The sequence below is a fragment of the Idiomarina sp. 017G genome (genome assembly GCF_004362265.1).
GTDB classification, from domain to species: domain Bacteria; phylum Pseudomonadota; class Gammaproteobacteria; order Enterobacterales; family Alteromonadaceae; genus Idiomarina; species Idiomarina loihiensis.
Window position 1 is genome coordinate 1 of the sequence record NZ_SNWT01000011.1, and the last position, 81228, is coordinate 81228.

Sequence of the window (81228 nt, forward strand, 5' to 3'; positions counted from 1 at the left end):
GAACTCAACTACGGAGTCGATCTATCAACCATCTGAGGGTGGTATCAGATTGATGGGGTGAAGGTGCCCCATCAACCATTAAATCCGTATACCCATAAATTCGTGCTTCTGATCAGAGATGAAAAGCTATACTTGTTGCTTTGGTTAAAGTGAATTAGCTATTTATCAACATTTTTCCATGGGCCGAACGCTATAAAGTAAAGAAGAATGATATTTGCGATAGGGATAACAATCAGAAGACCCAATGGACCAGGGTAGCCAACTCGTTGGCAGATACGCCATGCGGGAACAATAAAAATAGCTCCCACAATCAGCATCCATAGAAAGCCCATACCTGCGAACATTTCGTGATTCATCATTATCTGCTCCTTATTTGACATGCGTTAAAATGACGGTAGACTGTAGTTTATTAAATTGCAAAAAGCAGGGTGCTCGTGCTAATTCGAATTCTGTTATTAATGACAGTGCTATTGGTGTCGATGTCGTTTTCGCAAACGGCAGAAGCTCACGCATGTCATGATAACAGCCAAATGCAGCACAGCATGATGTACGAAGCCGACACAAACGATTGCGAGCATGAGACGCAAAAGCACAACTCGTGCTGTGCTGACATGCCCATTCGGCATTGCTCCGGCGGCTCGGTTTTATTTGTCGGACAGTCTTCTTCGGTTAATGCCGCTGCAGTTAACCTCTCTGCCAAAGTCGATGCGCCCGTTGACACCTCCATTCGTGCTAAACACGCGTCTAATTTATTCCGTCCTCCAATAATTACCGCTTAATAAGTTACTAGAAATTTAACACACGCTCGGCGTGTTTCCTTAAAACTTATTAATCGGTGAATAATTATGTCTATCAAACGCAATATCGCTGTTTTGGCGATGCTATTTTCCGTGTCTGTATCTGCAACCGATGTAGAAGAGCAGCAACTAACCGTTCTAAAAGATCCCAACTGCGGTTGCTGTGAAAAGTGGTTACAAGCTTTACCGGATAGCTTTAGTGTGTCCGTACAACATCCGAACAACTTGACCCAACGAAAACGTGATGCCGGTATTAGTGCCGAGGTCCAATCCTGTCATACCGCTATTTCTAGTAATGGCTATGTCTTTGAGGGGCACGTTCCTCCTACATTGGTTTCTCATTATTTAGCTGGGAAAAAGTCAGCCAATGGCATTGGATTAACTGTTCCTGGCATGCCGGTAGGGTCTGTTGGTATGGAAATGGGTACTCGGTTTCAACCGTATACGGTCTATGAAATCAAAGAGGACGGTTCAATTACACCTTATAAGCAGATAGCAAGTTTAGAGCAGCAGCAAGCACTCTCAAATGGAGGGCTTTAGATATGGGTTTTGGCGGCTTGAGTATGGTTCAGCTAGGAATTTTACTAGTTATTGTCATTCTTCTTTTTGGTAGCAAAAAGCTACGAACCCTGGGCTCCGATCTTGGTAGTGCGATTAAAGGGTTTAAATCATCGGTTTCTGATGAGCCGTCTGGTAAGGAACAGAACGTTCAACGTTATCAAAATTTAACCTCAAAAGAGGAGCGTCATAATGAGCAATGAGTTTAACAAAGGGCGTCGAAAGTTTATTAAATCTGCATTCACTGTGGCGTCTGCTTTAGCAATCGCCAAAGTAGCCCCAACTTGGGCTGCTCCTCAGGGACGCAGTTTTAAAGATCAGATCCTGACAAACGATGAGATTGATCTGACCATTGCAAAGTCCCCACTGCTCGTGGGAAATAAAGTAGGAGCACCAATAACCATCAATGGCCAAATGCCGGGCCCTTTGATTCGTTTAAAAGAAGGGCAGCGAGCAAAGCTAAATGTGACTAACCGGTTGTCGGAAGACACGTCAATTCACTGGCACGGAATTATATTGCCGGAGAATATGGATGGCGTGCCTGGCGTATCTTTCGAAGGGATAAAGCCAGGACGAACGTTCAAATACCGCTACGATGTCGAGCAAAACGGAACTTATTGGTATCACAGCCATTCCGGTTTGCAGGAGCAATTGGGACACCTGGGGCCGTTAGTGATTGAACCGAAAGACGGAGACATTGGTGCTGATCGAGAACATACCATTATTCTCAGCGACTGGACATTCGAAGATCCGGATACCGTGTTTCGTAACTTGAAAGTTGCGGAGGGGTACTATAACTATCAAAAACGTACGATATTTGAGACCTTCGAGGACGTGCGACAGCAAGGGTTAGAGAAAACCTGGAAGCAACGAGAAATGTGGGGGCAAATGCGAATGAGCCCCCGTGATATTGCGGATGTGACGGGCAGTACTTATACCTACCTGATGAATGGCCGCGATTCACAGATGAACTGGTCAGCATTGTTTAAGCCTGGTGAAAAAGTACGCCTGCGTATCATTAATGGTTCGGCAATGAGTTACTTCGACGTAAGAATCCCTGGATTGGAGATGACGGTAGTGGCCGCTGACGGGCAGCCTGTGAAGCCAGTGCCAGTTGACGAGTTCCGCATTGGTGTGGCGGAAACCTACGATGTAATTGTCCAGCCTAAGCAAAACAAGCCTTACACTATTTATGCTGAGAGCTTTGATCGAAGTGGTTATGTCAGAGGTACATTAACGCCGGAACTTGGTCTTGAGGCTGAAGTGCCTGAACTACGGCAAGTTCCTGAGCGAGGCATGGCCGCTATGGGCATGGGAGCGATGGCGATGTCCGGTGATATGAAAGGCAATAGCATGAATATGAAGCATATGGGCGGCAATAACAGCCATATGACGCATAAAATGACACACAAAAAAGAGCTCCCGGTCGAAAACATTAAAATCAAACACCGTGAGTCCGGACATGGCGCCGGGGCGGCTATGATTGCTACAAACCCGGTAAGCCGTTTGCATGAACCCGGGATTGGATTGGAAGACGTTGATCATAAAGTCTTAGTGTATACCGACTTGGTCGGCGCGAATGAATGGCCGGATACGCGGGAGCCCGAACGACAGATAGAGCTGCACTTAACGGGTAATATGGAGCGTTACATGTGGTCTTTTGATGGTCAGAAGTTTACCGAAGTGGATGGCCCGGTTCAGTTTCATCATGGAGAACGACTGAGGTTGGTGATGGTAAACGATACGATGATGGACCACCCCATACACCTACACGGTATGTGGATGGAACTTGAAAACGGACAGTATCCACGCCCACGCAAACATACGATTAGCCTGAAGCCGAGCGAAAAAGTGTCGTTATTGATAACGGCAGACGCGCCGGGTAGTTGGGCGTTCCACTGTCACCTGTTGTATCACATGAAAGCGGGTATGTTCCGTGTGGTCAATGTCGCATAAGGAGGACAATTATGTACGATAAATCATTATTAGTGGGTGCGGCGTTGTTGCCAGGTTTAGCAGTCGCCGGACATGCGAAAGAGGACTGGCCTGAACCCGTCAAAGAATATTACACCGGGCAAGTACTGTTCGATCGGTTGGAGTTAACGCGAACCAACGAGGAAGAGAACCTAGCCGTCTGGGACATGATTGCTTGGTACGGTGGTGATTATCATCGGTTTGTCTTCAAAAGTGAGGGGGAAAATATTCAAGATGACGGAGAGCCCACTGACTTGGAACGTGCTGAGTTGTTATACGGCTACCTGATGTCTCCGTTTTGGTCGTTTCAGGCCGGTGTTGGTACGCGAGGCTCCTTATCGTCCAATGCCTCTATGGAAAATTATGCCGTTGTTAGCTTCATGGGGCTGGCTCCGTATTGGTTTGAAATGGAGAACTCGTTGATGGTGAATGAAGAAGGCGACGTCCAATTTGTTAGCGAAACTGAGTACGAGTGGCAGCTCACACAAACATCGTACTTACAGCCTCGCATTGAGTTTACAGCCAACCTGACAGATTCAGACAAATATGAACGGCAAAGTGGCTTGAGCAACTTGCGTGTGGGGTTGCGTTATCGTCACGAAATCAGTCGTGAGTTTGCACCCTACATTGGTGTTTATTGGAACGGCGCGTTAGGCAACACGGCAGATGAAATGAAACGAATGGGTGAGGACACCACAGAAACAGGCGTGGTCCTTGGGGCCAGAGTTTGGTTTTAATTGATAATAAACAAAGAGGAAACAACATGAAAAACATACTTAAGTTAGCCTTCGGTACCACGTTATTTTTTAGTGCATGGGCCAGCGCTCACGTCGGCCTAACATCCAGTAGCCCGGAGGACGGTGCGACTTTGTCCGAGTCACCAACGGAAATTACGATGAATTTTTCCGGTGATGTTCGTCTGGCTAAAATTATGCTGCACTCAGATGACGGTAAAATGCATCCGCTGGACTTTTCGATGAGCATGACTCCCAAAGCAGCGTACGAAATTGCTGTTAAAAACAATTTGGCGTCAGGTGGTTATACGGTTTATTGGACGGCAATGGGTGGGGACAGTCATAAAATATCGGGTGATTTTAGCTTTGAGGTGAAATGATGACCCTTTGGAGTGTGGCCAGCGTTTTAACGTTGGCCTTTATATTCTGGCTTAACGCGGTGATGACCGCCTCGCCTTATATCGTTTATTTGTCCGGTTTAAAAAAGCAGTCTGAACGAAAGAATAGCCTTGTTGCGTTGCTTCTATTACTGGCAAGCCTTCTGTATTTTTTTCTGAAAGTCGGTAGTTTTGCTGCTGAAGGCTTTGCCGGCATGATTGACACGACCTACATGCAGTTTATATGGACCGGCCCTGTTGGGTTGTTCATCCAACTTCAGATAGCGGTTGCTATTGCTTGGATTGTTTACTCCGTTGTTAAGCTAAAACGTATAAAGTGGGTGCTATATGTTGTCGCCATTGGACTCATGGGATGGAGCTTTTTAAGTATTGGTCACGGCAGTGACGCCGTCTGGTGGGGAAAGCTAGCGCTTTTAACACACTTGTTAGTCGCTTGGGTTTGGTTCGGCAGTCTTAACTCATTGCGAAAGCTGGCAACGTCGGTACCGCTTGCTAAAGCGAAAGCCATTATGGAGCGTTTTGGTGTGCATATGTCTGCAGCGGTTCCAATACTCCTTATTGCGGGCTTGGTTATGTATCGTAGTGCAACAGGGCGATGGATGCCAGAGCTGCCGCTTACGTCGTATGACACGGTACTACTAGCGAAACTTGTGTTTGTGGCGCTGATTCTCCTTGTTGCCGCATTGCATAAATTAAAGTTCGTACCGCAATTAAATGATAACGCGGCCGCCAAGCGACTCAAAAACTCCATAACGGCGGAAATGGTATTGGCTGTCACTATTTTTACCCTGGCCTCTGCGCTAAGCAGCGCGTTTTCCCCTAGTTAATGTAAGGAATAATAAGAATGAAATTATTCATGAGTGTTTTTATGGTTTCGGTGCTGTTTATTTCAGCGCCTAGTAGTGCCGAGGAAGTATCTGAACCGACAGTTGTGCTTGATAGGTTTCGAACGGCTTTGACTGAAGGTGACACGGAAGTCGTTAAAGACGTGCTTTCCGATGATGTGCTTATCTTTGAAGGTGGTGGTGTTGAACGATCCTTGGCCGAGTACAGTGCTCATCACCTTAAGTCAGATATTAAGTTTAGCCAGGCGGTTCCTTCACAGTTGCTTGAAAGGACAGTACAAGAAGCCGATGGCCTTGCTGTGATCACTTCTCGATATAGTATTTCCGGGGCGTACAACGGGCGTGAGATTGATTTAACGATGAATGAAACTGTAACCGTTTCACATACCCCGGAGTCTGGCTGGAAAATTATCCGGATTCACTGGTCCAACTAACGTCAACCACAGGAGCTGATTATGGCAGAACACGATCATGAACACGGACATCAGGATTATCAGAAAGGAAGCCTTAGTCTTTGGGGGGCGGTGTCGCTGGGGACTGGTGTGATGATTGGCGCTGGTATTTTTGCACTGACCGGACAAGTTGCTCAGCTGGCAAGAGAGTGGTTTGTCCTGGCGTTTGTGTGCGGCGGTATCATTGCCGGCTTTAGCGCTTACTCTTACGTTAAGTTGGCGAAAGCCTATCCGTCAGCGGGCGGTATTGCGATGTTCCTCAGTAAAGCTTATGGAAAAGGAAGTGTGACGGCGATATTCGCACTCTTGATGTACTTTTCTATGGTGATTAATGAAAGTTTAGTCGCTCGGACATTTGCGTCTTATACCAGCCAGTTAATTTCTTTTGAAGCGCAGTGGCTTATCCCTTTGTTGGCGGTGGGTTTGCTGGTCTTTGCGTTTTTTATCAATATTTTGAGTAATCAGTTTATTCAAACGTTCTCGTTTTTTATGGCCTTTGTTAAGACTTTAGGGTTGGTCATTTTAGCGGCTGGTGGTTTGTGGGCCTCAGGCATTCAGTTTGAATCGATATCGGCTATTCCAGAAGAAGCTACGGGTGGCGGTATTTTAGCGGGGATTGCTTTAAGCATACTTGCGTACAAAGGGTTTACAACAATAACCAATAGTGGCGGTGAAATTGTTGAGCCTAAGAGAAATGTCGGGCGTGCCATTATTATTTCGCTGGTTATCTGCGCGCTAATATATGTGCTAGTCACCCTGGCCGTTGGTTCGAGCTTGTCGATTGATGAGATTGTGACAGCGAAAGACTATGCGCTTGCTGAAGCAGCCAGACCCGTCTACGGTGAAACTGGACTCTGGGTGACGGTTGCGTTTGCAATTGTAGCAACGGTATCAGGAGTGATTGCCAGCGCGTTTGCCGTTTCAAGAATGTTAGCCATGTTGACCAATATGAAGCTTGTTCCACACAGTCATTTTGGCATGCCAGGTTCCATTCAGAAGCATACGCTGGTTTACACCATTGTTATGGCTATGATCTTAGCGGCATTCTTCGATTTGAGTCGAATTGCGTCACTGGGCGCTATTTTTTATATCGTGACGGACATTGCGATCCACTGGGGCGTATTACGGCATCTAAGGCAAAAGGTGAATGCCAATATTTACATACTTGTCAGCGCAATCACGCTAGACGTCATCGTTTTAGTCGCTTTTATATGGGTGAAATGGACGAGCGATCCGCTGGTGATTTGGGCGTCTCTTATCGGTATGGCATTGATTGCCGCTGGTGAGATTTTGTTTTTACGTAAAAAGCGTTAAGAAAAAGAGCGCATAGCGCTCTTTTTCTAGTTCATTGTAAAAAACATCCAGACAGCCATAGCGACCATCATGAGGTTTTCAGTGAGCGAAATGAAGCCTAACGGCACATTACTGGAGCCACCGACACAGGCACATTTTAGCTCGCGTTTGTCGACATAAACGGCTTTAAACACCGAGACAGAGCCCACCATGCCGATAAATAACGCGATAGGGATGGAAATGACGTGAGCAAATTCCGCAGCCATTAACAGACCCGCCAAGCCTTCGGCGTAGGGGTAAATACGGCCATAAGGCACCCATTTTTTGGCGAGAAGATCGTAATTGAGAAACATGGTAGAGAATTTCTCTACGTCCTGGAGTTTGAGCAAGGCCAGAACCACCATAGAGAAACTGATGAACCACTCGATGGTTTGTACGGTAAATACGCGACCAAAAGACAACCACGACGTGGCTACAGAGAGGAGTGCCGTCATAATAAATAATGCAATAACGGGCCGGTAACTGGTTGCGTCAGGGTCAGGAAGAGGCTTTCCAAGAAAGGCTCGAACCTCCTCGTACCCACCGATACGTTTATCACCAATAAACACTTGTGGAGTGGTATCGACGTCGTGCTTTTTCTTGAATTTGTCGGTTTCTTCTCGGCTTTCCAACAGGTTGTCGTCCACATCGTAACCGTTGGCTTTAAGTAAGTGCCTGGTTTTTAAACCAAAAGGGCATTGGTGGTCAGGTGTCGACATTCTGTAAAGCGTGGCTTTTTGAGTTGATTGACTCATAGTGACGTCTCCTTACTTAAAAATGGTACATCTATATACGCATTATAGTCGGCAAAAGATTAAAAGCATCAATAATCAGAAGAGGGTAAAAATTCATTAAAAATGAAAAATTATTTTTATTTTGAAAAAAGTGGACAACTTTTTTTATTGCTTTTCTAGCTATCTTGAAGAGCTTATTTTAAAAGATTATTGATACATGAGGATAACTTAAAGTTGAATATACAACCTCTATAAGCTTTGCTATTAAAGGGTTTTTATACAACTTTAATCGTTTTTAGCTTGACTAAAATCCTAAGGTTTCTATTCTGAAGGTTGTATAAACAACTTAGATGGCAGTACGAAGTCTAATCGGAAAGTAAAATAATTATAATTTAATCGAGGTGACAAAATGCAAAAGTTACTTAAGTCTGCTGTCGCTATAGGCGTATCTGCGGCACTCTTTAATACAACAACCGTTTGGGCTCAGTCAGGGCCTGGTGATACTGAAGCCGAAAACGTTGAGAAAATCACGGTGACCGGTTCGCGAATTCAGCGAATCGAAGCCGAAAGTGCTGCTCCTGTTCAGGTTTTTACGGCGGAAGATATTGAAGTATCGGGAATGACCTCGGTAGAAATGATTTTACAGAGAATGTCAGCCTCCGCTGGTTTTGCTGGCAGTCAGAGCAATGCTTATTGGACAGGTAATGGCTATGGTACCGCTCAAGTTAATTTGCGTGGACTGGGCATTAACCGAACACTTGTGCTTCTGAATGGCCGCCGTGTTGTAAATGGTGGGACCGGTGCTAATAGTTCAGTCGACTTAAATATGATACCTGTCGAAATGATCCAACGTATCGAAGTACTGAAAGACGGCGCTTCAGCGATATACGGTGCGGATGCTGTAGCAGGTGTGGTCAACATCATCACTCGTAAAAGTTATGACGGCTTTACTATAGAAGGGCGCTTGGGCTCGACAGATGACGGTGAGGGCCAAGATCGTAAAGTTAACATGATCTTTGGCGCCAGCAGCGACAAAGGTCGCATAATGGCGACTCTAGGCTACCGGTCTTCCGATGAGGTCAATATGGCTGATCAAGCCGGCTGTGCTTTGAGTGAAATAACACCCGGTCAATTAGATTGTATTGGAAGTTCAAGTACCATTGGAGGCCGTGCAACGATATTAACGGGACCAAATGCAGGTGATAGGATCAACTTCAGCCAAGACGCTGACGGCGATGGGGACTTTTACGAACCGTACAGCTCAGAGAAGCACAATTCTGCATCTTTTCCCTACTTGAACTCGGTCAACCCGATCACTAACTGGAATTTCTCTGTTTTCGGTGATTACCAACTTTCGTCAGATACGACGGCATTTACCGAAGTTTTATACAACAACCGCACGTCAGACCAATTGGCTACGCCCGGAACTATAAGAGGTATTGAGTTTGATGCCAGCCACCCAACAAACCCAACGGGTGAAGCAATTCGGCTTGAAGGTCGTCGTTTGTTAGAAGGTGGAACAAGAACGTTCTTTCAAGATGTTAATACGTTCAGAACGGTTGTCGGGTTGAGCGGTGTTGTGGGCGCTGGTTGGAATTGGGAAGTTGCTTATAACTATGGCCGTAATACCGCCATTGACGGTATGACCAATATCGTCAATATGCAGCGTCTATCTGCGGGCCTAGATCCGAATACTTGTGGCTCCAACGGTATTCCCTGTATTGACTTGTTGGGTTACGGAGACCTGTCTCAGGAAGCTTTGGACTACATTATGTTTCGGACGACGGACAACGGTGGTAACGAGCAGCGTTCATTGACAGCGAATATTTCCGGCGACCTATTCGAAATGCCGTCTGGATGGGTTCCTGTCGCTTTTGGTGTCGAACACCGAAAAGAGAAAGGTTGGCGAAACCCGGATTCATCAATTGTTGCTGGCATTATGAATACCAATCAGGCGGACCCGATAGAAGGGAGCTATACAGTTGATGAAGTTTACGCTGAGACTTCTTTACCGTTGCTGGCGGACTTACCACTGATTCAGTCGTTGAATTTAGATTTAGCGTATCGTTACAGTGATTATGACACCTTTGGTAGTGATGGAAATTATAAAGCGAGCGTTCACTGGCGTGTATCGGATGCTTTGAAAGTGCGGGCGACTCAGTCAACTGCTTTTCGTATTCCAAACATACCTGAACTCTTCGGTGGTGTTGCTGAAGGAAATCTGACAACAACAGACCCGTGTGACGGATGGGATCAAGCCGGCGCTAACCCAACTGTGGCGGCAAACTGTCAAGCAGACGGCGTTCCTGCAGGGTATGAACAATTTGGTGCAACAGTGCTTACCACTGTTGGTGGGAACCCAGATTTAAAACCGGAAGACGCAGATACTTTCACTGCTGGTTTCGTATGGGATATCGGCTCGGCGGACAATTTACAATTGACGGTTGATTACTACGATATTGATATTGAGAATGCTATCCAAAGAATTCCCGGTTCAACGAAGCTGTCTGTCTGCTATAACTCAGAAAATCTATCGCACCCATTTTGCAGTCCGGAGCATTTCACGAGAGATTCTTTAACTGGCGATATTAACTTTTTGTCTGCTCAACCCACCAATGCCGCAACTGAAAATGTGTCGGGTATTGATACGGCTTTGTTTTATAACACCGAGCTGCTGGGTTGGAAAAGTGACTTCAGTTGGAATGTCAGTTACCTAAATGAGTATACATTTGCGCCTTTCGTTGGTGCGGATGAAATTGAGTATGCCGGATATATTACTGGCGGTAGAGGGAGTTATACGCATTGGCGTTCAAACGCTTCGGGAACCTTTATGAAACAGGACTGGCGTGTACATTACTCCGTCCAGTACATTGGACCTGCCGATGACATTAATGCTGCTCCGGGAGATATTGGAGCCCGAGCACCCAGTGTTTTCTATCATAACGTGCAGGGAACTTATTTCGTAAATTCAAAACTGAGCGTGACTGGCGGTGTTAATAACCTTTTTGACAAAGAACCGCCTTATATTCAAAGTTGGACGGACGCCAATACTGACACTATGACATATGACTTGTTAGGCCGTCAGTTATATCTGAAGGTACGTTACAGCTTTTAAAGACTAGACTGGCTGTCGCTTTTCCCTGGGAGCGGCAGCTTTTTTTTATTAAATTTGAGGTAGGGTATGACTCAAAAGAAACGCTCCAGTAGCTGGCGAGTTTGGCATCGTTGGCTATCTTTGATTTTTGGCCTGCAAATGGTTATTTGGACAATCAGTGGCGCTTACATGGTGTTCTTCGATTTGGATTATATTCATGGTGATCACTTAGTTCAGGATATAAGCCAGCCAATACCGAAAGGTGTTGAAATATCAAGCTTAAATGACCTGTTGAGCCGCTATCCAGAAACACGAAAAACGTCGTTAAAAAGCGTATGGCTGAATCAGAAGTTACAGCCGGTGTATAAAATAGAGAGTAACGAGGGAGCGTTTTTAGTTAATGCGGAGTCGCTGCAGCGTATTGATATAACCGAACAACACATTAAAGAGTTAGCGAATCAATATTACACGAAGGATCCCGACGCTATTGAATCGGTCGTTTACATGACTGATAACCCACCAACAGAAGTGAGTGGTGCTTTGTTACCGATTTGGCAGGTAAATTATGACGATTTCGGTAATACCAGTCTGTATTTATCTGAAACGACCGGGGAGCTTTTGGTAAAGCGACATACGTTTTGGCGGGGGTTTGATATCGCCTGGATGTTACACATAATGGACTACGACGAGCGTGTGGATATCGAGACCTGGTGGTTAAAGGGCTTTATTATCGGTACGTTTATTTTAATGATAACGGGCACTGTCCTGCTTTTTTATACGATTACGTTTAAGAGAAAATCGACTGGGGGTGCTCAATGATAAGGTTTATGCAATGGCTTCATCGTTGGGTGAGTTTGGTTTTAGTGATTCAAGTCGCTTTGTGGCTAGTGAGTGGGTTATTTTTTAGCTTAACCGGACATCACGGAATGTCAGGCCACCAATATATGGTCTCAAAAAACTCTGAACCCCCACTTAAAAAAATAGCGCCTCAAATCGATGTTACTGAAATGCATCAACGATTCCCCTTAGCTCACTCCATTGAACTGGTCAGTGTTGCCGGGGTAGGTCAGTATCAGGTGTCTCTGCCAGATGGACGTTTGCTTTACTTCAACGCAGATACCGGTGAACGGTGGTCTACGGACCAAGCTTTGGCGACTCAGCTAGCGCTGAATAGCTACAATGGACCGGGCCAGGTTGAAAGGGTTGAAAGAGTCAAGGGAAGCGATGAAGTGAATGGCTGGAATGCCTCAGGATTCCGCATTGATATCGAGGATGATCTTAATACCCGAATATATATCGATGAAGCGTCATCCCGGGTTGTGGAACATCGTAATACGCCATGGACAATCGCTGACTGGGCGTTTCGTCTGCACTTTATGGATTACACGGGCGGTCGAAGTTTTAATCATCTATTGATATGGAGTGCTGGATTATTCGCTCTTTGGTTTTCATTATCCGGTTTAATTCTCTTAGGCCGAAATATTACTAACGGTGACTTTAATCCAAAACGTAAGAAAACGTGGCTAGAATATTTTCAGCAGAAAGGGCAACCAATTGCGAGTAATTGTGGCGGAGGCGGTACCTGTGGGTTATGTAAAGTGACACTGCAAGGCAGCAATATACCCAGCCCGAAAGCAGCTGATAAAGCGTTATTGAGCGCCAACGAATTAGAAGCAGGAACGCGCCTATCTTGTCAACACAGAACGTCATCCAATTATGACGTTAAGCTGCATAATGTCGGAGTCGATGATATTGCTTTAACACTTGATTCAAAGCGGCAACTCACTCCATCCATTATGGAGCTTACTTTTGTAAGTTCAGACCCCGTTAGTTATGAAGCCGGGCAATTTATGCAGTTCCGTATTCCACATATAAACGAAATATTGTCACGGCATTACTCGGTTGCTACGCGGCCTCACCCGACTCGGTTTGTATTTAACATAAGGCTGCTGCCATCGCCAAGCGAAGGGATTCCCCCAGGTATCGGTTCAAGCTACCTATGTAACCTGGAGGCTGGTGCGAGTGTCGATGCTGTAGGACCATTTGGTGACTTTCAGCTGACGAAACAAAATAATTACACGCAAGTCTTTATCGGAGGCGGCGCAGGTGTTGCACCGTTAAGAGCGTTAATACAAAGTGAATTAGCAGCAGATTCTCCTCGTCGTTGCATATTCTTTTACGGTGCTCGATATGAAAAGGAACTCTGTTATAGAAACGAGTTTGAAAGAGAAGAGCGGTTAACCTATATACCTGTTCTTTCTGAGAGCGCCAAGTCGGATGACTGGACTGGACCAACTGGTTTTGTGCACGAAACCGCAATGAAGTGGTTGGCCGGCAAAAACAAAGAAACATTAGATATTTACGTGTGTGGTCCTCCGCCGATGCTAGAAGCAACGTTAAAGTCTCTTGCTGACTTTGGTATTCCGCGAGAGCGCATAAAGTTCGATGACTTTGGTATTTAGACTTTAAAATCGCCTAAGTTAGTCGTAAATCTGGGTGGTGATATAGTAGTCGTATCGCCACCTGGATTGACTACCTCGCTATGAGTACCTCTTTTAATTGATTGATCCTTATCAGCAAAAAGATATATACTTCAAGCATGTTTTTACAGCAGAACTTCGCATGTATCGTTTAATCATTGCTCTATTGCTATTGGCAGTAACAACAATGTCATTTTCACAAACTATCAGTACGGAAGAGGCCTGTATGCACGATTCTACTGAGCAGGTTTGTGATCTTGCTGATTGCGAAGTGTCGCACTCTCTTACCGATAATTGTTGCTCTGATTCAATGATGCGACATTGTTACAGTCCGTCAATTACTGTCGTTTATTCTGAGCAATCGACGGTTCCGCCTGTTGATAAGCTGCTTTTTAACGCAACCTCATTCTTAGATACGAATATTAAAGAAAAACACTCACTCTCGCTTTTCCGCCCCCCAATCCACTCTTAAAAATACGGGATTTCTCGATCCTGGCGCGTCTATCGCTCAGGTAAAAGCACAGCTATAAGCTTTGGTTCGCTCATTGTTGTTACGACGCCGATCGTCGTCCTCGTTACGCTCTGATTCATAGCTTGGTCTGTGTTGAATCTAAAAATTCACAGTTTTTGAGAGTAACAATATGAAACTTTTAAGAAGAATGGCTTATTTAGGTGTTCTGACTGCAGTAGTGCCAAATGTTGTTAGTGCACAAGAGCCACTTTTGAATTTGCAAGAAGCAGTGAGTATCGCTGTACAAGAAGATCCTTGGTTAACGGCAAGTAAGCAAACCCAAGAGGCATTCGCGAGTGAAGCGATAGCCTCTTCCAGTTTGCCTGACCCTAAAATATCATTCACGGCTGCCAGTTTCCCTGTTGACAGTTTTAGTTCAAGACAGGAAGGGATGACCCAGTTAGTCGTCGGTGTTTCACAAGCATTTCCCAGAGGAGACACTTTATCGTTGTCTCGTAAGCAGAAAAACCAATTAGCTCAAAAACAACCGTTTTTGAGAGCGGATCGCATTGCTAAAGTCAAAACAACGGTCACTAAGTTGTGGTTAGATGTCTTTTTCTCTCAGCAAAGTATCCGCTTGATTGAATCGGATAGAGCGCTTTTTGAACAGTTAGTGTCAACCGCTAAGGCGAGTTATACCAGTACCGAGGGAAAAGCACGGCAGCAAGATGTTATTAGAGCCCAACTTGAACTTACACGCCTGGATGATCGGTTGACATTACTGCGACAAAAAGAGGAGCGACTTCAAAGCGAACTGTCGGAATGGATAGGTGTTATAGCGAAATCAAGGTTACCGGATGACCTTCCGAGTCTTACGCTGAAGAAGACATTGCTATCACCTTCGACAATACCGAAACAAGCCTTGTACGAATTGATAAAAGAACACCCGGTTTTGCAAGCGACCGATCAAGACATTTTGGCGTCGGATACGTCTGTCGAGCTCGCTCAGCAAGGTTATAAACCGCAATGGTCAGCCAATCTGAAATATGGCCATAGAAACGACGATCCAAGCGGCAATGACCGTGCCAACTTGCTGTCAGCCGGGGTTACGTTCGATGTCCCTTTATTTACTGATAACAAACAGGATAAGCAGGTACGCTCAGCAAAGTTTAGAACGGAAGCGAAAAAAACTGAGAAGTTATTGGTTGCCAGGCAGTTAATAGCCAATTTACGCAGTACGTTTTTACAACTGAACCGTTTGAATGAACGTGCTGCCCTATATCACGAAGAGCTACTTCCACAAATGTCCGCCCAGTCTGAAGCCGCATTGACTGCCTACAACAATGATGATGGCGACTTTGCCGAGGCGGTACGGTCACAGATTGCGGAAGTCAACGCAAAAATTGATGCATTAGCGATCGCCATCAACCGCCAAAAGCTGATTGCCGAAGCAAACTACTTATTATTTTCAGGAGTTTAAAATGAAAACAGTCACTAAATCTCTTATAAGTTTAGCTGTAGGATTTGCGGTTGGCGCTGGCGCTATTGGCTACTTAATGCAGTCAACTGCGGGCTCCGCTGGTTCATCGGATAATGCCAAAAAAGAGCCGTTATATTGGGTGGCTCCGATGGATCCAAATTATCGCAGAGACAAGCCTGGAAAGTCTCCAATGGGGATGGACCTTATTCCGTTCTATGGCGATGATGGGGGAGAGAGTTCACCAGGTACTGTGAGAATCGATCCCGATGTTATTAACAACCTTGGGGTTACAACTGCAACCGTCACGTCCTCGAGACTCAACCTGGATATCGAAACAGTTGGCTATGTTCAGTTTGATGAGAACCGAGTATTAACAGTAAGCCCTCGTGTTGAAGGCTGGATTGAAAACCTTTTTGTAAAAGCGGTCGGTAACTCGGTTAAAGCAGGCCAACCTTTATACAGTATTTACTCCCCGGAAATGGTTAATGCTCAAGAGGAGCTTGTACTGGCCTCGCAGCGAGGTAATCAGGTTCTAATAGACGCTGCTGAAGAACGCTTAAGAGCCCTGCAAGTCTCTGAATCTGAGATTAAGAAGTTAAAAGAGACTCATAAAATTCAGAAAACAATTACGGTAAAAGCAAAGCAGTCAGGGGTATTGGATAAACTGACTGTGCGTGAAGGTGCGTTTGTAAAGCCGAGTATGAATTTAATGACGATCGCCCAACTGGATAAAATATGGGTTATTGCAGAAGTCTTTGAGCGGCAACTGAACCAAGTTGAGGTAGGTAATAAAGTTCAAATGGATCTTGAGTATGCTCCGGGTAAAGACTGGGAAGGAAAGGTTGATTACGTCTATCCGTCGCTTAACCCTAAAACTCGGACGGGACAAGTTCGAATTCACTTCGACAACCCAGATGGTTTTTTAAAACCGGGCATGTTTGCGAATCTTAACATTAAGGCTGGTTTAGGCGACAAAAACTTAATCATCCCTAAAGAAGCGCTTATCCGAATGGGTGGTTCGAACCGAGTTGTACTGGCACTGGGTGATGGGAAATTTAAATCAGTTAATGTTGACGTTGGGCGGTTAGGGAGCTCGCGAGTTGAAATTTTATCGGGTCTTATGGCAGGTGATGACATCGTTACTTCAGCTCAGTTTTTGATTGATTCTGAGTCCAGTAAATCCTCTGACTTTAAGCGCATGCAACATGACACTCATGCCGATAACGAGAGCCATGGCAGCATGTCAAGTGACTCAGCAGCCCAAGCTGTCTGGGTTGAAGCAACCGTTAAAAGTGTTATGCCTCAGCACTCGATGGTTACGCTGGAGCACGGTGAGATTTCTGAGTGGGACTGGCCTGCAATGACGATGGACTTCGATGTTGCGTCTGATGTTGAACTTTCTAAGCTTAGCACGGGTTTATCCTTGCATGCGGAGATAACGCAAGTCGGCGAGCAACGGTACCAGCTCACATCTATTCATATTCCTGAGCAAGAACAAGTGACAGAGCAGGAGCATAGCCATGATTAAGTCAGTCATTCGATGGTCAGTGAGCAACCGTTTTTTCGTTCTTCTGGCGACATTAATCCTCGTGGGTGTTGGTGCTTTTGCGGTCAAGAATACGCCAGTAGATGCCCTGCCGGACTTGTCGGATGTCCAGGTGATTATTAAAACCAGCTATCCGGGTCAAGCGCCGCAAGTAGTAGAAGATCAAGTGACCTATCCATTAACGACAGCTATGTTGTCTGTGCCGGGAGCTAAAACCGTTCGTGGATATTCGTTTTTCGGCGACTCCTATGTGTATGTCATTTTTGACGAGGATACGGACGCTTACTGGGCACGTTCGCGAGTGCTTGAATATTTATCTCAGGTTGCTCCCACATTGCCTTCTAATGCAAGACCACAATTAGGCCCTGATGCAACAGGGGTTGGTTGGGTGTATTTGTATGCCTTGGTTGATCGTACGGGAAATCACAATTTGGGTGAGTTACGCAGTATGCAGGACTGGTTTTTAAAGTATGAACTGCAAACGGTCGAAGGAGTTTCGGAAGTTGCTGCCCTGGGCGGGATGGTAAAGCAGTACCAGGTGAAAGTTGATCCGGAGAAGCTGCGCGCATTCGATATTCCCCTTGCTCACATACAAAATGCTATCCAGCGAGGCAATCAGGAAGTGGGGGCTTCGGTGGTTGAGATGGCGGAAGCTGAGTATATGGTTCGGGCCTCAGGCTATATTGACGGTGTGTCAGACTTAGAGAGTATTCCGCTTGGCGTTGATGAAAATGGCACGCCATTATTGCTTAAAGATGTTGCTGATGTGGGCGTGGGCCCCCAAATGAGGCGTGGTATAGCCGAACTCAACGGTGAAGGAGAAGCAGTCGGTGGCATTGTTGTAATGCGCTTCGGAGAGAATGCCCAAAAAACGATTGATGGCGTTAAACAAAAGTTGGAGGAATTAAAATCTGGGCTACCAGAGGGTGTCGATATAGTCACTGTCTATGACCGTTCGGGGCTTATCTCGGATGCCGTGGAAAGTCTCTGGAAAAGTTTAATCGAAGAACTCGCGATTGTCGCGTTTATCTGTGTCATATTTCTTTTTCATGTGCGCTCCTCGCTGGTTGCTGTTATCAGCTTACCTTTGGGTATTTTAACCGCGTTTATTGTTATGTATTGGCAGGGAATTAACGCGAACATTATGTCGCTTGGGGGGATCGCAATTGCTATTGGGGCTATGCTCGATGGCGCCATAGTCATGATTGAAAATATGCATAAGCATATGGAAAAAACGCCACTGACACCAGAGAACCGCTGGCGGGTGGTTGCGGCCTCTGCTTCAGAGGTAGGCCCTGCACTTTTCTTTAGCTTGCTCATTATTACCGTCAGCTTCATGCCGGTGTTCACCTTAGAAGCACAGGAAGGACGGATGTTTTCTCCGCTTGCTTTCACGAAAACCTATGCAATGGCAGCCAGTGCAGCGTTAGCGGTTACCGTTATCCCTGTGTTGATGGGGTACTTTATCAGAGGAAAAGTAACACCTGAAGGAAAAAACCCGCTTAACCGGTTATTGATCGCCGGGTATAAACCGCTTTTAAAAGGCATTTTGAAATACCCAAAGACAACAGTTGTGGGAGCGCTTGTTATCCTGGCCGTCGGTATCTGGCCGATTGACAAAATTGGTAGTGAATTTATTCCAGATTTGGATGAGGGCGATTTGATGTATATGCCAACTACCTATCCGGGGTTATCAATTGGTAAAGCAAGAGAGCTCTTACAGCAAACCGACAAGCTAATAAAAACAGTACCGGAAGTGAAGACGGTTTTTGGCAAAATTGGCCGAGCAGATACCGCCACCGACCCGGCACCCTTAACGATGATTGAAACCTTTATTCAACTGAAACCGAAAGATCAGTGGCGAGACGGTATGACCACTGAGAAGTTGAAAAAAGAACTGGATGCGCTTGTAAAGTTTCCGGGGCTGACAAATGCGTGGGTTTACCCCATTAAAACTCGCATTGATATGCTATCGACAGGTATCAAAACGCCGGTAGGTATAAAAGTTGCCGGAGCTGATCTTAATGAAATTCAGAAGATCGGCCAGCAGCTTGAAACAATACTTGAAGATGTCGATGGTACGGCTTCTGTTTATTCAGAGCGAGTGGCAGGTGGACGCTATGTCAAAGTTGACATAAAAAGGGAGCAGGCTGCACGTTATGGCTTGAACATTGAGGATGTTCAGCAGGTTGTTGCCACGGCTATTGGTGGAATGAATGTTTCAGAGACCATTGAAGGGCTTGAACGATACCCAATAAACTTGCGCTACCCTCAAGATTACCGTGATTCGCCGGAAGAATTAAAAAAGCTACCTTTAGTTACGCCAAATGGACAGCGCATTAGTTTGGCGGATGTAGCTGATGTCTACGTCGAACTCGGACCGCCGGCAATTAAAAGCGAAAACGCAAGGCTCAATGGCTGGACTTTTGTCGACATTGAGGGTGTTGATGTCGGCACTTATGTTGAAAAAGCAATGAAGGTCGTAGATCAAAAAATTGAGTTGCCTGCAGGGTATTCAGTCACCTGGTCCGGGCAGTACGAATATATGGAAAGAGCCAAGGAAAAGTTAACTTACGTTATTCCGTTAACACTCGCGATTATTATCGTTCTTTTATATATGAACTTTCGAAATGCTACGGAAATCGCGATCATACTGGGGACCTTGCCTCTTGCGTTGGTCGGCTCAATTTGGCTGATGTATCTTTTAGATTATAACTTCTCAGTTGCGGTAGCGGTTGGCTTCATCGCGCTAGCGGGGGTTACTGTAGAAATAGGGATATTAATGCTGACTTACCTTAATCAGTCCTATAATGAATACGAACAAGGCCAGTTAGAGCAAGGTAAAGCTTTGACTAAAGACGGCATTTCTCGCGCTGTAATGGAAGGGGCTGGGCTTCGTGTTCGTCCCGTTATGATGACGGCGGTTTCTACCATCGCTGGTCTATTGCCTATCATGTTCAGTACAGGGACTGGCGCTGAGGTGGTTAGCAGAATAGCCGCCCCAATGGTTGGAGGAATGATAAGCGCTGTTATTCTGACCTTGCTAGTGTTACCCGCTGTTTACTACTTGTGGCGCGGGCAGAAGGTTAAGTGTGTATAAGACCGATTATTTTGGTTAAGAGCTGCACACCATTGATTAAGATCAATGGTGTGCGCTAATAAGTATGCTAGGTTAAAATTTGGGGTTGGGAGAACACATATGGTTCAAACAAAATTGTTAGTTGTGCTTATGCTGGGAATAGTGATTCAGCTATCCTTCCCAGCTGCTCCTGCCCATAATACTGCCTCCAGCGCAGAGCACGTAATCAACGTTAATCAGACGGATGTTGCAAACGAAAGAAAAAACAACATGCACTGTGATGGCGATGAACAATCTGCCAGTAAAACGTGCTGTTACTGTTTAACAGATTCTGCAGATACATGTTTAATGGATGCGGAGTGCAACTCTGCAAGCTCTCCTTTAGTGTTAATCCCATTCAATTTCCCCATAAAGTCAACTGGCTATTTGCAGTTCCCGCTGTCATATGAAGGGAACGTTAAGCAAATGTCTTTTGATATTTTTTATCCTCCGAAATAGCGCCTGCTAAATTTCAAGTAATACTTTTTTCGAAATTTAATCATGCCGTATGCGCCCCTAAGTTAAGGGACTTAAGGCGTGTAGGAGGATATATGAACCTATCTAAAATAACTGCTATTTTTGATCAATTGCGACAAGACGCAGTGGAAGAGGCTCTGGTCGGTTGTGGCGTTAGCGGCTTTACGTTGTTTCCCGTGCGAGGACGAGGTTACTACTTTGATAGTTATAACGATGATCACTTAGTTGATCACGTACAGCTCGAAGTTTATGTGAACAGTGATGACGCGCGCGACGTTGCGTTTTTGGTAGTTGAAGCGGCCCATACTGGGGTACCTAACGAGGGATTAGTCTCTATCTCGCCAATCGATGAATTGATTTGGGTTCACGACAAACGAGCAGCGACTGATAAAGAACTCTCGTTACAACGCTAATATCGCGCCAACATCGACCTGAAGTATATTAATAGTTTTAATAAATAGGACAGTACTGATGTCAACTAACGATCATAGAGCCGGAGTGCGTGAAATTAACTTAGTCAATCGCACGTTAAAGCTAAACACTGAGAGTGTGAAAGAAGTTCGCGAAGCGATTAACGAAATCGATCTCTTGGTTGGTCTTGATAGCGTTGCCTACGACTCTGAACATAACTTGTTATCGGTCGCTTATGATGCCTCTAAAGTCGATTTGAACGTGATAGAGGGAAAGCTCGGAAAGTTTGGTATTGAAATAAATAATGGCTGGTGGACTCATTTGAAAGAGGAATACTACAAATTTATTGATCAAAATATTAAGGATAATGCGGAGCATACACCGTGGAGTTGTCACAGAAGTCCGCCAGGTGCCAAGAACAAACGAAAGTAACGTTTAATTATAGGTAAGGAGTCAAAAATGCAAATAGAAACAATCAAAGATGTGTTGAGTTGGACCGTTGATTTCCACAAAAACCTAAAGGAGTGTGTCACTCACTGCTCTAAACAGAACCAAGATGAACGAGCTCGGATGATTCTAAACTACGTGTCGGGTCATGAAGCGAGCTTAGCGCGAATGGTCGACGGCTTCAGGAATACAGCAAACCGGAATGCATTAGACACTTGGTGTTATGACTATATTGGGAAACACCCCATCGTTGAGCATGGGCACTGCGATTCGCCTTTTAAAGAGTTAGATACCGATCACATTATGGAGAAGATTGTAAACCATCATGAGCAAGTCATAGAGCTTTATGAGCACTTATATTCCCGTGTTGATATTGACAGCGCAAAAGAGCTGTTAGAGACGGTAAAAAACGTTGAAGAAAATGAAATTAAACGAATGGTGCAAACTGCGAATCGATTTTCAGATATGTAGTGAGTGAAAATTTTATCGTTGGTACTTTGCGGGAAGTAGCCGTTGCTTGGCTGGTTTCCCGTAAATAAGGAGCACTGGTATGGGTGTAAAAACTGAAGACGTTCGTAGTAGTTCCATTGAGGAACTCATTATCGAGGGAGCCGGTTGCGCGAGTTGTGTTGGCAAAATCGAGAGTGCATTAAAGTCTGTATCCGGCGTGGAAAATGCAGAGATGAACTTTGCACAGCGAACGGTCAGTGTGACTGGAACAGCAAATCCGAGCGCTTTAGTGAAAGCGGTAGAGAAGGCGGGGTATAGCGCTAAAGTAGCCACTTCTGAAAGTGAAGATGATGCGTTGGCAGAAAAAGAACAAGCCGACTGGGCTTACTATAAGCGATTGATGCGTGAAATGACCGTTGCGTTGTCGTTAGGTGTGCCGTTGATGATTTACAGCCTTTTCGTTGGCGAAATGACGGTTACCACCACCACAGAACGTTTAGTATGGCTACTGGTGGGAATTTTGACCTTGGGCGTACTTTACTTTTCTGGTAAACACTTTTTCGTTGGTGCCTGGCAGTCCTTTAAAAACCATTCAGCGAATATGGACACGTTGATTGCACTTGGTACGGGAACCGCTTGGCTTTATTCCATGGTTGTTGTGTTAGTTCCGCATCTGGTTCCAGAGATGGCGCGTCATGTTTACTTCGAAGCATCCGCTATGATTATTGGATTGATCAATTTGGGGCTGGCACTTGAACTGAAGGCTCGGGGGCGTACGTCCGAAGCCATAAAGCGCCTTATTGGCTTACAAGCTAAAACAGCTCGTGTCGTCCGTGATGATAAACAGTTGGATATCCCTATTGAAGAGGTGCTCAAAGATGATGTGGTACGTGTTCGCCCCGGTGAAAAGATTCCTGTGGATGGTGAGGTAACTGAAGGACACACGGCCATTGATGAGTCCATGTTAACAGGGGAGCCAATGCCTGTGGAAAAGGCGGTCGGAGATACTGTTGCAGCAGGGACGATAAATAAGAGCGGCTCCATTTTGTTCAAAGCGAGACGTGTAGGAAAGGACACTGCTCTTGCTCAAATTATTAACATGGTGAAACGTGCTCAAAACTCCAAACCTCCGATAGGTCGTCTGGCTGACGTCATCTCCGCCTATTTTGTCCCCGTCGTTATGATTATTGCTGTTACTAGCGCATTGTTTTGGCTCAATTTTGGCCCAGATCCCGCGTTAGCTTTCGCAGTTGTATCGGCTACTACTGTGCTGATTATCGCCTGTCCCTGTGCATTAGGTCTTGCTACCCCTATGTCGGTGATGGTGGGTGTGGGGAAAGCTGCTGAAGCGGGTGTGCTTATTCGTAATGGTGAAGCGCTACAAACTGCGTCAAAGATATCGGCTATGATTCTGGATAAAACAGGCACGATTACTCTGGGCTCGCCTAAGGTCACTGATGTGTTAGTGGCGCGTGAGTATGACGAGCAGACGGTATTACGCCTTGCTGCGACGCTTGAATCAGGCTCTGAACATCCTTTGGCACAGGCGATAGTTGAGTCAGCTATGGAAAAAGGTATTGAAACAGGAAAAGTTTCTAATTTTAGCGCCATTGCGGGTCATGGCGTACAGGCAGAAGTAGAAGGTAAAACACTTCTTTTTGGTAATGAAAAATTGATGCGTGAGCGTAATATCGACTTGGGTAATTTTGTCGAAAAAGCTCAAGTTCTGGCTACCGAAGCTAAGACGCCTATGTACTTAACTGTCGATAACCAGCTGGCCGCAATCATCGCTGTAGCCGACCCTATAAAAGAAGACTCTATCGCTGCCATTAAACGTTTGAAGGACAATGGCATGCGGGTAGTGATGCTGACTGGCGATAATCGCGCAACTGCAAAAGCTGTTGCTAAAAAAGCCGGTATTGAAGAGTTTTTTGCTGAGGTTTTACCGGAAGAAAAGTCGGAAAAAGTTCAGGAACTTCAAATGGAAGGCGAAATCGTTGGCATGACAGGCGACGGTATCAACGACGCGCCAGCGTTGGCTATTGCCAATGTGGGGTTTGCTATTGGTACGGGCACGGACGTCGCTATTGAAAGTGCTGATATTACATTGATGCGTGGCTCGTTGCACGGGCTTGCCGATGCGGTCGCGGTAAGCAAGGCCACACTACGCAACATTAAGCAAAACTTATTTGGTGCTTTTATTTACAACGTGGCAGGTATTCCTTTTGCCGCAGGCGTTCTGTATCCATTTTTTGGAATGCTGTTGAGTCCGGTTATTGCAGGTGCAGCAATGGCTTTTTCTTCGCTTACGGTAGTGAGCAACGCTAACCGGTTACGCTTTTTTAAAGCCAAGAAACATTAATGCATCTTTTAACTGTGTCGTATTCAGGAGAATAAACATGTTATTTATTAATATTGCTGGTATCGCTTTGATAGCACTGATCGTCTGGTGGTTTTGGCTTTATAAACCTGCGGAGAGACAGGTGGAAGAAGGGGAGCTTGTCATTACCGTTGAAAACGGTACTTACTCGCCATCGCGAATAAAGATATCAAAAGGCAAGCCGACGGAGCTTAAGTTCCTGCGGAAAGATCAGTCCCCTTGCTCTGAAACTTTGCTTATTCCTGAAGTGGAAATCAGTGAAACGTTGCCTTCTAACAAATTAAAGCCAATTCAAATACCAGCACTGGAACCTGGAGAGTACGATTTTCATTGCCAGATGCAAATGTATCGGGGAAAGATAGTTGTCGGTTAAATGGCTTAAAACGTCCAGGTTACAATACGAACTTTAAAAGTTTTTCGTTAGCTTTGATGAAATTTAATTTCATCGAAGAAATTGAAGAATTCGGTGATGAATATCACCGTTATATGGAGTCTACGCCAGCGTGGGTTCCACGATTTAACTATAGTGAAATAACGTCAAATTAATGAGACCAATACAATTTGGTCGTAATCAAGAGGGGAATACAATGAAAAAAGTACTTTCAGCTTTAACGATCACAGCCTTAATGGCCTCACCTGTATTTGCTGACGCACAGCATAAACATGGTGATGATCAAAAAGGTTCAATGAGTGGAATGATGCACCATGAAAAAATGACATCAATGCATGAGCACATGCAGGAAATGCGCGACGCTATGAAAAAAATAAAAAGCGAATCTGACCCCAAGAAGCGTAAAGAACTCATGCAAAAACATATGGAGTCAATGCAGAAGGGAATGCAAATGATGAACCATGGGATGGATAAGGGCATGAATAAGGGAGAACATAAAAAGGGAGATCAAGCAGAGTCAACGGGCAAAGAGCATATGATGAAAAAAATGAAAATGATGGAGCATCGAATGGATATGATGCAAAAGATGATGGAGCAAATGATGGAACACCAAAGTGAGGAAAAGAAGCAGGGTAGTTAGGCGATATAAGGCATGTGCCTAAGCTTAAGTGCGGCTATTTATAGGAATAAATAGCCGCGTTTTTGATTTGCAATATTTTTAAGGAAAAAATGATGCAAATAAATTTGGCTCGGCCGCGGAGACTAGTTGGCTATTTAAGCGCTTTACGATTTCTGTTTAACGGTATTTTCAAGGCTTTCATTAAGGGAGGCCATTAAAGGACAATAAACAGCGCCCTGTTGGGCGCTGCATTGCTGAACCAGACCACTCAAAGCGCGTTCAATATGTTGTAAATGCGATAGTTTTTGCCTAACGCTAACGAGTTTTTGCTCTCCTAGCTCTCTAGCTTCATCACAATGAACGCCATCCTGCAGTTTTAATAGCTCTGCGATTTCATCCAGGCTAAAACCAAGCCATTGAGACGTGCGAATAAAGTGAAGTCGCTGTAACGCATGACTGTCGTAATGGCGAATCCCTCCGTACGGCTTTTCGGGCTCTGCCATTAACGCTCTTCGCTGATAATAACGAATTGTCTCGACATTTACGCCAGCGGCGGCGGCCAGCGTACCAATTGTCATCAGCTCTTTATTTTTTAACATAACGGTTGACTCCGTACCCAGATACGGCTTTAAGGTTAGCATAAATCAATACACTTATGCAGAGGATTATTGTTATGCCAAACTCCAAATCTGGACGAGGCTCTCTTATTGCGGGCGGCGCTGCAGCGTTATTGGCTTCAGCGTGTTGTTTGGGACCGCTGTTGTTACTCTCTCTCGGAGTGTCCGGTGCATGGATTGGAACCCTGACAGCACTTGAGCCATATCGTCCGGCATTCATTGCCATTGCACTGATTGCTTTGTTCTTCGCCTGGCGCCGGATATATCGTCCTGTTGGTAATTGCGGGCCAGACGATATTTGCGCAAGGCCAAAAGTGCGTGCGGGTTATAAAGTGACGTTCTGGCTGGTTGCAGTGCTTATATTAACCGCGATGTTATACCCCTATGTTGTACCTTTCTTTTATTAAGAGGCAATACACGATGAAAAAATTAATGACCACAACCTTATTGTTCTTATTGTTTAGCTTACCCACTTTAGCAGCTAAGCAAACCGTCACGTTATCGGTTCCCGGAATGACGTGTGTGACCTGTCCTATTACGGTGAAAGCGGCACTGAGACAGGTCGAAGGAGTTAACGCCGTCGACGTTCGTTATGAAGAGCGGGACGCAACGGTGACGTTCGACGATGCGAAAACCTCCGTTGAGGCGTTGACTCAAGCAACCACTGATGCGGGTTATCCATCCACATTGAAAAAAGCCTCGGTGACACAGGAGTAAGGTTTATGAGTGATAACAATCTGCATATTGCAGTGATTGGTAGCGGTGGCGCAGCCATGGCTGCCGCCTTGAAAGCGACTGAACACGGTGCCCGGGTGACACTAATTGAGCGTGGTACTATCGGCGGAACCTGTGTCAACATTGGCTGTGTTCCTTCTAAAATCATGATCCGGGCGGCTCACATTGCACACCTTCGCCGGGAAAGTCCGTTCGATGACGGCCTAAGCGCCCAGACACCGGAGGTGAACCGGCCGGCGCTATTGACTCAGCAGCAAGCACGGGTGGAGGAGCTGCGCGAGTCCAAGTACCAGAGTATTCTCAGCGACAATACCGCTATTACCGTTCTCAAAGGCGAGGCGCGGTTCGTTAGCGAGCGCACGCTGGCGGTTGCGCTCAGCGATGGTAACGAGCAAACCGTGACATTTGACCGGGCTTTCATCGGTACCGGCGCCCGACCGGCAATACCGGCTTTTCTCGGTTTGTCCGATACGCCTTACTTAACTTCAACAAGCGCGCTAGAGTTAACACATATCCCGGAGCGTTTTGCTGTTATCGGTGGTTCGGTGGTCGCACTCGAGCTTGCTCAGGCATTTAGTCGTCTTGGTAGTGACGTAACGGTTTTAGCACGCAGTCGGCTGTTATCGCAAAACGACGCGGATATCGGTGAAACCATCAATGCTGCTTTTCTCCGGGAAGGTATCAATGTGCTTGAAAATACTGAAGCGAGTCAGGTTGTGTATGATGGGCAAACATATACTCTGCAAACCAATCAAGGCGTACTACACGCTGATCAGCTTCTGGTGGCTACGGGGCGTACTCCGAATACTGAAATGTTGAATCTAGAGGCGCTTGGCGTTGACACTGAGCGCGGTGCGATAACGGTTGATAGCGGTATGCAAACCACTTGCTCAGACATATATGCGGCAGGCGACTGCACCAGTCAACCTCAGTTTGTTTACGTGGCTGCCGCGGGGGGCAATCGAGCGGCTATTAATATGACGGGCGGCGATGCCAGGCTTGATCTTAGTACCATGCCCGAGGTTATTTTTACCGACCCGCAAATTGCGACTGTTGGTCTTTCTGAGGCAGGCGCTGAAGCCCAGGGGTATGATGCCGATAGCCGCACACTGAATCTGGATAACGTGCCGCGAGCACTGGTCAATTTCGATACATTGGGGTTCATTAAAATCATCGCCGAGCGCAATAGCGGGCAACTGTTGGGTGTTCAGTGTGTGGCCGGAGAAGCGGGAGAACTGATTCAAACCGCAGCGATGGCACTTAGGGCTAAAATGACCGTTGATGAAGTTGCTGATGGGCTTTTCCCATACCTGACAATGGTGGAGGGTTTGAAACTCTGTGCCCAAACGTTCAGCAAAGATGTGGAACAACTGTCTTGTTGCGCGGGTTAAGTGTCATGGTCACTGCTCTGCATCTTGACCGCCGAGAATGCCCATTAGTTCTATTTTGCTATCATTAACCCGAAGGTAAATACTATCAACACCAAAAACACTTGCGGTAACCTCTACGAATATGATCGATGGTAGGATAGTTTGGTGGGTTGCTAGCTATTTTTTCGAATGGCTCAAATAAACGATAAAAATAGTTGCCGCCTGCCGTTCGCCAAACGTTAAGTAACCATAATTATAAATGCGGTTTGAATTCTTTCAGCATTTCTTCTGGAGATTGATCAGTAAATCCGTTTGCTTCCGCTGACTTGAGTTTTTCATTAATTGCTTTAGCACGGCGAATGAGATCGCTAACTAATTCGTTTTTGCTATTGTATTCACCGAACTCTTGCACGTGATGACAAAGCCAAAGACCACTTTGCTCGGTTAATGTAATACTTTGTCACGTGTTATATAGCGTGTTACTAAGGTTTTATCCGCAACACCCGGATATATCGGTTTTCTCGCCAGCTTTTACGGCTATAGCGTCTTTAATTATGCGAATAGCGGATCGCAAGACAATAATCGCTATAACGGTTGCAATGACTAAGTCAGGCCAAGCCATATTGAGTTGTGCCACTAACAAGGCCGAGACAATAACGCCGACGTTCATGATCATGTCATTGCGTGAACAGATCCAGCTGGCGCGGATGTTAATATCACCGTTTCGTGAGCTGTATAAAAGTGAAAAGCAAGCTACGTTTACAACGAGCGCCAGACCAGCAACCCATAACATCATATTGGCATTAGGGTCACTGCCAAATGCTAAGCGTTGAAACACATCGGCTAATACCAGTAACGCCAATAAGGTTTGCAGCGTGCCATTAAAAATGGCCGCATTGGATTTATATTTAATGGCTTTGCCAACGGCATGCAAACTGACGGCATAGACCAACGTATCGGCGAGCATATCTAGCGAATCGGCGATAAGCCCACTGGAATCGGCTAACCAACCGGCAATGAACTCAACGAAAAACATAACGCCATTAAGGACTAATACAGTCCACAACAACCGTCGCTGCGCTTTATCGGTGTGGGCTTGAACATTACTACTAGACGAACTGCCGCAGCAAGATGACATGTCACTTCCCTTAAGTTAATTAACCGTTGCCGTATTTCATCATACGTGGCGATGAGTTTCTTTACTGGTTTTCGCTGAAACTTGCGTAATAACAAGTAAAGAACGCGCAAATCGACGCAAAAATTTTAATTCGTAAATTCAGTGGGCTTATCACAGGTAATCCTATGTCGATTTTCGATGACCATATAATGCTGCTTCTTTATGTGCGAATTCGGGATGTTCAAACTCCAACGTCGAATGCATAATATTGAATCGCTCGTTGAGTACTGTTTTTATTTCTGCCTTTATGGACTCAATGCGATCCCAGCCTTTTTCGGTGAGTACGACGTGGGTGTCCAATGCTGCAATATTCTCTTGCATCTGCCAAAGGTGGATATGATGCACATCGTCTATTCCGTTGATATCGCGCAAGGCTTCGATGACCAACTCGCCATCTAATCCTGGCGGGCAACCCAGCATTAGCGTCCGGATTGGCTCGCCAATTTCAGTAAAAGAAAGGTAGAGAATATACACTGCGATACCGATTGTGATTGCCGCATCTACCCAATGGGCGTTGTAAAGAATGATAAGCGTACCGGAAATAACGACAGCGACCGAAGCTAACGCATCTGAGAGGTTGTGCAGGAATAAGGCTCGAATATTTACACTGCCTTTCTGTATCGAATAAGTGAGAAAGGCGGTTAAGGCATCTATTATCAGTGCTATCCCGGCGATAATAACTACAGTCCATCCAGCTACATCTGGTGGATCGATGAGTCTCATCCCACCTTCATAAATTAAGTAAAGTCCGATAATGATGAGCGTGGTGTAATTAATCAACGCAGCAACCACTTCTATTCTTTCATAGCCGAACGTCATGCGAGAGTCTGCGGGACGGCGTGCTATTTTACGCGCGGCGAATGCAATAATTAATGCCGCCATATCTGAGAAATTATGCAGTGCATCTGCAATGAGTGCTAAGCTACCAGAAAGAATGCCACCGATAATTTGCGCTATGGTTAAAAGGCCGTTAGCCCATATAGCGATGCCGACACGGCGGTCACCACTTTTAAAGTCTAAATGAGCATGACCGTCCTCTGATTTATGATTATGTGCCATGAAAAATCCTTATTTAAGTACGAGGGACAAACACAGTTGCCCCTCTTATTAATAACAAGTTAACTAACGACTTAAGTCCTTAATTTTTTGTTTTGAAAACCAGGGATAAAGCACCGGCAAAACTACCAACGTCAAAAAGGTTGCGGATACCAGGCCACCCACAATAACGGTAGCCAATGGCCGTTGAATTTCAGCACCCGCACCGGTTGCGAATAACATGGGTATAAGACCCAACGCTGAAGTAATAGCCGTCATTAGTACCGGGCGCAGTCGCGACCATGCGCCATCAAACACGGCATCGTTCAGTCGATGACCATCCGTTAGGCGCTGGTTTATGCTTTCAACTAACACCACACCGTTAAGTACGGCGACACCAAATAAGGTGATAAAGCCGACAGCACTTGGCACGGACAAATACTGGCCTGAGACAAATAGCGCGACAATTCCTCCAATAATGGCCAGTGGGACATTAACCAAAATCAACATCGCCTGACCCAGGGTTCCGAACGCAAAGTAAAGCAGTAACGCAATTAACGCCAAGGATATCGGCACCACAATGGATAGACGCTGTTGAGCTCGTTGCTGGCTCTCAAACTGACCACCAATATCAACGGAATAGCCGGTGGGTAACTCGACATTGTCATCAATTGTCTGACGAATATCGGCAACAACGCTGCCCATGTCACGACCTTGAACGTTGGATTGAATAACCACCCGGCGCTGTACGTCATCACGACGAATTTGTGGAGGGCCGGATTCAATCGAAACGTTAGCCACTTCACCCAGTGTTACCCAGGCACCCGATGGAGCTTGTAACCGAAGTGAACGTATTGACTCAGGGGTATCACGAAACGATTCAGCTAAACGAACGTAGATGTCGTAACGCTCATTTCCGCGAATGATTTGCCCGGCAATGGCCCCGCCAAGGCCATTATCGACCACGCTGAGCACATCCGTTACGTTCAGGCCATAGCGGGATAACTGACGTCGCTTAGGCGATACAACCAGCTGCGCCTCCCCTTTTATTTGCTCCATGGCAACAGCAACGGCACCATTCACCTGTTTTACTGCGTTCTCTATTTCCTGTCCTTTTGCGGCAAGCGTATCGAGTTCAGGACCAAATAATTTTATCGCAAGTTGCGATTTCACGCCGGACAAGAGTTCATCAACCCGTGTTGCGATAGGCTGTGAGAAGTTGAATAGCAACCCCGGATGATCATCCAGTTTCGCCTCCATTTTCTCCTGCAACGCATAGCGATCAGATGCAGTTGTCCATTCCGACTGCGGCTTAAGTCCTACGTAAATTTCAATGTTACTAATAGGCTCAGGGTCACCACCGATTTCGGCTCGACCAATGCGACTTAGCGCGTAGGTGGTTTCCGGAAACGACATTAAGATTTTTTCCAGTTTTGGGGCAACTTCTAACGCTGTTTCCAGGTTTGATGACGGAGCCAGAGTTACACGAATATTAATTGTGCCTTCCTCAAGCTCGGGAGCAAACTCGGTACCGAGTCGTGGTACCAGAAGTAACGCACCAATGAACAAAATAGCAGCGACGCTGACGATCAATTTTTTGCTGTGTAGTGCCCATGACAGCAGTCTTTTATAACCGGCATCCAGCGGTTTCAGTAGTTTATTCTCGCGGGGGCGAATGCCTTTACTGAAAAAGTAACTAGCAAGCGCTGGCACCACCATAAGGGCAACGAATACGGCTGAAACAATGGCCAACATAATGCTTATCGCCATAGGCTCAAACAGCTTAGCCTCAACGCCCTGAAAGCTAAATAGCGGCATAAAGACGACTAAAATGATCATGGCGGCGAAAAAGACGGGTCGTGCAACCTCATTTGCGGCTTCTTTTACGCGCAGTTTAACGCCATGACTGTCTAGCTTCGCAGCTTGCGGATCGGGGTCGTGATATTCGGTTCGCTGATTGGCCTCTTCATGGTGCTCGATATCCGGTCGGCTCAAGTGTTTAAAGATGTTTTCAACCATCACCACCGAGCCGTCGACCAGCATACCGATAGCGACAGCGATACCTCCTAACGACATGAGGTTTGCTGACATTCCCATTGCAGACATCACCATCAGTGCGATAGCAATGGAAACGGGGATGGATAACAGCACTAAGAAGGTGGCTCTCATATTGAGCAGAAATAATGCTAATACCGCAATAATGAAGACAAAGGCAATTAGCAGCGAATAGGCGACAGTCGACACGGCCTTCTGAATTAAGTCGGCTTGGTCGTAGTAAGGCTCAAAAGTCACCCCTTCAGGCAATGCCTGTTGAATAAGCGGAATGCGCTTTTTGATACCATCTATAGTTGCTTTGGTATTCGAGCCCATGCGTTTAAGTACAATGCCGGATACCACTTCGCCGAGCTGGTTGACTTCGCCATCCACTTTTCGTGACATGGATACTGCACCCTGACGGATTTCGCTGCCAATTTCCACAGCGGCCACCTGACCGAGCGTGACAGAGACACCATCAACCGTTTTTAACGGAATTTGGCGAAGCTGTTGCAGTCCCTCCTTACCACTGTCAATCCAGCCGGTGCCTCGAATCACTAACTGCTCCTGTCCACGCGGCATATACCAGCCACCGACGTTGCCATTATTTTTTTCTACGGCAGCCATCACGTCTTGTTGCGATAAGCCGTAGGAAAGCAATTTAGCGGGATTAATATTAACCTGATATTGCTTAACCTTACCGCCGAAAGAGAGTACCTCGGTAATACCCTCAACGGGCATAAGCAGCAGCTTAACCACGTAATCGTTTAAACTGCGCAATTCCATGCTACTAACGCCCGAGCCAGGCTCGGCCAGTAACCGGTATTGATAAACCTGCCCCAATCCCGAAGAATTAGGCCCCATTTCCGGGGTGCCGACACCGTCGGGTATCAGCTCTTTTGCGGCTTGTAATCGCTCAAAAACCAGTTGCCGGGCGAAGTAAATGTCGACACTTTCTTCGAATACGACGGTAATACCTGACAGACCGGTTTTTGATATCGACCGAACCTCTTTTACGTCGGGCAGTGCATACATGACCGACTCAATCGGATAGGTAATAAGCTGCTCGACTTCCGTTGCCGCCAACCCCGGTGCCTCGGTGTTAACGGTAACCTGCACGTTAGTGACATCCGGGAAGGCATCAAGATTGAGCTTCGGAATGACAAAAAACGACGCAATACTAATGCTGAATAATACCAATACCAATAACAGGCGATTGGCGACAGCAAACTGAATAATACGCTGAAACATACAACCTCCTGTTAATGGTTATGCGGGTCGAAACCGCCTTTGGCCAGCTGTGAACGAACGAAAAAAGCTCCACTTTCAACGTAGCGGGTACCTTCATCGACACCAGTAATAACTTTCCACGCTCCCTGTTCATCGACTAACTCAACTTCTTTGGGCTCGAACTTGCCGGGTTGGTGCTCAATAAAAATCTGCCAGTCTCCGTCGGGGGCTCGTAATAGTGCTGAATCTTTAACCGCAAGAACTGGCGTATCCGATGTCACTGAAAAATAGACGTCCGCAAATAAACCGGGATGCAGCTGGTCTTTTTCGTTGCTGACTGCAAGACGAACCGTGCGGGTACGGGTTTTATGGTCAATGGTATGCCCTTCTTGAATGACCTTTGCGCTAAAGCTCTTGCCATTAACACTCACCGTTACAGGGTCACCAAATTTAACATTGAGGTCAGCACTGCCTGGCAAGCGGGCATTGACCCACAGCGTTTCCTCTTGCAGGACTTCAACCAATTCATTACCGGCATTGACCTGTTGTCCTTGTTTAAAATCATCACTGACGACAATGCCGCTAATGTCGGCGGTTAGTTGATACTCGCCAATGGGGTAATCTGGCGCTTTTAATCGCTTGATATCATTATCGGACATACCAAAGGCTTGCAGTGTCGCTTTTGCTGATGAAAAATCGCTCCGCGCTTCGACATAACGTTTCTCGCCAACAGTCGTTTGTCCCAGGGACTGAACCCTTTTCCACTCATTTAAGGACACCAAATATAGGCTCTGTGCTTCGGCCATCCGGGCACTGAATAAGGTTGCTAGCGGCTGAGATTTTTCGACGTGATCACCAATACTGACGAAGCGTTTTAATACTGTTGAATCGATGCGGGGACTGACCACATAGCTATTAAAATCGTTGGCGACGATTTCTCCGGGCGCGTAGACCGGGTAGTCAACAATCTGCTTTTGCAGTGTTGCTGTCGTAATATTGGCCATCGCTTGTTGCTTCTGAGACAGCTCGACACCGGAGCCTTCTTCATGTTCTCCTTCTTGATGACCGTTTTCCTGCTGATGACTCGTTGAATCTTTGTTTTCTTCGTGGCCATGCTCATCCTGAGCTATCCCAGGCGAGCTCAGTGCCAACGCAATTGCCGCGTATAATGGTTTAACTGACATAATTTTCTCTCTAATCTGTTCGTGGTTTTATTGATTGCTCAACGGCTGTAACTCAAGGGTTTCACTGAGTTTTCCGGAGCGATAAAGCCATTCAATGGCGGCAAGCCGGTATTGAGTTTGTAATCCAATACCCGCAAACTGGCTATCGAGTCGCTGTTGCATAGCCGTTAGATAGTCCGAAGTGGATAAATCACCGGCCAGCCAGGATTGCTCAATCAGCTGCATTGATTCGGCCTGCCGAGCCTGGAAATTCTGCTGCCAGCTTTGCCATTGCTTTTTCACAAACCGATAGTTATTTAGCGATGATTTAAGCGATGCCTCCCACTGCCGTTTTAACGCAATAAGACGTTTTTCCTCGGCAAGCGCTTCACGACTGGCGGCCTGAACGGCGTTGCTGTAATTATTTCGCAGTTGCAGCGGAATACTGAATGTCAGGCCGATTACATTCTCGTTATCGCTTTCACCAGCTTCAACTCCCACTGTTGGATTAGCCGTGGTTAATGAGCGTTTCCAGTCGATATCCGCACGTTTTAACTGCCACTTCAGATAAGCCGCTTTAATGGCCGGATGTTGCTGCCATCGCGCTGTTAAGTCCGGCGGGAACTGGAACATATCCTCGCTTAGCGACAATTCGTTCGCCGCAGTCCCGGGGAGTAGAGCATTGAGTTTAGCCTGACTAGACTGTAACTGCTGATAAGCCGAAGCGGTTTGTTGTAACTGTTGGCTTAAGGCAAGTAAGGTCAATTGTTCGTCAATGGCGCTTAAATCACCCGCTTTACGCCTTTCACTGACGAGCTTTATGGCTTGTTGCACAAACTGCTCTTGCTGCTGAGCTAAGTCATAACGACGTTTCGCATCAAACCAATGGACATAGGCATCGAGCAACGTTTTCGCATGCTCACTCGCTGATTGGCGGTAAACACTCATTGCTAATGCCGTCATTGCATCGCTCTGACTGGCACGAGCCTCATTGCCCGTGCTCCAGTCAATGGTCTGACTGAGACCAACGGCGTAGTTGTTGAGATCGCCTTCGCGTTCTAGTCTTGAAGACAAGGTTGGGTTATACAAAGGCTGGTTTAGCTGCTGCCCTTGCTGTATGAGTGCTTCAGCTTGCTCTTGAGCCGCCTGCACACTAGGGTGCTGTTGTACGGTTTGTTGCCAGCGCTCGGGTAACTGTTGAGCGTTAACATAACTCGTGCTTAACACGAGACTGACAGCAATAAACACACGTTTGCTGCGTATCCATAACGGACGCATAGAGAGACTCCTCGGTCATTTTACTGCGTTAATAATTCGAATTGATCCGCTGCGTTGCAGCGTTTAAAGCAGTTATGAGGAGATTGGAGGCCGAAATAGCGGTAAAGATAAAGGGTTAGAATAAACTTCAATATAACCAGAGCGAGACGTTTTGAAACGCGGGAGCGCCATAGCTTTTTCTGATTTCATTGCATAAAGATGGAATGAACCGTGGCAGTGACAGCAATGATGACAATCAAAACTGATATCGCCATTAAGAGGAAGCTCTTCCTTATCAATATGAGATTCGTCGTGCTCAAAGCTGAGGTGCTGTTCGGAGGAAGACTGGTGAGACTGGTGCACGTCCGCGACTGCCTGACTAATTTGAGTCAGAACCGCAAACAAAATCACTATGATAAAACCCAATCTGAACATTACAGCCCTTGGTTTGTGAACCTTTTAAACAGTAACATAATTAATATGAGCCTACAAGAATCTACTTGAGTTCCCAATGTTGGAGGCTTAGCAAAGTTTGTAAAATCTTAGGTTGATTGGTAATATAGCCCCTCTTTGGGGAGTAGCCTGTTTCCTTCGTTGGAAGCGTTCGTGTCAACATAATTGGCCACATGCCATGGTGCGAACACCTCTCGGTTGGCGAGACCATCGATATATCCATGCTGAAGGTTGGGCGTGTGGGTGTATCGTGGACTCAGAATGCCCAGCCGGAGATAACTCAATGAACCTAATTGCTCTTCTTTTACTTGCTTTTTCGATGTCAACGGATGCTTTTGCTGCGGCCGTCGGTAAAGGGGCAAGTCTTAACCGTCCTCGTTTTTTCGAAGCACTAATAATGGGCGTGATTTTCGGGACGATTGAAGCAATAACCCCTGTTATTGGTTGGTCGGTAAATCAGCAGCCTCTTATGTTGAAGTCTGGGATCATTGGGTAGCCTTCTTTTTATTGCTGCCCCTTGGTTTGCATATGGTTTATGAAGGTTTTAGACCTGGCGGAGAAGAGGTAGACAAACCCTCCAGACAATCGTTTTTTAAAGTTTCTCTTACGGCGTTAGGTACCAGCATTGATGCCATGGCAGTTCCTGGCCTTTATTGATGTGAATATTTGGCTTGCCGCGGGGCTTATCGGTTTAGCTACAACCCTTATGGTTACTTTGGGAGTGATGTTAGGGCGCTTTGTTGGAGCGGTAATAGGTCATTGGGCAGAAATGTTCGGCGGGATTACTTTAATCGGAGTGGGTTTTTGGATCTTGTTAAGCCACATATAAGAGAAGAGTTTATTAGGATAACGCTATAATTTCACTGTCTAATCTGAATTTGGTAGCTCTATCTGCACTTCAAACCCAGATGGCTGGATATTGTTAAATGATAGCTTGCCATGGTGCAACTGTATTATTTTCGAGGTGATGGACAGTCCCAGACCTGAGCCGGCGATATTAGTGTGTTCGCGGAATCGATAAAAACGCTCTCCCATTTGTTCAATTATTTCGGCGGGCACACCGCTGCCTTGATCTCTTATCTTGATAATAATGCTTGCCGATGTATCAACAGCTTCTATTTGTATAGTGGAGTCTGCCGGTGAAAATTTCATGGCGTTGGATAAAAGGTTGGTCAATGCGCTTATTATTAAAGTTTCATTGCATGCTATCTTGGTCGTGGGAACGTCGACTTGCCATTGGTAATTCTCGACCCTGTTTGTGGGAAGACTGTTGATGGCTGCAGAAACAAGCGTTTTGAGTTCAATGTCGGAGAAGTCAGTAGACTTGTCCAAACTATCCAGTCGATTTAAACGCAAAAGTTGATTAACTAAATGCGACATGCGCTCTACGGCACTAAAAATGGCTTTTCCAGACTGTTTGGAATCCTCCAGAGATTCAGCGTGAATGATATTTTCCGCGTGTACTTGAATTGCACTTAACGGTGTCCGCAACTCATGTGACGCATCAGCAATAAAGCGCTTTTCCCGCTCTGAAAACATCTTAATTTGATGTAATAGTTTATTAATTGCCTGCTTTATCGGAATCAACTCTTTGGGCAGGTCTGACTCAATTGGCGACAGGTTATTTAACGCTCTGGCCCTCAAATGCGTGGCGAATCGGTTAACAGGTTTCAGTACGAGATAAACAATGAATAGTATGATTAGGCTGATCGGTACCCACATCAGTAGTAACGGGTACAGTTGTTCTGTAGCCAGATAACCACTGAGCTCACTGCGTACATCCTGCCGTTGAAAGGTACGCACCCAAATGCCTCTAGATTTCGAGAAATAACTAAAGATAAACCATGTTTGCGCGTCATTTTCTAACGTATGGTAGCCGGGCTTTAAATTCTTCAGCGGCAGTATCTGCAATTGATTAGTTAAGGCCAGCAATTTACCTTCAGAGTTGTATATGTGATAGCCGATTTTAGACTCGTACTTGTGGCCACTAGGGCCTCTTTCATTAGCGGACTCTTCTTCACCGGTGTCATAGTAGTTTGATATTGGGATTCTTTGGGGTGCTGGTTGAGTTTCCGGAGATGGTGTATAAAACGCAGCCAGCGACTTTGCGGTTTGTGCAAGTTGCGCATCAAAAACTTCATCTAACTCGTGCAGAATATCCCGATAGCTAGCCCAGGCTGTGATCGCTAATACCGCAATTACAGCTAAGTTAATGCCAATAACCAATGAGCGGCGAAGCGACCAGAGTTTCATGATGACTGATCTTTTAACAGATAGCCTAAACCCCTGATGGTGGTTATCAGGCCAGGGTTCAGTTTTTTGCGTAAATGGTGGATATGGACCTCTAGCGAATTGCTTTCGTTATCACCACCCCAACCATAACATGCGGTTTCTAATTGTTCTTTACTCACTATTTTTCCGGCATGCAACGCGAGTTGTTTTAGTAATACCCATTCTAGCCGGGTTAAATTAATGGTTTTGCTCCGGAAACGACATTGTTGTGATGCGATATCAACGCTCAGGTCACCGCAAGTTATAATATCATTGAGTTGGTGATTTGCTTTTCGCACCTGAACCCGAACACGGGCTTCTAACTCACGTAATTCAAACGGCTTTACCACGTAATCATTGGCACCTTCATTTAGTGCCAGCACCTTCGTATCAATGTCATCCCAGGCGGTGAGTACGACAATAGGGACTTGTTGGCCTGCCTTTCTCAGTTTTTTTATCAGGGATATGGCATTGCCATCAGGCAGGCCAAGATCAAAAATTGCCAGTTCGAATTGGTCAGTTTTAAGGGCACTTTCCGCTTGCGATAGATTCATAGCAAGTTCGACCATATAACCCATACGATTCAGGCCTTTAATGATACCTTCTGCCAAGGTTTTGTCATCTTCAAGGAGTAGTAGACGCATTCGCATATCTCTCGTTAATCTGCGTTAAATCAAGGTTTGCATTATAAAGTGACGTTTCTACATTAAAGTAACCCAATACAGTATGCGAGAAATTATCATGGCTAATATCGGCATCTGAATTATTTTTCGTCATTTCAAATGTCCCTGAAGGCCAAACTATCCAAGGAATATGTCGTTGTTCCTTGGGGGCTAACCAATTGGGTAAACCATGCAGGTAGATACCGTTATCCCCCAGGGACTCACCGTGGTCGGATACATACATCATACTGCTGTCCAGCTCTTTGTGGCTTCTCAATAACCTAACAGCCTGACTGACGAGCCGATCAGTTATCAATAAACTGTTGTCGTATGCATTAATAATTTCGCTTTTTGTGCAGTTTGTTAATTCCTCGCTTTTGCACTCCGGTAAAAAACGTTTGAGTTTTTCTGGGGAGCGTTTGTAATATGCTGGCCCATGGCTGCCCATTTGGTGGAGTACAATAATTGAATCCTGAGTTATGTTTTGTAACCAGGAGCTCAATTCATCAAGCATCTCAAAGTCGTAGCAGTCCGTTTCTCCACACCGATTTTCATTCATTACAGTGGTATTAATACGGTTACATACGTCTTTGCACCCGGAGTTGTTTTCAATCCAGGTCGCATTGATACCGGCATTTTCCAAAACATCTAATACATTACTCGAATTTCTGGCGGCGTTGGAATAAATATCAGCCGTTAAAAAACTGAACATACAGGGAACAGAGACAGCCGTAGCTGTTCCGCATGAGATGGCATCTTTGTAGCTCAAGAGTTGTTCTGAAGTTGCCAGTTGCGAAAGCATGGGTGTTGTCGGACGCTCATAACCATTCAGTGAAAAGTGATCGGCACGTGCCGTTTCTCCCAGTATGACAACCATGATCCTTGGCTTTGCCGACGTTTTAGTTTGCACCGCGTCCTGCCCCAAAGCGTTAAAATGAGCCGGTTTTTCTAATTTTTGTCTTATGACTGAAACACTAGCCGAGATGACGTTGAATGGGACGATCCGATATTTTACATCCCGATGGTTACGAAATAAGGAGGCAAAATCATCATAACTTGTATAAGCAATACCGACGGCTAGAAAGCAGAAGCAGGCTGCTGTAACAAGACTTTGCTTCATCTGTGTGAGTGTTCTTGCTTTGGGGATTTTTATGTACACCAGCAATAACGAAGGGATGATACCCAGTGCTATTAACGTGATAAAAAAACTGGTAGAAAGCTGATCTCCCGCCTCTGCTGGATCGGTTTCCATGGTGTTGATGAGCATGTCGGAGTCAATAACAATACCGTATTGCAGCATATAAAATGAGGCCGGCGCCGCCACAATAATTAGAATAATTGCCAGTGGCTTGAATGCATTAATGAACCGGCTTAAAGCCAGCACAAAGGCATAAAAACAGAGTGTGAATGCCATTAACTTAAACTGAGTGAATGGCTGGACACCATAAGTTTCCAAAGCGCCCAACAAGGCAGCTGAGTAGGCAAAGGTTAGCCAAGTTGCAACAACTATTAACAGTACTGAAAAATTAAGGGTTAGTCGTTTCATGCTGCTCACCTATATGAAAAATGAATAACGCGATGCTCCAGCAGATAAAGGCTGTGGTGATATCGTCGACGAAGAAATGGGCGCCTCGCAGTTGTTGTGCAAAGCCGAGGATGAAGCCAACAAGAGATGAGAAAACGGCAGATACCTTAGCGAGGCCTGGCCGGGTTTTACACCAAAAAAAATACAGCCCGATCCACGCAAAGCCGATACTCGAGTGCCCCGACGGAAAACATCGTCCAGAGCTAAAGGAGCTGTCATTTAACGACCATAAACTGAAGTAAGGTTTGGTCCCGCCGTATACACGCAGATCCCAGGGGCAGTCCATCCCCAGAGTGGCTTTAAGGTAATTAACCAAGCCAAAAGACAGTAAAATGGATAAGAGCAGTAGCACATAGCGGCGCCGCTGAGCGATATTTCTCCCTGAAACAAACTGAACCAGGGTTAAGGCTAATAGTGAAATGACAGCGATGAGATTGAGGTTGCGTACACCTTCATGAAGAATGGTTTCAGTAATGAAGTGGTGTTTAAGTGACCACTGCGCCCCTTCTAGCCGATAGAGCTCATTGGCAACTAAGAACTTGAGATCAAATAATTCTGCTGTTGTTAACACCGCAATAAAAATCACCAGAGTAAACAGCCAACGTTGGCTGATAGTTGTCACCTTCAAAGCCGGCATAAGAGTGCTGCCCAAACGATGATGAACTGAAGGATGGCAAGAAATACAGCGGCCGACGCGATATCTTTCGCTCGCGCGCTAAGCTCATGAAAGTCTGCGCCGATGCGGTCAACTACAGCTTCTACAGCGGAATTAAGCAACTCAGTAATGAGTAAGCCGGACAGAGACAAAAACATTAACAATCGCTCTGTTAACTCCAGCGGTGCCAGCACTAAAATAGGCGTTAATAAAATGACCAGTACCACTTCTTGCCGAAACGCGGCTTCAAAAAGCCATGCAGCCTTTAGCCCTTTTATGGAATACCGCGTTGCATGAAGTATTCGGATTATTCCGGTTTTACCTGGTTTCATGATGATTCCTGTCACGATAAAAACTGCATCCTAAGCAACCAATATTAAGTTCAGCTTAAGGTTCCCCGTTTACTATCCAAACCATCATCAAAACTGAGTTGGATTGTTAATGCATAATGTTTATTTGCTAAAGAGAGGGGGAAGGTCGTTAGCGCACTATCGCACGCTGATTACCGGGTTTGGGCTTGGGTTAATTATTTTGAGTGTCAGCCGTCTACTGCTCTTTATCTGGCAACATGAGCGCGTAACAGAGGCCGGAAATATTGGCTATCTGATGATGATGGGATTGAGGGCTGACGTTGTTCAGATGGGGTATCTGACACTGCCATTATTGTTATTGGCGCCGCTATTTCTAAACCGCTGGGGTGTCGGGCTTTGGCAGAAAATTCAGGGCATCTGGCTGATTGTTGCTATTACCTATATTGCGTTTATGGAGATATCAACGCCTGCCTTTATTATGCAGTACGATTTGCGGCCTAACCGTTTGTTTATTGAATATTTAGCATACCCCAAAGAAGTGTTTAGTACGCTCTGGGGCGGTTTTAAACCCTGGTTATTTTTAAGCGGTGTGGTTGTGATTGGCTGTTTATATGGGTTAACTAAATTAGCAAAGTGCTTGAATAGATCAACCGGCGTTGGGCACAAACACATTGTCAGTTCGCTGATTGTCTGGCCGGTATTGGTGATTCTTGTTTTTGCGGGGGTTCGTTCAACCCTGGCGCATCGGCCGGCTAACCCGGCCTTTTTCGCGGTGACCTCTGATGCATTGGTGAATAGTTTAATTATTAGTTCAGCTTATTCGGTGGAATACGCAATTTATAATATACGCCACGAGGCGAGTGCTGCCCGTGTTTATGGTAGTGTCCCAATCGATCAGATACTCAATACCGTGAAAAAACAACCTCACTTAGTCGCGAAGACCTTTCCGTCAGAGCAATACCCAACGGTGCATTTTAATACCGCTTCCCGTAACTACGATAAACCGAAGAATATTGTTGTTATTCTGGAAGAAAGTCTGGGAGCTACTTTTGTTAAAGATTTAGGTGGCATTGGTGTGACGCCAAACCTTGAACAGTTGCGGCAGGAAGGTTGGTGGTTTAAGCAACTATACGCGACGGGAACGCGTTCGGTTCGTGGCATTGAAGCGGTCATTTCAAGCTTTTTACCGACACCTGCACGCAGCACGGTAAAACTCTCCTTGTCGCAGCAAAACTTTTACACAGCGGCTGATTTGCTGTCGCGTAAAGGGTATTTCACGGAGTTTATTTACGGTGGTGAGACACACTTCGACAATATGGGGAACTTTTTTATCGGCAACGGGTTTCAGTCAATACTGGGGCAAAGCGACATCATTAACCCTCAATTCTTGGGCAGCTGGGGAGCCAGTGACGAGGATTTATTTAATACCGCGCATCAGCGCTTTGAGAAACACGAAAAAACCGGACAACCTTTCTTTAGTTTGGTTTTCACTTCTTCAAACCACGAGCCGTTTGAGTTTCCTGACAATGCAATTGAGCTTTATTCAAAGCCAAAAAATGCGGTTGAGAATGCCGTGAAATACGCTGATTTTGCGTTGGGTCAGTTCATTAAAAAGGCTAAAAATAGTGACTATTGGGAGGATACAATTTTTCTGATTGTTGCTGACCATGATACGCGTGTCTACGGCAACGAATTAGTGCCCATTAATAAATTCCGTATACCCGGACTTATTTTGGGTGGGTCGATTCAACCCAGGGAAATCGACTCAATAGCCAGTCAAATTGATTTATTACCGACCGTTATATCGCTTGCGGGTATTTCTGCCTGGACCCCGGCAATAGGGCAGGATCTATCAGCAAAAGATGTACCACCCGCTAATCGTGCGATGATGCAGTTTGGTAATAATTATGCGTGGATGACTAACGAGGGCGTGGCCATATTAACGCCGGGCGAGGATATGACGGGTCATTACGACGTTCAGAAAAACCGCTTTGTCGCAGATGATAAGACGAATAGCCAATTACACGAAGAGGCACTGGCACATGCGTTGTTGCCATCCTGGCTGTATCAAAATCGGGCTTACTTTGTGCCGGAAGGTCTCAACTAGAGTGCTTATTAGTCTGGTCGCTTAAGATTTTCTTAATAAAGGGTATTCATAATGATTCCTGACAATAAAAAGGGGGCTTTATGAATACCCACTACTCTGGCTTATCAAAGATTAATCACTGGTTCACGGTTATTCTTGTGACCGTTATGCTCACGCTCGGCTATATGATGCTTTTTGCTGCTGAAGAAAGTACCGAAGATTTTTTAAAAGCAGTCCATATTAGCATCGGTTTTTTTGCGTTCTGGTTTTTGTTGTGGCGAACAGCTTACCGCCTAAAACAGGGTTTTCCGAAAACACATTCGATGGATGTAAAAGGAATTATTGCGCGCGGTGTTCATTATCTTATTCTGTTGAGTTTGGTGGTATTAGTTATAATTGGTCCGCTTTATCTTTTTACTGAAAATGAAGCGGTAGTCGTGTTTAACTGGTTTAGCGTTCAGTTTGACTTAACGACACTAAAAGTTATTCATGAACCTGCGGAAGAAGTACACAAACTGTTTGGCTTGTATCTACTGCCTGTTTTACTGGCGATACACATCTTGGCAGCTACTTTTGAATATCTGGTAAATTCTGAGCAATAATAATTTAAAAAAGGAGCATGTCGTTAGGCATGCCCACAGTCATCGAGTTTGACTGGTCAATCAATTGGCTAACACTTCCGTACCATTGATGCAGAAGTTTTTGAAATTAATTGGTTTGTAGTGGCATAGTTAATTTCGGTAAGAGATTGGATCAATATCCTGGGCTAGCAGCTTTCTGTTGGCGTCACACTTTTCACTCGCTAATACTAAAGACAAATCAGGAAAGGTGCCAAGGGGTAAATTTCTACGGCGTTTGGTGAAAGGCTCTGAGTAATTAAAGATCCAGACTTTTTACCCGAAGGTTTAATTCTTAGGTGCAGTCCTTGTCCATCATAAAGATTGTATTCTTTGTCTTTAGGCTTAGCTTCTCTGACTTCACGAGCACTTAGCGGTTTAGTTATACGGGCCATTTTAGTAACACGCCTTTAGTGTATTTTGTTCTGTGTTACTAAACAGTGTACTAAAAAGTCTGGATACTACTGAACCCGAAAGGACTGCAAAAGACCAAAGTTACGATCAAGTCTTTGATTATTAAGGAGTTAAAGTACTAATAAGGACCACTAAGGAGGGGGAAGTGGTGCCCGGAGGCGGAATCGAACCACCGACACGAGGATTTTCAATCCTCTGCTCTACCGACTGAGCTATCCGGGCAACGGCGTGTATTAAACGTTTTTTTCGGTTTCGAGTCAACCGGTTTTCGTGGCTTTTTTACTGTTTGCTCAGTAATTGCGCACTACACGCCTGTTTTGATGAATTATTCAACACGCAGATAGGTGCTACCGGCTAAACAGTGCTCATAGAAGTTCGTCCAGCGGACACCTTCACGGGGAGCCAGTGAGCCTTTACGTACTTGACGGTCAATTTGTTTCTTCACAGTTTTGGCCATGTATTCCGTATTATACTGCATAGTTTGCAGTACTTTTTCGGCCGATGTGCCCGGTACCACTTCTTCAATATAAAAATCACCGGGCTCGTCATCGTGGCAGTACACGTGAACTTCCGTTAAACGACCAAACAGGTTGTGCATATCACCCATAACGTCCTGATAGGCGCCAGTCAGGAATAAGCCGACGTGGTAATCCTCGCCTTTGCGCAGGTTATGCATGGGAATATGATCGCCAATTTCGGTGCCTTCAATGTATTTACTGAGCTTACCGTCGCTATCACAGGTAATATCAACAATAGAGCAACGCACTTCGGGTTGCTCATTCAGGCGTGAAATCGGCACCACAGGTAATACTTGCCCTATGGCCCAGGTATCTGCGGCAGACTGGAACACCGAGAAGTTACACAGGTATTGGCTGGCGAGCATGTCTTCCAACTCTTCCAGCTCCTGCATCACATAACTGTCTTTATCCAGCGATTGATGAATGTCGGCCAGTATCTGCCAGTACATGGTATCCAGTTTGGCCATCTCGGTGAGCGACAAAATACCCAGCTTAAAGGCTTCATAGGCATTCTGTTTGTAACCCGCAGCGTCGTTGTAACGTTCCTGCGGGTGAAACTGGTCGCCAGAGCTGTGCAATTCGCGCATATTCTTGACCAGAATGTGCTCGTCTTCACTGGCGCTGATATTAAATTGTGTACCGGCTGGTTTCATTTCACCGACAATATTGGTGACGACGCAGCTGTGGTGTGCGGTCATTGCACGACCACTTTCGCTGACTAAGTTCGGGTGTGGCACTTCTTCTAAATCACAAATTTGTTTCACGCCCCAGACCACGTCGGCAACATACTCTTCGGTTGAATAGTTGCGCGAGGAGTCACTGGTAGTGCTGGTGCCGTCGTAATCAATACCTAGGCCGCCGCCGATATCCAGATACTCTAAAGGAACACCTTCTTGTACCAGTTTGGCGTATAAGCGCGCGCCTTCATTGACGGCTTCTTTAATTTTGCGAATGTCTGACAACTGACTACCAATGTGAAAATGCAGCAGCTTGGCACAGTGCAGCATGTCTTCTTCGCGCAGGCGCTCAATAACATTCAGAATTTCGGCAATGCTTAAGCCAAATTTAGCCCGGTCGCCGCTGGAGCCTGCCCATTTGCCTGAGCTTTTCACCATCATTTTTGAGCGCAGACCAATCATGGGTTCGACGCCCATTTCTTTCGCTAAAGGTATCAGCATTTCCAGTTCGCTGAATTTTTCAATCACGATGATCATTTTGCGTTTAAGCTGACGCCCCAACAGGGCCAGCTTGAGATAATCTTTGTCTTTGTAGCCATTAAGAATAGTCAGAGCATCGGGGTTGTCGTTGTACGCCATCACCGCCATCAGCTCTGGCTTAGAACCGGCTTCCAGACCGTAGTTGTAAGGTTCTCCCGCGTCCATGATCTCTTCAACCACTTCGCGCATCTGGTTAACTTTAATCGGGAACACACCGCAATACTGGCCCTGATAATTGGCGTCAGCTATCAGCTTACCGAAAGTCTCGTTAATAATTTCAACCTGCGAGCGCAAAATGTCATGGAAGCGAATAACGGCGGGAAACTGAATGCCCTCCGAAATAATTTCATCCACCACTTCTTTCATATCAATGGTTACGTCGGGTAACCGGTGATTTGGGCGGATTTGAATATTGCCGTTCTCGCCAATAGAAAAATATCCGGCTCCCCAACGATTAACGCCGTACAGCTCTTCTGCTTGATCAATATTCCAATCTGACATCTCAGGCTCCCGACTGTTGTAATACGAGTAATAATTCGCGCACAATTTTGGCGGCGAATACGTCGGAATTGCCGGTCGGGTCTATTTGCGGCGACAGTTCAACCACATCGGCACCGACCAGATTCTTTTGCCGCAGCAGTTTCATCAGGCTGACAAAGGAATGAAAATCCTCGCCGCCGGGTTCCGGAGTTCCTGTGCCAGGCAAGAAAGAAGGATCGAAATAATCGAGATCCAGTGTCAGGTAAACAGGGCGGTCTTTAGCAATGGCTTCAACACTGTCGAGAAAGTCTTTACGCGAGCTGCGAATAGTTTTGTGTTCTTTCATCCACTGGTACTCGTCACGGGTGCCTGAGCGGATGCCATACTGGATCAGCTCATGGTCGGGACCAAAATGATCGACAGAACGACGAATGATGGAAGCGTGCGAATAATGGTAACCGAGAAAACCATCACGCAGATCCGCATGTGCGTCCAAATGGAGCAGCACCAAATCCGGGTACTGCTTTAAATACTTAACGATAGGGGCATACGAAATCGAGTGTTCACCGCCTAACGTCAGTAACTTAATTTTTTCCTGCGCTAAATCAAGCGAATCAAAAATAGCGTTAAAGTCATGAACAGCGTGATGCCACTGTTTTTCTTCGTCGTCATCAAAGCCCAGCCGCAAGTTGCCTAAGTCATAGAAGGTTTGGTCTTCTAAATCGGCATCGAGGTACGGCGAGTACGACTCAATATCCTCCGAGACGGAACGCAAACCATCAGGGCCGTCTTTGGTGCCTTTACGAAAACAGGCTGTACCATCAAATCCAAAACCGAGAATGTGGGTGTGTCCCGGGTGTATTTCGGTACTGTGTTGCGAACCGAAAAAAGGGCGGCTCGGGTCGTTTAATGGTACAGGTAGTGGCACCGTTAGTGGCGTTAGGGGCATTATCGTTACAGACCTCTCTCACTGAGTCGATTTATTGCGATCTTTTTTGATCGGATTAAACAGACTTTGTTGAATATTAATGAGCTCTTCACTGAGCTTTTTACGTTTTGTCCAGGTGTCAATTAATGGTGTTTCGCTGAGCTCATTCGCTGTAACACCGGCCATAACCGCTGTTTTTCCCTGACGAACGAGTTCAACCGCATGCACACCTAGCCGCGTTCCTAAAATGCGATCCATTGCCGTAGGGCGTCCACCGCGCTGAACGTGCCCAAGTAAACAGGGACGACAAGGTAAGTTAAGACGATTTTCTAACTGTTCCGCAAGTCGAACCGCACCACCGGGCCATTGATTTTCGCATAACACCATCACGTAGCTCGAGTCACCGCGAACACGCTGTACCGATTCAATGTGCTTAACCAGCGCATCAACCGTTAATGGTTTGTCCTTTTGCAGCTCGGGCAGAATCATTCGCTCGGCACCACAGGCCATAGCGCTGCTAATACCGATATAACCGGCGTTGCGCCCCATAACTTCGACAATAAAGACACGATCCATAGCCTCGGCGGTATCGCGGATTTTATCCAACGCGTCCATGGCGGTTTCTACTGCCGTGTCATAGCCAATAGTGTTATCTGTGCCAAAGAGATCATTATCGATGGTACCCGGAATACCGACAATGGGACCTTTCCAGAAGTTAGCCAGGTGCTCAGCACCACGGAACGAACCGTCGCCGCCAATAACGATAAAGGCGTCAATTTGGTGTGCGTCTAAATTCGTTGCGGCTTCCCGTCCGCCTTCTTCACTTTTAAAGCGCTCGCTGCGGGCGCTTTTAATAATGGTGCCGGAATATTGCAAAATGTGTTCAACGTCTTCACGGCCAAGTTTTACAAAGTCGTTATTCAGCAGGCCTTCATAGCCATGGCGAAACCCCATGACTTCTATGCCATAGTTTTCAGCAGCGAGAACTACGGCACGGAGTGCGGCGTTCATACCGGGGGCATCACCACCACTGGTTATAATGGCAATGCGGTTTATTGTGTTAACAGATGACACAATCTCTACTCCTTGATAATGTCTTATGCGTAGCTTAAACGACCTGCATGCCGTGACCAAGAGGAAATTTCATGAGCACTGATGTTGTACGTTTTGATTATTCAGAATTATCGGACTGGGCGCGAACTTGTCTGACCGAGGCGGGGGCTTCGGGGGAGGTCGCGCGCAATGTAAGTTATTACCTGTTGGAAGGCGATTTACTGGGGTTTAGTACCCATGGTTTAATTCGGCTGTTGAACAACTGCCAGTGGCTGCGCGACGGCAAAAGCCTGGCAAAAGGCCAGCCGGTAGTACTTCGAGAGCGCGCTGCGGTTGCTAACTGGGACGCCCAGTTTTTGCCCGGACCTTACGTGGTGCCGCAGGCTATTGATGCAGCCTGCAAGATGGCGAAGCAAGCCGGTACCGGTACCGTGGTTGTACGCCGGAGCCAACACGTTGCAGCGCTCGCGGCCTATTTAAGCATTGCTACAGATCAGGGGCTGGTGGTGAGCTTAACGTGCTCGACTCCCGGACAACGCGCAGTAGCACCTTTTGGGGGCAAAGAAGCGGTGTTTTCACCTAACCCCTTTGCGGTTGGCGTTCCGAGTTCAAATGACCCTCTGTTGTTTGATATCAGTTTTTCCATGACTGCAGCGGGCAAGGTTCGTCAGGCTAAAGCGAACGGTACTCGGTTGCCTTATAAAGCATTGATAAAGCCTGATGGTGAATGGACGGATGATCCGCTAACTTTCTTTGAGTCACCGGGCAGTTCAATAGCCCCATTGGGCGGTGAGCAACTGGGTTATAAAGGCTATGGTCTCACTTTGTTTAGTGAAATTTGGTCGATGGCGTTAAGTCAGTACGGGCGCAGACAGGGCAGTGACGACGGCGATGCGAACTCAATATGGGTACAAGTGATTGACCCCGAAGCTTTTGGTGAAAAACAAAAGTTTTTACAGCAGGTGGATGACTTATTGGCAGACAGCCGTAAAAGTGCTCCTGCGGTTGCTGAGCAGCCGGTGCGTATTCCGGGGGAAGCGGCGCAGAAGCGCAAACGTGAGCAGCTGCAACAGGGAGTTTCCTACAGCAGCGCTACTTTAAAAGTTTTGCAACGCTGCGCCGAGTTCTGTGGTGTGGATTTACCTAAGGCTGTAAACGGGTAATACGCCAGTTTTCGCGGTCTTTGCTGTACTGGTAGCGGTCATGTAAACGGTGCTGGCCGCCTTGCCAGAATTCAAATTGTTGCGGATGAACGCTGTAGCCGCCCCAGCTTTGAGGGCGCGGAACTTCGGTGTTCTCATAGTCTTTCAGTAGTGACTGATAGTGGCTTTCCAGTATGTCGCGGCTTTCTACCGGGCGACTTTGTTGCGAAGCAAGCGCTGCAACCTGACTCTCTTTGGGGCGTGAGTGAAAGTAACGGTCGTTGTCTTCATCATCAAGGGGGATTGCACTACCAATAATACTAATTTGTCGTTCTAACGGCAGCCAGGCAAAGTGCAGAGCAACTTGAGGGTTCTCGCTTATGTCCTGGCCTTTGTGGCTGTTTTTGTTGGTATAGAAGCGAAAGCCAGTATGGTCGTAACCTTTAAGCAGCACGATACGCTGACTGGGCATATGTTGTGCATCCACTGTAGCCAGTGTCATGGCGGTAGGGTCACTTAATAAGTTGCTGTCTATGGCCTGCTGCATCCACTTTTCAAATTGCTTTACCGGGTCGGCTTCCAGTTGCTCACGGTGCAGGCTACCTAAGCCATATTCCCGACGCATTGCTTGTAAATCCATGACCTCTCCTTAATGGACTAATGGCGCGTATCCTGTTTTTTGTCCAGGAAGCGCTGACGTATTTTTTCCATCGCATCCAGATTATCCAGCATAAGTCCCACCAGCTCTGGATCAAAGAATTTACCACTGTGCTGTAACAGATAATCTGCGGCATCCTCAGATTCTTTTGCATCACGATAATTGCGCTGCGTTCGCAGGGCGTCAAAGTGACTGGTAATACTCAGAATTCGGGCGTTAAGGTCAATTGCCTTTGCCGATTTCTGACTGGGAAAGCCGGAACCATTCCAACGTTCATGAATATCCTGCGCAATAAGAGCCGCGACTTTAGCTACTGCTGAGTCCGTTTGGCGTAAATAGTCGTGGCCCTGAATGACTTTTTGCATAATTTCTTCATATTCGTGGATACTCAATACGTCGGCACGTTGAGCTAACTCCATTTGCACCGAGACTTTACCGATATCATAAACGGATGCAGCTTGTTTTAACGCTTCGGCCTGTTCTTGCGTTGCGCCTGAGAATATCGCCAGCTGGCCAGCCATTTCGGCAGAACGTTTAACATGGTGGCTAATTTCATCAATAGAATGTTTTTCAATGGCTTCGCCAACACTATAAAGCAGTTCCCGTTGTGCTTCCCGCTCGTTTTCTGTGGCTTGCAGGTTATCTATAGCAATGGAGCTATTATTCACAAAAAGCCCGAGCAGATTTTGATCCAGCTCAGATAAGTCCCTGACACCACGAATAAAAAGTAAGTACTGGCGCGAGCTGCTGGTTTTGTAAAGGCCGTAGTAATTACCGTCGACAATACGAAAATCAACATTTTGCGGGCTTTGCTGCATAGGGCGGACAATATCCCAGTCAATTTCGCCGTGTACGGGTTGCCCTACAGCCTCTTCATATTCGCCTGTGCCGCCAATAATTTCAAATGGGTCGTCAGTGTCCGAGCTGGCGGTCAGCGCATCAATGCGGCAATACATGGCGTCATCAGACAGAGTAATTAGCGCGACAAGTTGCTCCAGTATGCCCTGACATAAGGCTTGCATTGAGCGCGCAGAAAATACTTCAGCCGACGCGTTAATGACTTTTTCCAGACCACGTTTGTTGCGCTCAATAGCGTTTAAGTCACGATAAGCCCGTAAGCAGGAATACATCAGAGTAACCAGCTTGCGGTATGTGAGCTCAGTTTTTTCTTTATAGTCATCAATATCATAACGGGCAATGACATCTTCTTCGGGAGCCTGCCCCGGTTGTCCTGTTCGCAGAACAATGCGTATCAGCCGGTTTTTCCGGGTTTCGCGTACCCACTGGGCAACATCGAGTCCGGCGTGATCGGTTTCCATCACTACATCCAGCAGCATCATGGCGATATTGGTGTTGTCCTGTAAAAACGCAATAGCGTCTTTGCCGGAATAAACCGAATGAAATTTCAGCGGACGACCGTCGAGTTTAAATTCACCTAATGCCATTTTGGTAATGGTGTGTATCTCTTCGTCGTCATCGACAATGAGTATATTATACGGTTCCGATACTTCTTCTTCCGCTATATCAGGCTCGTCATCAGAAAATAGAAAGTCATCGTTCATACTTATGCGTCCCTGTTAATAAACTCGTTCGCCCGCAACGTAAGTTTGTTCAACCTGAGTTTGCCAGATATCACTGGAGTCGACGGCAAATGGGTCTTGATCTACGACAATAAAGTCAGCCCATTTACCGGGTTCCAGCGAGCCCAGAGATTTCTCCTGCCAGGCACTGTAAGCGGCATCGATGGTAAATGAGCGCAGCGCTTGCTGCAGGCTCATTTTCTCTTCAGCATACCAACCTCCGGCTGGCATATCATCACGATCTTGTCGGGTAACCGCTGCATGCAGTCCGTAAAATGGATTAGCGAGTTCTACCGGGAAGTCTGAGCCGGCAGCAATAACCGTGCCCTGATCCAGCAGTGTTTGCCAGGCATAAGCTCCTTCCATACGCGCCGCGCCAAGACGATCTTCTGCCATATTCTTGTCACTGGTGGCATGCGTAGGCTGCATGGAAGCAACTAAATTGAGCTGGTTAAAACGCTTTAAATCGTCCGGATGTACAATTTGCGCATGCTCTATGCGGTTACGTAAATTGCGACCACCAAGTTCATTATAAACTTCTGCCAGGTTATCCAGTACAACGCGGTTGGCCCGGTCACCAATAGCGTGAGTATTTATCTGGAAGCCATGAGGAATGATAAGCTCGTACAGATCACGAATTTTTTCTTCTGAAGTGACCATCAGGCCATGGTTACCATGGTCGTCACTGTAGTCTTCCAGCAAAGCCGCACCGCGGCTCCCTAAAGCACCGTCGGCGTATATTTTAACGCTACGAATGGTCAGTTTCTGGTCGTCACTTTCGTAAGGGCCTTCTGCCAAAAGTTGCGCCAGTTTAGGTTCGGTAGCGGCTATCATGCCATAGACCCTCAGAGGCATACGGCCCTGATTGTGCAACCCCTTGTAAACGGAGATCTCATCGGCATTAATACCGGCGTCATGGACACTGGTAATGCCCAGTTTAATCAAATGCTCAAAAGCGAGTTCATACGCGGCACGTTGTTGCTGAAGCGATGGTTCGGGAACAACATCCTCAACCAATTGCATTGCATTGTCGATCAGTACACCGGTTGGGTTGCCTTGTTCGTCACGGACAATTTCACCGCCTTCCGGGGCTACTGTATCCTTATCTATTCCTGCACGACGCAGGGCTTCGCTGTTGGCCCAGCCAGCGTGCGCATCGACGCGTATTAACCAAACCGGACGGTCAGTGACCACTTCGTCAAGATGTGCCGCGCTGGGAAAAGCTTTTTGTTGCCATTGCTCCTGATTCCAGCCTCGGCCTGTTATCCATTCCATTTCTGGCTGCTCGCCAGCATAGGTATGAACTTTTTTGACCGCTGCAGAAACCGAGTCGGTGTCGCGTAAATCCACCTGTAATAAACTGGTGCCCAGACTCTGGATATGTCCATGGGCATCAGTTAACCCCGGAAGAACAGTTTTCCCCTGCATATCAACGGTTTGTTCAGTGTCAGTAAAACGCTCAGCAAGTGCGTTACCACCAATAGCCTGAATTTTTCCATGTTCAACCAGCATGGTCGAAAACTGCTGCAACACCGCTTGTTCGCCGGCAGGGCTGGTAAGAGTGTAGCCTTTCATGTTGGTATACAAGGTGTCGGCAATGGCTGAAGCCGATAAGCTGAGGCCGATAAACAGGCAGGTAATACGTCGCATAACAATAAAACTCCGTAGAAAATAACTTAGGCAACACTATAGCGTTTTTACTGTACAAGCGACTAGGCGTTGGCTGAATTTTTGTTAACTAAGTTAACATTAGCTTTTTCAAAATCGGTATTGTCCGTAAAAAACTTGCTGTCTGTTATATTTTCGGTATGCTAAAAGTTAATTGAATAAGCGTTATTTTGGATCTCAAGATGAAAGTTCTAATTATTGACCCGCAGTTTTTTATGCGCGCTGGTCTTATACAAATTCTCACAAACTACGCGAATCAGCCTTCGATATATGAAGCTGAGTCGTTTGAAGTTGCTGAGAGTTATTTATCGGCCGATGATTATGATTTGATTTTTTTGGAAATGGATTTACCGGACGCCGAAATTCGACCTGCGTTGCAACGCCTGAAAAAAGTGGCTCCACGCACGCACATTGTTTTGTTTACGCGCCCGCGGTCGATTTCTGAAGTTCGTCAGGTACTGTCTGCGGGAGTTCGCAGCTACTTGCCAAAAGACAGTTCAGCTGAGCAGGCTAAACTGGCTATTCGGGCTTTACTTAATGGTGACCGTCACATTCCTGATGACCCTCATTTGAATGAACCAAGAGACAAGTCCAGTGGAGCAGAGAGCTTTTTGTCGCCGCGTCAGCTGGAAATAATGCAGTTGCTGGCTCAGGGGCTTTCAAATAAAGAGATTGCAAACATTCTGGGGATTACTGAAGGCACTATTCGTGTGCATTTGTCGGCAATATTCAAAGCCATTAAAGTATCGAATCGTACTGAAGCGACGCTTTGGTATCTACTGAGACAGAAAAAGCTGGTCGACTAAGTTTCGATTTATGTCACTTAACCGATTAATTGCTGAACTAGAAAAACACCAACATGCACCAACCGAGTTGTGGGATCCGCCGTATTGTGGTGAGATCCCTATTCATATTGCCTCAAATGGCGACTGGTTTTATCAGGGAAGCCAGATAAAGCGCTCTGCATTGGTAAAACTATTTGCGTCCGTTTTAGTGGTTGAAGGCGGTGAGTATTTTTTAATAACACCTGCCGAAAAAGTTAAGATTACGGTTGAAGATACGCCCTTTGTTGTTGTCGACTGGCGTCAATTAGAAGAAAATGGTCAGCAATTATTACTGCTAACAACCAATATCGGTGATACTCTGGTATTAAGTTCTGAACATCCGCTCACAATGAAAAAGGGTGTTCCTTATATTGTGATGCAACGAGGATTAACAGCGAGAGTACATCGCAATGTATTCTATCAGTGGGTTTCACACGCAGAGTCAAGGATTGCCGATGGACAAGAGCAGTGGTACCTGTCCAGTGCGGGTGAAACGTTTGTGTTAGGAAGTGTGGAATAGGACGTTGCGGTAAACTCGTCTATGACAAAAACAAGAACAGTCTACCTGGTTGAACAGCAACCAGAGCGTCGTCAGCATTTTGAAACGGTATTGACCTTTATTGGCGAAACCGTTGAAGTCATATCTCCTTCAGACACTCTAAAGCTTCGTGCTGCTGATGCTCTCTGTGTGATTGCTGGTAATGGCATTGAGAACTTGCATCAATTAGCCGGCGATGCGCCGCATCTACCTTTTATCTGTGCCACAGATGATCAGCACAATGCGTTACAGAAAGCGAATGTTATTGGCCCTCTGGAAAAGTCTTTTGATTACGCCAGCTTATCGAATATGTTGCATTACTGTCAGGCTTATCACCAGCAAATGCCTGCTAAAGCGGCAAGAAAGCGACACCCGGGCGGAGGTAAGCTGGAGCAAACCTTAGTTGGTAACGGGCGTACAATGAAACATGTACGTCAGTTGATTGAACAGGTAGCGGTAACAGAAGCGAATGTTCTGATTCTGGGAGAGTCAGGAACAGGTAAAGAAGTTGTGGCTCGCGGTGTTCATGATTTGTCCGGACGTAGTAACGGGCCTTTCGTGCCGGTGAATTGCGGTGCAATTCCGGGTGACTTATTAGAAAGTGAATTGTTCGGGCATGAAAAAGGGGCTTTTACCGGTGCCATAGGTGCGCGCAAAGGTCGTTTTGAACTGGCTCAGGGTGGCACCTTGTTTCTGGATGAAATTGGCGATATGCCATTGCCCATGCAGGTAAAGCTGCTACGAGTTTTGCAAGAGCGGACCTTCGAACGTGTGGGTGGCAGTAAAAGTATTATTGCCGATGTACGAGTGGTTGCGGCGACTCACCGCGAACTGGAACAAATGATTATTGACGGTAAATTCCGTGAAGATTTGTATTACCGCTTAAATGTTTTTCCTATTGAGGTTCCGGCTCTGCGCGAGCGTCAGGAAGACGTACCTTTACTGCTGCAAGAACTGACCCAGCGTTTTAAAAAGGAGCGGGGCGTAGGGGTGCGTTTTACTGAGCGTGCTCTGGAGTCGTTGTCCTATCACCGTTGGCCGGGTAACGTAAGGGAATTGACTAACCTGATAGAACGCCTGACTATAATGCACCCCGATAGTCTGGTTGACGTGCCTGATTTACCTCCAAAATATCAGCATATTGAACATGACGCACCAACTCCAGATTACCCCGAAGAAATGCTGGAGCGCGAAGCGCTGAGTGCCATTTTCAGTGAGTCAGATGAAGAACTTGATGACGACACACATAGTGCTGCTGATTCTGAGTTGCCCGATGACGGGGTCAATTTGAAAGATATGCTAACTGAAATTGAAACGGGAATGATAGCGCAGGCGTTGGATAAATCTGACTGGGTAGTTGCTAAAGCGGCCGATTTACTCAGTATGCGCCGTACAACCTTAGTTGAGAAAATGAAAAAGTACGGAATTCAGAAAGATTAAATTCAAAGCGTCAGTCTTTTGACAATCCAAAAGCTACGTAATTAACTGAAAATAAAGAGAATTATACTGGCATCTATTTTGCATTAGCTTCTCCATAGTTGTTAATTGGAGATGTCAGTATGGCCACCTACCATCAAATTATTGATGCCATGCCCAACGCTGTTATTTTACTGGACAGTCATGGGGTCGTGGATTATTGCAATGACAATGCCACGAGCCTTTTAGGACACCCTCTGAAAAAGTTTTTATGGCGTGAACTGGTGAGTGAACTTTTTGCTCCCAAAGCGGATGACTGGCACGAAGTGTCTTTGCGTAACGGCAGACGGGTTCGTTTAGACACCTCAGTTGTGAATGAAAAGCCAGGGCAGCTTATTGTGCTGACAGACCTGACCGAGACGCGGCGTCTGCAAAACCGCATCGGTCATTTGCAGCGTTTGTCTTCCATGGGAAAAATGGTGGCTTCGCTGGCACATCAGATAAGAACGCCTCTGTCTGCCGCAATTCTTTATGCGCAAAACCTAAAGCAGGGCAGTATTTCTGCGGTCAAACAACAGCGTTTTTCCGATAAGTTACTTTCCCGTTTGCATTCGCTGGAACAACAGGTCAACGACATGTTGTTGTTTGCCAAAAGCGGTGAGCAACCCATGCTAGAAGAGCTCAGTACCAATAGCCTGATCCAGCAAGTGCTGATGAACACAGAAAGTTACGCTGAGCAGCATCAGGTGAAAATCAATTGTATTGATCCTGACTTTGGTGTGGTGTTACGAGCTAATCAAACCGCTCTGATCGGGGCAATGCAGAATCTGGTTAACAACGCTGTTGATGCCAGCCGGCCCGGACAGGAAGTGCTATTAAAAACCGATGTTGATGATGGTAACTGGAAAGTTTCTGTTATTGACTCTGGTTGCGGCATTCCGGCTGAAAAACAAGACAGTGTATTCACTCCATTTTTCACTGAAAAATCGAACGGTACTGGTTTAGGTCTGGCGGTTGTCCAAACGGTGATAAAAGCACACAACGGTTTAATTGACTGGGAAAGCCAGCCAAATAAAGGCAGTCGTTTTACCTTAGTGCTGCCGGTATATGAGTGGTCAGAAAATATAATGAAAGAGGTACGTTATGGCTGAGCGACAAGTATTGGTTGTTGAAGATGACGTATCGCTGCGTGAAGCGATTATCGATACGCTGGAACTGGCTGATTGTCAGTGCCTGGAAGCCGCTAACGGCGAAGAAGCCTTACTTATTCTAAAAAAAGAGTCAGTGGCGCTGGTTATCAGCGATGTGCAAATGCCGGGAATTGATGGCTTACAGTTATTGCGTAGCATGAATAATCAGCAATACGACATTCCGGTTATTATGATGACGGCCTTTGCAAAGGTGGATGACGCAGTCGTTGCTATGCGTGAAGGCGCTGTCGATTATCTGACTAAGCCGTTTTCAATTGAAAAGCTACAAACACTGGTGCAGCGTTATTTGCCCGACGGTGCAATTAACGATATTGAGCCTGTCGCAGAAGAAGGCTCCAGCCAGGCAGTGCTGGCTATGGCACGAAAAGTTGCGGGTAGTGAAGCAAGCGTAATGGTCACTGGGCCTAGCGGTACCGGTAAAGAAGTGCTGGCGCGTTATATTCACCAGCATTCGGATCGCTCAGACGGGCCCTTTATTGCCATTAACTGCGCAGCGATACCTGAAAACATGCTGGAATCCATGTTATTTGGTTATGAGAAAGGTGCCTTTACGGGCGCTAATCAGTCTTCTCCCGGTAAATTTGAACTGGCTCAGGGCGGTACTCTGCTGCTGGACGAAGTGACTGAAATGGCTATGCACTTGCAGGCTAAATTATTACGGGTTATTCAGGAGCGGCAGGTGGAGCGTCTGGGCTCGCGTAAAACCATACAGTTGGATGTCCGGTTAATAGCTACCTCTAACCGAGACTTACAACAGGCGGTGCGCGAAGGGCTATTACGTGAAGACTTAATGTATCGACTAAACGTGTTTCCCCTGCATTGGAAGTCTCTACGAGAGCGACCCGCGGATATCGTTCCCCTGGCAGAAAATTTACTGCAGCGACATAAACAGCGCTCTGGTATTAAAACGCCTGTGAATTTTTCCGCTGCAGCAGTTCAACAGTTAATGCGCTATTCCTGGCCGGGCAACGTTCGGGAGCTGGAAAATGTAGTGCAAAGAGCTCTGGTATTACATCGCGATGGAGAAATTCAGCCACAGGATCTTATGTTGGAACTGAACGACGCGGTGGAAACCGCTAGCGTGTTTCCTGAACAAATAGAGACGCCTGAAGATAAGTCGGAAAACCTCGATGAGTCGCTTTTCCATCAGGAATACCAAATTATCAAAGATGCGTTGCAACGTCATCAGGGAAAACGCCAACCTGTCGCCGATGAGCTTGGTATTAGTCCACGGACTTTGCGCTACAAGCTGGCGAAAATACGAGAGCAGGGGCTGACTCTGACCGGCTCATAATACGGTCTTGAAATACCTCCTCCATTACCATTAGCCCTGTTTATCAGGGCTTTTCTTTGTATCTTACCGATGCGACCAAAAGTTGGCATTCTGTTTGCATGACTAACCTTAAATAAAGTCAGTGATGAATTTTTGACGGGGTTAATTATGAAAGTGGAAGCAAACGCACTTTATCAACAGTTACAATCGATGGCCACGCAGGCTTCCCAGCGTGATCAGCCTACGAATGTGAACGCCCTGCAAGGCAATACCGCTCAGGCTGATTTTTCCAATATGCTGAAAAGCGCAATGGATAACGTTAACGAACTGCAGCAAACCTCAGGTGATTTAAAAACTCGCATGGAACTCGGTGACCCGAATGTCACCCTTGAACAAACCATGATAGCCAGCCAGAAAGCGAGTATAGCGTTTGAGGCAACGGTTCAGGTGCGCAACAAAGTGGTTGATGCGTACAAAGAAATAATGTCAATGCCGGTATAACCGCTGCATCATTGGAGATATAAGTCGTGGCTGAATCAACAGATTTAATGGTACAAGATACTGACTTACCTGATAACAACAGTTCAGGTAATGAAGACGGCGGTGAGAAAACCGGCATTATGACGATGCTGGGTAACTTTGACATGCTGCGCCAGGTTATTGTCGTGCTGGCGCTGGCTATCTGTGTTGCTATTGCTGTTTTTATTATGTTGTGGGCTCAAGAGTCAACTTATCGTCCATTAGGTCAGTTAGAAACGCAGGAGTTGATCAGCACCCTCGACTACATGGATGCAAACGGCATTGAATACCAGGTGGAAGGCAACACGGTTTCAGTACCGGAAGAAAACTACGATGCTATTAAGTTGCAGCTGACTCGTGCTGGTGTTGATTACGGTAACTCGACCAATAACGGCTCCGAAATACTAATGAGCGAACCGGGCTTTGGTGTTAGTCAAAGACTGGAGCGTGAACGTCTTATTCATTCCCGTGAAGTTCAGTTAGCGCGTGCTATTGAGGAAATGAAAAAGGTTTCTGCTGCACGAGTCTTGCTTGCTGTACCTAAAGAAAATGTCTTTGCCCGTCGCGAAAAACAACCCAAAGCATCGGTTATGCTGAATGTGCGCGGTGGCACCTCGTTAAGCGAAGAAGAAGTGGCCTCTATTGTTGACATGGTTGCCTCTTCGGTGACCGGACTCAGTACTGAGCAAGTAACCGTTACTGACCAGGCCGGACGTCTGCTTAATTCTGGTTCGCAAAGTGCACTGGCGGCTAAAAGTTCGCGTGAGTATCAAATTGAACAAAAACGCGAAGAGGCCTACTTAGAAAAAATAGACAGTATTTTGATTCCCGTGCTGGGCTATGACAACTATACCGCACAGGTTGACGTGACTATGGACTTTACTCAGCGTGAAGAAACTCAGCGTCAATTTAACCCTGATATGCCGGCTATTCGCAGTGAAATGACGGTTGAAAACCGCTCTGTCGGTAGCGCCATTGGTGGTATTCCCGGAGCACTCACAAATCAACCTCCTTTAGAGTCTGACATTCCGGAAGAAGCCGGAGCAGGAACTGCAGGTGGCGGCACTAATGGCAGCAGCCACCGTGAAGCAACCCGTAATTATGAGCTTGATAATTCAGTCACTTATACCCGGAACCAAACCGGTACCATTAAGCGTTTGAGTGTTTCTGTTGCGGTTAACCATGAAGCAATAACTAATGAAGCGGGTGAAGGCGAAACACAAGCGCGTAGCGCTGAAGAAATCGCTAATATTCGCCGTTTGCTGCAAGGTGGTTTAGGCTTTGATATTAACCGTGGTGACAGCATCGAAGTCGTATCGGTACCGTTCGCGCAGTTGCCTGACTTAGGTGCCGGCGAGACGCCTGTGTGGGAAGAGCCATGGTTCTGGCGAGCTTTCCGTCTGGTGATGGGCGCACTGGTTATTATGGTATTGATTCTGGCGGTGGTTCGTCCAATGCTGAAGAAACTGATGAATCCGGAATCGGGTGTGGAAGATGATGCCGATGCATTTTCCGATGAGGAATCGATGGGCGACGAAACCATTGATCTGTTATCCTCACAGTTTGATGAGAGTGCAGTTGGGTTTGGGGCTGATGGTAGCCTGCAACTACCTGACTTGCACAAAGATGAAGACTTGTTAAAAGCGGTTCGCGCGTTGGTTGCCAACGAGCCTGAGCTGTCCTCACAAGTGGTTAAAGCGTGGTTGAACGAAGATGCCTGATCAAGATACTAGAACTAAGCGCGGTAAGGTTGAGTTTGATGTCGACACTTTAGAAGGTGTTGAGAAAGCGGCTATTTTACTGCTTAGCTTATCGGAAGAAGATGCGGCTCAGATTCTAAAACACCTGGAACCTAAACAGGTGCAGAAAGTGGGCATGGCCATGGCGAGCCTGGAAGACTTTAACCAGGACAAAGTGAACGCTGTACACCATTTGTTCCTGGAAGACATTCAGAAGTTCACCAATATTGGCTTCAAGAGTGAAGAGTTTGTGCGTAAGGCACTGACCTCCGCACTAGGTGAGGACAAAGCCGGTAACCTGATTGAACAGATTGTCATGGGCGGCGGCTCGAAAGGTCTTGATTCACTGAAGTGGATGGACTCTAAGCAGGTAGCCACTATTATCCGTAACGAGCATCCGCAAATTCAGACTATTGTCCTGTCTTACCTTGACCCTGAACAAAGTGCCGAAATTATGGCGCAGTTCCCGGACAAAGTACGTCTGGACTTAATGATGCGAATAGCCAACTTAGAAGAAGTTCAGCCTGCAGCCTTGCAGGAACTGAACGAAATTATGGAAAAACAATTTGCCGGTCAGGCTGGTGCTCAAGCGGCGAAGATGGGCGGCCTGAAAGCGGCAGCCAATATTATGAACTATCTGGATACCAACATCGAAGGCCAGTTGATGGACTCTATTCGCGAGCAGGACGAAGAGATGAGCCAGAGTATTCAGGACTTAATGTTTGTGTTCGAAAACCTGGTGGAAGTCGACGACCGTGGTATTCAGGCCTTGCTGCGTGAAGTTGAAGGCGAAACGTTGCAAAAAGCGATGAAAGGTGCGGACGACGCGGTTCAGGAGAAAATATTCAAGAACATGTCGAAACGTGCCGGCGATATGCTGCGTGATGACCTTGAAGCTATGGGGCCGATTCGTATTAGTGATGTAGAGGCCGCGCAGAAAGATATTCTGGCAGCGGCGCGCCGTTTAGCTGACGCAGGTGAAATTATGCTTGGCGGCGGTGGCGGTGACGAATTCCTATAAGGGTTTAACGCATAATGACGGATGATAAAGACGCAACCCAGCTTTGGGATTTACCTGACATGACCTCGGAAGAGCTTAAGCAGGGCTCTCAGGTAAATGCGTTAAACAAACCCCGGCGCTGGCAATATGAGCCGCCGGAAGCGGACAATGAACAGGAAGAAGAGCTTAAGCCTCTGACCGCAGAACAATTGGAAGAAATTCGCCAGGCCGCACGCGAAGAAGGCCATAAAGAAGGTTTTGACGAAGGCCGCAATGAAGGCCTTAAGAAAGGCTATGACGAAGGTTACGAAGCTGGTAAAAAAGACGGTTTTGAAGCCGGTGAACAGCAGGGTGTTGAAGCTGGTAAAGAGGCCATGCAGGAGCAACAGCAGCAGTTAAGAGTTTTGCTGCAGAGTTTGTCTCATCCGAATGAACGTATCACCGAAGCGGTGCAGGACGAGCTTATTGACATGGTCACTGAGCTGACTCGGGTCATCTGTCTGGATGTCGCTGTTAATTCAAAAGAGCTCATCGTCAAAGCCGTGCGTGAAGCTATTGCGGTCTTACCGGTTACTGATCAGCGAGTCATTATTCACCTGAATGAAGAAGACTTAGCTATTTTGCAAAGCACATTCAGCGAAGATGAACTGAAAGAGAAAGGCTGGCTGCTAAATAAAGACGATTTACTGGAACGCGGCGGTTGCCGGGTTACCACAGAAAGCTCCACCATAGATTACACCCTGACCAGCCGTATGGAAGATGTGTTCTCCAAATTAAAAGGTTAACCCATGAGCGCTTCTGAGCAGTTAGTGAAACAACTACGCAAAAAACGTGAGCGTATCCAAAAGCCATCAGTGGCTGTGTCGGGATATCTTACCCGCGTCGTCGGTTTAATGTTTGAGGCCGTTGGCTGTCGCGCTCCTGTGGGGTCAAGCGTAGCTGTGGAGGCTGACAGCGGAGATATTGAAGCCGAAGTGGTGGGTTTTGAAGGCAACATCAGTTACTTAATGCCTACCGAAGACGCCCATGGCGTTATTCCCGGAGCCAGAGTACGCCCACTAAACCGCAAGAATCAATTGCCGCTGGGTATGGAGCTGCTGGGTCGTGTTATTGATGCTCGTGGCGAGCCCCTTGATGATAAAGGCCCCATTTTTTCTGACGGAAAAACCTACCGAAGCAAACCCATGAACCCGCTGAACCGACGTCAGGTGAAGCAGCCGCTGGACGTTGGCGTAACGGCTATTAATGCCTGCTTAACCGTGGGGCAGGGGCAGCGAATGGGGCTGTTTGCTGGTAGTGGCGTGGGTAAAAGTGTGCTGTTGGGCATGATGACTCGCGGTACCACGGCGGATGTGATTGTAGTTGGCCTGATAGGCGAACGTGGCCGGGAAGTAAAAGAATTTATAGAAGAAATACTTGGTGAGGAAGGCCGTGAAAAAGCGGTTGTAATAGCAGCGCCTGCTGACCAGTCGCCGCTTATTCGTTTACGTGGTTGTGAAACAGCCTCTCAGGTTGCCGAATATTTTCGTGACCAGGGTCTGAATGTGTTGCTGTTAATGGATTCACTGACTCGTTACGCCATGGCGCAACGGGAAATTGCCCTTGCTGTGGGTGAACCACCGGCAACCAAAGGTTATCCGCCTTCTGTTTTCGCTAAGTTACCAGCATTGGTCGAGAGAGCAGGGAATGGCGGCGACGGACAAGGTTCTGTGACCGCGTTTTATACGGTTCTGACTGAAGGTGATGACTTACAGGACCCCATTGCGGACTCCGCGAGAGCAATACTGGACGGACATATTGTACTGAACCGGGAACTGGCCGACAGCGGTCATTATCCGGCAATAGATATTGAAGCTTCTATTAGCCGGGTTATGCCACAGGTTGTTTCGGAAGAGCATATGCAACAGGCGATTAAAGTTAGACAGTGGTACTCAAGTTACCGTCGCAATCGCGACTTGATTTCCATTGGCGCATACACCCGCGGAAGTGACCCGGCTATCGATCAGGCTATTGCAATGCAGCCGCGAGTAAGTATGTTTTTGCAACAGAAAATGCGGGAAGTTGTGAACTATGATGAAAGCTTGTTGCTCCTTAATCAGCTAGTCAATCCGAAGCAGAAACAGTCAGCGAGCATGTAATTTATGGCTGAGTTGGCACAATTGGAAATGTTGCTGGAGCTGGAACAGAGGCGCGAAGATAAAGCCGCTCAGGATTTCTCTCAGGTGCAGCAACAGGTTCAGGAGCAACAGATGCGCCTGGACGGTATGTCAAAATATCGACTCGACTACTTAAATCAGTTGCAGCATCGCGGGCAAAGCGGGATTGCCTCAATTCAGGTAGGGCAGTATCACGCATTTGTCGGTAAGTTAGATGAAGGTGTTGAACAGTTGCATCACGATATTATTAAGTTGCAGCAAGTGTTACAACAGCGCAAAGATCGTTGGCTGGCGCAGCGTCGCAAGCGCGAGTCGATAGATTTTTTAATAAAAGAAAAGCGCAAGCGTGAGCAAGTAGCCGAAGCCAGAAAAGAACAAAATAATCTGGACGATTTTAGCAGTCAGCGTTTTATTCGCGCCAGAAAATAGTTGGAACGAAATTTGCTTAGATACTTGCTAGATATTGTTTGCTCAGCTATTGAAAATAGCGCAAGCGCATTGCGGAGTATTATTAAGCAAGGCGTCAATAAGCACTTAATTCAGGACTAAAACTATGCAACAGCTGCTTAATCTAACCGAATCTGCCGACAACTTTGCACGTGTTGGTAAAGGTAACGACCTATCATTGAAGAGCGCCGATGGCGATAGCGGTGAGTTCTCGCGGCTGATGCTAAAGCAAAATAGTGGCGATAAAGAGCTGCAACAACTGGCCGCTAAAATTGAAGCCTACCAGAAAGCCGGTAACGACGGTGAAGGTGAGGTTGAAGGCAAAGACGTTGAGCGCAAAAATGCCGGTGAGCCGGTAACCCGAAATTTATGGGAACTGTTGCAGCAAATGAAGCAGGAAAGTGCTGAGGTTAGCTCTGAAGGCGAAACTGCGGTGAGTGACGAGATAGATCTTGCTGCGGGCGATGGCGAACTAAAAATGACAGATGAGCAACTGGCTGAAATGCTGGAAGCTTTAATGGCTAAGCTGGATTCTGCGGGTGAAGGAGAGGGTGACGCTGTTATGACGGATGCCGAGCGGCAGAAGTTTGCCGATGAGCTGCTGGCCGGCATGACCGATAGTGATAAACAGGCATTACAGGCAAAGCTTCAACAACTGATACAGGCGGCAGAACAGGGTGAAGGTGCTGAAAGTGCGGTTGAGGATGCCGGGAAATTCATTGTTAACTTGCTTGAACCCCTTTTACCCAAAGCCGATGCTGATAAGTTATTAGTAGGTAATGAAAAAGCGTTAACTCAGGCTTTGAATGAGGCTGCAGAGCGTGTGCTGGCTCAATTGTCTGCATCTCCGGACAAAAATTCAGGCAAGCCGCAAAGTGCTGAAGAATTAACAAATTTGCTTAAGCAACTGGAGCAGCAGGTTTCCGCACAACAAGCGAAAGGCGAAAGTAGTGAGTTGAGTTTAGCGGAGCAAAAGAAACTGCAGCAGTTTACTGCCGAGTTACGCAAAATTTTAGCCAGCCAAAATGGCGGCGCAGATAAACCTCAGGCTTTGACTCAGGAACAGTCGGCTAAAGCTGAGCAGTTATTGGCTGAAGTAAGGCAATTATTAAAAGGCCGTACAGGACTGAGTGAAAAGTCGGTAGAGGGTAAGGCGTCAGAGTCGGTTATTACAGCAACAGACGTTAAAGCCGGTAAAGAAAAAGCTGGTTCTGGCGATATTGGTGCTAAAAGCGATGACGGCAAGCAAACGACTAAAGCTGCTTCTGTGAATACAGCTGTTGAAGCAGAAACAAAGGTAGCCGATGCGGGTCAGCAGGGACAAGTCTTTCGGAATAACACCGACGCTTTAGTTGACGCCAGTGCGGCCCGGGCAATTCAGGGGCAAATGGTGTCAACCGCGCAGGGAACTGTAGCTGCGAATGAATCCAGTCAGGCTAATACTTTGCAGGCATTGCAACGTCCATTAGACTTGCAGCAAACGGAAGCGTCGCAAAAATTGCAGGAACGCATCAATATTATGATGAGCAGGAATATCCAGCGTGCGGATATTCGTCTGGATCCGCCGGAACTTGGTAGTGTTCACATTCGAGTTAACATGAGCGGTGAGCAGGCGTCAGTGCAGTTTCAGGCCCAGACACAACAGGCTCGAGATGCGTTAGAGACGACCATGCCGCGATTACGCGAAATGCTGGAACAGCAAGGCATCAATTTAGCTGATACCCAGGTTGGAGAGCAAAGCAAAGAAGGCGGGCGCACCGCTGGCGGGCAAGCCGGAGGATCTCATGATGCGGAAGACTGGGCTGTTGAGGGCGAAATAACTTTAGAAGAAGGCCGGGTGCTTGCTGACGGACAAGTCGATTTCTATGTCTGAAACGGTATATCTAAAGCGGCTATCAAGCTATAGTAACTGTCGGTGGGCGGTAATACAGGAAATTGAGCATGGCAGAAGATAAAGACAACAACGATACGGAACAAACTGAAGAGCAGACCGGTGGTAAGAAGAAAAAACTGATTATCTTCGGTGGTATCGGTATTGTTTTAATTATTACCGTAGTCCTGGTGTTGTGGCTATTCGGTGGCTCGTCTGAGGGTGAATCAGCTGCTGCCGAAAATGGTATGAGCAGCGCAGCGGCACCGTCATCATCGCCACGCCCGGAAATTGGCAATGCACTTTATGTTGGTATGCCCCGGCCTTTCGTTTTCATTGTCCCGGGTGACTCACGTGAGCGAACAGTACAAATTAAAGCGCAGTTAATGGTGCGCGGCGAAGAGAGTGAAGAACTGGCGAAAAAGCATATTCCGTTAATTGAAGGCACGCTGCATGAGGTGTTTTCCTCAACCACGGCTGACAGGTTAAAAACAGCCGAGGGTAAAGGTCAATTACGTGAACTGGCTTTGACTGAAGTTCGTTCTGCGCTTGAAGAAGTAACCGGGAAACCGGTTGTTGAACAGGTTTTATTTACCAGCTTGGTAATGCAATAAGTGAGCTATTATGGCTGTGAGTGACTTACTATCTCAAGACGAAATTGACGCGCTTTTACATGGTGTTGATGACGTTGAAGAAGAGGACACAGAGAAAGAATCCGCCTCTGCGGATGCGCTCGACTATGACTTTTCGTCGCAAGATAGAATTGTTCGTGGGCGTATGCCAACGCTGGAAATTGTTAATGAGCGTTTTGCCCGTCATATGCGGGTTAGCTTATTCAACATGATGCGCCGCACCGCAGAAGTGTCGATTAACGGTGTCCAGATGATTAAATTTGGTGAGTATGTACATACTTTGTTCGTACCGACCAGTTTAAACATGGTGCGTTTCCGCCCGCTTAAAGGAACGGCACTAATCACTATGGAGGCACGTTTAGTCTTTATTCTGGTCGATAACTTTTTCGGTGGCGATGGTCGCTATCATGCAAAAATTGAAGGCCGTGAATTTACGCCGACTGAGCGCCGCATCATTCAAATGTTGCTGAAGCTGGTATTTGAAGATTACAAAGAAGCCTGGGCTCCTGTCATGGACGTGGGCTTTGAGTATTTAGACTCGGAAGTTAACCCGGCCATGGCGAACATTGTTAGCCCAACCGAAGTTATCGTCATTAGTTCGTTTCATATTGAGTTAGACGGTGGTGGTGGAGACTTCCACATTGCTTTGCCTTACTCCATGCTGGAGCCCATTCGCGAGCTGTTGGATGCCGGTGTGCAGTCGGATAAAGAAGATACCGACATGCGCTGGAGTAAAGCGTTACGTGACGAGATTATGGATGTTCCGGTGGAAATGATTGCCAAACTGGCGCAAACCGAAATGTCGTTACGTGAGGTGATGGATTTGCGCGAAGGCGATGTTATTCCGCTTGAGTTGCCAGACGACTTAACCGTACTAATTGAAGATTTACCGACTTTCCATGCGAAAATGGGGCGTTCAAGAGACAATGTCGCTTTGAAAATTTCAGAGAAGATTAAACGCCCTGAAACCGTTAAGTCGGATATTCATATGTTGACTCGTGGAGGCCGCCGAATTGGTGGTGATGCCGAGTTACAACAGTTAGAAGAAGATATTGATTTATAATAATTGCTGCTTGAGAAAGTGAGGTTGCAACATGAGTAACGATGATAAAGATATGGATGACTGGGAAGCAGCAATGGCTGAACAGGAAGCTGCTGAAGATGAAGAAAGTGGCGAATCAGGAGCCGGTGAAGGCGCAGGAAAGTCGTCCAGTCATTCTGGTATGGATAACGTGCAGACCGCTGAACTCGAAGAACTGAGTGAAGATAAGCCGGTAACCGAGGAAGAAAAGCGCAAGCTCGACGCCATTCTCGATATTCCTGTTACCATTTCTATGGAAGTGGGTCGTAGCCAAATTAGCATTCGTAATTTGCTGCAATTGAACCAGGGCTCTGTGGTGGAACTGGAACGTGTTGCCGGTGAACCACTGGATGTACTGGTTAACGGCACCTTGATTGCGCATGGCGAGGTGGTTGTTGTTAATGATAAATTCGGGATACGCTTAACCGATGTTATTAGTCAGATTGAACGTATTCGTAAGCTTCGCTAGCTTGGTGCTGTTGCCCTCTGCTGCCAAGGCGGAAGAGAAAGCTGGCATTATTTCAGGCAATGACATAGGCGCCATGGTTTTGGCGCTTTTTGCCGTTTTAGCGGTGATTGTGGTTTTAGCCTCGCTGTTAAAACGCTTTAACCTCAAGTTTCAGGGCGCATCTGGTCTGAAAGTACTGAGTAGCGTGTCTTTAGGGCCCAAAGAACGGCTGGTCATTGTGGATGTTGGGGGGCAGAAATTGTTACTTGGTGTCACTCAGCAACGCATAGAATGCCTGAAAGAGTTGCCAGGCGATATCAACCTGGAAGGAAAACAAGAACAATGAACCGCTGGTTGCTGCTTTGTATTTTAGCCGTGTTGTGTTTGCTGCCTGAGCAGGCTTTCGCCTGGCAGGATCTTACTGCGGTTACGGTAAAAACAAACCCCGATGGTAGTGAAGAGTACTCTGTAACGCTGCAAATTTTGGCGATAATGACGGCGCTGACCTTCATTCCCGCTATGGTCATTATGATGACCTCATTTACCCGAATTATTATCGTTTTAGCTATTCTGCGTCAGGCCATCGGTCTGCAACAGTCGCCTTCTAATCAGGTGCTACTGGGTATTGCGCTGTTTTTAAGCTTTTTCATCATGACGCCGGTTTTAAACGAAATAAATGACAAAGCGTTACAACCCTACTTAAATGAAGAGATACAGTCGATGGAGGCGGTCGACAGAGCAAAAGCGCCGATAAAAGCCTTTATGCTGGCGCAAACACGCTTAACCGATTTAGAAACCTTTGTCGAAATATCAGGAACCGAGGGCGTGCAAGAGCCGGAGGACGTGCCTATGTCGGTGCTTATTCCGTCCTTTATAACTTCCGAGCTAAAAACCGCCTTTCAAATAGGCTTCATGCTGTTTATTCCGTTTTTGATTATTGATTTGGTGGTCGCCAGCGTTCTCATGGCCATGGGTATGATGATGCTGTCGCCCATGATCGTATCGCTGCCGTTTAAACTCATGTTGTTCGTGCTGGTTGATGGCTGGAGTTTAACCATGAGTACCCTGGCCGGAAGTTTCGGGGTTTAGGAGGCAATATGTCACCGGAAATGTTTCTCGACATTTTTCAGGAAGCTTTGAAAACCATAGTGATTATGGTGGCTTTTATAATTATTCCCGGACTTTTAGTGGGTCTGGTCGTTGCGGTTTTCCAGGCAGCTACCTCTATCAACGAGCAAACCTTAAGCTTTCTGCCCCGCCTACTTGTCACTCTTGCCGTTATTGGTCTTGGTGGACACTTCCTGACTGAAACCGTAATGGACTTCACTATCGAGATGTTTAACCGGATACCTGAAGTGGTCGGCTAATGGATCTGGTGACTTCTGTTCTGCTCGAGTGGTTGGAACAACACCTGTGGCCGCTAACACGGGTGTCATCAATGATCATGAGTATGGCACTGTTTTCCGGCACCATAGTGAACTCCCGCGTCAAAATCTTTTTATCTCTTGCCATTATTATGGCCGTTTCACCTGCTTTGCCGGAAATTAATGCGGGCGTTGAAATGATGTCGGTAGGCGGTTTCTTAGTTACAGCACAGCAAGTCGTTATTGGGGTTGCCTTAGGGTTGCTTTCCATTTTGTTCCTGCAAACATTTGTTCTGGGTGGCCAAATTATTGCCATGCAAATTGGTTTGGGTTTCGCCTCTATGGTTGACCCCACCAACGGCCAGCAAGTGCCGGTTATTGCACAGTTCTTTTTAATGTTAGCCAGTCTGGTTTTTCTCGCGTTCGACGGGCATTTATTAATGATTCATATGGTTGTTGCCAGTTTTGACGCAATACCTGTGGGTATGACCGGGTTGGATGCCGACGCTTTATTTGCGGTTGCGGAGTGGGGCGTTTACATGTTCTCGGCGGCCTTAACGGCGATGCTTTCGGGGGTCATTGCGTTGCTGCTAATTAACTTAAGCTTTGGGGTTATGACCCGGGCGGCTCCACAGCTGAACATTTTTGCTATTGGTTTTCCTATTACTATGGTCAGTGGATTAGTGGTTGTGTGGCTAACCATGGGCGGCTTTATTTTTCACTTCGAAAACCAATGGGCGCGGGTTGTACAAACCATGTGCGAGATATTGGGTAGTCAATGTGCTTAAATCGACTTTCTCTGACAAAGGGCAGTAAGCATGGCTGAGACTGATCAGGAACGTACAGAAGACCCCACGGAGCGACGAAAACAGCAGGCCCGCGACAAAGGCCAAATTGCTCGCTCCAAAGAAATGGGAACCGGCTTTGTATTGGTGAGTGCCGCAGTTTCGTTTTTCTGGTTCGGTGGTGCTTTGTACCAGGGCGTGCGTAACGTTTTTGAAATTATGTTTACGCTTGACCGACAGCACGCGTTTGACACCAGCAAAATGTATGAAGCCTTTGCCATTGCCTTTGGTGAAATTCTCTGGCCAATACTGACCATTTTTGCCTTTATTGTGGTGTTTACCTTTCTGGGGAACAGCTGGTTGGGTGGCATTAACTTTTCCGCTCAGGCAATGGCACCTAAATTTAACCGGATGAATCCGCTTAATGGATTTAAACGGATGTTTGGTGTTCAGGCATTGGTGGAGCTGATAAAAGCCATAGCTAAGTTTATGGTGGTAGCCGTTTCTGCATACTTTCTGCTTAAGTGGAAATTTGTCGACATTCTGCAAATGTCTATGGGGCAGATGCCGACCATGATTGAAAACGCGCTGGACACCTTACTATGGATGTTCCTGTTGTTGTGTTTGTCGATATTTCTTATTGTCGTTATTGATGCTCCCTTCCAGGTATGGAAACACAATAAAGACTTAAAAATGAGTAAGCAGGAAGTCAAAGACGAACACAAAGACACGGAAGGGAGTCCGGAAGTTAAAGGGCGTATTCGTCGCTTACAAATGGAAATGGCAAATCGCCGAATGATGCAGGAAGTGCCTAAGGCCGACGTTGTTGTAACTAACCCTACCCACTATGCTGTCGCTTTAAAATATGACGACGGCGGCGTACAGGCTCCGGTTCTTCTTGCAAAAGGAACCGATGAAACTGCTGCAAAAATTCGTGAAATTGCTCTGGAATATGAAATTCCGCTGGTTGCTTCGCCGGGGCTTGCCCGCTCAATTTACCATACCACCGAGCTGGAAAAAGAAATTCCGAAAGGGCTGTTCGTGGCCGTGGCACAGATTCTTGCGTACGTATATCAATTACGAATGTTTAAGAAAGGGCAGGCTAAACGTCCGAAAAAACCACCTATGGATAAAGATATTCCGGACGATTTACGTTACTAACCAGCCTGATTACAACGTCATTCGACTTGCATAATTTGCGCGTTAAGACGGGCTGCTATATCATTCGCCACCATTCGTGCCGATATCGGCAGTGGCAAATTTGGACTAAGCAGTTATGGCTAAACTTTCTTTGTGCCTGGCACAGCTGGACTTTACAGTTGGTGCCATTCACAACAACACCGCCCTAATTTTAAAAACGCTGCGTGAGCAGGGCGAGCAACACGACATTATTGTGTTCCCTGAGCTGGCTATTACCGGTTATCCGCCGGAAGACTTATTATTCCGCGATGACCTACATCAGGCAGTGGATAATGCGGTAGAACAAATCAGCGCAGCGGCTTCAGATTGTGTGGTTATTGTCGGCCATCCGCAGGCCGTTGGCGGAGAGTTGTTCAACGCTATGTCCGTGCTACACCGGGGCGAATGCCTGCACCGCTACTTTAAACAGCGCCTGCCCAATTACGGTGTTTTTGATGAACAACGTTACTTTATTCCGGGCCATCAGAGTCAGGTGTTTGAATGGCAGGGCGTGCGCATTGGCTTACAAATTTGTGAAGACTTGTGGCATCCGCAACCCTTACAACAATTATTGGATGATGACATTGATCTGGTGCTTTCAATTAATGCTTCTCCGTACGAGTTAAACAAACACGAACAGCGCTTAGGTGTGTTGAAACAGCGTGTGGCAGAAGCCGGTAAACCCATTTTGTATTTGAATAATTGTGGTGCGCAGGATGAGCTGGTGTTTGATGGCCATTCACTGGTTTTAGATGCAGAAGGTGAGCTGGTTGCCGAACTACCGCACTGTGAAATGACCACGGCAAGCGTAACTTACGAAGACAAAGGTATCCGTTGTGTCGGTTTTGAGCCTAAGGCTGAACAAAACGACTTGGCTCATGTATACGACGCTCTGGTGTTGGCGGTGCGTGACTATGTGACCAAGAATGGTTTTTCTGGTGTGGCATTAGGCTTGTCAGGTGGAATCGATTCCGCATTAACTTTGGCGATAGCAAGCGACGCTCTGGGAGCCGATAAGGTTCATGCTGTTATGATGCCGTTTCGTTATACTTCAGATATGAGTCTGGAAGATGCAGAGAAGCAAGCTGATACCTTAGGTGTTCGCTACGACGTTGTGCCAATTGAGCCCATGTTTAATGAGTTTATGACTCAGTTGGGACCGTTATTCGGAGAGACCGAAACCGATACCACCGAAGAAAACCTGCAGTCCCGCTGTCGCGGTGTATTACTTATGGCTTTATCCAATAAAACCGGTTCGCTGGTGTTGGCTACTGGCAACAAAAGTGAAATGGCGGTGGGTTATGCAACCTTATATGGTGATATGTGTGGCGGTTTTGCGCCTATTAAAGACATTCCTAAGTTGCTGGTTTATCAATTGGCCGAGTTTCGTAATACTCGGGGTGCCTGCATACCTCAAAGGGTTATAGACAGACCGCCTTCTGCTGAACTCGCACCCGATCAAGTGGATTCTGATTCGCTACCAGACTATAGCGATTTAGATCGCATTCTGGCATTGTATGTAGAGAGAGACTGGTCGGTAACCGATATTATCGCGGCCGGATTTGTAGAGGAAGACGTGCGCCGGGTGGTTCGCCTGGTTGATCTAAATGAATACAAGCGTCGCCAATCTGCAGTTGGGCCTAAAGTGACACCTCGTAACTTTGGTAAAGATCGTCGTTACCCTATTACCAGTCACTATCGCCATGAATTACAGCGACAAGGTCAATAGGATAAATACTGATGAAAAAAGTTGAAGCCATTATTAAGCCGTTTAAGTTGGACGACGTGCGCGAAGCGCTGTCTGAAGTCGGCATTGCCGGTATGACTGTGTCAGAGGTAAAAGGCTTTGGTCGTCAGAAAGGCCATACCGAACTTTATCGTGGCGCGGAGTACATGGTCGATTTTCTACCAAAAGTAAAACTGGAAGTTGTGGTTGCGGATAGTGAAGTTGAGCGTTGTATTGAAGCCATTATGGAAACCGCTCAAACCGGAAAAATTGGTGATGGGAAAATTTTTATCACTGAGATTGAACGTGTTATTCGTATTCGTACCGGAGAGGAAAACGAAGACGCGGTATAAGCTACCGCGTCATTCTTTGTAATAACCTAGCGGGCTGAGACTAACTGATTCTCAGGAAAGTTTGCTCTCAGCACCTTCATCGCGTCTTCACGTAGTTCAGGCAGTTCCAGTTGATCATAACTTTCTACCATTATAGCTAAGGCATTTTCGACTTCCGGTGTGTCTGAAAAATGCTCTAATACATACCGACCACGGTTAGCTGCGGCTAAGTAAGCCTGACGCTCCATATAATATTGAGCGATAGCCAGTTCTTTTTTAGCCAAACGACTTTTCAATGCAATTAAACGCTTTTTCGCATCTGCTGCATATTCGCTTTTCGGATACTTGCGAACTAACTCAGCAAAATCTTTAAATGCCGCCTGGGCCATAGACGAGTCACGGTCAGAGCGGTCAACGCCAGCCAGATTATGTATGGCATTGTGCTCAGCACGCTGATTAACCAACCCGCGCATATAGAGTGCGTAATCGACATCTTTATGATTTGGGTTCAGGCTGATGAAGCGATCGATTGCGGCTAAGGCTTCGTCTGTATTATCGAGTTTGTAATGCAGATAAATAAGGTCTAGCTGAATTTGATGAGCAAAAGGGCCAAAAGGGTAACGCTTGTTCAGGCTGGACAATTGTTCCTGCGCCAAATTCAAATTACCATTAGCCATACTCTCCTGAGCCTGCTCATACATGGCTTCGACTTGTGTTTTTGCAACTTGTTCTTCTTCCGACTGGCTTGAACAACCCGCTAACATTAATCCCAGAACCGATGATAAAACGAGGCTTCGGCTTAACTTATTACTTAACATATTATGAAGGATTCCCTTTATTTTTTTGGCGCTGCACCGGCAAACCGTTACACTAGCATATTCTTGCATTCTAACGCAGCCGTAAAGGCTTTGACAGTCGAAACCCAATATATGAACAAAAGCATTGAATTAGAAGCCATTGTTACCGAGTCTCTGGCTGGAAAAAGATTAGACCAGGCACTTGCAGAGTTGTTCCCTGACTACTCAAGGTCTCGCTTAAAAAGCTGGATAACTGATGGAAAAGTGACCATTGATACAAAAGTCATCGAAAAACCGCGAGAAAAAGTGGTCGCCGGTGCTTTAGTTGCAGTGGACGCAGAAATTGAAGGGGAAGAGCGGCACGCAGCACAGCCGGTGGAACTGGATATTGTTTATGAAGATGACGATATTCTGGTTATTAATAAGCCTGCGGGCTTAGTTGTCCATCCCGGAGCAGGAGCGCCTGACAGAACCTTGCTGAACGGTTTGTTGCATTACGATCCGCAGCTCGATTTAGTGCCGCGGGCTGGTATTATTCACCGTTTAGATAAAGACACAACAGGACTGATGGTTGTTGCGCGTAATGTGCCCGCACAGACGCAGCTAGTCTCAATGATGCAGGATCGCGATATTACTCGCGAATATGAAGCAGTGTGTAATGGTGTGATGACAGCCGGCGGCATGGTTGACCAACCTATCGGTCGTCATCCGACAAAACGTACGCATATGGCGGTGGTGCAGTCGGGGAAACCGGCAGTCACGCATTATCGTGTGTTAGATCGCTACCGTGCGCATACATTACTTCGTCTGCGTTTAGAGTCCGGCCGAACTCACCAGATTCGCGTGCATATGGCGCATATTCGCCACCCCTTAGTCGGTGACTTGACCTACGGCGGCCGACCGCGTCCGCCCAAACAGGCTGAAGATCGTTTATTGCAGACGTTGCGAGGGTTTAACCGCCAGGCGCTGCATGCGGCATCGTTGGGCTTACATCATCCAATTACCGGCGACTGGCTGGAGTTTAATGTTCCACGGCCAACCGATTTTCAATATTTAATTGAAGAACTGCGCGTTGATCATGAACGTTTCAAGTCAGCATGACGGCATTATAGTTCCTGACTGGGAGCTGCCGTCGAATGTTCACGCGGCAGTGACCACCAGAGCTTTTGGGAACCTGGCCGCGCATGTCGGAGATGACCCCGCTGCGGTTCTTCTGCGTCGCCGACAATTGCAGCGCTCACTCAAATTACCAACCGCGGTTACCTGGCTGCAGCAACAACATACCAATAAGGTTTTGAGTTGGCCTTTTAAGTCTGCTGTTGCGGATGCTGTCTATAGCGACGATCCCCAGAGTGTCTGTGCGGTTTTAACCGCAGACTGTTTGCCTATTCTTTGCTGTTCGGACGACGGAAAGGAAATTGCAGCAGTGCACGCAGGTTGGCGAGGTTTAGCCAGCGGGGTATTACAAAATGCTCTGGCAAGCTTTAAAAGCCCTGCGGCTAACATTCGCATTTGGATAGGACCGTCTATCGGCGCTTCGGCTTTTGAAGTAGGTGATGACGTAAGAGATGTGTTCGTTGCACGGCATTCATCTAATGCGGAATATTTTATTTCTCACTCCGGTAAATGGTTAGCCGATTTAGCCTCAATTGCAGCGGACGAGTGTTTGCGCGCGGGCGTTGAGGATATAACCAAAAGCAGCGAATGTACTGTTCGTAATAACCGAAGCTGGTACTCGTGGCGCAAGGAGAAAGCTGCAGCTAGATTTGCGTCAATTATTTGGCGAAATTAATTTTAGTCACTTGAAAATGCGCAAAAAGTACCCACATTTAACTTAACGAAAGAATTAAGTGAGGAAGTACCAATGCGACACGATAAATTTACCAGTAAGTTTCAGATGGCAATTGCCGATGCTCAGTCAATTGCTCTGGGACGTGACCATCAATTCATAGAACCCGTCCATTTAATGCAGGCACTGTTGGATCAAAACGGTGGCTCAGTGCGCCCTTTATTTACCATGCTGGGTGTGGACATTCCCCAGTTCAGAGCGAACTTGTCGAAAGCCCTGGATGCCTTACCTCAGGTTGAGGGCACCGGCGGTGACGTTCAGTTATCGCAGAACACAGCTCAACTTTTAAACCTGTGCGATAAATACGCGCAAATAAGAAATGATTCTTATATCTCGTCTGAACTGTTTTTGCTGGCTGCGGCAGAAGACAAAGGCAAGCTGGGCGATATTTTCCGTCAGCAGGGCATAAAACGTGATGCGTTGGAAAAAGCCATTAACGACATTCGTGATGGCGAAAAAGTGGATGACCCTAATGCCGAAGACAAACGTCAGGCGCTGGACAAGTACACCATTGATTTAACTGAACGTGCGGAGCAGGGCAAGCTTGATCCTGTTATTGGCCGTGATGAAGAAATTCGCCGGACTATTCAGGTATTGCAGCGCCGTACTAAAAACAACCCGGTACTTATTGGTGACCCCGGTGTCGGTAAAACCGCCATTGTTGAAGGGTTAGCTCAGCGTATTGTTAACGGCGAAGTGCCTGAGGGTTTAAAGCATAAACGAGTATTGTCTCTGGATTTAGGGGCTTTATTAGCGGGAGCGAAATTCCGCGGCGAGTTTGAAGAACGACTCAAAGCTGTATTGACTGAGCTTTCTAAAGAAGAAGGTCGCATCATTTTGTTTATTGACGAAATGCACACCATGGTCGGTGCTGGTAAAGCGGACGGTGCGATGGATGCCGGCAACATGTTGAAGCCAGCCCTGGCTCGCGGCGAGCTGCACTGTGTCGGCGCTACTACATTGGATGAATATCGTCAGTATATTGAAAAAGATGCGGCGCTGGAACGACGCTTCCAGAAAGTTCTGGTGGAAGAGCCAAACGTGGAAGACACCATTGCTATTTTGCGTGGTTTGAAAGAGCGCTACGAACTGCACCATTCGGTGGAAATTACCGATCCGGCGATTGTTGCGGCGGCGTCTTTATCGCATCGTTATATCAGTGATCGCAAACTGCCGGATAAGGCCATCGACTTAATTGACGAGGCGGCATCAAGTATTCGTATGCAAATTGACTCTAAGCCGGAGGATCTTGATCGTCTGGAGCGTCGAATTATTCAGTTAAAACTTGAACGTCAGGCGTTGCAGAAAGAAAAAGATGATGCCAGCAAAAAACGCTTGGAAATTCTGCACGACGAGCTAGACGAGCAAGAACGTAAATATGAAGAACTGGAAGAAGTCTGGAATACAGAAAAAGCGGCAGTACAAGGTACTCAACATATTAAAGCGCAGCTAGAGCAGGCTCGCACGGATATGGATATTGCCCGCCGTGCCGGTGACTTAAACCGGATGTCAGAACTTCAGTATGGCCGGATTCCTGAACTGGAGCGACAACTGGATTTAGCCTTGCAAGCCGAAATGCAGGATATGAGTTTGCTCAAAAACCGTGTTACCGAAGAAGAAATTGCTGACGTATTGTCACGCTGGACTGGGATTCCGGTTAATAGAATGCTCGAAGGCGAGCGCGAAAAGCTGTTGCAGATGGAAGAGCAAATCCACAGTCGGGTAGTGGGTCAAAATGAAGCCGTAGATGCGGTTTCCAATGCCATTCGCCGTTCACGCGCGGGGCTTGGGGATCCAAACCGTCCTATTGGTTCATTCTTATTCCTTGGTCCAACCGGTGTGGGTAAAACAGAATTATCTAAGGCTTTAGCGAACTTCATGTTTGATACTGACCATGCGATGGTACGTATTGATATGTCCGAGTTCATGGAGAAGCATTCGGTTGCTCGTCTGGTTGGTGCGCCTCCTGGCTATGTTGGCTATGAAGAAGGTGGCTATTTAACCGAAGCTGTACGGCGTAAACCTTATTCGGTGATTTTGTTGGACGAAATAGAGAAGGCTCACCCCGATGTCTTTAATATCTTATTACAGGTATTGGACGATGGCCGCTTAACCGATGGTCAGGGACGTACGGTCGATTTCAAAAATACCGTTATTATCATGACCTCTAACCTGGGTTCTGATTTAATTCAGGAGCATGCCAAAGAGCATACTTATGAGCAGATGAAGGCCGAGGTTATGGAAGTGCTGGCGCATCATTTCCGTCCTGAGTTCATTAACCGTGTGGACGAAACCGTTGTTTTCCATCCTCTTGGGGAAAGTGAAATTAGATCTATTGCGCAGTTCCAGTTGCAGCTCCTTTATAAGCGCCTGGAAGACAAAGACTATCAGTTAGAACTGGATGATAAGGCTTTATCTCATCTGGCAAGAACGGGATTTGATCCGGTATTTGGCGCGCGGCCTCTGAAACGTGCTATTCAACACGAGTTGGAGAATCCTTTAGCGCAAAAAATCTTGTCAGGGGAACTTGAGCCTGCTAAACCGATCAAAGTAAGTGTTGAAAATGAGCGGTTAGTGATCACGCAATAACCACACAGGGCTTCGGGCATTTCCTGTTCGAAGCCCTAATGTGATAACCTGACTACTTTCTATTTAGTGACTAAAGAGTGTTTTATACATGAGTAATGACAGCTCAAATACCAATGGTAAGAGCCGCGGTATCTATTTACTGCCAAACTTGTTTACGACTGCAGGCTTGTTTTCAGGCTTTTATGCCATAGTCGCGTCAATGAACGATCGCTTTATTGAAGCGGCAGTCGCAATTTTTATTGCAATGGTTTTTGATGGGCTGGACGGCCGGGTTGCAAGAATGACCAATACCGAAAGTGACTTCGGGGCTGAATTCGACAGTATGGCCGATATCGTCTCCTTTGGTATGGCACCGGCCTTGGTCATGTATAACTATGCCTTGGCTGATCTCGGAAAAATAGGTTGGTTAGCAGCCTTTATTTTTGTGGCTGGTGGTGCATTACGGCTGGCGCGGTTTAATACTAACCTCGGCTCCTCCGATAAAAACTTCTTTCAGGGTCTGGCAATACCCAGCGCCGCAGCTATTGTTGCAGGCTTAGTCTGGGTGGGCGCTGAGTACGGTGTCGAAGGTAGTGATATGGGTGGTTTTGCTGCCGTTATTACTATTTGTGCTGGCCTGCTAATGGTCACGAATTTCCGCTACCACTCTTTTAAAGACGTAGACTGGAAGGGCAAAGTTTCTTTTCTCGTTATTCTGGTTATTGTTTTGGTTTTCGTTATTGTTGCGACGCAACCATCTTTAGTGCTGTTCTCAATATTCTTCTTGTATGCCTTATCGGGTCCGGTATTAACCATCAAGAATGTAAAAAAATTGAAGTTAGGTCATGTTGTTGGTGACGATGACGAAGATGACGCCGACTTTAATGACAATAAAGAGACTAAAAAAGAAGCAGAAAAAGCCGAGAAAGAAGATTAAACTAGCAAATTGGTGAAGTTCTGAGCAAACGAGCAAATAGGTTCTAAAAAGATCTTGCAAGGCTCAGAGAGATCACTATAATTCGCCGCCGTTGTCATGAGTTATCTGCAAAGTGTATTTGCAACAAATTCCGACAACGGCGTTTTGTTTTAACCGGGCTGAAAAAGCTGAAAAAAATGGGTTGACGAAACGAAAGGGACGTGTAGAATACGCCTCCCTGCTTCGAAAGAAGCAACGCTCTTTAACAATTATATCAAGCCAAGCAAACTGTGTGGGCACTTGCAGAAGTTAAGCAAAACGAAATATTTGTATTGCAACTTTTGAATGAGTGTTCAGCAAGGTTTCATTAATGAAGCTAAGCAAAAACGCGTAATTCATTGAGTTGATTGAACTACTTTTAATTGAAGAGTTTGATCATGGCTCAGATTGAACGCTGGCGGCAGGCCTAACACA

81 protein-coding genes, 1 tRNA gene and 1 riboswitch are annotated in these 81228 nt (G+C 46.6%); of the genes, 57 read left to right on the plus strand and 25 right to left on the minus strand.

The window, feature by feature from the left end; genetic code table 11:
* Window positions 1-158: 158 nt before the first annotated feature.
* A complete protein-coding gene (locus DEU30_RS12180) occupies window positions 159-359 on the minus strand; it encodes a hypothetical protein (RefSeq protein WP_006956255.1) in 201 nt (66 codons plus the stop codon).
* A gap of 75 nt (window positions 360-434) precedes the next feature.
* Between DEU30_RS12180 and DEU30_RS12185 the strand changes: the two genes are divergently transcribed.
* The 9 genes from DEU30_RS12185 to DEU30_RS12225 all read left to right on the plus strand — a co-directional run bounded on the left by DEU30_RS12185 (window position 435) and on the right by DEU30_RS12225 (window position 7072).
* Window positions 435-779 (plus strand): hypothetical protein, encoded by a 345-nt coding sequence (locus DEU30_RS12185; protein WP_114982394.1) that lies wholly within the window; start codon window positions 435-437, stop codon window positions 777-779.
* Window positions 780-845: 66 nt separating this feature from the next.
* Window positions 846-1337 carry a DUF411 domain-containing protein gene (locus DEU30_RS12190; RefSeq protein ID WP_034732809.1) on the plus strand — a complete coding sequence of 164 codons (492 nt, stop codon included), beginning with the start codon at window positions 846-848 and terminating at the stop codon, window positions 1335-1337.
* A 2-nt stretch (window positions 1338-1339) separates the two neighbouring features.
* Window positions 1340-1558, plus strand: a complete 219-nt coding sequence (tatA, locus tag DEU30_RS12195; RefSeq protein ID WP_114982393.1) for a twin-arginine translocase TatA/TatE family subunit — start codon at window positions 1340-1342, stop codon at window positions 1556-1558.
* The gene (locus tag DEU30_RS12200) at window positions 1548-3311 is read left to right on the plus strand and encodes a copper resistance system multicopper oxidase (protein ID WP_114982392.1); all 1764 of its coding nucleotides are present in this window, start codon (window positions 1548-1550) and stop codon (window positions 3309-3311) included. The genes tatA and DEU30_RS12200 overlap by 11 nt, the downstream gene beginning before the upstream one ends.
* Before the next feature lie 11 nt (window positions 3312-3322).
* On the plus strand, window positions 3323-4066 hold the full coding sequence (locus DEU30_RS12205) for a copper resistance protein B (protein WP_114982391.1): 744 nt from the start codon (window positions 3323-3325) through the stop codon (window positions 4064-4066).
* A 26-nt stretch (window positions 4067-4092) separates the two neighbouring features.
* The gene (locus DEU30_RS12210; RefSeq protein WP_011234483.1) at window positions 4093-4443 is read left to right on the plus strand and encodes a copper resistance CopC family protein; all 351 of its coding nucleotides are present in this window, start codon (window positions 4093-4095) and stop codon (window positions 4441-4443) included.
* Entirely contained in the window at window positions 4440-5288 is an 849-nt protein-coding gene (locus DEU30_RS12215; RefSeq protein ID WP_227016391.1) for a CopD family protein, read from the plus strand. The genes DEU30_RS12210 and DEU30_RS12215 overlap by 4 nt, the downstream gene beginning before the upstream one ends.
* A gap of 17 nt (window positions 5289-5305) precedes the next feature.
* The gene (locus DEU30_RS12220) at window positions 5306-5740 is read left to right on the plus strand and encodes a nuclear transport factor 2 family protein (RefSeq protein ID WP_114982390.1); all 435 of its coding nucleotides are present in this window, start codon (window positions 5306-5308) and stop codon (window positions 5738-5740) included.
* 21 nt (window positions 5741-5761) lie between these two features.
* Complete coding sequence (locus tag DEU30_RS12225) at window positions 5762-7072, plus strand: APC family permease (RefSeq protein WP_053954064.1); 1311 nt, start codon at window positions 5762-5764, stop codon at window positions 7070-7072.
* Between the two features lie 26 nt (window positions 7073-7098).
* Here DEU30_RS12225 and DEU30_RS12230 read toward each other — a convergent pair whose 3' ends face one another.
* A complete protein-coding gene (locus DEU30_RS12230) occupies window positions 7099-7845 on the minus strand; it encodes a MauE/DoxX family redox-associated membrane protein (RefSeq protein WP_114982389.1) in 747 nt (248 codons plus the stop codon).
* A 388-nt stretch (window positions 7846-8233) separates the two neighbouring features.
* Here DEU30_RS12230 and DEU30_RS12235 point away from each other — a divergent pair, with 388 nt between their 5' ends.
* The 13 genes from DEU30_RS12235 (at window position 8234) to DEU30_RS12300 (ending at window position 25189) form a co-directional block, all read left to right on the plus strand.
* Window positions 8234-10939 (plus strand): TonB-dependent receptor, encoded by a 2706-nt coding sequence (locus tag DEU30_RS12235; RefSeq protein WP_114982388.1) that lies wholly within the window; start codon window positions 8234-8236, stop codon window positions 10937-10939.
* 66 nt (window positions 10940-11005) lie between these two features.
* Window positions 11006-11737, plus strand: coding sequence for a membrane protein (locus DEU30_RS12240; protein WP_006956236.1), 732 nt, complete (start codon window positions 11006-11008; stop codon window positions 11735-11737).
* A gap of 8 nt (window positions 11738-11745) precedes the next feature.
* Window positions 11746-13380 carry a PepSY domain-containing protein gene (locus tag DEU30_RS12245; RefSeq protein WP_227016390.1) on the plus strand — a complete coding sequence of 545 codons (1635 nt, stop codon included), beginning with the start codon at window positions 11746-11748 and terminating at the stop codon, window positions 13378-13380.
* A gap of 659 nt (window positions 13381-14039) precedes the next feature.
* Window positions 14040-15329: a TolC family protein gene (locus DEU30_RS12255; protein ID WP_227016389.1), complete on the plus strand. Its 1290-nt coding sequence runs from the start codon at window positions 14040-14042 to the stop codon at window positions 15327-15329.
* Window position 15330: 1 nt separating this feature from the next.
* On the plus strand, window positions 15331-16857 hold the full coding sequence (locus DEU30_RS12260) for an efflux RND transporter periplasmic adaptor subunit (protein WP_114982385.1): 1527 nt from the start codon (window positions 15331-15333) through the stop codon (window positions 16855-16857).
* A complete protein-coding gene (locus tag DEU30_RS12265) occupies window positions 16850-19975 on the plus strand; it encodes an efflux RND transporter permease subunit (protein WP_114982384.1) in 3126 nt (1041 codons plus the stop codon). Before DEU30_RS12260 ends, DEU30_RS12265 begins: the two co-directional genes overlap by 8 nt.
* A 99-nt stretch (window positions 19976-20074) precedes the next feature.
* Window positions 20075-20452 (plus strand): hypothetical protein, encoded by a 378-nt coding sequence (locus DEU30_RS12270; protein ID WP_114982383.1) that lies wholly within the window; start codon window positions 20075-20077, stop codon window positions 20450-20452.
* Window positions 20453-20544: 92 nt separating this feature from the next.
* The gene (locus DEU30_RS12275) at window positions 20545-20883 is read left to right on the plus strand and encodes a P-II family nitrogen regulator (protein WP_114982382.1); all 339 of its coding nucleotides are present in this window, start codon (window positions 20545-20547) and stop codon (window positions 20881-20883) included.
* A gap of 58 nt (window positions 20884-20941) precedes the next feature.
* Window positions 20942-21313: a cation transporter gene (locus tag DEU30_RS12280; protein WP_114982381.1), complete on the plus strand. Its 372-nt coding sequence runs from the start codon at window positions 20942-20944 to the stop codon at window positions 21311-21313.
* 27 nt (window positions 21314-21340) lie between these two features.
* Window positions 21341-21799, plus strand: coding sequence for an ATPase (locus DEU30_RS12285; protein WP_114982380.1), 459 nt, complete (start codon window positions 21341-21343; stop codon window positions 21797-21799).
* Between the two features lie 79 nt (window positions 21800-21878).
* Window positions 21879-24140: a heavy metal translocating P-type ATPase gene (locus DEU30_RS12290; RefSeq protein WP_114982379.1), complete on the plus strand. Its 2262-nt coding sequence runs from the start codon at window positions 21879-21881 to the stop codon at window positions 24138-24140.
* A gap of 37 nt (window positions 24141-24177) precedes the next feature.
* A complete protein-coding gene (locus tag DEU30_RS12295) occupies window positions 24178-24531 on the plus strand; it encodes a cupredoxin domain-containing protein (protein WP_114982378.1) in 354 nt (117 codons plus the stop codon).
* A gap of 214 nt (window positions 24532-24745) precedes the next feature.
* On the plus strand, window positions 24746-25189 hold the full coding sequence (locus tag DEU30_RS12300) for a hypothetical protein (RefSeq protein ID WP_227016388.1): 444 nt from the start codon (window positions 24746-24748) through the stop codon (window positions 25187-25189).
* Between the two features lie 143 nt (window positions 25190-25332).
* Here the strand turns inward: DEU30_RS12300 and merR are convergent, their stop codons facing one another.
* On the minus strand, window positions 25333-25767 hold the full coding sequence (merR, locus tag DEU30_RS12305; RefSeq protein WP_114982395.1) for an Hg(II)-responsive transcriptional regulator: 435 nt from the start codon (window positions 25765-25767) through the stop codon (window positions 25333-25335).
* A 74-nt stretch (window positions 25768-25841) separates the two neighbouring features.
* Between merR and merT the strand changes: the two genes are divergently transcribed.
* From merT to merA, 3 genes are read left to right on the plus strand one after another with little or no spacing between them, the layout of a single operon-like run.
* Window positions 25842-26192, plus strand: coding sequence for a mercuric ion transporter MerT (merT, locus tag DEU30_RS12310; RefSeq protein ID WP_114982376.1), 351 nt, complete (start codon window positions 25842-25844; stop codon window positions 26190-26192).
* 13 nt (window positions 26193-26205) lie between these two features.
* Complete coding sequence (gene merP, locus DEU30_RS12315; protein ID WP_114982375.1) at window positions 26206-26502, plus strand: mercury resistance system periplasmic binding protein MerP; 297 nt, start codon at window positions 26206-26208, stop codon at window positions 26500-26502.
* 5 nt (window positions 26503-26507) lie between these two features.
* The gene (merA, locus tag DEU30_RS12320) at window positions 26508-27911 is read left to right on the plus strand and encodes a mercury(II) reductase (RefSeq protein WP_114982374.1); all 1404 of its coding nucleotides are present in this window, start codon (window positions 26508-26510) and stop codon (window positions 27909-27911) included.
* 232 nt (window positions 27912-28143) lie between these two features.
* On the opposite strand, the gene DEU30_RS12330 is transcribed toward merA, so the two are convergent.
* The 7 genes from DEU30_RS12330 to DEU30_RS13605 form a co-directional block, all read right to left on the minus strand.
* Window positions 28144-28302 (minus strand): hypothetical protein, encoded by a 159-nt coding sequence (locus DEU30_RS12330; protein WP_227016387.1) that lies wholly within the window; start codon window positions 28300-28302, stop codon window positions 28144-28146.
* Between the two features lie 78 nt (window positions 28303-28380).
* Complete coding sequence (locus tag DEU30_RS12335; protein WP_114982372.1) at window positions 28381-29028, minus strand: cation diffusion facilitator family transporter; 648 nt, start codon at window positions 29026-29028, stop codon at window positions 28381-28383.
* Window positions 29029-29190: 162 nt separating this feature from the next.
* Window positions 29191-30126: a cation diffusion facilitator family transporter gene (locus DEU30_RS12340; protein WP_114982371.1), complete on the minus strand. Its 936-nt coding sequence runs from the start codon at window positions 30124-30126 to the stop codon at window positions 29191-29193.
* Window positions 30127-30189: 63 nt separating this feature from the next.
* A complete protein-coding gene (locus DEU30_RS12345; RefSeq protein ID WP_114982370.1) occupies window positions 30190-33387 on the minus strand; it encodes a CusA/CzcA family heavy metal efflux RND transporter in 3198 nt (1065 codons plus the stop codon).
* 11 nt (window positions 33388-33398) lie between these two features.
* Window positions 33399-34550: an efflux RND transporter periplasmic adaptor subunit gene (locus DEU30_RS12350; RefSeq protein ID WP_114982369.1), complete on the minus strand. Its 1152-nt coding sequence runs from the start codon at window positions 34548-34550 to the stop codon at window positions 33399-33401.
* A 27-nt stretch (window positions 34551-34577) separates the two neighbouring features.
* The gene (locus DEU30_RS12355) at window positions 34578-35807 is read right to left on the minus strand and encodes a TolC family protein (protein ID WP_114982368.1); all 1230 of its coding nucleotides are present in this window, start codon (window positions 35805-35807) and stop codon (window positions 34578-34580) included.
* A gap of 72 nt (window positions 35808-35879) precedes the next feature.
* Window positions 35880-36221 (minus strand): hypothetical protein, encoded by a 342-nt coding sequence (locus DEU30_RS13605; RefSeq protein WP_166649039.1) that lies wholly within the window; start codon window positions 36219-36221, stop codon window positions 35880-35882.
* A gap of 125 nt (window positions 36222-36346) precedes the next feature.
* A riboswitch (yybP-ykoY riboswitch) is annotated at window positions 36347-36484 on the plus strand.
* A gap of 38 nt (window positions 36485-36522) precedes the next feature.
* On the opposite strand from DEU30_RS13605, the gene DEU30_RS13745 reads away from it, so the two are divergent.
* The 3 genes from DEU30_RS13745 to DEU30_RS13755 are packed head-to-tail and all read left to right on the plus strand — an operon-like array spanning window position 36523 to window position 37068.
* Window positions 36523-36735 (plus strand): hypothetical protein, encoded by a 213-nt coding sequence (locus DEU30_RS13745; RefSeq protein WP_279512852.1) that lies wholly within the window; start codon window positions 36523-36525, stop codon window positions 36733-36735.
* A complete protein-coding gene (locus DEU30_RS13750; RefSeq protein ID WP_278355057.1) occupies window positions 36684-36896 on the plus strand; it encodes a manganese efflux pump in 213 nt (70 codons plus the stop codon). The genes DEU30_RS13745 and DEU30_RS13750 overlap by 52 nt, the downstream gene beginning before the upstream one ends.
* Window positions 36868-37068 carry a manganese efflux pump gene (locus DEU30_RS13755; RefSeq protein ID WP_279512851.1) on the plus strand — a complete coding sequence of 67 codons (201 nt, stop codon included), beginning with the start codon at window positions 36868-36870 and terminating at the stop codon, window positions 37066-37068. The genes DEU30_RS13750 and DEU30_RS13755 overlap by 29 nt, the downstream gene beginning before the upstream one ends.
* Window positions 37069-37106: 38 nt before the next feature.
* Here the strand turns inward: DEU30_RS13755 and DEU30_RS12370 are convergent, their stop codons facing one another.
* The 5 genes from DEU30_RS12370 to DEU30_RS12390 are packed head-to-tail and all read right to left on the minus strand — an operon-like array spanning window position 37107 to window position 41744.
* Window positions 37107-38492: an ATP-binding protein gene (locus DEU30_RS12370; protein WP_114982367.1), complete on the minus strand. Its 1386-nt coding sequence runs from the start codon at window positions 38490-38492 to the stop codon at window positions 37107-37109.
* Window positions 38489-39154, minus strand: coding sequence for a response regulator (locus tag DEU30_RS12375; RefSeq protein WP_114982366.1), 666 nt, complete (start codon window positions 39152-39154; stop codon window positions 38489-38491). The genes DEU30_RS12370 and DEU30_RS12375 overlap by 4 nt, the downstream gene beginning before the upstream one ends.
* Window positions 39135-40718, minus strand: coding sequence for a phosphoethanolamine--lipid A transferase (locus DEU30_RS12380; RefSeq protein WP_114982365.1), 1584 nt, complete (start codon window positions 40716-40718; stop codon window positions 39135-39137). The genes DEU30_RS12375 and DEU30_RS12380 overlap by 20 nt, the downstream gene beginning before the upstream one ends.
* Complete coding sequence (locus DEU30_RS12385) at window positions 40699-41394, minus strand: phosphatase PAP2 family protein (RefSeq protein ID WP_114982364.1); 696 nt, start codon at window positions 41392-41394, stop codon at window positions 40699-40701. The genes DEU30_RS12380 and DEU30_RS12385 overlap by 20 nt, the downstream gene beginning before the upstream one ends.
* A complete protein-coding gene (locus tag DEU30_RS12390; protein ID WP_114982363.1) occupies window positions 41382-41744 on the minus strand; it encodes a diacylglycerol kinase in 363 nt (120 codons plus the stop codon). The genes DEU30_RS12385 and DEU30_RS12390 overlap by 13 nt, the downstream gene beginning before the upstream one ends.
* Window positions 41745-41853: 109 nt before the next feature.
* On the opposite strand from DEU30_RS12390, the gene DEU30_RS12395 reads away from it, so the two are divergent.
* Window positions 41854-43830 (plus strand): LTA synthase family protein, encoded by a 1977-nt coding sequence (locus DEU30_RS12395; protein ID WP_114982362.1) that lies wholly within the window; start codon window positions 41854-41856, stop codon window positions 43828-43830.
* An 80-nt stretch (window positions 43831-43910) separates the two neighbouring features.
* Entirely contained in the window at window positions 43911-44411 is a 501-nt protein-coding gene (locus DEU30_RS12400; protein WP_114982361.1) for a cytochrome b/b6 domain-containing protein, read from the plus strand.
* Between the two features lie 129 nt (window positions 44412-44540).
* Here the strand turns inward: DEU30_RS12400 and DEU30_RS13775 are convergent, their stop codons facing one another.
* From DEU30_RS13775 to DEU30_RS12425, 6 genes are all read right to left on the minus strand, one after another.
* Window positions 44541-44693, minus strand: coding sequence for an integrase arm-type DNA-binding domain-containing protein (locus DEU30_RS13775; protein WP_347813349.1), 153 nt, complete (start codon window positions 44691-44693; stop codon window positions 44541-44543).
* Window positions 44618-44821, minus strand: coding sequence for a hypothetical protein (locus DEU30_RS12405; protein ID WP_243734123.1), 204 nt, complete (start codon window positions 44819-44821; stop codon window positions 44618-44620). Before DEU30_RS12405 ends, DEU30_RS13775 begins: the two co-directional genes overlap by 76 nt.
* 165 nt (window positions 44822-44986) lie before the next feature.
* Window positions 44987-45062 (minus strand) — tRNA-Phe (locus tag DEU30_RS12410).
* Between the two features lie 103 nt (window positions 45063-45165).
* Window positions 45166-47076 carry a biosynthetic arginine decarboxylase gene (gene speA / locus DEU30_RS12415; protein WP_114982360.1) on the minus strand — a complete coding sequence of 637 codons (1911 nt, stop codon included), beginning with the start codon at window positions 47074-47076 and terminating at the stop codon, window positions 45166-45168.
* Between the two features lies 1 nt (window position 47077).
* Window positions 47078-48004: an agmatinase gene (speB, locus tag DEU30_RS12420; protein WP_114982359.1), complete on the minus strand. Its 927-nt coding sequence runs from the start codon at window positions 48002-48004 to the stop codon at window positions 47078-47080.
* Window positions 48005-48022: 18 nt separating this feature from the next.
* The gene (locus DEU30_RS12425) at window positions 48023-49057 is read right to left on the minus strand and encodes an ATP-dependent 6-phosphofructokinase (RefSeq protein ID WP_114982358.1); all 1035 of its coding nucleotides are present in this window, start codon (window positions 49055-49057) and stop codon (window positions 48023-48025) included.
* A gap of 71 nt (window positions 49058-49128) precedes the next feature.
* Here DEU30_RS12425 and DEU30_RS12430 point away from each other — a divergent pair, with 71 nt between their 5' ends.
* On the plus strand, window positions 49129-50199 hold the full coding sequence (locus DEU30_RS12430; protein WP_114982357.1) for an Ldh family oxidoreductase: 1071 nt from the start codon (window positions 49129-49131) through the stop codon (window positions 50197-50199).
* Here DEU30_RS12430 and pdxH read toward each other — a convergent pair.
* From pdxH to DEU30_RS12445, 3 genes are read right to left on the minus strand one after another with little or no spacing between them, the layout of a single operon-like run.
* The gene (gene pdxH / locus DEU30_RS12435; protein WP_114982356.1) at window positions 50180-50818 is read right to left on the minus strand and encodes a pyridoxamine 5'-phosphate oxidase; all 639 of its coding nucleotides are present in this window, start codon (window positions 50816-50818) and stop codon (window positions 50180-50182) included. The two genes, DEU30_RS12430 and pdxH, sit on opposite strands and share 20 nt — an antisense overlap.
* A 17-nt stretch (window positions 50819-50835) precedes the next feature.
* Entirely contained in the window at window positions 50836-52398 is a 1563-nt protein-coding gene (locus tag DEU30_RS12440; protein ID WP_011234459.1) for a response regulator, read from the minus strand.
* 15 nt (window positions 52399-52413) lie between these two features.
* A complete protein-coding gene (locus tag DEU30_RS12445) occupies window positions 52414-54066 on the minus strand; it encodes an amidohydrolase (protein WP_034818129.1) in 1653 nt (550 codons plus the stop codon).
* 200 nt (window positions 54067-54266) lie between these two features.
* On the opposite strand from DEU30_RS12445, the gene DEU30_RS12450 reads away from it, so the two are divergent.
* The 22 genes from DEU30_RS12450 to glnB all read left to right on the plus strand — a co-directional run bounded on the left by DEU30_RS12450 (window position 54267) and on the right by glnB (window position 74645).
* Window positions 54267-54890 carry a response regulator transcription factor gene (locus DEU30_RS12450; protein ID WP_114982355.1) on the plus strand — a complete coding sequence of 208 codons (624 nt, stop codon included), beginning with the start codon at window positions 54267-54269 and terminating at the stop codon, window positions 54888-54890.
* A 10-nt stretch (window positions 54891-54900) separates the two neighbouring features.
* Window positions 54901-55428, plus strand: coding sequence for a DUF1285 domain-containing protein (locus DEU30_RS12455; protein ID WP_114982354.1), 528 nt, complete (start codon window positions 54901-54903; stop codon window positions 55426-55428).
* 21 nt (window positions 55429-55449) lie between these two features.
* Window positions 55450-56886, plus strand: coding sequence for a sigma-54 dependent transcriptional regulator (locus DEU30_RS12460; protein ID WP_034818122.1), 1437 nt, complete (start codon window positions 55450-55452; stop codon window positions 56884-56886).
* Between the two features lie 119 nt (window positions 56887-57005).
* Complete coding sequence (locus DEU30_RS12465) at window positions 57006-58013, plus strand: ATP-binding protein (RefSeq protein ID WP_114982353.1); 1008 nt, start codon at window positions 57006-57008, stop codon at window positions 58011-58013.
* Window positions 58006-59367, plus strand: a complete 1362-nt coding sequence (locus DEU30_RS12470) for a sigma-54 dependent transcriptional regulator (RefSeq protein WP_114982352.1) — start codon at window positions 58006-58008, stop codon at window positions 59365-59367. Before DEU30_RS12465 ends, DEU30_RS12470 begins: the two co-directional genes overlap by 8 nt.
* A 147-nt stretch (window positions 59368-59514) precedes the next feature.
* Window positions 59515-59847 (plus strand): flagellar hook-basal body complex protein FliE, encoded by a 333-nt coding sequence (fliE, locus tag DEU30_RS12475; protein ID WP_034818114.1) that lies wholly within the window; start codon window positions 59515-59517, stop codon window positions 59845-59847.
* Between the two features lie 47 nt (window positions 59848-59894).
* Window positions 59895-61586, plus strand: coding sequence for a flagellar basal-body MS-ring/collar protein FliF (fliF, locus tag DEU30_RS12480; protein WP_181813915.1), 1692 nt, complete (start codon window positions 59895-59897; stop codon window positions 61584-61586).
* The gene (fliG, locus tag DEU30_RS12485; RefSeq protein WP_011234450.1) at window positions 61579-62625 is read left to right on the plus strand and encodes a flagellar motor switch protein FliG; all 1047 of its coding nucleotides are present in this window, start codon (window positions 61579-61581) and stop codon (window positions 62623-62625) included. Before fliF ends, fliG begins: the two co-directional genes overlap by 8 nt.
* A 14-nt stretch (window positions 62626-62639) precedes the next feature.
* A complete protein-coding gene (gene fliH / locus DEU30_RS12490) occupies window positions 62640-63389 on the plus strand; it encodes a flagellar assembly protein FliH (protein WP_114982350.1) in 750 nt (249 codons plus the stop codon).
* Window positions 63390-63392: 3 nt separating this feature from the next.
* Window positions 63393-64742 carry a flagellar protein export ATPase FliI gene (gene fliI, locus DEU30_RS12495; RefSeq protein ID WP_110014337.1) on the plus strand — a complete coding sequence of 450 codons (1350 nt, stop codon included), beginning with the start codon at window positions 63393-63395 and terminating at the stop codon, window positions 64740-64742.
* Window positions 64743-64745: 3 nt separating this feature from the next.
* Window positions 64746-65189, plus strand: coding sequence for a flagellar export protein FliJ (fliJ, locus tag DEU30_RS12500; RefSeq protein WP_114982349.1), 444 nt, complete (start codon window positions 64746-64748; stop codon window positions 65187-65189).
* Window positions 65190-65313: 124 nt separating this feature from the next.
* The gene (locus tag DEU30_RS12505; RefSeq protein ID WP_114982348.1) at window positions 65314-67080 is read left to right on the plus strand and encodes a flagellar hook-length control protein FliK; all 1767 of its coding nucleotides are present in this window, start codon (window positions 65314-65316) and stop codon (window positions 67078-67080) included.
* Between the two features lie 68 nt (window positions 67081-67148).
* A complete protein-coding gene (gene fliL, locus DEU30_RS12510; protein ID WP_011234445.1) occupies window positions 67149-67691 on the plus strand; it encodes a flagellar basal body-associated protein FliL in 543 nt (180 codons plus the stop codon).
* A 16-nt stretch (window positions 67692-67707) separates the two neighbouring features.
* Window positions 67708-68772, plus strand: a complete 1065-nt coding sequence (gene fliM, locus DEU30_RS12515; protein WP_016341320.1) for a flagellar motor switch protein FliM — start codon at window positions 67708-67710, stop codon at window positions 68770-68772.
* Window positions 68773-68803: 31 nt separating this feature from the next.
* A complete protein-coding gene (fliN, locus tag DEU30_RS12520) occupies window positions 68804-69259 on the plus strand; it encodes a flagellar motor switch protein FliN (RefSeq protein ID WP_011234443.1) in 456 nt (151 codons plus the stop codon).
* On the plus strand, window positions 69234-69584 hold the full coding sequence (gene fliO / locus DEU30_RS12525) for a flagellar biosynthetic protein FliO (protein WP_227016386.1): 351 nt from the start codon (window positions 69234-69236) through the stop codon (window positions 69582-69584). Before fliN ends, fliO begins: the two co-directional genes overlap by 26 nt.
* The gene (fliP, locus tag DEU30_RS12530) at window positions 69581-70327 is read left to right on the plus strand and encodes a flagellar type III secretion system pore protein FliP (protein WP_011234441.1); all 747 of its coding nucleotides are present in this window, start codon (window positions 69581-69583) and stop codon (window positions 70325-70327) included. Before fliO ends, fliP begins: the two co-directional genes overlap by 4 nt.
* A gap of 8 nt (window positions 70328-70335) precedes the next feature.
* A complete protein-coding gene (fliQ, locus tag DEU30_RS12535; RefSeq protein ID WP_011234440.1) occupies window positions 70336-70605 on the plus strand; it encodes a flagellar biosynthesis protein FliQ in 270 nt (89 codons plus the stop codon).
* Window positions 70605-71390: a flagellar biosynthetic protein FliR gene (gene fliR, locus DEU30_RS12540; RefSeq protein ID WP_011234439.1), complete on the plus strand. Its 786-nt coding sequence runs from the start codon at window positions 70605-70607 to the stop codon at window positions 71388-71390. Before fliQ ends, fliR begins: the two co-directional genes overlap by 1 nt.
* A gap of 30 nt (window positions 71391-71420) precedes the next feature.
* Window positions 71421-72548 (plus strand): flagellar biosynthesis protein FlhB, encoded by a 1128-nt coding sequence (gene flhB, locus DEU30_RS12545; protein WP_011234438.1) that lies wholly within the window; start codon window positions 71421-71423, stop codon window positions 72546-72548.
* 115 nt (window positions 72549-72663) lie between these two features.
* Window positions 72664-74295 (plus strand): NAD+ synthase, encoded by a 1632-nt coding sequence (locus DEU30_RS12550; RefSeq protein WP_114982347.1) that lies wholly within the window; start codon window positions 72664-72666, stop codon window positions 74293-74295.
* Between the two features lie 11 nt (window positions 74296-74306).
* Entirely contained in the window at window positions 74307-74645 is a 339-nt protein-coding gene (glnB, locus tag DEU30_RS12555; RefSeq protein ID WP_011234436.1) for a nitrogen regulatory protein P-II, read from the plus strand.
* Between the two features lie 26 nt (window positions 74646-74671).
* Here glnB and DEU30_RS12560 read toward each other — a convergent pair whose 3' ends face one another.
* Window positions 74672-75442 carry an outer membrane protein assembly factor BamD gene (locus DEU30_RS12560; protein ID WP_114982346.1) on the minus strand — a complete coding sequence of 257 codons (771 nt, stop codon included), beginning with the start codon at window positions 75440-75442 and terminating at the stop codon, window positions 74672-74674.
* A 111-nt stretch (window positions 75443-75553) separates the two neighbouring features.
* Between DEU30_RS12560 and rluD the strand changes: the two genes are divergently transcribed.
* The 4 genes from rluD to pssA all read left to right on the plus strand — a co-directional run bounded on the left by rluD (window position 75554) and on the right by pssA (window position 80775).
* Window positions 75554-76522 (plus strand): 23S rRNA pseudouridine(1911/1915/1917) synthase RluD, encoded by a 969-nt coding sequence (gene rluD, locus DEU30_RS12565; protein WP_011234434.1) that lies wholly within the window; start codon window positions 75554-75556, stop codon window positions 76520-76522.
* Complete coding sequence (gene pgeF, locus DEU30_RS12570; protein WP_114982345.1) at window positions 76500-77213, plus strand: peptidoglycan editing factor PgeF; 714 nt, start codon at window positions 76500-76502, stop codon at window positions 77211-77213. Before rluD ends, pgeF begins: the two co-directional genes overlap by 23 nt.
* 72 nt (window positions 77214-77285) lie before the next feature.
* The gene (gene clpB / locus DEU30_RS12575; protein ID WP_114982344.1) at window positions 77286-79859 is read left to right on the plus strand and encodes an ATP-dependent chaperone ClpB; all 2574 of its coding nucleotides are present in this window, start codon (window positions 77286-77288) and stop codon (window positions 79857-79859) included.
* A gap of 88 nt (window positions 79860-79947) precedes the next feature.
* Entirely contained in the window at window positions 79948-80775 is an 828-nt protein-coding gene (gene pssA / locus DEU30_RS12580; RefSeq protein WP_011234431.1) for a CDP-diacylglycerol--serine O-phosphatidyltransferase, read from the plus strand.
* Window positions 80776-81228: the final 453 nt, after the last annotated feature.

What these genes read in the sequence shown, in the direction of transcription:
- DEU30_RS12180 (WP_006956255.1), bottom strand. Translation starts at nt 359, where the DNA reads ATGATGAATCACGAAATGTTCGCAGGTATGGGCTTTCTATGGATGCTG.
- DEU30_RS12190 (WP_034732809.1), top strand. Translation starts at nt 846, where the DNA reads ATGTCTATCAAACGCAATATCGCTGTTTTGGCGATGCTATTTTCCGTG.
- tatA (WP_114982393.1), top strand. Translation starts at nt 1,340, where the DNA reads ATGGGTTTTGGCGGCTTGAGTATGGTTCAGCTAGGAATTTTACTAGTT.
- DEU30_RS12200 (WP_114982392.1), top strand. Translation starts at nt 1,548, where the DNA reads ATGAGCAATGAGTTTAACAAAGGGCGTCGAAAGTTTATTAAATCTGCA.
- DEU30_RS12205 (WP_114982391.1), top strand. Translation starts at nt 3,323, where the DNA reads ATGTACGATAAATCATTATTAGTGGGTGCGGCGTTGTTGCCAGGTTTA.
- DEU30_RS12210 (WP_011234483.1), top strand. Translation starts at nt 4,093, where the DNA reads ATGAAAAACATACTTAAGTTAGCCTTCGGTACCACGTTATTTTTTAGT.
- DEU30_RS12215 (WP_227016391.1), top strand. Translation starts at nt 4,440, where the DNA reads ATGATGACCCTTTGGAGTGTGGCCAGCGTTTTAACGTTGGCCTTTATA.
- DEU30_RS12220 (WP_114982390.1), top strand. Translation starts at nt 5,306, where the DNA reads ATGAAATTATTCATGAGTGTTTTTATGGTTTCGGTGCTGTTTATTTCA.
- DEU30_RS12225 (WP_053954064.1), top strand. Translation starts at nt 5,762, where the DNA reads ATGGCAGAACACGATCATGAACACGGACATCAGGATTATCAGAAAGGA.
- DEU30_RS12230 (WP_114982389.1), bottom strand. Translation starts at nt 7,845, where the DNA reads ATGAGTCAATCAACTCAAAAAGCCACGCTTTACAGAATGTCGACACCT.
- DEU30_RS12235 (WP_114982388.1), top strand. Translation starts at nt 8,234, where the DNA reads ATGCAAAAGTTACTTAAGTCTGCTGTCGCTATAGGCGTATCTGCGGCA.
- DEU30_RS12240 (WP_006956236.1), top strand. Translation starts at nt 11,006, where the DNA reads ATGACTCAAAAGAAACGCTCCAGTAGCTGGCGAGTTTGGCATCGTTGG.
- DEU30_RS12245 (WP_227016390.1), top strand. Translation starts at nt 11,746, where the DNA reads ATGCAATGGCTTCATCGTTGGGTGAGTTTGGTTTTAGTGATTCAAGTC.
- DEU30_RS12255 (WP_227016389.1), top strand. Translation starts at nt 14,040, where the DNA reads ATGAAACTTTTAAGAAGAATGGCTTATTTAGGTGTTCTGACTGCAGTA.
- DEU30_RS12260 (WP_114982385.1), top strand. Translation starts at nt 15,331, where the DNA reads ATGAAAACAGTCACTAAATCTCTTATAAGTTTAGCTGTAGGATTTGCG.
- DEU30_RS12265 (WP_114982384.1), top strand. Translation starts at nt 16,850, where the DNA reads ATGATTAAGTCAGTCATTCGATGGTCAGTGAGCAACCGTTTTTTCGTT.
- DEU30_RS12270 (WP_114982383.1), top strand. Translation starts at nt 20,075, where the DNA reads ATGGTTCAAACAAAATTGTTAGTTGTGCTTATGCTGGGAATAGTGATT.
- DEU30_RS12275 (WP_114982382.1), top strand. Translation starts at nt 20,545, where the DNA reads ATGAACCTATCTAAAATAACTGCTATTTTTGATCAATTGCGACAAGAC.
- DEU30_RS12280 (WP_114982381.1), top strand. Translation starts at nt 20,942, where the DNA reads ATGTCAACTAACGATCATAGAGCCGGAGTGCGTGAAATTAACTTAGTC.
- DEU30_RS12285 (WP_114982380.1), top strand. Translation starts at nt 21,341, where the DNA reads ATGCAAATAGAAACAATCAAAGATGTGTTGAGTTGGACCGTTGATTTC.
- DEU30_RS12290 (WP_114982379.1), top strand. Translation starts at nt 21,879, where the DNA reads ATGGGTGTAAAAACTGAAGACGTTCGTAGTAGTTCCATTGAGGAACTC.
- DEU30_RS12295 (WP_114982378.1), top strand. Translation starts at nt 24,178, where the DNA reads ATGTTATTTATTAATATTGCTGGTATCGCTTTGATAGCACTGATCGTC.
- DEU30_RS12300 (WP_227016388.1), top strand. Translation starts at nt 24,746, where the DNA reads ATGAAAAAAGTACTTTCAGCTTTAACGATCACAGCCTTAATGGCCTCA.
- merR (WP_114982395.1), bottom strand. Translation starts at nt 25,767, where the DNA reads ATGTTAAAAAATAAAGAGCTGATGACAATTGGTACGCTGGCCGCCGCC.
- merT (WP_114982376.1), top strand. Translation starts at nt 25,842, where the DNA reads ATGCCAAACTCCAAATCTGGACGAGGCTCTCTTATTGCGGGCGGCGCT.
- merP (WP_114982375.1), top strand. Translation starts at nt 26,206, where the DNA reads ATGAAAAAATTAATGACCACAACCTTATTGTTCTTATTGTTTAGCTTA.
- merA (WP_114982374.1), top strand. Translation starts at nt 26,508, where the DNA reads ATGAGTGATAACAATCTGCATATTGCAGTGATTGGTAGCGGTGGCGCA.
- DEU30_RS12335 (WP_114982372.1), bottom strand. Translation starts at nt 29,028, where the DNA reads ATGTCATCTTGCTGCGGCAGTTCGTCTAGTAGTAATGTTCAAGCCCAC.
- DEU30_RS12340 (WP_114982371.1), bottom strand. Translation starts at nt 30,126, where the DNA reads ATGGCACATAATCATAAATCAGAGGACGGTCATGCTCATTTAGACTTT.
- DEU30_RS12345 (WP_114982370.1), bottom strand. Translation starts at nt 33,387, where the DNA reads ATGTTTCAGCGTATTATTCAGTTTGCTGTCGCCAATCGCCTGTTATTG.
- DEU30_RS12350 (WP_114982369.1), bottom strand. Translation starts at nt 34,550, where the DNA reads ATGTCAGTTAAACCATTATACGCGGCAATTGCGTTGGCACTGAGCTCG.
- DEU30_RS12355 (WP_114982368.1), bottom strand. Translation starts at nt 35,807, where the DNA reads ATGCGTCCGTTATGGATACGCAGCAAACGTGTGTTTATTGCTGTCAGT.
- DEU30_RS13605 (WP_166649039.1), bottom strand. Translation starts at nt 36,221, where the DNA reads ATGTTCAGATTGGGTTTTATCATAGTGATTTTGTTTGCGGTTCTGACT.
- DEU30_RS13745 (WP_279512852.1), top strand. Translation starts at nt 36,523, where the DNA reads ATGAACCTAATTGCTCTTCTTTTACTTGCTTTTTCGATGTCAACGGAT.
- DEU30_RS13755 (WP_279512851.1), top strand. Translation starts at nt 36,868, where the DNA reads ATGCCATGGCAGTTCCTGGCCTTTATTGATGTGAATATTTGGCTTGCC.
- DEU30_RS12370 (WP_114982367.1), bottom strand. Translation starts at nt 38,492, where the DNA reads ATGAAACTCTGGTCGCTTCGCCGCTCATTGGTTATTGGCATTAACTTA.
- DEU30_RS12375 (WP_114982366.1), bottom strand. Translation starts at nt 39,154, where the DNA reads ATGCGTCTACTACTCCTTGAAGATGACAAAACCTTGGCAGAAGGTATC.
- DEU30_RS12380 (WP_114982365.1), bottom strand. Translation starts at nt 40,718, where the DNA reads ATGAAACGACTAACCCTTAATTTTTCAGTACTGTTAATAGTTGTTGCA.
- DEU30_RS12385 (WP_114982364.1), bottom strand. Translation starts at nt 41,394, where the DNA reads ATGCCGGCTTTGAAGGTGACAACTATCAGCCAACGTTGGCTGTTTACT.
- DEU30_RS12390 (WP_114982363.1), bottom strand. Translation starts at nt 41,744, where the DNA reads ATGAAACCAGGTAAAACCGGAATAATCCGAATACTTCATGCAACGCGG.
- DEU30_RS12395 (WP_114982362.1), top strand. Translation starts at nt 41,854, where the DNA reads ATGCATAATGTTTATTTGCTAAAGAGAGGGGGAAGGTCGTTAGCGCAC.
- DEU30_RS12400 (WP_114982361.1), top strand. Translation starts at nt 43,911, where the DNA reads ATGAATACCCACTACTCTGGCTTATCAAAGATTAATCACTGGTTCACG.
- DEU30_RS12405 (WP_243734123.1), bottom strand. Translation starts at nt 44,821, where the DNA reads ATGGCCCGTATAACTAAACCGCTAAGTGCTCGTGAAGTCAGAGAAGCT.
- speA (WP_114982360.1), bottom strand. Translation starts at nt 47,076, where the DNA reads ATGTCAGATTGGAATATTGATCAAGCAGAAGAGCTGTACGGCGTTAAT.
- speB (WP_114982359.1), bottom strand. Translation starts at nt 48,004, where the DNA reads ATGCCCCTAACGCCACTAACGGTGCCACTACCTGTACCATTAAACGAC.
- DEU30_RS12430 (WP_114982357.1), top strand. Translation starts at nt 49,129, where the DNA reads ATGAGCACTGATGTTGTACGTTTTGATTATTCAGAATTATCGGACTGG.
- pdxH (WP_114982356.1), bottom strand. Translation starts at nt 50,818, where the DNA reads ATGGATTTACAAGCAATGCGTCGGGAATATGGCTTAGGTAGCCTGCAC.
- DEU30_RS12440 (WP_011234459.1), bottom strand. Translation starts at nt 52,398, where the DNA reads ATGAACGATGACTTTCTATTTTCTGATGACGAGCCTGATATAGCGGAA.
- DEU30_RS12445 (WP_034818129.1), bottom strand. Translation starts at nt 54,066, where the DNA reads ATGCGACGTATTACCTGCCTGTTTATCGGCCTCAGCTTATCGGCTTCA.
- DEU30_RS12450 (WP_114982355.1), top strand. Translation starts at nt 54,267, where the DNA reads ATGAAAGTTCTAATTATTGACCCGCAGTTTTTTATGCGCGCTGGTCTT.
- DEU30_RS12455 (WP_114982354.1), top strand. Translation starts at nt 54,901, where the DNA reads ATGTCACTTAACCGATTAATTGCTGAACTAGAAAAACACCAACATGCA.
- DEU30_RS12460 (WP_034818122.1), top strand. Translation starts at nt 55,450, where the DNA reads ATGACAAAAACAAGAACAGTCTACCTGGTTGAACAGCAACCAGAGCGT.
- DEU30_RS12465 (WP_114982353.1), top strand. Translation starts at nt 57,006, where the DNA reads ATGGCCACCTACCATCAAATTATTGATGCCATGCCCAACGCTGTTATT.
- DEU30_RS12470 (WP_114982352.1), top strand. Translation starts at nt 58,006, where the DNA reads ATGGCTGAGCGACAAGTATTGGTTGTTGAAGATGACGTATCGCTGCGT.
- fliE (WP_034818114.1), top strand. Translation starts at nt 59,515, where the DNA reads ATGAAAGTGGAAGCAAACGCACTTTATCAACAGTTACAATCGATGGCC.
- fliF (WP_181813915.1), top strand. Translation starts at nt 59,895, where the DNA reads ATGGTACAAGATACTGACTTACCTGATAACAACAGTTCAGGTAATGAA.
- fliG (WP_011234450.1), top strand. Translation starts at nt 61,579, where the DNA reads ATGCCTGATCAAGATACTAGAACTAAGCGCGGTAAGGTTGAGTTTGAT.
- fliH (WP_114982350.1), top strand. Translation starts at nt 62,640, where the DNA reads ATGACGGATGATAAAGACGCAACCCAGCTTTGGGATTTACCTGACATG.
- fliI (WP_110014337.1), top strand. Translation starts at nt 63,393, where the DNA reads ATGAGCGCTTCTGAGCAGTTAGTGAAACAACTACGCAAAAAACGTGAG.
- fliJ (WP_114982349.1), top strand. Translation starts at nt 64,746, where the DNA reads ATGGCTGAGTTGGCACAATTGGAAATGTTGCTGGAGCTGGAACAGAGG.
- DEU30_RS12505 (WP_114982348.1), top strand. Translation starts at nt 65,314, where the DNA reads ATGCAACAGCTGCTTAATCTAACCGAATCTGCCGACAACTTTGCACGT.
- fliL (WP_011234445.1), top strand. Translation starts at nt 67,149, where the DNA reads ATGGCAGAAGATAAAGACAACAACGATACGGAACAAACTGAAGAGCAG.
- fliN (WP_011234443.1), top strand. Translation starts at nt 68,804, where the DNA reads ATGAGTAACGATGATAAAGATATGGATGACTGGGAAGCAGCAATGGCT.
- fliP (WP_011234441.1), top strand. Translation starts at nt 69,581, where the DNA reads ATGAACCGCTGGTTGCTGCTTTGTATTTTAGCCGTGTTGTGTTTGCTG.
- fliQ (WP_011234440.1), top strand. Translation starts at nt 70,336, where the DNA reads ATGTCACCGGAAATGTTTCTCGACATTTTTCAGGAAGCTTTGAAAACC.
- fliR (WP_011234439.1), top strand. Translation starts at nt 70,605, where the DNA reads ATGGATCTGGTGACTTCTGTTCTGCTCGAGTGGTTGGAACAACACCTG.
- flhB (WP_011234438.1), top strand. Translation starts at nt 71,421, where the DNA reads ATGGCTGAGACTGATCAGGAACGTACAGAAGACCCCACGGAGCGACGA.
- DEU30_RS12550 (WP_114982347.1), top strand. Translation starts at nt 72,664, where the DNA reads ATGGCTAAACTTTCTTTGTGCCTGGCACAGCTGGACTTTACAGTTGGT.
- glnB (WP_011234436.1), top strand. Translation starts at nt 74,307, where the DNA reads ATGAAAAAAGTTGAAGCCATTATTAAGCCGTTTAAGTTGGACGACGTG.
- DEU30_RS12560 (WP_114982346.1), bottom strand. Translation starts at nt 75,442, where the DNA reads ATGTTAAGTAATAAGTTAAGCCGAAGCCTCGTTTTATCATCGGTTCTG.
- rluD (WP_011234434.1), top strand. Translation starts at nt 75,554, where the DNA reads ATGAACAAAAGCATTGAATTAGAAGCCATTGTTACCGAGTCTCTGGCT.
- pgeF (WP_114982345.1), top strand. Translation starts at nt 76,500, where the DNA reads ATGAACGTTTCAAGTCAGCATGACGGCATTATAGTTCCTGACTGGGAG.
- clpB (WP_114982344.1), top strand. Translation starts at nt 77,286, where the DNA reads ATGCGACACGATAAATTTACCAGTAAGTTTCAGATGGCAATTGCCGAT.
- pssA (WP_011234431.1), top strand. Translation starts at nt 79,948, where the DNA reads ATGAGTAATGACAGCTCAAATACCAATGGTAAGAGCCGCGGTATCTAT.